The sequence below is a fragment of the Lentzea sp. NPDC042327 genome, assembly GCF_040647275.1.
Classification (GTDB): Bacteria; Actinomycetota; Actinomycetes; order Mycobacteriales; family Pseudonocardiaceae; genus Lentzea.
On record NZ_JBEZBX010000019.1, the window covers coordinates 57,037 to 150,804 of the forward strand.

Sequence of the window (93,768 nt, forward strand, 5' to 3'; positions counted from 1 at the left end):
ACCGGCTGGTCCTTGCTGATCAGGTCGAACAGCTGGGACGCCTGCTCCTTGTTCCACTGCACGACCGAACCCGCACCGGGCACCGTCGGGGTGCCCGCGATCGGCACCGTCCCGCTCTGCGCCTCGCCCATGTTGAGGGCGACGCTCGCGAGGTGCCACACGTGGTCGTCCTCGTTGACCGACACCGCACCGGACGCCGCGTTGAGCAGCGGAACGACGCGGAACGGGTTCGCGAGGGTGGCAGGGCTCTGCACCTTCTCGAACAGCGCCGACAGGAACTTGCGCTGGTTCTGCACGCGCTGCAGGTCCGCGGTCGCGAACGCACGGGTCCGCACGAACCCGAGCGCCTGCGGCCCGTCGAGCTCCTGGCAGCCGGCGGGCAGGTCGATGCCGGCCAGCGGGTCCTTGATCGGCTCGTCGATGCAGATGTCGACGCCGCCGACCGCGTCGACCATGTCGGAGAACCCGCCGAAGCCGATCTCCATGTAGTGGTCGATCCGCACGCCCGTCGCACCCTCGACGGTCCGCACGAGCAGCTGCGGCCCACCGAACGCGAACGCCGCGTTGATCTTGTTGCGCCCGTTCTCCGGGATGGGGACGTAGGAGTCGCGCGGCAACGACAGCAGCGTCGGCTTGGCCGCGCTGTTGTCCGGCAGGTGCAGCATCATGATGGTGTCGGTGCGCCGGCCCGCCGCGTCACCGGTCGCGAGGGCGTCCTTCTGCTCCTGCGACAGGCCTTCCCGCGCGTCGGAACCGACGAGCAGCCACGTGGTGCCCGGCGTCTCGGCCGGCCGCCCCTCGTAGTCCGGCAGCGCGTCGATGCGCTTGAGGGTCGAGTCGACGTAGAAGAAGAACCCGACTGCGGCCAGCAGCAAGACCAGCAGCACGACGAGGATGGTGCGTCCGGGACGCTTCCTCTTCCTCGGTCGCCCCTGCGGCATGGGACGCCGCTGCTGCTGATAGCCCTGGTGGTACCCAGCGCTCATGTGTCGCCAACCCCGATCGCATCAGTTTCGCTTTGCACCTAGGGACGCGGTGCGCCCGTTCAGGTTGCGACGAACCTACCGGGGCGGCAGCACGAGCGCTTCGAAGAGGCGGGTGACCTCAGCCGACGGGTCGTCGGTCCAGCCCGTGTGCGCGGGCGAGGTCTGCACGACGGTGCTGCGCGGCGCCGTGAGCCAACGGAACCGCTGCCCGATCGTCGTCCGGCTCACCGGTCCCGCGTCCGGCGTGCCGTCGCACGAGCTCGCGAGGTGGGCCAGGCTGCTGCCGAGCGTCTCGAGGTCGAGCGCCGGGTCGAGCGCCCGGAGCCGGTCACCGTCCACATGGGTCTTCGCGCACAGGAAGTCCAGCGCGGCGCAGTAGACGATCACGCCGACGTTCACGAACTCGCCCCGCTCCTGCCGCGGCACCGCCCGCAGCAGCGCGTACTCAAACACGTGCGGCACGCGCGGCCTCCAGCGAGTCGACCCAGCCGCGGTGGGCGAGGCGGAAGGTGAAGAAGTCCTTGTAGCGCCGGCGGAGTTCCTGCGGGTCACCCTCCAGCCACTCGTCGGGCACGAGCGCGAGCACCTCGTCGAGCAGCTCCGGCGTGATCTTCGCGGCGAACTCCGCGTCCACTTCGGACAGAGCACCGGCGTTGGGCAGCATGGCGTGGTCGGAGGCGTCGTAGCGGAACTCCTTGGTGGCAGGCCTGTCCTCGCTCCAGGAGTAGTGGAAGTACAGGCTCGCGCCGTGGTCGATGAGCCACGGTTCCCGGTGCCACAGCAGCATGTTCGGGTTGCGCCAGCTGCGGTCGACGTTGAGGGTGAGCGCGTCGAACCACAGCAGCCGGGTCGCGAGCTCCACACCGGGGTCGCGCACCACCGGGTTGAAGTCGAACGAGCCGGGCAGGTAGTCGAAGCCGAGGTTGAGCCCGCCGCTGGCGCGCAGCAGCTCCTGGACCTCCTGGTCCGGTTCCGCGCGGGCCAGCTCGGGGTCGAGGTGCACGAGCACGATCTCCGGCACCCGGAACCCCAGCCGCCGCGCCAGCTCGCCGACGACCACCTCGGCGACGAGCACCTTCACGCCCTGCCCCGCGCCGCGGAACTTCACCACGTACATGCCCAGGTCATCGGCCTCGACCAGCCCCGGCATGGAACCGCCCTCGCGGAACGGCGTCACGTACCGGGTGGCCGTGACCTCCCTCAGAGAACTCACCCGCGCATGATCACACGAACACCCGCGCGGAGCCGAGCGGGATTCCGCTCCGGCTCGGCCGGCCGCGGTGGCGGGGGACGCCACCGCGGCGAGCGGGCGTCACCCCAGTCGCGCGGGCAGCACGCAGACCGGGATCGGGGTCTGCAGCGCGGTTCCGGACGGGGTCAGCTTGCCGGTCGCGCCGTCCACGGCGAACGACGTGACCGTGTTCGAGTTCTGGTTGGCGGCGAACAGGAACCGCCCGCTCGGGTCGGTGATGATGTGCCGCGGGTACCTGCCGCCGACCGGCGTGGTGCCGACCAGGGACAGCTCGGCGCCGCTCACCGCGAACTGCGCGACGCTGTCGTGGCCGCGGTTGGACAGGTAGACGAACCTGCCGTCGCCGGAGACCAGGACCTCGGCCGGGTAGTTGCGCGCCCCGCCCGCCGGGGCGGTCTGCAGGACCTGGCCGGGCGTGAGCCGCCCGTCGGCGTAGCCGCACGACACGATGGTCGAGTCGAGCTCGTTGGCCACGTAGGCGACCTTGCCGTTCGGGTGGAACGCCAGGTGCCGCGGTCCGGCGCCGGGCTTGAGCTTCGCCGTCGCGACCCTGGTGAGCTTCCCGGCCGCCAGCGAGTAGGTGAACACGGCGTCCGCGCCCAGGTCGACGGCCAGCGCGTACCGGCCGGCCGGGTCGAACAGGACCTGGTGGGCGTGCGGGCCCTGCTGGCGGTCCGGGTCGGGGCCGGAGCCGGTGTGCCGCACCAGCTGCGACCGCGCGCCGATGCCGCCGTCGGAGCGCAGCGGGAACACGCTGAGCGTGCCCGACGAGTAGTCGGCGGTGATCAGGTACCGGCCCGACGGGTCCAGCGTCAGGTGGCACGGGTCGGCGCCACCGGTCGCGACCTTGTTGACCACCTTCAGCGAGGTGGCGTCGATCGCGGTGACCTCGCCGTTGCTCGTCTCGTTGACCGCGTAGAGGAAGCGGCCGTCGCGCGACTCGATGACGAACGAGGGGTTCACCACGCCCTTGATGACACCGGTCTGCCGCAGCTGCCCCGAGGCGGTGTCGTAGGTGCCGATGCCGATGCCCTGGGCGCCACCGCTCCACGTCGTGTACGCCCCGAAGAAGACTCTCCGCGTGGTGGCAGCCGCCTCGGCGGTTCCTCCGGTCATCAGCAGTCCCGCTCCCACGCCCATGGCTCCGAGAAATCGTCGCCGGTCCACACCCACGTCCGCACCTCCGGTTCGATCTCAACGGCGGCGGCGCAGCCCACAGTGGCCCAGATCGATACAGTCCGGCAATAGGTGCAACAAAGATTGCGCCTACCGCAACGGGTCGGCGGAGATCAGCCGGGCCTTCTCGGCCGCGAGGTCGTAGGCGGGCTGCGGGAACTTCGGGTCCATCTCGCGCAGCGTCTCCAGCAGCAGCCGGCTCACCGCCCAGTTCCGGTACCACTTGCGGTCGGCGGGCACCGCGTACCAGGGCGTCGCCGAGCAGGCCCGCAACGCGGCCGTGTACGCCTCCTGGTACTTCGACCACTTGGACCGCACGTCGATGTCGGCCGGGTTGTACTTCCAGTTCTTGCGCGGGTCGTCCAGCCGTGCGAGCAGCCGCTCCTTCTGCACCTCCGGCGAGATGTGCAGGAAGCACTTGATGAGCGTGGTTCCGCTCTCGGCGAGCTCGGCCTCGAAGTCGTTGATCTCGCTGTACCGCTTGCGCAGCTCCGCCGCCGTCAGCAGCTTCTCCACCTTCGGCACCAGCACGTCCTCGTAGTGCGAGCGGTCGAACGCGCCGATGCGGCCCTTCTCCGGCAGCGCCTTGCGGACCCGTGTCAGGAAGTGCTGGCGGCGTTCGGCCGGGGTCGGCTTCTTGAACGAAGCGATCCGCACGCCCTGCGGGTTCACCAGGCCGACGACGTGGCTGACGACCCCGCCCTTGCCCGAGGTGTCCATGCCCTGCAGCACCAGCAGGACCGCACGGGAGTCCTCCGCGTAGAGCGCCTCCTGCAGGCGGTCCAGCTCGGTCCCGGTGGCGGCGAGGTCCTCGGCCGCCTCCTTCTTGTTCGCCGGCCCGATCGGCCGACCGGCCGGGTCGAGGGTGGAGAGGTCCACCTCGTCGAGTCGCAGGGCCGCACGAACCGACTTCTTCGCCATCAGTCGACCGTAGCGATTCACCGCCCAGTCCGCTCGTCATGCAAAGATCACCCACCGATTGGTGGATCTACGCAACATTTGACGGCTATCCGCAACGCTTCGCGGCTGAAATCGCCTGTCCGGCACCCTAGCCTTGGAGGATGACCGCCATCGCCGACCACCACACCAGGGGAACCATGAACCTGGCCAGCGCTGATTACGTCGCACTCGACGAGGAGTGGAGCACGCACAACTACCACCCGCTGCCGGTGGTCATCTCGCACGGCGAGGGGGCGTGGGTCACCGACGTCGAGGGGCGCCGTTACCTCGACTTCCTGTCCGGCTACTCGTCGCTGAACTTCGGCCACCGCCACCCCGACCTGGTGGCCGCCGCCGTCGAGCAGCTCGGCCGCGTGACGCTCACCAGCCGCGCGTTCCACCACGACCAGTTCGGCCTGTTCTGCCGCGAGCTCGCCCAGCTCACCGGCACCGAGCTGGTCCTCGCGATGAACTCCGGCGCGGAGGCCGTCGAGTCCGCGATCAAGGTGGCGCGCAAGTGGGCCTACCGGGTCAAGGGCGTGCCCGAGGGCACTGCCGAGATCATCGTGGCCGGCTCGAACTTCCACGGCCGCACCACGACGATCGTGTCGTTCTCCACCGACGACACCGCGCGCAACGACTTCGGTCCGTTCACGCCGGGCTTCAAGGTCGTCAAGTACGGCAACCTCGACGAGGTCGAGTCCGCGATCTCCGAGCGCACCGCCGCCGTGCTGATCGAGCCGATCCAGGGCGAGGCCGGCGTCGTCGTGCCGCCCGCCGGGTACCTCGCGGGCATCCGCCGCCTGTGCGACGAGCACGACGTGCTGATGATCGCCGACGAGATCCAGTCCGGTCTCGGCCGCACCGGTGAGCTGTTCGCGCTCGACCACGAGGGTGTGCGCGCCGACCTCTACACGCTGGGCAAGGCGCTGGGCGGCGGCATCCTGCCGGTGTCCGCGGTGGTCGGGTCGAAGGCGGTGCTGGGTGTGCTCAAGCCCGGCGAGCACGGCTCCACGTTCGGCGGCAACCCGCTCGCCTGCGCCGTCGGCCGCGCGGTGGTGCGGCTGCTGGCCACCGGCGAGTTCCAGGAGCGGTCCCGCGAGCTGGGCGGGTACCTGCACGCCGAGCTCGGCAAGCTGGTCGGCCACGGCGTCGCCGAGGTGCGCGGGCGCGGCCTGTGGGCCGGTGTCGAGATCGCGCCCGGCGGCCCGGTCGGCCGTGCGGCGTCCGAGGCGCTCTCCGCGCGGGGCGTGCTGTGCAAGGAGACCCACGCGTCCACGTTGCGCGTCGCGCCGCCGCTGGTGATCACGCGGGACGAGATCGACCTCGGTGTGCGGGCGATCGCGGCGGTGGTCGCGCCGTAGCTGGCACCCTGGCGGGGTGATCGACGACTTCGCGAAGCAGTACCTGCACGAGGACCTCCGGGAGATCCGTGAGGTGATGGTGCGCAAGCTCGACGGGCTGTCCGAGTACGACGCCCGCCGGCCGCTGACCACGACGGGCACGAACCTGCTCGGCCTGGTCAAGCACCTGACCCTCACGGAGTCCCGCTACTTCGGCGAGGTCTTCGGCCGTCGGTGTCCGTGGCCGGTGGCCCGCTGGGACGACCCGGCGGTGCGCGGCACCGACCTGTGGGCGACCGAGCACGAGACGCGCGCGGAGATCGTCGAGGGCTATCGGCGCGCCTGGGAGCACTCGGACGCGACGATCGCCGCGCTGCCGGTCGACGCGCCCGGCCACGTCCCGTGGTGGCCGCGCCCGGACGTGCTGTTGTTCAACGTCCTCGTCCACGTGCTCACCGAGACCAACCGGCACGCCGGGCACGCCGACGTCCTGCGCGAGCAGCTCGACGGCATGGTCGAGGTCACGGGCAGGGACGCGGCGTTCTGGGAGCGGCGGAGGGCGGAGATCGACCGCGCCGCGCGCAACGCGTGACGGTTCGTGCCCGTCTGGGCGAATCGACTCAGGGCCGTAGGTCACAAATGCTGCGGACCAGGCACACCGTCCACCCGGCCGATGCATCATGGCTCGCATGGGTGAACGGGTGCGGGCTCGGGCTGCCGCCGCGCTGGGCCGGTGGGTCGAGCCGGAGGAGGTCTACACGCGAGGCCGCGCGTTGCGGTCCACTGTGGACTTCAAGGCGCACAGGGCCGTCTCGCTGGCCGCGCGGCGCCCCTCGGTAGAGGAGTTCCTGCACGCGAGCAACCAGGGCCGGCTGGAGCACCTGGTCCCGTTGCGGATCGGGCGGATGCTGGCCAACCCGTTCGCGTTCTTCCGCGGCGCGGCCGGCCTGCAGGCGGGCGACCTGGCCGCCGGGGTCTCGACCGGTGTGCACGCCCAGCTGTGCGGTGACGCGCACGCGGCGAACTTCGGCCTCTACGGCACGCCCGAGGGCCAGATCGTCATGGACGTCAACGACTTCGACGAGACGCTGCCGGGCCCGTGGGAGTGGGACCTCAAGCGGCTCGTCACGTCGCTGGTGCTCGCCGGGCGCACCGGCGGCGTGTCCGACAAGGGGTGCCGTGACGCCGCCGAGGACGCCGTCAGCGCCTACCGCTCGGTGATCGCGCACCTGGCGGAGGTCCCGTTCATGGACTCGTGGACCGCACTGGGCGACGAGTCGACGCTGTCGAAGGTCAAGGCCGACGACCTGATCAACGACTTCTCCAAGGCAGCGCAGAAGTCGCGCAAGAACACCAGTGCCCGGTTCGCCGCGAGGTGGACCGCGCACGACGGCGAGCGGTGGCGGTTCGTCACGAACCCGCCGACCTTCACCTCCGTCACGCAGCGCACCGCCGACGCGGTGGTCGCCGCACTGCCGTCCTACGTGGACACCCTGCGCGAGTCCCGGACCAACCTGATCATGCGCTATGGCGTGTCGGATGTGGCGTTCCGGGTCGTCGGCACCGGCAGCGTCGGCCTGCGCAACTACCTGGTCCTGTTGCACGGCAACGGGGACGAGGCGCTCGTGCTGCAGTGCAAGGAGGCCAGGCCGTCGGCGCTGCAGCCGTTCCTGGACGTCGAGCCGGCCAAGCACGAGGGCAAGCGGATCGTGCACGGCGCGCGGCTGGTGCAGGCCGAGACCGACATCCTGCTGGGCTGGACGACGATCGAGGGCCGGCCGTTCATCGTGCGGCAGTTCCGCAACCGCAAGGGCGAGATCGACGCGACCACGCTCAAGCGCGACGACCTCGACGACTACGGCCGGTTCGCGGGCGCGCTGCTTGCCCGCGCGCACACCCGCTCGGTCGACCCGCGGCTGCTCGCGGGCTACTTCCGCAACGGCGGCGGCGAGGACCTCGACGAGGCGTTCGCGAAGTACGCGTTCGACTACGCCGACCGGACCGAGGCCGACCACGCCGAGCTCGCGGCGCTGGTCAAGAACGGGAAGCTGCCCGCGCACGTCGAGTGACCGCGCGGGCCGACACGCCAGCGGATCCGCCGCACCGAGGCGGGTGGGAAGAATGTTTAGCCTGGTCACATGAAGATCCGCCGCGCCGCCTCCCCCGACGACGTGTCCGCCGCAGCGCACCTGTTCGACACGCCGCCGCTGCCGGACGCGACGGCGCGGTTCCTCGCCCAGGACCACCACCACCTGCTGATCGCCTACGTCGGCGAGCGGCCGGCCGGGTTCGTGTCCGGTGTGGAGACCACGCACCCGGACAAGGGCACCGAGATGTTCCTCTACGAGCTGGGCGTGGACGAGGCGTTCCTGCGCCGCGGCATCGGCACGGCGCTGGTCGAGGCGCTGCGCACGCTGGCGGCGGAACGGGGCTGCTACGCGATGTGGACCGGCACCGCCACCGGCGACACGGCGGCGCAGGCCACCTACCGCAAGGCCGGCGGGCTGGTCGGCGACGGCGCGCTCGTCGCCTGGAACCTGCCGTTCACCGTTCCACCGGAGGCCTGACCCCGCCCGCGGCCCTGGTTCGGCAGATGGCGAACAAGTTGGTGGTGGTCAGCGGCGATTTGATCATGTGTTGGTGGTACTTGCAGATGCCTGGCCAGGGAGGACGAGAGGCGGGGGCTCAGGTCCAGACCGGCTCGTCCACTTCGGACACGCGGCCGTCCGCGCGGAAGTGCAGGAACCGGTCGAACGACCGCGCGAACCACCGGTCGTGCGTCACCGCGACGACGGTGCCCTCGAAGTCGGCGAGCGCGTCCTGCAACGCCTCCGCGGAGGCGAGGTCGAGGTTGTCGGTCGGCTCGTCGAGCAGCAGCAGCGTCGCACCGGACAGCTCCAGCAGCAGGATCTGGAACCGGGCCTGCTGGCCGCCGGACAGGTGCTCGAACCGCTGGTCGCCCGCCTGGTGCAGGCCGTAGCGCTGCAGCACCGACATCGCGGCACCCCGGTCGCGGCCGGCGCGCTGACCGTCGCCGTGCCAGAGGATGTCCACGAGCGTGCGGCCGAGCCACTCCGGGTGCTCGTGCGTCTGCGCGAACAGACCCGGCACAACGCGCGCGCCGAGCTTCCACGCGCCTGTGGTGCGCACGTCGTCACCGCCGAGCAGGCGCAGGAAGTGGCTCTTGCCCGAGCCGTTGGAACCCAGCACCGCCACCCGGTCACCGAAGAAGATCTCCTGTGAGAACGGCTTCATCAGCCCGGTCAGCTCCAGCTGCTCGCACGTGATCGCGCGGACACCGGTGCGGCCGCCACGGAGCCGCGGGGCGACCTTCTCGTCCTGCGGGACCTCCGGTGGCGGTCCCGCGTCCTCGAACCGTTGCAACCGTGCGGCCATCACGCGGTACTTCGGTGCCATCGACTCGTAGTACTTCGCCTGCTGCTGCAGTGAGCGCACGAGCTCCTTGAGGCGTTCGTGCTCCTCGTTCCAGCGGCGGTGGTCCTCCAGCAGCTTCTCGATGCGCCGCGCGCGGGCGTCGTGCCAGGTCGCGAACGAACCGGGGTGCGTCCACGCCGAGTGCGCCTCGACGGTCACGACGTGCGTGGCGGCGTTCGCGAGCAGCTCGCGGTCGTGGCTCACGACCAGCACGGCCTTGTCGGTGGCGCGCAGGCGGTCCTCCAGCCAGCGCTTGCCGGGCACGTCGAGGTAGTTGTCCGGCTCGTCGAGCAGGAGCACCTGTTCGTGGCCGCGCAGCAACGCCTCCAGCACCAGCCGCTTCTGCTCGCCACCCGACAGCGTGCGCACCTCGCGGAACCGGGCGCGGTCGAACGGCAGGCCGAGCGCCGCCACCGTCACGGTGTCCCAGAGCACCTCGACGTCGTACCCGCCGGCCTCGCCGTAGTCGGTGAGCGCGGTCGCGTACCGCATCTGCGCGGCCTCGTCGTCGGTGTCCATCAACGCGAGCTCGGCGTCATCGAGCTCCTTCGCGGCCGCGCGCAACGGCTGCGGCGCCACGGCCAGCAGCAGGTCCCTGACCAGGGTGTCGTCGCGCACCGAGCCGATGAACTGCGGCATCACCGCGAGCCCGCCCTGCACGTGCACGCTGCCCTGCTTCGGCGTCAGCTCGCCGGACAGGATGCGCTGCAGCGTCGTCTTGCCGACCCCGTTCGCCCCCACCAGCGCGACGACGGTCCCGCCGCTCACCTTGAACGAGACGTCGCGGAACAGCTCCCGGCCGTCGGGGAGTGCGTACGCCAGCCCGTTCGCTTCCAGATAACCCACGCCGAGATGGTCACGGCAGCAGGGGTCCGGGCGCCACCGAGTTTCGGACAGCCTCTGCGCTGAGCAATATATTGGATATCAGCGGATGCGTATCGGATGCCGGTGCCACACGAGCACGCCGGCGGTCACCAGCAGGCACTGGAACGCCGGCCCGAACGCGGAGATCGTCAGGCACAGCACGGTCAACCCGCCGAACACGACCAGCAGGAGCCAGAACAGCCACGGCCGCGCGGACCGCGAGCTGGCCATGGCGCGGGCCAGACCGGGTTCTTCGGTGCGGAGCCGCTGCTCGATCTCGTCGAGGGAGCGGCGTTCGGCTTCGCTCAGCATCGGGGCCTCCGGGGAGACGTCGGGACGTCATCATTCCCACTCGTCCACCAGGGGATACTCGAAGAACACCGGACTCAAACTCGCCGAATGGGCGAGTTTCACCGGCTCAGGGCCACGAGCCTGGACACCGCCCGCAGGTACTTCTTGCGGTAGCCGCCGCGCAGCATCTCCTCGGTGAAGAGGTCCGACAGCGGCTGCCCGGACACCGCCACCGGGATGTCGCGGTCGTAGAGCCGGTCCCCCAGCGCGACCAGCCGCAACGCGACGGACTGGTCGGGCGCCGCGGTGACCCCGCGCAGGTGCACGGTGCTGACGCCGTCGACGAGCCGCCCGTACTTCGACGGGTGGATGCGGGCGAGGGCCTTGAGCAGGTCGCCGAAGTCGTCGAGGGTCGAGCCGGGCATCTGCTCGGCACGCGCCTGGAGCTCGTCGTCGGCCATCGGCGGCGGTGCGTCGGGCAGGCCGCGGTGGCGGTAGTCGGGGCCGTCGACGCGCACGACGTCGAACTTCGCCGACATCGACTGGATCTCGCGCAGGAAGTCGGCGGCGGCGAACCGGCCCTCACCGAGCTTGTCCGGCAGCGTGTTGGAGGTGGCGGCGATGTGCACGCCCTGCGCCATCAACTCCTTGATGAGCCGGGTGACGAGCATGGTGTCGCCGGGGTCGTCGAGCTCGAACTCGTCGATGGCGAGCAGCCGGTGCCCGCTCAGCCGCTTGACCGCCTCGGGGAACGTCAGCACGCCGACGAGGTTCGTGAGCTCGACGAACGTGCCGTACGCCTTGGGGCCGGGCACGGCGTGCCACAGCGAGGCGAGCAGGTGGGTCTTGCCGACGCCGAAGCCGCCGTCGAGGTACAGGCCGAGCTTGCCCTCGTCCTCGGACCTGCCGAACAGCGACCACTTCCTGCGGCGCGCGTTCACCCGCGCGGCGAACTCCTGACCGGCCTTGACGGCGGCGGCCTGGCTGGGCTCGTCCGGGTTGGGGATGTAGCTGTCGAAGCTGACGGTGTCGAACCTGGGCGGGGGCACCAGGCCCTCGACCAGTTCGTCGGCCCCGATCTGGGGATCCCGGTCGGACAGGCGCATGCCCCGCAGCCTATCGGCGTGATGGGATGGCCCAGTGCAGATGTTGTGGCCCTCACCGGGCGTTGAGATGACCGACACAGCGCTGGAGGACCTCTACGGCTACCCGGCGGACCGCACGTGGGTGACCGCGAACTTCGTGTCCAGCGTGGACGGTGCGGTGACGGTCGACGGGCGCTCGGCGGGGCTCGGCTCGCCCGCGGACAAGCGGATCTACCTGCTCGGGCGCGACCTCGCGGACGTCGTGCTGGTGGGCGCGGGAACGGTGCTGGCCGAGGGCTACCGGGGTGCGCGGCCCGACGTGGCGCGGCGGGGGCGGCTGGGCCTCGCGCCGGCGTTGCCGATCGCGGTCGTCACGGCGCGCGGCTCGCTCACCCCCGGCTTGCCGCTGTTCACCGACACGGCGGTCCCGCCGATCGTGGTCACGACGGCGCGGGCGGAGCTGCCCGAGCTGCCCGCCGACGTGGTCGTCGCCGGCGAGGAGGAGGTCGACCTCGCGGTGGCGGTGCGGGAGCTGGCGGCGCGCGGGCTGCGCAGGATCAACCTCGAGGGCGGGCCGAAGCTGTTCGGCGCGATGCTCGCCGCCGGGCTGGTCGACGAGCTGAACCTGACGGTGGCGCCGGTGCTCGCGGCCGGTGACGCCGGGCGGATCGCGCACGGGCCGGGCGGGGTGCCCGCGGACCTGGAGCTGCGGTCGGTGCTGCGGGCGGACGACGTGCTGTTGCTGCGGTACCGGCGGCGGGACTCCCGCTGACGGTGCAGGATGTGCCGCGTGGACCTGCCACTGACCCCTCCCCTGCAGCCGATGCTGGCCACCGCGGTGAACGGCGTCCCCGACTCGGGCGACCTGCTGTTCGAACCGAAGTGGGACGGCTTCCGCTGCGTGGTGTTCCGCTGCGGTGACGAGGTCGTCCTGCAGTCGCGCAGCGGCAAGCCGCTGAACCGCTACTTCCCCGAGGTCGTGGCGTCGATGCTGGCGGTGCTGCCCGAACGCGTGGTCGTCGACGGCGAGCTCGTCGTGGCCCGCGACGACGAGCTGGACTTCGACGCGTTGTCCGAGCGCATCCACCCGGCGGCCTCGCGGGTGGCGCTGCTGTCCGAGACGTCACCGGCGACGTTCGTGGCGTTCGACCTGCTCGCACTGGGCTCACGGGAGCTGCTGGAGTCGGCGACGGTGGACCGGCGGGCGGCGCTGCTGGAGCTGCCGGGCCTGAACGTGACGCCGGCGACGACGTCGGTGGAGACCGCTCGGCAGTGGTTCACGCTGTTCGAGGGCGCCGGTTTGGACGGTGTGATGGGCAAGCTCGCCAGCGGCCCGTACACGCCCGGCAAGCGTTCGATGATCAAGGTGAAGCACGCGCGCACGGCCGACGTCGTGCTGGCGGGTCTGCGTTGGCACAAGGACACCGAGCCGGGCACGGCCGTCGGGTCGATGCTGCTCGGCGTCTACGACGACAACGACGTGCTGCACCACATCGGTGTCTGCGGCTCGTTCAAGGCGGCCGAACGCCGTGAGCTGGCGGCCGAGCTGACGCCGTTGATCACGACCGCCGACGACCACCCGTGGGCGGCCCCGCGGCCGGGGCAGCGGATTCCGGGGGAGATCAACCGGTGGCGCGGGCAGCAGGCCGGGTACGTGGCGCTGCGGCCGGAGCGGGTCGTGGAGATCCACTACACGCAGACCGAGGGCGACGCGCCGGTGCGGTTGCGGCACAACGGCCAGTTCGCGCGCTGGCGGCCGGACCGCGAGCCGCTGTCGTGCCGGTACGACCAGCTGGAGATCCCGGCGCGCTACGACGTCGCCTCGGTGCTGAAAGGTGAGCTGCGGGCCCGTTAGGCCTCGGGACGTGCCGACCGCGTGGCCCCCACGGATGCGATGACCACGCAGCACACGGCCACCCACTGCGCCGGTTCGAGGTGCTCGCCGAGCAGGACCAGCCCGGCCACGGCGGCGACCGCGGGTTCCAGCGACATCAGGATGCCGAACACCCGCGGCGGGATGCGGCGCAGCGCCTCCAGCTCCAGCGAGTACGGCACGACCGACGACAGCAACGCCACCGCCAAGCCCGCGACCAGCACGAACGGGTCCAGCAACGCCGTGCCCGCCGACGCTGCGCCGAACGGCAACGCGATCACCGCGCCGACGACCATCGCCAGCGCCAGCCCCTTGCCGTCGGAGGTCTGGCTGCCGAGCTTGGCCGCGATCAGGATGTAGCCCGCCCAGCACACCGCCGCCGCCAGCGCGAACAGCACGCCGACCAGGTCGAGGCCGCCCTGCGCGCGGGTGAGCAGCAGCACGCCGCCCCCGGCCAGCACGACCCACACCCCGTCGAGCCAGCGGCGCGACCCGGCGACCGCCACCGCGAGCGGGCCGAGGAACTCGATGGTCACCGTCGCGCCGAGCGGGATGCGGTCGAGCGCCTGGTAGAAGGTCAGGTTCATCGCGGCCAGGACACCGCCGTAGCTCGCGACGACCAGCAGCGTGCGGCGGTCCACCCGCAGCGACGGGCGCCAGATGAGCAGCAGCACCGCGGCGGCGAGCACGAGCCGCACCGCCACCGTCCCGGTCGCGCCGACGGACGTGAAGAGCTGCTTCGCGAAGGCCGCTCCGACCTGGACGCTCACGATGCCGAGCAGCACGAGCGCCGGCGGCGGGACCGCCCCCATCAGGCGTGCGACGGGCAGACCGTCCGCATGAGACATCGCTCCATCGTGCAGGAGGTCCTTTCGGCACCCGATGCGGTTTCCCACAGGCCGGGAACGGCCTGACTCACCTTGTTCACACCTGGCGCGTGCGAGGCTCCACCCGAGCCCGAGTTGGACGGAAGTGAGGAACACCTGTGCGTCGCGCTGCCCTGGTCCTGCTGGCAGTGAGCGTGCTGACGGCGTGCAGCGCCGGGCCGTCGCTGCGGCCGGTGATCGCGGTCAGGGGCGAGGGCGACCAGCCCGCCGACCAGAGCGCGCTCGCGGGACCGCAGCCCGTTCCGCCGCTGGAGGACTACCGGTCGGACTCGCTCGCGTGGTCGCCGTGCGGCGAGCAGATGCGCGACCGGATCGGCACGAACGTGCCCGAGGGCGACCAGAAGTACGAGTGCGCGCGGATGAGCGTGGTGCTCGACCCGCCGGGACGGCCCGGCCGCGGTTCGCTCAGCGTCTCGCTGACCCGCGTCGGCTCCGGCAAGAGCGCGCTGGTCGTGGTCGGCGACCCCGCCGGGGAGTCCGGCACGGTGAAGGCCGCGCGGCTCGCGGCGGCGCTGCCGGAGGACCTGCTCACCACCTACACGATCATCGGCGTGGACCGGCGCGGCACCGGCCGGTCCGAGGGCATGGCCTGCGTGCCGTCCGGGACGCGTGCGGCGCTCGTCGAGTACGACCCGGCCGAGCCCGAGCAGTCCCAGCTGGTGGTCGCGGCCGGTGAGGCGGCGCAGGAGTGCGTGCTCGACCTGGAGGGCAGGCTGACCGCGTTCGACTCGTGGCGCGCGGCCGCCGACCTCGAACGGCTCCGCGACCACCTCGGCACCGACCGGCTGAACCTGCTCGGCATCGGGGAGGGCTCGCGGGTCGTCACGACCTACGCCCAGCGCTACCCGAACCGCATCGGCCGCACCGTGCTCGACGGCGCCCCCGACCCGACGCTCGACCAAGCCGGTGTCCTCGAGTCCCGCGCGGCGGCCGCCGAGGCGACGTTCGAGGCCTTCGCCCGCGACTGCCTGGCCCGCGGCTGCGCGCTCACCAAGCCGCGCGACGACGTGAACGGCCTGCTCACCCAGCTGCGCACCACCCGCATCCGCGGCGAGTACGTGGACCTGACGGCCGGGTCCGCGCTGAACGCGATCCTGTCCGGCCTGGGCGACCGCTCCCGCTGGCCCGCGCTCGCCGACGCGGTCGTGAAGGCCCGCGCGGGCGACGGCACCGCGCTGTTCACGTTCCTCAACCCGCTGGTCGGCGACCTCGACGAGAACCCGCCGCGCTTCGACGCCGGCCTCGTGATCGGCTGCAACGACACCACCACCCGCATCCCACCCGACCGGGTGAAGGCGCTGGCGACGGACTGGCAGGGCAAGCACCCGCTGTTCGGCACGCTGTTCGCCCGGCAGCTGCTGCACTGCAGCCCGTTCCCGGTGCCGTCGCTCGCGAAGGTGGACCCGCTCAAGAGCGCGCCGCCGATCGTGCTGCTCAGCACCGCCGACGACCCGGCCACGCCCGCCTCGGGCACCGAGCACGCGGCGCAGCGGCTGCCGGGGTCGGTGCTGATCGGCTGGCAGGGCAGCGGGCACGGGGCACTCGGGGTGTCGGGCTGTGCGACCACCGCGGTGCGCGACTACCTGGTCGAGGCGAAGGTGCCGACGAACGGCACGGTCTGCCCGCCCTGATCCCGCAGGACAGCAGCAGGGGGAGCCTTCCGCGGTCGGGAAGGCTCCCCCTGCTCGGTTCTGGTGTCAGCAGCTCGAACAGCAGCCGCAGCCGGGCCCCGTGCACCCGGAACAGCATCCACACGTACCCATCAGGGCCTCCCGTTTTCACGCCGGACCAGCGGGACCTCCGCGCGTTCCACGGTCCGCCCCGCCACCGGCCCTGGGAAGCCCCCTCACCCGAACGCGGCCACACCACCACCGGTGCGGTCGCAGCCGGTGACCGCGTTACGCGCCCAGGTCCTCCAGCGCCTTCTGCGCTGCCTCCAGTTCGGCGCGCAGCTGCTCCACGCGGGCGAGCTGCTGGGCACGCGCCGCGTTCAGCACGCCCTCGACGATCTCGGCGACCTCGGGCGTGAGCAGCTTCGCGGCCTGCGCGACGGCGGCCGGCGAGACCGCCGTCGGCCGCACGGACTTGCGCGCGCCCTGCATGACCTCGACGGTCCACTCGCCCTCACCGGCGCTCACCAGGGTGATGGTGACCTCCGGCGCCGCCTTCGCACCGCCCTGCTTGCGGGCGGGCTTCGGCGGCGGGGGCGCCTCGACTGCGGGAGCGGGTTTCGGCTTGGGGGCCGCGGGCTTCACCGGCACCTCCGGGACGTAGGGGTACTCGACCACAGTCTCCCGCGGCGGCTCGGGCTGCGCGGCGGGTGGTGCGGCGGGCTTCTTGCGGGGCGGCGGTTTCTCCAGCGTCAGCTCGGACGGGCCGAACGACATCTCGTCCTTCGACCCCGTCGGCCGCACCTGGATGAAGTCGCCCTCCTCCGGGTCGGTGAAGGCGAGCACCTTCGCCGACCTCCCCGCCTCCATGCCCACCGCGGCCGCCGTGAACCACACCAGCGGCTGAGTGCCCCCGTCGAGCTGTGAGCGCAGGTCGCCGACGTCCTCCGCCGACAGCCCGCTCTTCTTCGCCATCGCGCTGCCTCCCGCCATTCGAACACCTGTGCCCCAGCATGCCCTACACCCCTGACAATTCTGAGCACCGGGTCGACGGCAAGATCAAGTCACGGGAACCGTGCGGTGAAAGCGCTCTCAGGCGAACGGGCCGGTCACGCCTCTTCTGCGCGCAGCCGGTACTCGCACCCGTACTCGACCACGTAGGCGAGGTCGTAGACGTGCACGATCTTGGGGCCGCCGTGCAGGTGCACGTACGTGACCGTCTGCTTCGGCTCCTCCGGCACGGAGGGCAGCGAGTCCACGCGCCCGTCGAGGGGACCGCCGACGTACCGGACGACGTAGGGCTGGGCCATGGCGACCTCCTCTCGTTCCGCCCAGTCTACGAGGTCACCCACCGGATCCAGAGCGGGTACAGCCGGTTGGCCCACCTGCCGGACGACCGGACGGCCAGCGCGTCACCCCTGCTCGCGCACCCGCGACGGCTGCCTGGGCGGGACTACCGTCCGGGAGGTCAGGCACCCCACTGGAACACGAGGCCCGCTCATGGCCGATGGCCCCACCGACCAACTCCGCAGCCCCGTCCTCATCGAACTGTGCCTGCTGCTGCGCGACTTCCTCGACGACCTCGACCTGACCGACCTGAACGACGACGACCTTTACCGGCACATCGCCTTCGCGGTATCCCTTCAGCACTCCGGCCGTGACTTCACCGCGCGGCCCGCTCCGGAGCTCGACCACGTCGCAGCCGCCGTGCTGCGGCGGCTGGCAACCGGGCCCCTGGGCGATCCCTCACTGCGGTCGCCCCAGGCGCGGTACGCGACGGACGCGACACCGCACGAGGTCCAGGTAGCCGATGAACCCACAGGTACCGACAAACCGGTCGGAGCACTGTGGACCTCGTCCCTCCTGCCGGGCGGCACCAGCACGTGGCAGTGGGGAGAGTGGGCGGAGTTCGGCCGGACGAGACCGCTGTCCACCGTCACCTTCGACCCGGCGGGCGTCCGGTTGTTCACCATCGGCTCGCCCTCCGACTACGGGCGGCTGGTGACCCGCTACCCGCACTCGTCAGCGGGACGCGCTCGGGTCTGCTGGAGTCGCGCCGCCGAAGACCTCGATGCCGTGCACCTGACCGTGACCGGCCTCCTCACAGCGCACCACGTCCCGGTCAGGACGCCGCACGGCACCGCCGTCCTCACCGGCTGGGACGCCGAATCCACCGCCTGGCTGCACCTGCCGCCCGGCTTCCAGCAGCACTGAACCCAGGGCGCAGGAACGAGTTTCCCAGCCCTAAGCGGGTTGCCAGCTGTTGTGCCTGTGATGCCCCGAGTTCCCGCCCCTTGCTCTGCTGGCGTCTGCAAGGAGGGGGCGGGGCGGACAAGACCTCTGGCCAGGTGCTCAGTTCTTCTTCCGAGAAGGCTGCACCCGCAGCGGCTCGCCCGGCATCTTCGGGTAGTCCGGCGGGTACGGCATCTCCCCGCGCGGGTCTGCCGCGTACCACTCCAGCAGCGTCTCGATCCCGAACGCCTCCGAGTCCAGCCCCGCGTGCGGGTCCCCGCGCTCGGCCAGGTAGGAGGGCACGGTCAGCACGTCGAAGTCGTCCGGGTCCACAGTGGACAGCTCGTCCCACGTCACCGGCGTCGACACGGTGGCACGCGGGGTGCCGCGCACCGACCAGGCCGACGCGATCGTGCGGTCGCGGGCGGCCTGGTTGAAGTCGATGAACACCCGCTCGCCGCGTTCTTCCTTCCACCACGCCGAAGTCGCCAGAGACGGCGCCCGCTTCTCCACCTCGCGGGCCAGCGCGATCACCGCGTGCCGGACGTCGACGAAGTCCCACTCTGGCCGGATCCGCACCGCCACGTGGATGCCACGACCGCCGGACGTCTTCGGGTGACCGGTGAGGCCCGCGTCGGCCAGCACCTCGCGCAGCACGCCGGCGACCCGTGCGGCGTCGCGGAAGCCGGTGCCGGGCTGCGGGTCCAGGTCGATGCGCAGCTCGTCGGGCAGGTCGACCAGCGGGCGGCGGACGGGCCACGGGTGGAAGTCGAACGTGCCGAGGTTCGCCGCCCACACGACCACGGCCTCCGAGGTCGGGCAGATCTCGTCGGCGGGGCGGCCGGACGGGAACCTCACCGTCACCGTCTCGACGTAGTCGGGGGCGCCCTTGGGCACGCGCTTCTGGTAGAACGCCTCGCCCTCCACGCCGTCGACGTAGCGCTTCAGGACGACCGGGCGGTCGCGCAGGACGGACAGCAGCACGGGCGCGACCGTGCGGTAGTACTCCACCACCTGGAGCTTCGTGATGCCTCGCGCGGGAAAGTACGGCTTGTCCGGGTTGGACACCCGCACCAGCCGGTCACCGACCTCGAGCTCGATCGCCTTCGACTTCGCAGCAGCCACGCCGAAACACTAGAGGCCCCGCACGAACGCCGCGAGCGCCAGCTCGAAGCTGTCGCGGTCCAGCTCGCGGGCCACACCGGGCAGCAGGTGGGCGCGGTCGAGGTGCGGGTAGCGGCCGGAGTAGGCGGCGGGGTCGGAGGAGAAGCCGCTGGAGAACGAGCTGAGCGCGGAGCCGAAGACGATGTACATGACGCCCGCGGCGATCATCGTGGCCTCGCGGCGGGACCAGCCGGCGTCGACCAGGGCGCCGTGCATCACGTCCAGGCGCTTGAGCGACTCCTCGCGGCCGGCGGGGCCGTAGGCCAGGAACGGCACGATGTTCGGGTGCGACGCCAGCGCCTCGCGGTAGGAGCGCGCGCACTGGACGAGTCCGGCGCGCCAGTCGCCCGAGGCGAAGCCGGACACGTCGATCGTGGCGAGGATCGCCGCGGCCACGTCGTTGAGCAGGGCGTCCTTGGTCTTCACGTGCCCGTAGAGCGACGCGGCCTGCACGCCGAGCTCCGCGGCCAGCCTGCGCATCGACAGGCCGTCGAGGCCGTCGCGGTCGATGATGGCCAGTGCCACCGACCGGATCCGGTCGGGGCTCAACAGAGGGGTGCTCGGCCGCGGCATGTGAGTTAACCTAACACTGTTCGGTTTATCGGGAGGGCCTGTGGACTTGACGCTTTCTGACGAACACCGGCAGCTCAGGGAGCTGGCCCGGCGGTTCACGGACGAGCGCATCGTCCCGCACGCGACCCGGTGGGACCGCGAGGAGGCCATCGACCGCGCGCTCGTGCCGCAGCTCGGCGAGGTCGGCTTCCTCGGGCTGGGGATCGACGAGGCCCACGGCGGCTCCGGCGGTGACAACCTCGCGTACTGCCTGGTCCTGGAGGAGGTCGCCCGGGGTGACAGCGCGGTGCGCGGGATCATCTCCGTGTCGCTCGGGCTGGTCGCGAAGTCGATCGCGCGGCACGGCACCGAGGAGCAGAAGCAGCGCTGGCTGCCCGGTCTGACCAGCGGCGAGCTGGTCGGCTGCTTCGCGCTCACCGAACCCGGCACCGGCAGCGACGCGGGCAGCCTCGCCACCAGGGCCACCAGGTCCGGTGACGGCTGGGTGCTCGACGGCAGCAAGGTCTTCATCACCAACGGCACGTGGGCCGACGTCGCCCTGGTGTTCGCCCGCACCGGCGGACCGGGGCCGAAGGGCGTCAGCGCGTTCCTCGTCCCCACCGCGACCGAGGGGTTCACCGCCACCGAGGTCAAGGGCAAGCTCGGCATGCGCGGCCAAGCTACCGCCGAGATCACCCTGCAGGGGGTGCACGTCGGCGCGGACGCCCTGCTCAGCGAGGAGGGCTTCAAGCTCGCGATGGGCGCGCTCGACAAGGGCCGCATGTCCGTCGCGGCGGGCTGCGTCGGTGCCGCCCAGGGTGCGCTCGACGCCGCTCTCCGCTACGCCGGGGAACGCGAGCAGTTCGGCAAGCCCATCGCGGGCTTCCAGCTCGTGCAGGAGCTGCTCGCCGACATGGCCGTGGAGACCGAGGCCGCCCGGCTGCTCACCTGGCGGGCCGCCGACCTCGCCGACCGGGGCCTGCCCCTGAGCACCGCGGCGTCCATGGCCAAGCTCTACGCCAGCGAGGCCGCGGTCAAGGTCGCGAACAACGCGATCCAGGTGTTCGGCGGCTACGGCTACATCGACGAGTACCCGGTGGGCAAGTTCCTGCGCGACGCCCGCGTCACCACCCTCTACGAGGGCACCAGCCAGATCCAGAAACTGCTCATCGGCCGGGCGCTGACCGGCATCAACGCGTTCGTCTAAGGGAGAGAAATGGACTTCACGCTCGACGCCGAGCAGAAGGAGATCCGCGACTGGGTGCGGACCTTCGTGCGCAAGGAGATCGTCCCGCTGGAGCCGGAGGTGCTGCGCCGGGAGCGCGCCGGGCAGCCCGGCCTGCCCAAGGACGAGCTGAAGGCGTTGCAGGACAAGGCGAAGGCGGCGGGCTTCTTCGGCGTGCTGACGCCGCAGGAGTACGGCGGCATGGGCCTGGGCGCGCTGATGACCGCGCTCGTCGAGGCCGAGCTGGGCCGCAGCTTCGTGCCGTTCCGCTTCGGCGGCTACGCGGACAACATCCTGTTCCACGGCAACGAGGAGCAGAAGCAGCGCTACCTGCTGCCGACGATCTCCGGCGAGCGCGTCTCGTGCTTCGCGATCACCGAGCCCGGTGCCGGCAGCGACGCCAAGGCCATCCGCACCTCCGCCGTCCGCGACGGCGACGAGTGGGTCATCAACGGTGAGAAGACCTTCATCACGCAGGGCAACGAGGCCGACTTCGTGATGGTGTTCGCCGTGACGGACAGGGAGAAGGGCGCCGACGGCGGCGTCACCTGCTTCCTCGTCGACCGCGACATGGGCTGGAAGTCCGAGCCCATCCCGACCATGGGCCAGTGGGGCCCGGCCGCGCTGGTGTTCGACAACGTGCGCGTGCCGCACGAGAACATCCTCGGCGAGGAGGGCAAGGGCTTCCACCTCGCCATGCAGTGGATCGGCCAGGGCCGCTACCTGCTGCCCGCCCGCGCGCTGGGCAGCGTCGAGCGGCTGGTCGAGATGGCGGTGGAGCAGGCGAAGAACCGCGTCACGTTCGGCCAGCCGATCGCCGAGTACCAGGCCATCCAGTGGATGATCGCGGACTCCGCGGTCGAGATCGAGGCGCTGCGCTGGCTCGTGCTGCACGCGGCGTGGCTCGTGGACCAGAAGCAGGACTCGCGGCAGGCGCAGTCCATCGCGAAGCTCTACGGCGGCATCAAGGCCAACGAGATCGTCGACCGCGTGCTGCAGATCCACGGCGGCATGGGCTACACCCGCGAGCTGCCGATCGAGCGCTGGTACCGCGAGCTGCGGCTGCTGCGGATCTACGAGGGCACCGACGAGATCCAGCGCCGCACGATCGCCCGCAACCTGCTCAAGGGCCACGCGAACGTCCGCGGCACCCTCGGGTAATGCTCGACCACGGCATCCTCGGTGTCGTCGAACGACAGGTCCGCACCTGGTCGTCCGGCGACGCCGAGGTGTACGCGGCCGCGGTCGGCGGGTTCTCCCCCGCCTTCGCCATCCCGCTGCTGCAGCACGGCGGCCCGCAGCTCGGCCTGACCGGCGCCGACATGACACGCGTGCTGCACGCCGAGCAGTCGCTGTGGCTGCACGGGCCGTTGCCGCGCGAGGGTTCGACGGTCGTCACGAAGACCGTCACGGACATCCTCGACAAGGGCTCCGGCGCGCTCGTGGTGAGCACCTGGGAGTCGGAGTACGCGTCCACCCGCTCGTCGTGCTTCGTCAAGGGCGAGGGCGGCTTCGGCGGTGCGCGGGGCACGACCCGCGAGTTCGCGGTGCCGGCCGCCGAACCGGAGGTGACCGTCGTCCGCACCACCGCCGACCAGGCGCTGCGCTACCGCGAGACCGGTGACGTCAACCCGATGCACCACGACCGGGAGTTCGCGCGGGCGGCCGGGTTCGACCGCCCCGTACTGCACGGCCTGTGCACGCTCGGGATCACCGTGCGCGGCAGGGAGTTCACCGAGCTGCACGCGCGGTTCACCGCCCCGGTGCTGCCCGGTGACGAACTGCGGGTCGAGCACTGGCCCACCGGCGAGTTCCGCACGTCGGTGGCCGGGCGGCAGGTGCTGATCGGTTCGGTTTTCCGAAGTGGACGCACACCGGACCGGTGAACCATCGGGGCATGAGTTCCGCCCTCGCCCTCGTGGACGCCGGGATCGAACCGGTCCGCGTCGCCGTCGACTCCCGTGACCTGATCAGCGCCGCAGGGGTGGCGCACCTGCTGAAGAGCTCCCCTCGGGTGCGGGTGGTGTCCGACCGCGCCGACGCGCACGTGCTGCTGGCCGTGGTGAACGAGCTGTGCGCGCAACAGGCCGCACGGCTCAAGGCCATCGCGGCACCCCGTGTCGTCGTCATCGCCGCACGGCTGCACGACCTCACGCCGTCGATCGCCGCGCAGGCCGGGCTCCCGGTGCCGGTGCGCCGCGCCGACGTCACCACCGAACGGCTGGAGAAGCTGCTGCTCGGCGGGCAGCCCGTCACCGGGGCCGGGTCGGTGCTGAGCGACCGCGACGTGCAGCTGCTGCGGTTGCTCGCCGAGGGCGCCACCGTCGCGGAGGTCGCGCAGCGGCTGTTCTGCTCGGAGCGGACCGTGAAGTACGCGCTGCACCAGGTGCTGGAGCGGTTCGGGCTGCGCAACCGGGTGCACGCGGTGGCGTGGGCGATCCGCTCCGGCCTGCTGTGAGGTTCAGTCGCCGAACACCGCGGAGAGCTGCACCCGCCGGCTGATGCCGGTCTTGCGGTAGACGCGGGTGAGGTGCAGCTCGACCGCCCGTTGCGTGACGCCGAACCGGGTGGCGATGGCCCGGTTCGTCTCGCCGGCGAGCGCCAGCCGGACGATGCGCGACTCGTGCGGCGTCAACCGGCCCCACGCCGCCCCGATCCGCCGGACCGGTTCCCGCGCGGTGGCCCTCGCGCCGAGCCGTGCCTTCGCCGCTGCCGCGACCAGCCGCCACGGCGCGATCGCCGGGTTGTCCGCGCGCCACAGCGCGAGCCGCTCGCCGCACTCGGTCGCGTCGGCCAGCGCCGCCCGCGGTGAGCCCAGCTCCAGGTGCATGCGGCCGCGGTGGTGCAGCAGCGTCGTGCACACCCACGCCGGCGGCAGCGTGCCCGCGTAACCCAGGCGCCCCAGCAGTTCCGCAGCCTCGTCCGGCACGCCACCGTCCACAGCGGACGCCACGAACGCCGCCGCTCCCAGCGCCGCACAGCCCCGCGCGGGTGAGGTCCGCGCCGTCAGCTCCCGCACCAGCCGGGACACCGCGGCGTGGTCGCCGTTCGCCCGGTGCGCCCACGCCTCCAGCGCCACCAGCCAGTCGTCCTCGGCACCGACCAGCCGCGCCCGCAGCCGCGGTACGAGCTCCAGCAGCACGGCCGCGTAGTCGGACGTGCTGTGCAGCAACGCGAGCCCGGCGAACACCAGGTCCGGCACCGCGTCGCCGGCACCGTCCGCGACCGCGCCCAGCACCCGCTCGGCGAGCTCGGCGCAGTCCCCGCGCAGGCTGAGCCAGAACGCCCGCAACGCCGGCCCGCCGCTCCGGTCGGCCGCACCGGCGTGCGCCGCGCTGACGGCGCTCGCGACCGGTCCGAGCTCCAGCCCGAGCAGCTCCTCGTCGCACTGCCAGTCGAGCACCACGGCATCGAGCCGGTCCCCGCCCGCGAGCCGGCCGAGCTCACCGGCGCGGGGCGCGACGCCGCAGCGCAGGTGCAGCTCCGCCAGGCCGTCCGCCACCTCGGCCGCGACCCGGTCGTCCATCGGTTCGCGCACCGCCGCGCGCAGGCACCGCGCCGCGTCCCCGGCCCGTCCCGCCGCCCGGTGCAGCCGGGCCGCCGCCGACAGCACCGGTGCCGCCCACGGCTGCGCGACGGGTTCCGCGCACGCCACGACGTGCCCGGCCACGGCGGTCGCGGTGTCACGGCGCCGGTGCAGGACGCGGGCCGCGGTGCGGTGCAGCCGTTCGCGGTCCCGTGGCGCCATCTCGTGCCGGACCGCGTGCCCCAGGGCGGGCGAGCAGACCCGCATCGGCCCGTCGGCGGCGACCCGTGCGTCCACCAGCCGTTCGAACGCCGCCAGGGCCTCCAGCGACGGCGTCCCGGCCACCTCGCACAGCACGTCCAGCGACGTCTCCCCGAGCACGGCGAGCGCGCGGCCGACGGCCACCGCCCCGGCGTCGAGGGAGTCCCAGCGCCGCCGCACGGCGCGCAGCAACCGCGGCAGCCGCAGCGACGGCAGCGTGTCGCGCAGGCACGCCGCCGTGAAACCTCCCTCAGCCACCAGGTCCAGCGCGTCGCTCAGCACGCCGGCCGCACCGCCGCTGAAGCGCAGGAACAGCCGGGTCACCTCCGGCGGCACCTCGGCACCTGCCCGGCGGCGCACCAGCTCGGCCACCGCCTCGGCACCGACCGGCCGCACCGCCACCCGTTCCGCGTCCGGCAGCAGGACCGGCACCGCGTCCGGGTCGAGGTCGCCGGCCACCAGCACCGGTCCGCGGAACCGCGCGAGCCGCTGGAGCTGCTCCGCGGGCAGCTGGTCGGCGTCGTCGACCACCAGCACAGCGCGCCGGTCGGCACCGGGCCACGCCCGCACCGGTGTCAGTCCGCTGCGCACCGCGATCGACGACGCGACGGCCAGCAGCGCGCTCTTGCCCGTGCCGACGGCGCCGTGCACCACGCACGACCGCCCGGCACCGAGCGCCTCGGCCAGCGCGGCGACCTCCCGTTCGCGGCCGACGAGCCGGCCGGCCACTTGACCCGGCACCGCACCGGCCGGTCGCGGGCGGCGGGCAGAAGGGGCACTCATGTCACCCGTCCTTTCTGGGACGGATTCCAGGAAATCGCCTCGTCAGCGGAAGGACCATGCAGAACGACCGGCAGAAGTCCCGCCGCCGCGCACCGGCTGGGACGAGGGCCACAGCGCCGCCGTCGCACGTCGGAAAGCCGCTCGGACCGTCCGATCAGGCAAATCTCATCAGATTGGCGCCGCGCGCTCGTTTCAGGGCCGGTGGAAACAGGAAACCGGTCCACGTACTCGTGAACCATTTCAGTGCCGGCCACGTGAACCCAGGTGAACCACCGGCGAACATTCGGGAGCTCCCATGCGGGTCGCGTCACGCACCGTCTTCGACTTCGTCCGTGCCGACGGCGCGACCGCACCCGTGGACACCGAGCTGGTCTACACCGGCGAGGACCCGTTCGCCGTCTCGATGCACTTCCACGCGGGCGACGCGGCGGCGACCTGGATCATGGGCCGCGACCTGCTGCGGGACGGCCTGTCGCGGCCGTCGGGCAAGGGTGACGTGCGGGTGCGCCCGAGTGGCAGAGCGGTGGTGCTGGAGCTCGTCTCCTCCCGGCACACCACGGTGCTGCGGGTGCCCCTGGCGACCCTGCGCGAGTTCCTCGACGCCGCCTACTGCCTGGTCCCGGCGGGCTCGGAGCGGTTCGACGCGGACGCGTTCCTCAGCACGGTCCTCCGCTAAGCCGTCAGCGCGATGCCGAGCGTTTCCGCCACGTCGTGCTGGAGCTTCGTCATGCCAGGCGACTCGTAGCCCTCGCTCTCAGCCAACGCGCGCACGCGGTGCCGTGTGGCAGCGTCGTGGTCTCCCATCCGATCGCACGTCTGCGCGAGCTCGATCAGCACGGACACCCTGGCCTCCGGGTCACCCATGCCCTCGGCCGCGCGGGCGAACTGTTCACGCGCCTCCCCGCACCGGCCGGCGGCGCTGAGTGCACGGCCCCGGCTGTGCCGCACCATCGCGCGCAGACCGCCGAACTCGCCGATCAACGCGTCCGCCTCGGCCACGACCGTCAGCGCCCGCTCCGGGTCCCCCGCGGCGGTGAGGCTGTCGGCGAGCCGCAGCAGCAGCTGCGCCGTGTTCTCCTTCGCCACACCGCGCTGGGTGCCGCGCACGGCCCGTTCCTCCGCGATGGCCGCGAGGTGGGTTTCCACGGCGTCGGCGACGCGCCCGGTGCGTTGCAGCACCACGCCGGTGAACGACAGCGCGAACACCACCGCCATCGGCAGCCCGGCCCGGCGGAACAGCTCGGCGGCGCGCCGGCCGTGCGTGACCGCCGTCGCCTGGTCGCCCCTGCGGGTCTCGATGCCCGCGCGGTAGTAGTGCGCCCACGCCGTCTCCAGCACCGAACCGCACTCCTGCGCCACCCGCAGCGCCGCCTCGTGGGCCTCCAGGGCAGCGGGCAGGCGGACAGCACGGGCGAAGTACACCCACGACACGAAGTTGAGCTGTTTCGCTTCGTCTTCCTTGCGGCCGAGTGCGCGCGCTGCGTCGACACCGGCCGTGTAGACCTCCAGCCACAGATCGCTCTGGCCACGGTGGTCGGAGTACCAGTGCATCGCGTTCGCCAGTGCCAGCACGGCTTTGTGGTCACCCGCGCGCACGGCCTCCCTCAGCGCACCACGCCAGTTCGCCACCTCCGCGAGCAACCAGCGGTCCGCGCACTCCAGGTCCGCCGCGCCCTGCTCGTCCGGGTGGAACAACGCCGCCGTGGCCGTCGTGGTGGTCATCAGCCAGTTCCGCGTCCGCAGGCGGTGCTCGTCGATGCCGGGTTCTTCGCCGTGCAGGCGTTCGCGCGCGTAGTCCCGGATCAGGTCGTGGAACGTGTACCGGCCGGGGAGGTCACCGGGACGCACGAGACTCGCGTCGACCAGCTCCTCCAGCAGCGCCTCCGCGTCGTCGGGCGGGACCCCGGCGGCGACGGCGGCGAGCTCGACCGACGTGTCGTGGCCGGGCACCAGCGCGAGCCTGCGGAACACCGCGGCGGTCCCCGGTGCGAGCAGCCGGTAGGACAGCTCGAACGCGGTCCGCACCTGGACGTCGCCGGTGGCGAGCACGTCGAGGCGCGCACGTTCGTCGGAGAGCTGCTCGGCGAGCCGGCGCAGCGACCGCGGCCCGGTGAGCCGGTGGCCCGCGATCGCGAGCGCCAGCGGGATGCCGCCGCACAGCCCCGCGACCGCACCCGCGGCCTCCCGGTCGGCCGCCACGCGGTCACCGGCCACCGCTGCGAGCAGCGCGACGGCGTCGTCGCGGCCGAGCGGACCGAGCTCGACGCGGTGCCGGGCGACGAGGCCCGCCAGGACGTTGCGGCTGGTCACGAGCACGAGCGAGCCGGGTGCGGCGGTGAGCAGCGGGCGGACCTGGGCTTCGTCGGCGGCGTTGTCGAGCACCAGCAGCACCGCGCGGTCGCGCATCATCGAGCGGTGGAGCCGGTCGCGGTCGGCCGGGTCGGACGGCATCCGGGCGTCGGGCACGCCGAACGCGGTGAGCAGCCGGGTGACCGCCCGGTCGGCCGGCAGCGGTTCGGCGTCCACGCCGCGCAGGTCCAGGTACAGGCAGCCGTCGGCGAACGACCCGGCGAACCGGTGCGCGGCGTCCACGGCGAGCGCGGTCTTGCCCACGCCGGGCGGCCCGTGCACGACGACGACGTCGAGCACCTGCGCCGTACCGGCCGCCCGCACGCGGTCCGCGAGCTCGCGCCGCGCCGACTCGCGGCCGGTGAGCTCCGTGGCGGGCGGCGGTGCGCAGGCGGTCCGGTCAGCGTGGTCGGGCCGCGGCTGCCCCGCCTCGCCCAAGCGGGCCAGCGTGCCGAACTCCCCCGCCTCGCCCAGGTCCAGCCCCAGGCCGGTGACGAGCAGGTCGACGGTCGTCGCCTGTGGTGTGTGGACGCGACCGCGTTCGAGGTCGCTCAACGCGCGCACGCTCAGCCCTGTGCGAGACGCGAGCTGTTCCTGCGTGAGTCCGGCCCTGCGGCGGTAGAACCGCAGGAACTCACCGAACGTCGTCCCGCGCATTCCCCCGCCTTCGCACACCCACCTCGTCCGACGGCGATTATTCAGGCCTTGAGGCTCGTCAGCATCTGCGCGCACACTCGGGACAGATGGCGGCGCATCACACCCGAAGCGCGCGCCGCGTCACCTTCCTCGACCGCGCGCACGAGCTCGTCATGGTCGTCCAGCGACGCGTGCTGGTGCGGCGGGTCGTCCTCCAGCGCGCTGCGCAGCAGCACCACCCGTTGCTGCACCAGCCACACCTGCTCGGCGATCCGCGGGCTGCGCGCGGCCTCCAGCAACGCCCGGTGGAACGCGAGGTCCAGCCGGTACGGGAACGGTTGCCCCGCCGTGTAGTCGCGCCGCGACTCGGCGCACACCTCGTGCAGCCGCACCAGGTCGACGTCGGTGCGCCGGGACGCCGCCAGCTCCGCCGCCGCGCACTCCAGCGCCGTGCGCAGCTCGAACAACGCCCGCACCTCGTCCTCGTCGGCCGCCGGCACGAACGCGCCCCGGTGCGGCACGAGCGTCAGCAGCCCCTCCGAGGCCAGGTGCCGGATCGCCTCGCGCAGCGGGCCGCGGCTGATGCCGAGCTGGTGGGCCACCTCGACCTCGTTCACCCGCGACCCGGCGGGGATGACCCCGGTCAGCACCTGCTCGCGCAGGACGTCGACCGCCTGGCCGGCCAGGCTCAGGTGCAGCGGAGGTGTCACGTTCGTCTCCTGATCTGGACGGCACCGACCGTCCGGGGGTTACATTAGGTGCGTAGTCAACTGTCGACAGTTGGCAGTTCTGTTCTTCGGTCGTGAGGGAGGGCGTCATGGGGCACGAGGTGGTCGCGGAGGTCTGGCGGGGCGACTTCCTGGAGTCGGTGCACCACGGCACCGTCGTGGCGACGGACGCGACCGGCACCCCGGTGCTCTCGGTCGGCCGGCCCGGCGACGTGGCGTTCCCCCGGTCGTCCAACAAGCCGCTGCAGGCGCTCGCGATGCTGCGCAGCGGCCTCGACCTCGACGGCGAGCTGCTCGCACTGGCCTGCGCCTCGCACTCCGGCGAGGACTTCCACGTCGAGGGCGCCCTGCGCATCCTCGCCGGTGCCGGGCTCACCGAGGACGCCCTGCGGTGCACGCCCGACCTCCCCCTGGGCGAGGTGGCCCGCGCCCGGCACCTCGCCCGCGGCCTGGACGCGGCCCCGAAGTACATGAACTGCTCCGGCAAGCACGCCGCGATGCTCGCGACCTGCGTCGTCAACGGCTGGTCGACCGAGGACTACCTCGACCCGGCGCACCCGCTGCAGGTGGCCACCCGCGCCACCATCGAGGACGTCGCGGGCGAGCCGGTCGCCCAGGTGGGCGTCGACGGTTGCGGCGCACCGATCTTCGCGATCAGCCTGACCGCTCTCGCCAGGGCGTTCGGGCTGCTCGCCGGTGCCGAGGAGGGCACGCTGGAGCACCGGGTCGCCGCCGCCATGAACGCCTTCCCGCAGTGGGTCGGCGGCACCGGCCGCGACGTCACCGAGCTGATGGACGCGCTGCCCGGCGTGATCGCCAAGGACGGCGCCGAGGGCGTCTACGCGGTGGGCCTGCCGAGCGGTGAGGGCATCGCGCTGAAGATCGCGGACGGCTCGTCGCGCGCCCGCGCGGTGGTCGTCGTCGCCGTGCTCAAGCGCCTCGGCGTCGACGTCGGGAAGGCCGCCGGACTCGCGACCGTGCCGGTGCTCGGCCACGGCAGGGCGGTCGGCGCGGTCCGGCCCTCGCTCGCCGTCGCCAGCTGAACGGCCGCGCGGATCACCGCTTCGCACCGGTGGAACCCGGCCCTCAGCCACTAAGCTGGTGGTCATGGGCGATTCGAAGGACGAGCGCGAGCAGATCCAGGAGGAGCTGATCGGCCTCGACCCGCAGGACCCGGAGACGAAGGCGTTCGCCGCGCACCTCGACCGGATGAAGCGCGAACGCCCCGGCTACACCGTCGAGGGCTACCTGGACGGGGTGCAGGACTTCGCCGACTCCGCGAACCGCACGACCGGCCACCAGCGCCTGGTGGCCGTGTTCGTCGTGGGGCTGATCCTGCTCGGCGTGGTGCTCACGATCTGGTTCGCGCTGAGCGACATCATCGCCATCATCTTCTGAACCAGTCCTTAACGGGGTCTTACGCCTGCGCCCCTCGATGCCCCCGCCGGGAAGCCCAGCGACCGCCGCGGCGTTATAAAGGGTCATGGAACCTGTTGTCGGCACCACTCCCAAGATCGTGCGCTCCGAAGAGGAATGGCGCACCCAGCTCAACCCCGCCGAGTTCGCGGTGCTGCGGCAGGCCGGCACCGAACGGCCCTGGAGCGGCGAGTACGTCGAGACCAAGACCGAGGGCGTCTACGAGTGCCGTGCGTGCGGCGCGGAGCTGTTCCGCAGCGACACCAAGTTCGACTCGCACTGCGGCTGGCCGTCGTTCTTCTCACCGCTGGCGGGCGACTCGGTCATCCTGCGCGAGGACCGGACGCTCGGCATGAAGCGCGTGGAAGTGCTCTGCGCCACGTGCCACAGCCACCTCGGGCACGTTTTCGAAGGTGAGGGGTACCCCACACCGACGGACCAGCGCTACTGCATCAACTCCGTCTCCTTGAAACTCGTTCCGTCCGAATAGGAGACTGGGCCGGGTCCGGCGGAACGGCCGGACAGAACCTGGGAGGCGCGATGATCTTCACCGAGTTCGGCACCGACGGCGAGGGCTCCAGCGGGGTCGACGGCGGCTCCTCCAGCTGAGCCGCGTTCCCCGCCCACGGGCGGAAACCGCGACCGGGAGCGGGCAACCCTAAGGCTTCGTCAACAAGCCTTGTGAGCCTGTGGCGCGGACCACACCATGAACGTCACCCAAGCAAGGTCTTGGGGGCAGTCAGGGGGTGGGTCGCATGAGGCCTTGGGGATTGTCCGGACCGGAGTTCCTCCAGCTCTACTGGATCGGGCTGGCACTGGCCGTGCTGGTCGCGATCGTGTTCCGGGTGCGCGCACGGGCCGGTGGGAGCCAGCCCGTGCGCCTGCTCGACGTGGACGAGATCGCCTACCTGGTGGGCGGTCCGCGGCGCGTGGTCGAGACGGCCATCGCCCGCCTGCTCACCGCGGGTGAGCTCAGGGTCTCCCGCCGTGGCGCCGTTCAAGCCACCAACTCCGCGCAGTCGCGCAACCCCGTGGACCGCGCCGTGCTCGCCGACAGCCGGCGCTACCAGAACCGCACGGTCTCCCTGCTGGTCCTGACGATGACCGGCGACCCCGCCGTCACCTCGATCGGCCGCCGCCTCGAGGACATGGGTCTCCTCATCCGCCCGGAGGCCGCGAAAAGCGCGCGGCGCAACGGATCGGTGTTGTTCTGGTTGCTGTTCGCGGTCGGCGTGGTGCGCTGGGTCAACGGCATCGCGATCGACGCACCCGTCGGCTGGCTGTCCCTGCAGCTCGTCCTCACCCTCCTGCTGCTCTTCCTCGTCACGCGGCGCGGCAAGCTCGTGCGCACGACCAAGGGGGATCGCGCTTTCGACGACGCCCGCACCGCAAGGGGTGGGGAGACCCGCCCGGACCACGAGACCTTCGTGGGCGCGGCCGCGCTGGTCGCCCTCGGGGGCCTCGCCGTCTACCCGGACCTCGCGGTGCGCAGCTCGTTGCTCGCCGCACCGGCCGGGACGTCGGCGGGCTACACCGGTGGCAGTTCGTGTTCGTCGAGCTCCTCCTCGTGTTCGGGCGGGAGCAGCTGCGGCGGTGGCGGTGGCGGGGGCGGCTGCGGCGGAGGCGGCGGCGGCTGCTGAGCCCACGGTGCCGTTCGGGTAACGAGAGGAACCGAGCAGCGGATTCCACGTCGAAGGTGCGACGGCACCAGTGGAACGGGGAGTGCTGATGGCCAAGTCTTCGACCAGGACCGACTGGTCCGCAGAGGAGATCGGGTACCTGGCAGGGGGACCGGACAGGGCGGCGCAGGCCGCACTGGCCCGGCTGATGGACGGCGGTCTGGTGCGGGTCTCCCGCGAGGGGCTCGTGACCGCCGTCCACCAGAACGGCTACGGCGCCACGACCCGGATCGAGGCCAAGGTCCTGGCCGGGGTCCAGGGTGCCGGTCAGCCGATGCGCTCGGTCGTGGCGTGGGCCGCCCGCAGCCCGGAGATGGCCTCGCTGCAGCAGAGCCTGGTCGACCGGGGTCTGCGGCGGCGCAAGGTCAGCGGGTCCACCGGCCTCCAGGTGGTCTGCATCCTGATGACCGTCCTGTTCTTCGGCATCGGGTTCGCCGAGCACGTGTTCTGGGTGTTCGCCGCGCTGACGGCGTTCCTGGCGTTCCTGGTCCGCAGGAGGGGCCCGCTGACGCCCCTGGGCAGCACCGTGCTGAAGTACGCACGGCACAACATGCTCAGCCGGCCGCACACCGTGGCGACCCGCGGTCTCACGCCGGGCAAGCGCAGCAGGCGGTCCACTTCGGACAACGGTGGCTGGCACTACACCGCCGGGTCCGGCTACGTCTACACCTGCGGCGCGGCGTCGAACTGCGCCGGGAGCGGCTGCGGTTCCGGCAGCGGCTGTTCGAGCAGCGGCTGCGGCGGTTCCAGCAGCGGCTGCGGCAGCTCCAGCAGCAGTTGCAGCAGTTCCAGCAGCAGTTGCAGCAGTTCGAGCAGCAGCTGCGGCAGTTCGAGCAGCTGCGGCTCCAGCAGCTGAGGGGGAAGACCGGATGACCACGACGACGCCCCAGGGCACCCGGCTGTCCGCGGAGGAGATCGGGTACCTGACGGCGGGACCCGGCCGGGCCGCGGAGACCGCGCTGGCCCGGCTGGTCGACACCGGCGCGGTCCGGGTGTCGCGCGACGGGCTCGTGACGGCCGTGCGCCAGGACGGCCAGGCCGCGACCACGTCGCTGGAACGGCAGGTCCTCGACCAGCTGAGCACCGCCGTGCGGTTCGAGCTGGTCGTGGAGTCCGCCGCGTTCAGCCCGGAGGCGCAGGCGCTGCACCGGTACCTGGTGGCGCGGCGGCTGATGCAGCCGTCACGCCGGCGCAGTGACGCCTGGTGGACCTACCTCGTGCTCGCCGCCGCCCTGCTCCTGCTCGGGGTCGTGTCCTCGCCGATGTTCCTCATCGGTGTGCCGGTCGCCGTTCTGCTGGTCGTCTGGGCCCGTGGCCGCGAGCCGCTCACCAAGGCGGGCCGGCAGGCCCTCCTGCACGCCACCGCGCACGACCGGGTGCACGCGGTGGCGGTGCACGGGTTCTGCGGGAAGGTCGACGGGCGCCCGGTCGCCGGGCTCTTCGGCCTGTCGCAGAGCGTGGTGCGGATGTTGCCGCGCAAGGGCCACCTGAAGAAGTCCACTCCGGACCGCGGCGGGTCGTCGTGCGGCAGCTGTGGTGCCGGGTGTGGTAGCAGTGGATGCGCTTCGAGCGGCAGCGGCTGTTCGTCGAGTGGTGGCAGCAGCTGCGGCGGTGGTGGCTGCGGCGGTGGCGGAGGAGGCGACTGATGGCGGTCATCAAGGACCTGGGCGTCGGCATCGGCTGGCGGTCGGAAATCGACCTGACCGTGGAACGGCTGCCCGGCGTGGACTTCGTGGAGGTCGTCGCCGAGAACCTGCACACCGGCCACCTGCCGGAGTCGGTGACGATCCTGCTGGAGCGCGGCATCCCGGTGCTCCCCCACGCCGTGTCGCTGTCGCTGGGCGGCGCGGAGGAGGTCGACCTCCAGCGCGTCGAGCACCTCGCGTCGGTCGCGGAGGCCGTCGGTGCTCCGCTGGTGAGCGACCACGTGTGCTTCGTGCGCGCGGGCGGGCTCGACTCGGGGCACCTGATGCCGGTGCCGCGGACCAGGGACGCGCTCGACGTGCTCGTCGCGAACGTCAAGCGCGCCCAGGAGCACCTGCCGGTGCCGCTCGCGCTGGAGAACGTCGCCGCGCTGCTGGAGTGGCCGGACGGCGAGCTGACCGAGGGCCAGTTCCTGGCCGAGCTCGTCGAGCGCACCGACTGCTGGTTGCTCGTCGACGTCGCGAACCTCTACGCCAACGCCCGCAACATCGGCACAGACCCGCAGCGGTTCCTCGACGAGATCCCGCTGGAGCGCCTGGCGTACGTGCACGTGGCCGGCGGCGAGCAGCACGGCGACATCTACCACGACACGCACGCCCATGCGGTGCTGCCCGAGGTGCTCGACGTGCTCGACGAGCTGTGCTCGCGCGTCGCGCCTCCCGGTGTTCTGCTCGAACGCGACGACAACTACCCGTCGGACACCGAAATCTCGTCCGAGCTGACCGCTATCCGCGCGGTGGTGGACAAACACCGTGACTGAGAAACACGACCACATTGACGCTTCGGCTGCACGCAAAAGGCTTGCCGCGCGACAGGCGGAACTGTTGAATGCATTGCTCACGGGCACCCCCGCACCTGCGGGGTTCGACGAACGACGCATTGAGGTCGAACGGCGCGCGTTGCTCGCGAAACGCCGGGGCATCGTGCGGATGCTGGGCCCGGAGGTCGCACACGAGCTGGGCGACCGGTTCCGGCCGCTCTTCGACCGGTATGCGCTGGCCAACCCCCGCAAGGCGGGGTCACGGGCCCGCGAGGACGCCGCCGCGTTCGCCGACTGGCTGCGCGCCGCCGGTGAGCTGCAGGCGCCGCCCAGGTCGCGCTGGAAGTTCTGGCGGTCGCGCTGACGGGCACGGAGAAGCCGCAGGAGAATACCCCGTTCAGCCCTGTGTGATCCGGGCCACCCTCGATACGTTCGAAAGCGTCGGGGGACCTTTTTCGCCTTGCCTTCGCTTTTCCGCGGAAGGCCTTCCGGCCTGCGCGGACCACAGCGCGCAGCAATTCGAACCACGAGGGGATTCGAATGCGCGGCAAAACGAAAGTGCTGGGCGCCGCCTTCGCGGCGCTCACCCTGACCGCCCTGCCGGCCACCGCTGCCACCGCGGCACCGACCGGGAACCAGCCCGCCCAGGCCGTTGACGAGGTCACTCTCGTCACCGGTGACAGGGTGCTGCTCGGCGCGGGACAGCGGGTGCTCGGCATCCAACCCGGCGAGGGCAGGCAGGACATGACGTTCCGGACGCACCGCGGTGCCGACGGGCACACCCTGGTCGTCCCCGGCGACGCGATCGGGCCGCTGGCGGCGGACCGGCTCGACCGCAGGCTCTTCGACGTCACCACGTTGCTGGAGTTCGGCTACCGGGACCGGATGCCGTTGGTCGTGGACGGCCGGGCCAGGCTCGGCGCGCGCACGACCGGCGACTGGGGCACGCTGCGGTCCGGTGCGGCCAAGGTCTGGCTCGACGGCATCCGCAAGCCGGTCCTGGACCGCAGCGTGCGGCAGATCGGCGCACCCGCGGCCCACCAGCGCGGCATCACCGGCAAGGGCGTGAAGGTCGCCATCGTCGACACCGGTGTCGACGAGAACCACCCCGACCTCCGCGGCCAGCAGGTCGCCGAGCGGAACTTCACCACCGACCCGGACAACACCGACAACGTCGGCCACGGCACGCACGTCGGGGCGACCGTCGCGAGCCACGACGTGAAGTACGGCGGCGTCGCACCCGGCGCGCAGCTGCTCGACGCCAAGGTGTGCGTCGAGTCCGGCTGCCAGGAGTCGTGGATCCTCGACGGCATGCGCTGGGCGGCCGAGCAGGGCGCCCAGGTGGTCAACATGAGCCTCGGCGGCAGCGACACACCGGAGGTCGACCCGCTGGAGCAGGCGGTCAACGACCTGACCGCGCGGTACGGCACGTTGTTCGTCATCGCCGCGGGCAACTCCGGCGGGACGGGCACGGTCGGCTCCCCCAGCACGGCCGAGGCCGCGCTCTCGGTGGGTGCCGTCGACCGCGACGACAAGCTCGCGCCGTTCTCCAGCAGGGGCCCGCGCACCGGGGACAGCGGTCTCAAGCCCGAGGTGACCGCGCCGGGCGTCGACATCGTCGCGGCGGCCGCGGGCACCAACGGCGAGCACGTCGCCGCCAGCGGCACGTCGATGGCGACCCCGCACGTGGCGGGCGCGGCGGCGTTGCTGCGCCAGCAGCACCCGGAGTGGACGCCCGCCCAGGTGAAGTCGGCGCTCGCGACCACGGCCAGGCCGGCCGCCGGCGTCAGCGCGTTCGACCAGGGCGCCGGCCGCATCGACGTGGCGAAGGCCGTCGAGCAGGTGCTGACCGCCGACGTCGTCGCGCTGAACCTCGGCCGGCACGAGTGGCCGCACGCCGACGACGAACCGGAGACCAAGCCGGTCACCTACACCAACCCGACGGACGCGCCGGTCACGCTGGACCTCAGGATTGACACGACCGCTCCGGCGGGCATGTTCACGCTGGGCGCCACCAGGGTCACCGTTCCCGCGAAGGGCACGGCGGCGGTGCAGGTCACCGGCGACACCCGCGTCGGCGGCAAGGACGGCACGTACACCGGCGTGGTCGTGGCGACCTCCGGCTCGCACACCGTCCGCACTCTCGTCGGCATCGACCGCGAGGTCGAGTCGTACACCCTCACGGTCGACCTGACCGACCGCGCGGGGCAGGACCCGGCGAGCTCGATCACGTTCGTCGACGGCCTCGACTCCACCGGCTTCAAGGTGCTCGTCGGCGCCGGTGACCAGAAGATCCGGCTGCCCAGGGGCACCTACGTGCTCGACTCGTCGATCAGCACCCCGGAGCACCTGGACGTGCTCCTCCACCCGACGGTGGCGGTGACGGGCGACCTGACTGTGCGGCAGGACGCCCGGCTCGCGCAGCGGATCGACGTGCGGGCACCGGAACCGCCCGGCTCGTTCGTCGTCGGTGAGCTGAGCTGGCAGCGCACGTACGGCGACCGCACGGTCGGGGCAGGCATCCTCTCGTTCGGCGGCTTCGAGGGGGTGGCGGCCGCGCAGATCGGCGGTCCGCTCCCGCCGCGCGAGCTTTCGTCGCTCACGGCCCTGCACGCCAACTCGGCGGCCGACCCGGCGACCTACTACCGGCTCGCCTACCCGGTCGGCGGCAGCCTGCCCACCGGCCTCACCCGCACACCGCGCAAGGAGGACCTCGCGCGCGTCGAGACCGCCATCGGTGGCCTGAAGCCGGGCAGCACGGCGACCAAGGGCGAGTTCCCGTTGACGGTGCACGGCCTCAGCGGCTCCTCGGCGCTCTACCCGGTGCCCTCCGGCGCCAAGGCGGTCGACTACCTGACCACCGAGGACCTGCGCTGGCAGTCCGTCGTGAGCACCCAGCACGCCAACGGCGCGCAGGAACGCGTCATCTCCGGCCCGCGCACCTACGCACCCGGCCGCACCCACCAGGAGCACGAGGTCGTGCCGGTGTTCTCGCCGGCGCTGCCGGAGTCGCCGTACCCGTTCGCCGAACGCCTGCGGGACGAGCTCTACTTCGGCGTGCCGATGCTGGGCGACGGCAACCACGGCAGTGGCACGTCCACTGTGGACACCGCCCGCACGGCCCTGTACCGGGAGGGCACCCTGGTCGGTGAGCTGCCGCAGAGCGGTGGCCTGTTCGAGGGCCTGCCCGCAGGTGAGGCGGACTACCGCGCCGAGATGAGCCTCGACCGCGGCTCGCGGTTCGAGCTCAGCACGCGGGTGTCGGGCAGGTGGACGTTCAGGTCCAAGGCGACCGGTGAGCAGCGTTCGGTGCTGCCGCTGTCGGTCGTGCGGTTCGCTCCGAAGCTCGACGCCAACGGCGCCGTGCCCGCCGGGACGTTGCAGCGCCTCGGTCTGCTCACGCAGTCGCAGGGCGACACTGGCGCGGTGCGCATCACCGGTGTCGAGTACTCGTTCGACGACGGCGCGTCGTGGCGTCGTGCAGGAGTGGTCGGCACCAGTGCGCTCGTTCACCACCCGGCGGACGCGAAGTGGGCCTCGCTGAGGGCCACTGCGGTCGACGCGAAGGGCGGCACCGTCGAGCTGACGGTCATCCGCGCCTACCGGGTGGCCGCGCAGTAGCCGGGTGACGCGAAAGGCCGCCCGGAGGTGCTCCGGGCGGCCTTGTCGTCGTCAGGGCTACGGGAGGTTGAGCACCAGCTCGGCCGCCGGGACGCGGGTGCCCGTGTAGAACGGGATCTCCTCGCGCACGTGCAGCCGCGCCTCGGTGCCGCGCAGGTGGCGCATCAGGTCGACGATGCGGTGCAGCTCGTCGGCCTCGAACGCGAGCAGCCACTCGTAGTCGCCCAGCGCGAACGACGCGACGGTGTTCGCGCGCACGTCCGGGAAGTCGCGGGCCTCCTTGCCGTGGTCCGCCAGCATCTTGCGGCGGTCCTCCTCCGGCAGCAGGTACCACTCGTAGGACCGCACGAACGGGTACACGCAGATGTACTTGCGCGCCTCCTCACCCGCGAGGAACGCGGGGATGTGGCTGCGGTTGAACTCCGCGGGGCGGTGCAGGGCGACCTGCGACCACACCGGCGTGGAGACCTTGCCGAGCGGCGTGCGGCGGAAGCCCGTGTAGGCCTGCTGCACCTGCTCGATCTCCTCGGCGTGCCACCAGATCATGAAGTCCGCGTCGGCGCGCAGACCGGCCACGTCGTAGACGCCGCGGACGACGACGCCCTTGCCCTCCAACGCGTCCAGGTAGTTCTGGGTCTCGCTGGCGGCGGCACTGCGGTCCTCGGGCAGCTTGCCGGGTTCGACCCGGAACACCGACCACATCGTGTAGCGGATGGTGTCGTTGAGCTCGTTGTAGTTCAGGCGCGCCATACGTCCATCTTGGCACGCGCCGCTCAACGCCGGACGCGGCCCAGCAGGTGGGCTGCGACACGGGCGGCGGCCGAGTCTGCGGTGGCGATGCACGCGGGCACGCCCACGCCGTGCAGGGTGGCACCCGCCACGGCCAGGCCCGGCACGTCGCCGATGCCCTTCTCGATCGCCTCCACCAGGTCGACGTGACCGACGCCGTACTGCGGCAGCCCACCGCCCCAGCGCTGCACCACCGAGTCGACCGGGGTGGCGTTGACGCCGGTGAGCTCGTACAGGTCGTTGCGCACGGCCTTCACCAGGTCGGCGTCGCTGCGCTGCAGCAGCGCCGTCTCGCCGTGGCGGCCGACCGAGCCGCGCAGGAGCACCGGTTCGCCGAGGTGGCCCCACTTGCGGCTGGAGAACGTGAACGCCTTGGCGGTGAACGGGGTGATGCGGTCGGAGTACCGCTCCCCCTCCGCGATCAGCACACCGGAGCGGTCCGGCAGCTCGGTGCCCGGCGGCAGTGCGAGCGCCACCACGGCCATGGAGGCGACCTCGACCTTGCCGTACGCGGCGGACACCTGCGGCGCGATCTCGGCGAGCAGCTTGCGCGACGCCGGCGCGGGCACGGCGAGCACGACGCCGTCGCACTCCAGGTACTGCGGGGTCGCGGCCGAGCCGATCTCCAGCCGCCAGCCGTCGCCCAGCCACGACAGCACGCGCACCGGCAGGCCCAGGCGCACCTCGGGCCTGGCGACCTCGGCGAGCCGGTCGACGAGGGAGGAGACACCGCCGTCGAGGCTCGCGAACACCGGCGGCCGCGCGGCACGGGGCTGCGGCGGCGCGGGCATGATCATCGCGGCGGCGGCGAGCAGTGAGCCGACGCCCTTGTCGAGCAGGGTGGCGATCTGCGGCATCGTGGCGCGCAGGCCGAGCTCGTCCGCGCGGCCCGCGTAGACGCCGCCGAGCAGCGGTCCGACGAGCCGGTCGGCGATCTCGGGGCCGAACCGGTCCTTCATCAGCGCGCCGACCGCGACGTCACCGCCGCGCAGGTCGACCGGCGGCAGCGTCGGTTCCATCTCGACCCGCAGCGCGCCCTCGGACGACAGCAGGTGCCGCACGGTCTCGACGCTCGCCGGGACGCCCATGAACGTGTGCGCGGGCAGCCGGTGCGTGCGCCCGGCCGCGTGCACGGTGGCCTTGGCGCCGGTGGGGTGCACCACCCGGCCGGTGAGGCCGACCTCGTCGATCAGCTCCTGCGCCTCGGGCTTGCGGTGCAGGAAGGCCTCCGCGCCCACGTCGAACCGCACCCCGGCGAGCTCGACGGTGCGCAGCTTGCCGCCGAGCCGGTCGGACTGCTCGATGACGGTGATCCGCGCGTCGGGCCCGAGCAGCATCCGCAGCCGGTGCGCGGCGGCGAGACCGGAGATGCCACCTCCGACGACGGCGACCCTGGGTGCTCTTGCGTTCATTACAAGCTGTGGATCAGTTCGACGGTCCGGGTGATGATCTCCGGATCGGTGTCGGGCAGGACGCCGTGGCCGAGGTTGAAGATGTGGCCTGCGGCGGCCTTGCCCTCGGCGTGGATGCGGCGCACCTCGCGTTCGACGGCCGCGAAGCCCGCGAAGAACAGCGCCGGGTCCAGGTTGCCCTGCACCACCGGCTTGGGCAGCTCGGGGTGGGCCCGCTCGAGCCGCTCGACCGCGACGTCGAGGGGCAGGCGCCAGTCGACGCCGACGACGTCCGCGCCGGCCTCGCGCATCGCGGGCAGCAGCTCGCCGGTGCCGACGCCGAAGTGGATCCGCGGCACGGTGCTGATCGTCTCCAGCACCCGCTTCGAGTGCGGCAGCACGAACTCGCGGTAGTCGCGCTCGGACAGCGCGCCCGCCCACGAGTCGAACAGCTGGACGGCCTGCACGCCCGCGTCGAGCTGCGCGTGCAGGAACGCCGCGGTGATGTCGGCGATCTTCGCGAGCAGCGCGTGCCACAGCTCGGGGTTGCCGTGCATGAGCGCCTTGGTGCGCTCGTGGTTCTTGCTCGGCCCGCCCTCGACGAGGTAGGAGGCGAGCGTGAACGGCGCGCCGGCGAACCCGATCAGGGCGACCTCGGCGGGCAGTTCCTTCAGCAGCAGCCCGATCGCGTCGGCGACCGGCTGGACCTGCTCGGCGTGCAGCTGCGGGAGCGCGTTCACGTCGTCGAGCGTCCGCACCGGGTTCGCGACGACGGGCCCGGTGCCGGCGACGATGTCGAGGTCGACACCGGCGGCCTTGAGCGGCACCACGATGTCGGAGAACAGGATCGCGCCGTCCACGCCGTGCCGCCGGATCGGCTGCATGGTGATCTCGCAGACCATCTCCGGGTCCATGCAGGCGTCGAGCATCGCGGTGCCCTGGCGGAGCGCCCGGTACTCGGGCAGCGACCGTCCCGCCTGCCGCATGAACCAGACAGGGGTGTGCGACGGGGTGCCGCCCCGCGCGGCCACGAGAAGGGGTTGCGCAAAATCAGACACAGTCAAGCCATCTCTCTCTTTCTTCCATGGTCCCACGTCTCGGCGTGCCGCCGTCACTCGGTCGGTTTGCGAGGCATACAGTCAGTTGCGTGACCGAGCCGGAAATCTTCCGCCGGGCGGTGGGGACGCTCAAGTCGGTTCGCCACAGGCCCGAGATCGAACTCACCGAGGTTCGACCGCCGCAGCGGCTCGCGCCCTGGGCGTACGCGTTGACAGCGGAGGTCACCGGCCCGTCCGACGAGCTGTCGACGGGCAGGCTCGTGCTGCTGCACGACCCGGACGGCGACGAGGCGTGGGGTGGCGTGCTCCGCGTCGTCGCCTACGTGCGCGTGGAGCTCGACCACGAACTGGCGTCGGACCCGCTGCTGCCCGAGGTCGGGTGGTCGTGGCTGACGGAGGCGCTGGAGCAGTCGGGTGCCCGGTTCACCGCGCTGGGCGGCACCGTGACGCAGACGTCCTCGGCCCGCTTCGGCGACATCGCCGGCCCGGCCCGCACGGACGACCTGGAGCTGCGCGCCTCGTGGACCGCCCTCGACGGCGAGCTCGCCGAGCACGGCACCGCGTTCTACGAGCTGATGGCCACGGCCGTGGGCCTGCCCCCGGTCGGCGTGACCATGTTCGGTCAGCGCTCCTGACCTACCCGGTACACCACCCGACGTTCCCACCGATATATCAGCGCGCCCGCAGCACCCCTTGCAACTGGTCTTTTACGGTCGTCGTCAAAAGACCAGTTGCAAAACAGCAGGTGAGCTAGCTGCATGCGGGCGAGGCGAGCTCGCCCGTTGCAACGATCAGTTGTCGGCGTCGTGCAACACACGCAGCACGTTCGCGCCGGCGAGCTTCGTGCAGTCGTCCTCGGACCAGCCCTTGTCGAGCAGCGCGCCGAGCAGGTTCGGGTACGTCGAGACGTCCTCGAGCCCCTGCGGGAGCGCCGTCACGCCGTCGTAGTCGCCGCCGAGGCCGAGGTGGTCGATGCCGACGACCTCGCGGGCGTGCTCCAGGTGCGTGACGACGTCGTCGAGCGTCGCGCCCGGCTTCGGGTGCTCCCGGACCCACTCCTCGCTGAACGTCTTGCGCTCGCCCATGTCGGCATGGCTCGCGCCGGCGGCCGTCATCGCGTCACGAAGGGCTGCGTCCCATTCAGCGACACGGGGCGACACGAAGTCCGGAACGAATGTGATCATGGCCACACCGCCGTTGTCCCTGAGCTTCACGAGGACGTCGTCCGGGATGTTGCGCGGGTGGTCCGCGACGTGGCGGCACGACGAGTGGCTGAAGATGACGGGCTTGACGCTCGTGTCGAGCGCCGCGTGCATCGTGCTGGGCGCGACGTGGCTGAGGTCGACGAGCATGCCGATGCGGTTCATCTCGCGCACGACCGCACGGCCGAACTCGGTCAGCCCGCCGTGTTCCGGCTGGTCAGTGGCGCTGTCAGCCCACGGCGTGTTGTCGTTGTGGGTGAGCGTCATGTACCGGACACCCAGGCGGCGCAGTGCGCGCAGGACGCCGAGTGAAGAGTTGATGGAATGTCCGCCCTCAGCCCCGAGGAGTGACGCGACACGCCCGGAGGAGAAAACTTTTTCGGCCTCGGCCGCAGTGGTCGCGATCCCGAGGTGGCCGGCATACCGCTCCGCCAGCTCGTAGACGAGCTCGACCTGCTCCAGCACGGCGGTCACAGCTCCGTCGCCGGCGAGCCTGCCGGGAATCCAAACGGACCAGAACTGCATGCCCAGACCGCCCTCGCGCATTTTCACGAGGTCCGTGTGCAGGTCCGGATGACGTTCGGTCAGATCGATCTTGGCGGCGGTCGTGAAGACGTCCTCGCCGGTTCCCTCGCCGAACTCGCGCAGTGCCCACGGGAGGTCGTTGTGGCCGTCGACGAGGGGCACACGCTGCAGCAATGCCCGCGCTCGTTCACGACCGGCAGAACTCGGCACAACCAACTCCTAGATGTCGTTCCGGAAGGGGTCCGCGTTACACCCCCTATCCAGTTGTCATCCAATCGTGTGACACATGAGGCCATCTGTCACAACTCAATAGGGATAGATACCCGATTGATCGTCCCGTAGACCCGCATGGGCGGCTACGCTGCCCCAGACGACACCACTTTCGGTCGATCAGTGGCGCGGCTGATTGGACGAAAGTCTCCGGTGCCGGTCGGGGGGCACGACCGACTCCAGGGAGGTAGTGACGTGGCTGCCGTCGGCTTAGGTCAGGCCGTTCGTACCACGCCAGCCGGCTCGTTGCCGGCGAACATGGTCCCGCACCCGCGGGAAGAGCTTTTTTCAGTGCTGGTGGTCGACGACCACCCACTGCTGAGGGAGGCGATATCAGCTCGGCTCACCCAAATGGGAGCCGGGACAGTGCATGAGGCCGCATCGGTGGCAGAGGCTCGGGCGCGGGCACTTGCAACCGGACCGTGCGACCTCGCGATCCTCGATCTGGGCCTGCCGGATGGCACCGGCATCGACCTGGTCACGGAGCTCCGTGCCCAGGGCTGGCCCCGCATCGTGGTCCTCGCATCCTCCGACGACCCCTACGCGGTCAGGTCGGCCTTCCAGGCGGGCGCCCAGGCGTACCTCCTGAAGTCCGCCTCTCCGATGGTGGTCACCGACGGGGTGCGCAGGGTTCTCGACGGCGGCGTTTACGCAGATCCGAGCGTGGCACCAGTACTCGCAGCGGGTACTCGGGTGCCGGGCACCGACAACACGCCGCGGGAACTCTCCGCACGTGAGGTCGAGGTGCTCCAGCTGGTCGCCGATGGCCAGAGCAACAAGGAGATCGGCGAGGCTCTGAGCCTGTCCGCGTTGACGGTGAAGTCTCACCTGTCGCGGATCGGCCGGAAGCTGGGCACCGGGGATCGCGCTCAGATGGTCGCGCTGGCCATGCGTGCCGGCGTGATCCGTTAGACACCGGTTTGAAGCACTGAACCGGCCGAGAACACCTGTGAGTGGTGCGATCGTCGTAGGGTCTTCCGCTGTGGATGTACCCGCCGACGAGCCAACCGCACCAGCCGGACCCGGTCCGGTACCGCTGACGGAACCTGCTGATGGGGTTCCGCCGGTGGTCGCCGATCCTTCTGCGCTCCGGCGAGCCGCTGACGCGCTCGCCGGGGCGGAGGGCCCGGTCGCGGTGGACACCGAGCGAGCCTCGGGCTACCGCTACTCACAGCGTGCCTATCTGGTGCAACTGCGCCGGGAAGGCGCCGGCACCTGGTTGGTCGACCCGATCGCCCTCGGCGGACGGCTCGACCCCCTGGTGGAGGCGTTGGAGGGCACCGAGTGGGTGTTGCACGCAGCGTCCCAGGACCTGCCGTGCCTCGCCGAGCTCGGGCTCCGACCTGGCGTGCTGTTCGACACCGAGCTGGCGGGCAGGCTGGCTGGGTTCGAACGCGTCGCATTGGGCACGCTGGTCGAGCGGCTGCTCGGCTATCGGCTGGAGAAGGGGCACGGCGCGGCCGACTGGTCGCGCCGCCCCCTTCCTGCCGACTGGCTGACGTACGCCGCTCTGGACGTGGAGCTGCTCGTGCAGCTGCGCGACGTTCTCGAAGCCGAGCTGGAGCGCCAGGGCAAACTCGCCTGGGCGCTCGAGGAGTTCGAGGCGGTACGGACGGCGCCGTTGCCGCGCCCCCGTACCGACCCCTGGCGGCGCACGTCGGGCATCCACCGCGTGCGCAACCAGCGCCAGCTCGCACTGGTCCGCGCGTTGTGGGAAGCCCGCGACGCCGTGGCCCGCGAACGCGACATCGCTCCAGGCCGAGTCCTCCCGGACTCCGCCCTCATGGAGGCCGCCGCCCGCAACCCCGCATCGGAAGCCGAGCTGCTCGCGCTCCCGGTGTTCCGCGGTCGCGCCCAGCGCCGGATGTCCGGCACCTGGATGAACGCCCTGCGACGCGCCTCGGCGCTGTCCAAGGCGGAGCTCCCCGAACCCGCCGGCCAGCACGACGGCCCTCCCCCACCCAACCGCTGGGCGGACAAGGACCCGGACGCCGCGGCCCGGCTCGCCGCCGCCCGCGCGGCACTCGCGACCATCGCCGAGGCCAACACCCTGCCGGTGGAGAACCTGCTGCTGCCCGACCTGGTGCGCCGCACCTGCTGGCAGCCGCCCGCTGACCTGTCCCCCGAGTCCGTGGCCGCCGTGCTGCGCGAGGGAGGGGCGCGGTCGTGGCAGGTCGAGCTGACCCTCGATGCCCTGGCGAAGGCCCTCACCGCGACAGCACCCCCGCCGGCGTCCTGACCATCCTGTCGCCGGGACGGGCCGGCCGCGCACGAAGTACTTGGCGCGGCCAGCCCGCCCCGGTCTCTGCCCGACCCCGCCCGCAGCCAGTCAGGCACACACCTCACCCGATATATCAGTCCCGAGCTGCCACTGACCTGCACCTTTGCAACGAGTCTTTGGACGACGACGGCAAAAGAACCGTTGCAAGGGGTGTGGTCGGGGATGATCAGCTGCGTGACGAACGACGGCAGCTCGCAGGTCAACGCGGAGATTCGCACGGGTCGGCTGGACCTGGTGCCGTTGCGCGTCGAGCACGCCGCGGAGATGGCCGAGGTGCTGGCGGACCCGGCGCTGCACGCGTTCATCGGCGGAACCCCGTACGCACCGGACGAGCTCGCGGCGCGGTACCGGCGGCTGGTCGCGGGATCGCCCGACCCGGACGTGCGGTGGCTGAACTGGGTGATCCGGCTGCGCGAGACCGGCGAGCTCGCCGGCACCGTCCAGGCGACGGTCACCGCGGCCGACGCGACAGCCGAGATCGCCTGGGTGGTCGGCACGCCGTGGCAGGGCCGTGGCATCGCGAGCGAGGCAGCGCGCGGACTCGTCGAGTGGCTGCGCACGCAGCCGGTGCGGACCGTCGTCGCGCACGTCCACCCCGAGCACCACGCGTCGGCCAAGGTGGCTGCGTCGGCCGGGCTGACCGCCACCGGCGAGTTGCACGACGGCGAGGTTCGCTGGCAGCTACTTCTGCACTCACGCTGACACCCTTGCAATGAGTCTTTTGACGACGTCCGCAAAAGACTCATTGCAAGGGTGCAGGTCAGCAGCGCCCGAGCTGGATGCGTAGCTGCGCGGGCAACTGATATATCGGCTGCGCGAGCTACCGGAGCTCAACCGTCGAAGCCGTCGCCGATCACCTCGCGGGACACCTGCACGTGCGCGAGCCGGCGCACCGCCTTGATCACGGCGTCGCCGATGAGGGTGCCCACGACCATCGCCTCGATGACCGCGTCGGAGGAGCCGCGTCGCGCGATGTACTCGAGGTCGGCCCGTGCGATGAGCCGCATGCCCTCCAGGTAGGGGTCGAGCAGCTCCTCGAAGTGGTCGTGCCCGACCGACCGGGCCGCGGACAGGGCGGCGGCGAGCATGCGGGTCACGTTGCTCTCCGCAACGTCGGCGCACTCGGTCTCGCCGTGCCGTGCGAAGAACAACTGAACGTCCCGCACGGCGAGCGGGTCCAGCTCGACCGAACCCGGCTGGCTGATGGCCTCCTGCACGGCACCGAGCTTGTTGTGCAGCGAGTCGTCACGGGTGTCGACCGCGGCGAGCACCTCCCGCACGGCCGCGATGGAGAGGCCGCCGACGTCGACCAGCGCCCGCACCAGCCGAAGCCTGCGGAGGTGCTCCTCGTCGTAGTGCGCCTGGTTCGGGCTGGTCAGCACGCCGGCCGGCAGCAGTCCCTCGCGCAGGTAGTACTTGATCGTCGGCACCGGGACGCCACTTCGCTTCGCAAGCTCGCCAACACGCATATGGATAGTGTAACTTCCGGATAGCAGACAGTACCGCTATCCATTCAGGGGGCAGAGAGATGGCTCGCACGTGGCACCGTCCGTTAGTCCTGTTCGGCTGGTCGATGGTGATCCTGGTCCCGGTGGCGCTCCTCGGGCTCTTGCTCGACGACCGCACGGTCGTGAACTCGCCGATCTGGCTCAAGCCGCTCAAGTTCGCCGTGTCTCTGTCGGTCTACGCGTTCACGCTCGCCTGGCTGCTCACCTACCTGAAGCGGTTCCAGCGCGTCGGCTGGTGGGCGGGCACCGTGCTCGCGGTCGCCGGCGCCGCCGAGATGGTCGTGATCGTCGGTCAGGTCGTGCGCGGCAAGCGCAGCCACTTCAACTTCGAGACGCCGCTCGACGCGGCCCTGTTCTCGATCATGGGCTCGACGATCGTCGTGCTCTGGGTGACGCACGCGATCGTCGCGGTCCTGCTGTGGCGCACCGAGATCGAGAACAGGGCGCTCGCGTGGTCGATCCGGCTCGGGCTGGTCATCTCGTTCCTGGGCCTCGGCGTCGGCTTCCTGATGACGCAGCCGAAGCCCGGCCAGGCACTCGACGGCGACACGCTCGGCGCCCACACGGTCGGCGCGCCCGACGGCGGTGCGTACATGGCGCTCACCGGCTGGAGCACCGAGCACGGCGACCTGCGCGTCGGGCACTTCGTCGGCATGCACGCGCTGCAGGTGCTGCCGGTGGTCGTCGCCCTGCTCGGGCGCCGTGCCAACGCCCGGTTCGCCTGGGTCGCGAGCGGGTCGTTCCTGGGGGTCTTCCTGCTCGTGACGTGGCAGGCGCTGCGCGGTCAGTCACTGGTCCAGCCCGACGGCACGACGCTGCTCGCGCTCGCCGGGATCATCGTCGCGACCGCACTGGGTGTGGTGTGGGCGCGTGCACCGAAGAAGGAGCTCGTTCCCGCATGACCGCCACGCTGTTCGACCTGACGTTCCTGGTGGCCGCGCCGTTCTGGGCGCTCATGATCTTCGCGCCGAAGTGGTCGTGGACGCGGCGGATCGCCGAGTCGTACCTGATCGTGCTGCCCGCGGTCCTGATCTACGTGGTGCTGGTCGTCCCGGAGCTGCCCGAGGTCTTGCCGCTGGTCACGCGGCCGGAGATCGGATCGCTGGCGGCGTACCTGGCCACGGACGTCGGCACGGCGGTCGTGTGGGCGCACATGCTCGCGTGGGACCTGTTCGTCGGACGCTGGATGTACCTCGAAAGCCGCCGCCTGGACGTCAACCCGCTGATCATGGCACCCGTTCTGGTGATCACGATCCTGCTGGCCCCGGTCGGGTTGCCGCTCTTCCTCGTTGTCCGCAAGGTGTGTGACACAACGAACAGGGGCGCCACGGTGGTTACCGGCCAGTAACTAGGGCTAGAGTTGGCGTTACCGACCGGTAGGGATGTCGCGCACCCCCGCCGGAGTGGACAGAGTTGTCACCACAAGTGGAGGAGACGCCGTGGCCGCACCAGCAGCGCCGGCACGCGTTCGGAACGTGGTCTTCGTCGACGGCGTCCGCACGCCGTTCGGCAAGGCCGGCCCCAAGGGGATTTTCGCCGAGACCCGTGCCGACGACCTCGTCGTCAAGGTCATCCGTGAGCTGCTGCGCAGGCACCCCGAGCTGCCGCCGGAGCGCGTCGACGAGGTCGCCATCGCCGCGACCACGCAGACCGGTGACCAGGGCCTGACGATCGGCCGGACCGCGGCGCTGCTCGCGGGCCTGCCGAAGTCGGTGCCCGGCTACGCGATCGACCGCATGTGCGCGGGTGCGATGACCGCCGTCACCACGGCGGCGAGCGGCATCGCGTTCGGCGCCTACGACGTCGTCATCGCGGGCGGTGTCGAGCACATGGGCCGCCACCCGATGGGTGAGGGCGTCGACCCGAACCCGCGCTTCCTGTCGGACAAGATCGTCGACCCGAGCGCGCTGGTCATGGGCCAGACCGCGGAGAACCTGCACGACCGGTTCCCGGAGATCACCAAGGACCGCGCGGACGCCTACGCCGCCGCCTCGCAGGCCAAGTACGCGGCCGCGGTAGCCGCGGGCAAGATCGGCCCCGAGCTGGTGCCTGTCGCGACCCGGTCCGCCGAGCACGGCTGGGGCCTCGCGACGGCCGACGAGCCGCCGCGTCCGGGCACCACGGTCGAGGACCTCGGCAAGCTCAAGACGCCGTTCCGCCCGCACGGCCGGGTCACCGCGGGCAACGCGGCCGGTCTGAACGACGGCGCGACCGGCGCGATCCTGGCCGAGGAGGAGACCGCCCGCGAGCTCGGCCTGCCGATCGGCATGCGCCTGGTGGGCTACGCGTTCCAGGGCGTCGACCCGTCGGTCATGGGTGTCGGCCCGGTGCCCGCCACCGAGCGCGCGCTGTCCCGCGCGGGCCTGTCCATCGAGGACATCGGCCTGTTCGAGATCAACGAGGCGTTCGCCGTGCAGGTGCTGGCGTTCCTCGACCACTTCAAGATCGCCGACGACGACCCGCGCGTGAACCAGTGGGGCGGCGCCATCGCGACCGGCCACCCGCTGGCCTCGTCCGGCGTGCGCCTGATGACGCAGCTGTCGCGTCAGTTCGCCGAGCGGCCGGACGTCCGCTACGGCCTCACCACCATGTGCATCGGTATCGGCATGGGTGGAACGGTCATCTGGGAGAACCCGAACTGGAGTGGCAAGTGACCATCACCGCTGAGGAAGCAAAGGCGATCTTCCCCGACGAGGTCGTCACCCACGCCAAGACGCGTCTGATCACCGTGCCCGGCCTCGACAAGCCGGTCGCGTTCATCACGATCGACAACGGCTTGGACCACACCCGTCCGTCGACGTTCGGCCCGCAGTCGCTCGTCTCGCTCGGCGCGGCGTTCGACGAGGCCTACGCGGCCTCCCCCGCCGCCATCGCGGTGACCGGCAAGCCGTTCATCTTCGCCGTCGGCGCGGACCTGTCCGCCGTCGAGCAGGCGTCGGACCGTTCGCAGGGCGTGGCGATCGGCAAGCTGGGCCACGACGTCTTCAAGAAGTTCACCGACTCGGACATCCCGACCTTCGCCTTCGTCAACGGCGCGGTCATGGGCGGTGGCCTCGAGCTCGCGCTGTCGTGCCACTACCGCACGCTCGCGTCGAACGCGGCGGCGATCGCGCTGCCCGAGGTGTTCCTGGGCCTGTTCCCGGGCTGGGGCGGCACGCAGCTGCTGCCGAACCTGATCGGCGCCAATGACGCCGTGACGGTGATCTTCGAGAACGCGTTGAACCAGAACAAGATGCTCAGGCCGGCCGACGCGCTGAAGCTGGGCATCGCGGACGTGCTGTTCGACTCCGCGGACTACCTGGAGCAGTCGCTGCTGTGGCTGTCCGGTGTCGTGCGCGGTGAGATCACGGTGCCGCGCAAGGAGATCGACCGCGGCGAGGCGTGGGACGCCGCCGTCGCGCGGGCCAAGGCCATCGTCCACGGCAAGACCAAGGGCGCGGCCCCCGGTGCGGAGAAGGCGCTGGAGCTGCTGGAGCTGGCGCGCGAGAACGACCTGGAGAAGGGCTACGCCGCCGAGACCGAGGGCCTCGCGGACCTCGTCATGAGCGACGAGCTGCGCGCGGGCCTGTACTCGTTCAACCTGGTGCAGAAGCGGGCCAAGCGCCCGGCCGGCGCACCGGACAAGTCGCTGGCGCGCAAGGTCACCAAGGTCGGTGTCGTCGGCGCGGGCCTGATGGCCTCGCAGATGGCGCTGCTGTTCATCCGCCGCCTGCACGTGCCGGTCGTGCTGACCGACATCGACCAGGCGCGCGTGGACAAGGGCGTCGGCTACGTGCACGCCGAGATCGACAAGCTCGCGGGCAAGGGCCGGATCTCGCCGGACGAGGCGAACCGCCTCAAGGCGCTGGTGTCCGGCTCGCTCGACAAGGCCGCGTTCGCCGACGCCGACTTCGTGATCGAGGCCGTCTTCGAGGACCTCGCCGTGAAGCAGCAGGTGTTCGCCGAGGTCGAGGAGCACGTCTCCGCCGAGGCGATCCTGGCCACGAACACGTCGTCGCTGTCGATCACGGACATGGCGTCGAAGCTCAAGCACCCCGAGCGGGTCGTGGGCTTCCACTTCTTCAACCCGGTCGCGGTCATGCCGCTGCTGGAGATCGTGCGCGCCGAGCAGACCGACGACGCCACGCTGGCCACGGCGTTCGCGGTCGGCAAGCAGCTCAAGAAGTCCTCGGTGCTCGTGAAGGACGCGCCCGCGTTCGTCGTGAACCGCCTGCTGACCCGCTTCATGGGCGAGGTCATCAAGTCGGTCGACGAGGGCACGTCGTTCGAGGTCGCCGACAAGGCCACCGAACCGCTGGGCCTGCCGATGTCGCCGATGATCCTGCTGCAGCTGGTCGGTTCCGCCGTCGCGCTGCACGTGTCGGAGACGATGCACGGCGCGTTCCCCGACCGCTTCTCGGTGTCGGAGAACATGAAGAAGTTCGTCGCCGCGGGCAAGGGCGCCGTCTGGCAGTGGGACTCCTCCGGCAACCAGACCGTCGACCCCGAGGTCCTGGCGCTGTGGGAGTTCGGCTCCTCCCCGCTCACGGGCGAAGAGGTCAAGACGCGCGCGCTGGAGGCGCTGGCCGAGGAGATCCGGATCATGCTCGACGAGGGCGTGGTCGCGGAGGCGCAGGACATCGACCTGTGCATGATCCTCGGCGCCGGGTGGCCGTTCTGGCTGGGCGGCATCACGCCGTACCTGGACCGCACCGGCATCTCGGAGAAGGTGACCGGCAAGCGGTTCCTGGCTCCCGGCGTGGCCTCCGTCCCCGCCTAGTCGCTGCACGGTGAAGCCCGGCTCCCCTTCTGCGGGGGCCGGGCTTCACTCCGTTTCGGGCCGGTAATGCTCCACGCTGCCGTCCGGCCGGATGAAATAGGCGTCGATGTTCGTGGCCCGCAACGTCACCTCGGACCCCGCCACCAGGTCCCGGTACCGCAGCAGGTCCGGCAGGCCGAGCGCGACGACGTCGAACGGGTGCTTCTGCCGCAGCATCAACGCCCTGCGCAACGCCTCGCTGAACGCCCTGCGCGGCGAGCCGTCCTCCTCGGGAACCTCTACCAGCGCACCGTCGAGCTGCCGTTCGAGCGCGGCCCGCACGTGGGCCGCCGTCCCCGATGTCACGATCTCCGCGAGAGTCATGTGACCCGTATCGGGATGATTCGCGGGATCATTAGCGTTCGGGATGTTTCGATCACGTCATGTTCCCGCGACCCGCAATCCTGGTCGACGTCGACGGGCCGCTGAACCCGTACGCGGCGAAACCGACCCGCCGTCCCGCCGGCTACCACACCCACCGCCTGCGCCCCGCGGGTTTCCACCGCCCGCTGCGGGTGTGGCTCGACCCGTCGCACGGGCCGTGGCTGCTCTCACTGGCCGCCGCGACCGGCGCGGACCTGGTGTGGGCGACGACGTGGGAACACGAGGCGAACGAGTTCATCGGGCCCCGGCTGGGCCTGCCCGAGCTGGAGTGGATCGACTTCGGCGGCCGCGGGTCGGAGCACCACGACGGTCGGCACGGCAAGGTCCCGGCGATCACGGCGTGGGCCGGTGAACGGCGGATCGCGTGGCTGGACGACGAGTTCCAGCGGCGGGACGCCGAATGGGCGGCGGCACGACCCGGCACGCTGCTGGTGCCCGTCTCCGCGCGGACCGGCATCGGGATCGACCACCTGGAGCAGGTGCTGGCGTTCCTGACCGGCACCCCCAAAACCACCGAAGCCACCGATGTCACCGGTGCAGGGCGAACTCCGCGAACTCCTGGACGCGCGCGACGGTGATGCCCTCGCGCTGCTCCACCGCGAGCGGGTGGTCGGTGGGTTCCAGCTCGATGATCGGCCGGATGCCGCGCTCCTGCGTGTGCAGGTTCGTCTTGAGGTTGAGCGTCGTCGGCTCGTAACCGGGCAGGGCCACCGACAACCAGCCGAAGTACGGCGGCTCGTGCACACGGCCGGGGTCGTCGAACACCTCGCCCATGCGCGCGAAGTTGTCCTTCGACAACGACACCCAGGCGCCCCACTCGAAGTTCTCGTCGGCGTCACGCACCGGCAGCACGATGCGGCCGCGCACGAAGAAGTGCTCGTTGTCGATCACGCACATCTCGTCGCCCAGGACGTTGCCGGGTTTTCCCGCGAACTCATCGGACCAGTAGGCCGGCGCGGCCAGCAGTTGAGCGAACGGCAGACCGCCGTGTTCCTGACCGCAGCAGGTGCAGGTGAAGCCCTTCGTGACCGACATGCGGGCAGCCTAGAGGGGAACGTTGCGTCTCAAACGGCTTTTGGCGATGTTCAGGTCTGGCGCACCGGCACGACCTCGACGAGGCGGTCCAGGTCCGCGAAGTCCTTGACGTTCATGGTCAGCACCGGCATCCCCGCGGCGGCCGCGGTCGCGGCGATCTGCAGGTCCATGCGCCGCGGCCGGGGTGAGCGCCCCGCCCTGCGCACCAGCGACGCCATCTGCCCGTAGAGCTTGGCCTCCTCCAGGCCGAACGGCAGCACCTCGAACTGCTGCTGCGCGGCGTAGAACCGCTCGGTGCGCGCGAACCGCTCCACCGGGTCGTCGGTGTCGAGCCCGAACGCCAGCTCCGCGATCGTGACGGCGCTCAGGAACGGCTGCGCCTGCACGTACGGCCCCAGATCGACGTGCTCAAGGCGGATCACCACGCCCGTGTCGAGCAGGGCCCGGTTCACCTCTGCCACGGGTCGTCCGCCGGGTCGTCCTCACCGAAGACCTCGTCGGCCGCACGCCGGTCGGCCTCCCAGCGCTCCGCGTCCACCGCCGGCAGCTGCCGGAACGCGTCCTGCACGGCACCGAGCCGCACCCGCGGCTGCTCGTGCCACCTCACGTCGACCCGGTACGGCGACAGCTGGGCGACCGGCTTGTTGTTGCGGGTGACGACGAAGCTCTCCCCCGCCTCGACCCGCCGCATGATCTCCGCGTTGTCGTTGCGGAGCTGCCGTTGTCCGATAGCAGTGGGCGACATAGCACCAACGTAGCACTTCTGCCCAAAAAGCGCTACGGAGTAGCTACAGCCCGCCGCGGTTACCCCGCTTCCGTGATCAGAATCGGCACGTCGGGCTGGCGCTACCCCGAGTGGCGCGACGGCTTCTACCGCGGCATCCCCCAACGCCTGTGGCTGACCCACCTGGCCTCCCACGTCGCCACGATCGAGGTCAACAGCTCCTTCTACCGCCTCCAGCCACCCGCCTACTACCGCAAGTGGGCCACCGAGACCCCGGCCGGCTTCACGTTCGCCGTGAAGGGCCCGAAGCTGATCACGCACGACAAACGCCTGCGCCACACCGAGGACGCGCTCAAGGCGTTCACCGACACCCTCGCCCTCGGCGACAAGCAGGGCCCGATCATCTGGCAGCTGCCACCGTCCCTGCGCTTCGACCGCGGCCTGCTGCAGGACTTCCTCGCCGCGCTGCCACCGGGCCGGCACGCCCTCGAACCGCGCCACGAGTCGTTCCGCACCGACGCCTACTTCGACCTCCTGCACGCGCACAACATCGCCCACGTGGTGTCGGACGCCCCGACGTTCCCGTGCATCGAGGCCGTGACCGCGGACTTCGCCTACGTGCGGCTGCACGGGCACGACGAGCTGTACATCAGCTCCTACAGCGAGGACCAGCTCGACGAGTGGGCGCGCAAGGTCGAGGAGTGGGACCGCGACACCTACGTGTACTTCGACAACACGATGCACGGCGCCGCGCCCAGCAACGCACTCGCTCTCATGGCCAGGTGCACATCCGAAGCGCGGCGTTGAGGAACATTCCGGCCCTGATGTTCGATGCTCTTCCCGAAGGCCCGCCGTCGTGAGGAGCATTCGTGCCCGGCTTGGACCACCTGACCACAGCTCTGGAGACCCATCCCAAGCCGGAGATGGACGACGAGCTGGAACTGGCCGAGCGCGAACGTGAGCAGGTGGTCGCCGACCACCCGCTGAACGAGTGGACACAGCTGCCACTGGAACGCTTCGCGATCGGCACGGGTGAACCGTCGTTCTGCGCGGCGATGGAGGACGGCACCCCGCACCTGGGCAACATCAAGGGCGGGAGCTTCGCCAAGTACGTCATCTTCCGGCGCGAACGCAGCCAGGAGTGGTACACCGCAGGCTCTCGCGGCTTCTCCGCGCCGGAGAGGTCGTGGACGGTGTTGAGGGACCAGCTCGTGGAGGCGCTGCTCGACGGTGATTTCGCAGAGGCACCGCTCCTGCGCCACGGGCAGTCACTTGTCACCAAGGCGCTTCACACCTACGCGCCGGAGTCCTACCTGCCGATCTACTCGGCGGCGGACCTGCGTGCACTCATCCAGCTCCTCGGTCACACCCCGACCTCCAACGGCCTGGTGTGGGAGCTCAACCTCCAGCTGAGGGAGGCGGTCGACGCACATCCGGTGCTCCGGCGCTGGAAGTACGCCGAGGTCGTCCGCTACCTGCACGAGCACTTCCTCGCACCCGTCTCCGCCAAGACGATCATCAAGATCGCGCCTGGACGTGGCGGCCGGTACTGGGACGAGTGCCTGCGGGACGAGGTGATCCGCGTCGGCTGGGACCGGGTCGGTGACCTCAGGCAGTACACGACCGGCGGAGAACTCGCCCTCGCGCTCGCCGAGGAGTACCCCGACAAGTCCGCGCAGTCTCACCGCGCGAGCGCGACCCGGCTGTTCCAGTACTTCCGCGATCTCCCGGCGGGCGCGAAGGTCATCGCGAACCAGGGCAAGTCGAAGGTGCTCGCCGTCGGCACCGTCACCGACCGCGGCTACCGCTACGACCCGGGGATCGAGCACTACCGCCACACCGTCTCGGTCGACTGGGACCCCTCGTACGAACAGGATCTCGACGCGCCGGTCGGAGCCTGGCTCCGCACGTTCGCGCCGGTGCGACCGGCACTGTGGAACACCATCAGCGCGAAAGCCGTCCCCGGCGCGGCCGCCCAACCCGTTCCGGTGCCGGAGGACGTCGAGGACGTCATCCGCGGCCTGGAACGCAAGAACCAGGTCGTCCTCTTCGGCCCGCCGGGTACCGGCAAGACCCGGCTGGCCTTCGCCGCGGCGGCGGAGTTCGCCGGCGACCGGGTCACGCACACGACGTTCCACCCGTCCTACGGCTATGAGGACTTCGTCCTCGGCTACCGGCCGACCGAGACGGAGGGTGGCGGTCTGTCGCTGACACTCGCCAAGGGCGTGTTCTACCGGGTCTGCGAGCGGGCGCGGAACGAGCCGAACCACGTCCTGGTCATCGACGAGATCAACCGCGCGGACCTGCCGCGGGTGCTCGGCGAGCTGGTCACCTACCTGGAGAAGGACAAGCGCGGCAAGGAGTTCCAACTCTCGACAGGGGACGAACCGTTCAGCGTTCCGGCGAACGTCTACATCATCGCCACCATGAACACCGCCGACCGCAGCGTCTCCCACCTGGACGCCGCGATCCGCAGGCGGTTCGAGTTCCAGCCCGTGCGCACCGATTACGAGGTCATCGCGGGCGCGGTGGGCCCTCTTGAGCTCGGGGTCTTCCTGACCGAGCTCAACGGCCGGATCGCCGAACACCTCAGCCCCGACCACGAGATCGGGCACGCGTTCTTCCTGCGCGACGACAAACCGCTCGACAACGAGCGCGACGTCCACTCGGTGTACTTCCACGACGTGCTGCCGCTGCTGGAGGACTGCACGAGCAACGACCAGGTCCTCCTCGAAGCGGTCCTCGGCAAGGCCAAGGTCGGCCCGGAGACCACTCCCGGTGACCTGCTGGAGGTGCTGGCGAAGGAGTTCAGCGCGGACGCGGACACGAATGAATAAGTTCCGTGAGCAGCACACGACCCTGCTGGACTTCGAGCTCACCGAAGCGGATCTGCGCAAGTTCGACGGCCCGGAGCTGAGGAAGTACTTCACGCCACGCCCGACCGCCAAGGGCACGACCCTGACCGTCCGCAAGGTCGTCGGCCTCCTCAAGCTGGACAACGCCGACCTGGTCATCGAGCCGAAGGTTCCGGTGAGCGGCGAGATGTTGCTGCACTGGCTGCACTACGCGGCGAACCGGGACCACCCGGTCTTGTCGCAACGGCGCGGGTGGGACGCCGACGGGGACTACTTCCCGGACATGGCGGTCGAAGCGTTGCTCGACGAGTGCCGGACGTTGCTGCGCGACCAACTGCGCAAGGACTACCAGCCGCGACAGACCGTCGAGGCGGCTGTCCGGGGCAGGCTCGACCTCACCCGCCAAGCCACCCACCGCTTCGGGATGCTCGACCGGCTGCACGTCCGCACGTTCGACCGCACCGTGCAGATCTGGGAGAACGAGGTGTGCGGCGCCGCTCTGCGGCACGCCGCGAAGACCGCCACCACCGCGAAGCTCCGCCAGCAGGCCAGGCAGCTCTCCACCGAGTTCCCGCTCTGCACAGCCGAGGTCGCCCGCTCGACGCTCGCCAGGTCGCGGCACAACCGGCTGAACCTCCGGTACCGGGCCGCGCACGCGTGGGCCGAGGTGGTGCTCAGGGCCGGCGGCGTCTCGGAGCTGTTCCTGCCGCGCACGCTGGTCGGTGAGTCGCACCTGCTGGTGATCGAGAAGGTGTGGGAACGAGTGGTGCACCGGATGGTCGGCAGCCCGGCGACGATCGAAGGGGTCATGGTGCACCGGTACGGCGACCGGGCGCGGCCTTACCGCCCGGACGCCCTGGCCGAACGGCTGCCGGTCGACGCGAAGTGGAAGGACTACGACCGGCGTGCCGTCACCCGTGAGGACGTCCACCAGCTGCTGACCTACGCCCACGCCTACCAGCCCCACGACCCGCGCGCGGTCATCGTGCACCCGTCGACGGCCCCGACCGCGAAGCGCACGATCGACGTCAAGCACCTGGGCCGCCGGATCGCGGCCATCGACGTGATCGGCGTGGACGTCTCAACACGGCCCGAAGAGAATTCCGCGACCCTGCAGGGCCTGCTTCACCGCTAGCCTGTTCAGACATGAAACCAATTCGCGTCTTGGCTCCCCTGCTCCTGGCCGCGAGTCTCGTGGCGCCCGTTCAGTCACGAGCGGACGAGGCGACCTGGACCGGTCCCCTCAGCACCCGGGGCCGGTGGATCGTCGACGCCCACGGTGACCGCTTCAAACTCAGGTCCGGCAACTGGCACGGGGCCAGCGGCACCTGGAACGGCTCCGGTGACATCAACGACCCCGCCACCCACCACGCGGGCGAGAAGGCCGACCAGGTCCCGCTCGGCCTCGACCGCGCGACGATGGCCACGATCGTCAGCGGTTTCAAGGAGATCGGCGTCAACAGCGTCCGGTTGCCGTTCTCCAACCAGATGATCAAGGACACCCGTCCCGTCAACGGTCTGAAGGACGCGCAGCTCAACGGCAAGACGCCGCTGCAGGTCTACGACGCCGTGGTCGCCGAGCTGACGCGCAACGACCTCGCCGTCATCCTCAACAACCACACCACCACGTCGCGGTGGTGCTGCGGGGTCGACGGCAACGAGCGGTGGAACACCAGCCAGAGCACGGACCAGTGGATCACCGACTGGGCGTTCATGGCCAACCGCTACAAGGACGACAAACGGGTCGTGGGCGCCGATCTGTACAACGAGGTGCGCCGCAACGTCTGGGACGACCCGAACTGGGGCTGGGGCAACGACCACGACTGGCACAAGGCCGCGCAGCAGGCTGCGGACCGCATCCAGCAGACCGCCCCGGACCTGCTGGTGATCGTCGAGGGCATCAACTGGACCGGCATCCCGGTCGACGGCTTCGCACACGGACGGCCGACGCTGGAGCCCGCCCGGTTCCTCAGCCACACGCTCGCGAACCCCGAGAAGCTCGTGTACTCCGCCCACTTCTACGGCTACACCGGACCGAACCACAGCGGTGCCACCGGGATCGGCGAGACGACCGACCCGCGGTACCAGGACCTCTCACCGCAGGAGCACGTCAACGTCCTGCAACGGCAGGCCTTCTTCATCACCGAGGCGCAGAAGCACTTCACCGCGCCGTTGTGGGTCAGCGAGTTCGGCGTCGGTGGCCGGGAGGAGTCGAACCCCAGGGCACGCGACTGGTTCGAGCGGTTCGTGGACCACCTCGTGGCCACCGACACGGACTTCGCCTACTGGCCGCTGGTCGGGTTCCACGACAACCGGCGCGGCAACGGATGGGCGTTGCTGCACTGGGACGCCAACGGCAACCGCATGGGCGTCAACGACGGTGACGACTGGCGCGCGTCCGCGTGGAACCGGCTCGTCACCGCGCCGAGCCGCAGCGGGCAGGTCCCGCGCGAGACCCGCTGGAACCAGCTCGTCAAGGAGTCCTGCCCGCAGAGCCAGAAGCTCGTCGGCATCAGCCACACCGGCAACCGCGGCCTGTGCGTGAGCGGTCCACAGTGGAGCGCGACCACGCGCGTCACCGACGAGCGGCACGTCACGAACGACTGGGCCGCCGGCTACACGAAGCTCCAGTGCCCGCAGGGCGGCGCCGCCGTCGGGTACGCGAACTTCACGCTGGTCTGCGCGCCCGTGGCGCAGGGCACGAGCACGCGCGTGCTGTGGTTCGACCGCGGTGACAACCGGCCGGACCAGGGCGGTGACTGGGCGAACGGGCACTACAAGGGGCAGTGCGCCCAGGACGAGCACATCGCCGGTGTCGCCTACGACTGGCGCAGGACGCCGGACGCGCTGCTCTGCCGGAAGTGAAGCCCGAAGTTCTCCAGGAACGCGGCTGCGGGGTCGTCCACCGGCGAGTCGACCCGGCAGCCGCGGGTGGTCACCACGAGCTTCTGGTCCGTCTGCGTCTTGCGCCCGTGCGGTGTCAGGATCGTCGCCCGCGGCGCGACCCGGAAGTGCGACTCCGGCGCGGTCTGCTGCCACCAGCAGGCCGGCACGAACTCGGCCAGCTCGCGCGGCCGGCGTTCGACCCGGTAGCGCAGCCGGTCCTCCTCGTACACGTCCACGTCGTCACCGTGGTCGACCAGGCGGTAGAGCCCGTGCGGGTCCTGCTGCTCCTCGCGCGAGTCCCACCGCAACGGGTGCAGCGTGAACGCGCCGAAGCCGACGTCGCACAGCCACTCGTGGTCCACCAGCAGCGTCAGGTGGCCGAACGGCGGCCCGAGCTCCTCACCGCCGAAGACCCGCACGGCCAGCAGGTCGACGTGATGTCCCAGGTGCCGCAACAGCTCCGCGAACAACCCGTTGAGCTCGTAGCAGAACCCGCCCCGCCGCTGCACCACGACCTTGTCGTACAGCCACGGGATCTCCAGCACGATCCGGATGTCCATGTGCGTGTAGAGGTTCTCGAACGGAACGCTGCGCAGGTGCGACTCCTGCAGCTGCGCCAGCGACGAGTCCCGCGAGGCACCGATGCGCTGTAGGTAGGCGTCCACCGTGTCACGATAGCCGCATGGGTGAGGTGAGGATCGGTACTTCGGGATGGGTCTACCCGCCCTGGCGCGGCAAGTTCTACCCCAAGGGCGTCACGCAGAAGCGCGAGCTGGCCTACCTGAGCGAGAGGCTCGGCTCGGTGGAGGTCAACGGCTCCTTCTACTCGCTGCAACGCCCGTCCAGCTACCAGCGGTGGGCCGCGGAGACGCCGGACGACTTCGTGTTCGCCGTCAAGGGCAGCCGGTTCATCACGCACATGAAGCGGCTCAAGGACGGCAACGACCTGCTCGCCAACTACCTGGCGTCCGGAGTCCTCGCGCTCGGGCCCAAGCTCGGCCCGGTCCTCTGGCAGCTGCCGCCCACGCTGCGCTACGACGCCGAGCTGCTGACGCACTTCTTCGCGGCCCTGCCCCGCACCACCGCCGAGGCAGCGGAGGTCGCGCAGCGGCACGACCACCGCGTCGACCCGGCGCACACCACCACCGACGCCGACCGGCCGATGCGGTACGCGCTGGAGATCCGCCACGACAGCTACGCCACGCCGGAGTTCCTCGACCTGCTGCGCCGCCACGACATCGCGCTCGTGATCGCCGACGCGGCCGGCAGGTACCCGTTGATCGAGGAGGTCACCGCCGGCTTCACCTACGTCCGGCTGCACGGCCACGACGAGCTCTACGTCAGCGGCTACACCGACGAGGGCCTCGACGAGTGGGCGGAGAAGATCAGGAAGTGGCGGGAGCACGGCGACGTGTTCGTCTACTTCGACAACGACGCGAAGGCGTACGCGCCGCGGGACGCGATGGCGCTTCAAGATCGGCTGGCCGACTGAGCCGAATGGCCGCACACTCTTTCCCGACGGAGGTGCGCCCATGTCGACGAAGAGCCTCATCGCCGCCCTGGCGGTCACTGCGGGCGCGGTTGCCTCCAGTGGGATCGCTGTAGCACAGAGTGACAAGTCCTGTGACAAGGGCGAGTTCTGCGTGTGGGCGGGGCCGGACTACACGGGGACGGTCCAGCGCCTCGACCTGGAGACCGCGAACCCCGGCGAGTGCATCACGCTGAACGTGGTCGGCCGGTCCTTCGCCAACCGCCTGAGCAGGGACGCGAGCGTCTACCAGCGGGAGAACTGCTCGACCGAGGCCGAGTTCACCACGTACCCGAAGCACGGCACCTACGTGCCGGACGCGTACTTCGTCATCCGGGCGGTCGAGGTCTGGGGTCCTTGACGAGCCCGAGGTACTTTAGTCACCCTGGGTAACACCACTCGATCGTGTGAGTACTCGTCAGTAGGCCTCTTTTGGTGCCTAAGTTGCCGCCCTATCGAGTGGTGGCACCTGGAGGAAACGTGACCGTGGCGGGTGAAGCCGGGTTGCTCGAACCGATGACCGGCCGACTGGCCCGAGACGACCTCACCTCACGTGCTGGAGCCCACCCCGACGCCGTCCGGCACGACCGACCTCTCCTGAAGGCATCCGGTGAAACTGCTGCTGTTCGCGGACCTGCACCTGGACACGCGCTTCGCGAGCGCCGGTCCGGCGCGGCGCCAGGCGTTGCGCGACACGTTGGGCCACATCGTCGAGCTCGCGGAGACCGAGTCGGTCGACGCGGTGCTGTGCGCGGGCGACCTGTACGAGCACGACCGCTGCTCCCCCGGCACCGCGGCGTTCCTGCGCGGTGCGTTCGACTGCTCGGTGCCGGTCTACCTGGCACCGGGCAACGACGACTGGTACGGCGCGGAGTCGGTCTACCAGCAGGTGGACTGGACGCCCAACGTGCACGTGTTCACCTCCGGCCGCTTCACCCCGGTGGCGCTGGCCGACGGCGTGACGCTATGGGGCGCCGCGCACGTCGGTCCCGGTCCGACGCGCGACCTGCTGGAGGGCTTCACGGTCAACCGGTCCGGCGTGAACCTGGCGCTGTGCCACGGTTCCACGCCCGGTGACGTCGCGATCACCGGGCTGGACCACGCGTTCCTCGGGCACGTGCACACACCCGAGCACGCCACCCGCCACACCTTCCCTGGCAACCCGGACCCGTTGACGCCGGGCGAGACCGGTGAACGCGGCGCGGTGATGTGCACCGTGCACGACGACGGCACGGTGTCGCGCGAGGTGTTCGACGTGTCGGCGTCGCGGTCGCTCGGGCTGCCGGCGGAGGCGTCCGAGGCGTTCCCGTCGCTGGACTTCGACTCCGTTGCCGCCGAACGGACCGTGCGCGGCCAGTTCGTGCGCGACGTGCTGGCGGACCCCGCTCTGGACGTGGCGTTGCGCAGCCGTGTGCTGATGACCGGCTTGCGCGCCCTGGAGGAACGATGAGGATCGAGTCGGTCACCGCGCACGCCTTCGGGCCGCTGCACGACCGCACGCTGCCGCTCGCACCGGGCATGACCGTGGTGTCGGGCGTGAACGAGTCGGCGAAGTCGTCGTGGCACGCGGCGATCCGCGCGGCCCTGTGCGGGTCGCCGGCCGCACGCCACCGCCCCTGGGAGGGCGAGTCGTGGCGGGTCGCGGCGACCGTGGCGCTGGAGTCCGGTGAGACGCTGACCGTGGACCGCGACCTGAACGACGACAGCGCGCTCGACGTCGCACGCCGGGTGGGCATGGACCGCAGCTCGTTCGCCGCGACCGCGTGCGTCGACCAGGCGCAGCTGCTGTCCGTGCTGGACTCGGCCGACGGCCTGCAGGAGCACCTGCGCCGGGCCGCCTCCACCGCGGGCACGGACGGGACCGTCGAGCAGGCGCTGGAACGGCTCGTCGTGCCCGCCGAGGCCTTGCAGAAGGCCCGCAACCGCTTGCGGGAGGCCCAGACCGACCTCGCCGTGGCCCGCCGCGAGCACACCCGGTACGTGGAGCTGAGCGCTCGGGCCCGGCAGGCTTGCGCGGCGCGCGCCCGCGTGACCGTGCAGGAGCACGCCACCGAGCTGGAGGCGCTGGCCGCGCGGATCGCCCGTGTCCGCGAGCTGCAGGACCGCTTCGGCGACTCGCCGCCCTCCGGTCTGGCCGCCCAGGAGGAGCTCGCCGCCGCGGTGAACCGGGCGATGGCCGCATGGCGCGCCGCACCGGCACCGCGGACGCTGACCGGTCCGTCCGCCGCCACGCTGGAGGACGAGCTGGAGGCGTTGCCGGCGCGCCCGGACGGCGAGACGGCCGTCGACGACGAGCTGCGCGTGGTCGCCGGTGCGTACGAGGTGGCCGCCGCGGTCGCCGCCGCGCACCAGGAACGCCACCCGGCCGTCACCACCACCGCCACCCCCGATCAGCTGCGCGGGCTGGCCACGCGCATCGACCCCGCGAGCGGCGCCCGGCTCACGACGGCATCACTCGCGGTGGACACGGCCCGGCAGGTGCAGGAGGGGGCTTCGGCCGGCGCGGCGCGTGCCCAGGTCGAGGCGGACGTGGCGGCCGCGCACGTGCAGGAGATCGCGATGCCGAACCCGTTCCTGCGCAACGCTCTTGTCGCGTTGAGCTGTCTGACGCTGCTGGTCGCCCTGCTGCTCGTCGTCATCGGTCAGCCCCTGGCCGCGGCGGGCGTCCTGGTGGCGGCCGTCGTGGCCGGTGTCGGCGGTTTCCTGTCCCGTGGCGACGCACCGGCCCGTGAGGCGGCGGTCGCCTTCGCCGCCGAGCGCGCGTCCGCGGTTTTCGAGGCCCGTGCCGCGTTGTTCACCGCCGACCGCGCCCTCGCCGAGGCCGAGGGTCAGCGCGCCGTCGCGCTGGAGGCCGTGCGCCTGCACGACGACGCCGCGGCCGAGTGCGCCGCACTGGGTGTCCCCGCGGACCGCGAGACGTTGTGGCGCTTGGCGAACCGCGCCGTGTGGGAGGCCGAGCACGCCGACCTGCTCACCGAGGTGGCCCGCACCGAGGAGGCCGTCCGCGCGGAGCTGGGCGCCCGCGGCAAGGTCGAGCCGGCGATGTCCGTGCCCGACCTGCTGGTGGACTACGAGACCGACTGCAAGGTCCGCTCCCGCCAGGCGCTGCTGGCCGCCCAACGCCCCCTGCTGGCCGCGGCGCTGGAGGACCGCCGCGTCGCGGAGGCCACCGTCGCCGAGGCCGTGGCGGCCCGCGCGAAAGCCCTGGACCTGCTCCGCGCCGCCGTGCAGGCGATCGGCGGCTCCGGCGAGCGCCCGGAGGACCTGCTGCGCGCCATCGCCGACTGGCAACGCGGCTGGGACCGCCTGCTGCGCGAGGCCGAGGACGAGCGCAACGCCTGGGCCGAGCTCACCACCCTGCTCGCCGCCGAGAGCCTGGACGACATGGAGACCTCCCTGTCGGCGGCCCAGTCCCTGCACGCGACCCTGCTCGAAGCCGCCCGCCGCTACGCCGCCTGCGGCCCGGTCGACCCGGCACTGGCCGCCTCGGCGGACTCCCTCGCCGCCACTGTGACCGAGCTGGCGCGCACCCTGCCCAGCGTCCCGGACGCCGAGGAGGCCGTGCAGGCGGCGAGCGCCACCGTCGCCGAGATCACCGCCGAGGTCGAGGCCGTCACCCTCGCGTTGCAGTACCTGACCGCGGCCCGCGACAAGGTCCACAGCACCATCGCACCGGCCCTGGAGGACACGCTCCGCACCTGGCTGCCGACCGTGACCGGAGGCCGCTACGTCGACGCCGCCGTGGACTCCGCCTCGCTGACCGTGCGGGTGCGCGCGGCCTCGGAGTCGTGGCACCAGGCCTCCCGCCTGTCCCTGGGCACGGCGGAGCAGGTCTACCTGCTGCTGCGGGTCGCACTGGCCCAGCACCTGGCCACCGAACCGTGCCCGCTGCTGCTCGACGACGTGACCGTGCAGGCTGACGACACCCGCACGCGTGCGGTGCTGGACCTGCTGCTGCGGTTGTCGGTAGACCGGCAGATCGTGGTGTTCGCCCAGGAGACGGCGGTGGTGGAGTGGGCCCGGGAACGGCTGGGTGACCGCGACGTGCTGCACCAGCTGACGCCGGTGGCCGCCTGACCCGCCCGGTGCGCCCTGGGCGGTCATGCGTTCCGTCGTGCGGCGACAAGAGCGGCGACGCGGTCCGCCGCCTCTTCCGGGTCCTCGTGCTCCCACACGCGGACGACGAGCCAGCCGGCGGAGGCGAGCTGCGCGTCGGTGTCGCGGTCCCGCACGACCACGCCGTGCAGCTTGACCTGCCACCACTCGCGGTTGGCCTTGGGCACCCGGCCGTGTTCCGGGCACGAGTGCCAGAAGCACCCGTCGACGAGCAACGCGATCCTGGCGCCCCGCAGCAGCACGTCGACGCGTCGGCGCCGGCTGGTACCCGGTGCGACGACGTCGACGAGGTACCTCAGCCCGCGCCGGTGCAGCGCCCGCCGCACGGCGAGCTCCGGAGCGGTGCCCGTCCGGCGGGTCCGGCGCATGGTGCGCGACGCCGCCTCCGAGGTGGCGCTCGGGGCCGGACCAGCGTCGACGTAGCGGTACACGACGTGCGGTGTCCCGAAATTGTCAGACCCCGGCGCTACCGTCGTCCCATGACCAACGCCGCCTTCCGCAAGCTCACCCCCACCGCCGACGAGCGGCTGGCCGAGCTGGGCCTGCGCCTCGCGGTCCTGGACCGCGCCATCACCGCCGGCATCGACGCGCGCGCCGCGTCGCCCCCGTTCGGGCCGACGAACGCGCCGGGGCTGCTCGACTGGATCCACCGGGTCGGCACGCTGCGGCAGCTGCTGGCGGCGGAGGGCTGGGAGCGGCTCGACCAGTGGAACGCGGGCCTGGTCAGGCACCCGTCACGGCCGATCCTGCTCGGCGCGATGCAGGGCAACCGCGGCACGGGGTCGCCGGACGCGCCGTTGCGCAGCGACTACGCGAAGGGGCCCGCGATCGCGGCGATGATGCGCGACAACGACCACGACCAGTTCGCGTTGTTCGAGAGCGCGCGCAACGAGGGCCTGAAGCTGTGGTTCCTGGTCACCTACCCGCTGCAGCTGGAGGACCGGCTCGTGGTGCTGCGCGAGGTGTCGCAGCCGGAGCCGACGCCGCAGAACCAGGTGATCGACCGGTGGGCGCACCGCATCCCGCTGCCGCCGATGGAGTTCCCACAGCTCAAGGCTCCCAACGTCGACGGACCCGAGGAGGTGGACTTCTCCGTCGCGTTCCGCTCCCGAGCCTCGGCGAACGCCGCCCACCACGACCTCAGGTAGCGCTCCGGCTCCGACCAGGAGCACCAGCTCGACCAGCCAAGTCCGGTCCGAGAAGCCCTCGTCGTCCGACCGGTTTCGTAAACGGAGAAAGGTTGGAGAGCACGCGCGGTCTCCTCCCTGCGCGACCACTTCCCGTTCACCCAGGCAGACTGCTGTACCGCGTGGTGGACGGCTCATACCCTCTCCCTCAAGAACGCCGGCGGCGAGCTGCGGGAGGCGATGCGGCGCACCGCTGCTCGCGAGTAGTTCGCCATGCGGAATGCGACGCCACGGCAGTTGGCGCCGTCAGCTTCTGCCTTCATGCCGTTGGCCACGCGGACGCCAGCAGGTGTCGGTCGGATCATCACGCTGCGTGCAACCCATACATCGCCCCACCTTCGAAGGTGGGTGTCGGGCAAGATGGTGCGGCGAACCGGAGGGTGGGAAGTGGACGAGCAGTCGAGCAGGTGGCACGAGATCACGCCGTCGGGGTTCACACATGAACGCGCGGCGCTGCGGCACGTGCGGGAACTTCTGCCTGATCGGCATCCGTTTGCCGCATGGTCCAACTTCACCTTCATTTCCCAGCACGGTCACATCCGGGAAGTAGACCTGCTGGTCGCCACTCCGAGCGGCCTGCACCTGATCGAGATCAAGAACCTCCAGGGTCGGCTCTCCAACCAGGGCCGCATTTGGGTCCAGCATCGCCGCAACGGCTCGCAGCGGACGTTCGACAACCCGCTGCTGCTGGCGAACCTGAAGGCGACCGAGCTCAAATCACTGTTGGTGAACGTGGCGAGGCAGGACGGCCTCACCGTGCCGTTCGTGTCGGCGGCGGTGTTCCTGGCAGAACCGGGCATGACGTGCGCGCTGGACGCCGGGGAACGTCATCGCGTCTTCGGACCGGAGACCGGCAACGCCCTGCCCAAGATCGGTGCCGACCTCCTGACCGGGCCGGTGAGCCGCACTCCGCTGCAAGCGGACTTCATCCGAGCGCTGCCGCGGTTGTTGCAGCGTGTCGGCATTCACCGCACTCGGCGCAGTGTGACGGTCGGCCAGTGGCAGATCGAACCGCGCCCGTACGACAGTGGTCCAACCTGGCAGGACTACCACGCGGCTCGCGAGGACATGCCGGGCGAGTACCGGCGCGTTCGCATCTACCTCTACGAGCGCGAAGCGGACCGCGACCGACAGCAGTCCATCCGGGCCGCCGCCGAACGCGAGTTCCGCGCCTGCCAGGGCATCCACCACCCCGGGCTGCTACGTCCGGTCGACTTCGCAGACCACGAGGCCGGCCCTGCGCTGCTCATCGACCAACCGAAAGACGCACAGCGGCTCGACCACTTCATCGCGGAGCGACACTCCGAGCTGGATCTGCCGACCCGGCTGGACATGATCCGGCAGCTCGCGGAAGCGGTGAACTACGCGCACGAGCGCCGACTGGTCCACCGGGCGCTCTCCCCGCGCGCGGTGATCGTGCATCCCACTGGTGACGGGACCAGGCCACGCCTGCAGGTCGGCGAATGGCAGGCGGCCGCTCGTGGTCTGTCCGGCCCGTCGACTGTCCACCAGCTGCGCCCGAGCACAGGTGCGGCTGCGCACATCGAGGAAGCAGCGGCCGCCTATTTGGCACCGGACTTCAACGACGAGCCCGACGGCACGGTCGCGATCGACGTGTTCGGCATCGGAGCGATCGCGTACCTGGTTCTCACCGGCCAACCGCCGGCAGCGAACCGCCCTGAACTGCTGGAACAGCTCAGACAACAGGGCGGCCTGCACCCACGGGCCGTGGACGACGGCATCCCCGACGAGCTCGACACTGTGATCGCGCTGGCGACCGCGCCGGTGGTGACGCACCGGTTCACCGACGTAGCGGACTTCCTGGAGGAACTGGAAGGCGCGCAGCAGACGAGTGCGCCGCCGACCGAGCGCAGTGACCCCTGGGATGCGGGGAAGGGCGAACAGCTCGCCGACAGCGGCTACGTGGTGCAGCGGGTGCTGGGTACGGGTGCAACCGCACGGGCGTTTCTCGTCGATCACGACGGCATCGACACCGTGATCAAGATGTCGCGTTCGGCCGAGGCGGAACAACGCCTTTCCGACGAGGCCCACGTGTTGGAGGACCTCCGGCACGAAAACATCGTGGTGCTGCGGCGGGGCCTCTTCCCCATCGGCAGCAGGCAGGCGATCGAGATCGACTACGCGGGCGATCGTTCGCTCGCGCGGATGCTGCGCGAGGAGGGTGCGCTCCTACCGGACAAGCTGCAGCTGCTCGGCAGCCAACTGCTGGACGCGCTGATCTACCTTGAACGCAAAGGGTTGTTCCACCGCGACATCAAGCCGGACAACCTCGGTGTCCGGAATCGTCCCAGGTCGGGCCAGGGCTTGGTGTTGTTCGACTTCTCACTGGCCGGTGCCCCTCCCACCGACGTCAACGCTGGCACCCGCGGCTATGTCGATCCTTTTCTCGGCACTGACCGCCGCCCGATCTATGACGGCCACGCGGAACGCTATGCCGCGGCTGTCACGTTGCACGAGATGGCGAGCCTGGAGCTGCCGGTCTGGGGCGACGACGGAACGAATCCCCGGTTCACCACAACGCCCGTGACGCTGTCGAGCGAGTTGTTCGAGGCCCCGCTGCGGGTGCCGCTGGGCACGTTCTTCAGCCGGGCACTGCACCGGAACGCCGAGCGGCGGTTCAGCACGGCGGCGGAGATGCGACAGGCGTGGGAAAACGTCTTCATCTCCTTGGACGAGACGGGTCCGGCAGCCGTGTCGTCGTCCGGGTCGGACGATCCGATCGAGCTGCGCCACGAGGCGGCGGACCGCGCCGCCCTCGACACCGCGCTCGACGCGGCCGGCCTGACGCTGCGGGCGGTCGCCGTCGCACATCGCTTGGGCGCGAATACTGTCGGCGAACTGCTCGACCTCAGGCTCAACGAGGTGCGCAAAGCACGCGGTATGAGCCGCAACACCCGCAAGGAGATGGTCGACCGCATCACCCAGTGGCGCACCAGGCTGTTGTCCGGTCCTTCCACCGCCGGGGCGACGCCGCTGCCGGCCGATGTCGACAGTTCGCGTTTGCCGCTGGACACGATCGTCAGACTCCTCCTCCCGCAGACAAGGCGGCGCAACGACACCCAGGCCGCGATCAGCCGGCTGCTGCTCGGCGTGCCGGACGAGACCGGCGCGCTCCCCGGACTGCGCTGGCCCACCAACGTGCAGGTCGCAAGGGCAACGAACCTCACGCAGGGTCGAATCGCACAGGTTCTGTCCGCGCGGCGCAGAGCATGGTCCAGCCTCGATGTGCTCGAGGTGGTCCGTGGTGAGGTGGTCGAAGCGCTGACGTCACTGCGCCGGGTCGCCGCCGCCGAGGAGATCGCCGATCACCTGCTGGCCCAACACGGCTGCTCGGATGCGGTAGATCTGGAACATCGCAAGGCTTACGCCTACGCGGTGCTCCGGGCCGCGGCCGAGACGGACTCGGTGCTCGACGAGCCTCGCGTCACTCTCCGGCGTCACCACGACCGGGTGCTCATGGCATTGCAGGTCGGTTCGAAGGACCCGGTGGACACACCGTCCGACGAGATCCTGCTCGACCTTGCCGTACAGCTGGTGAAGAGGGCCGAGGAGCTAGCCTCGCAGGACCCGTTGCCCACGCCGACCGCCGTCGTCCGCGCGCTGGCGGCGTGCGCGGAGTGGTCCGGCGAGACCTTTGACGAGAAGCGGCTGGTCAAGCTTGCCACCGCCGCGTCAGGTTCGGTGCTCGCGAACGTACGGCTCGAGCTCTACCCCAAGGACCTCTCGCTGGTTCGGGCGCTGCGCCTCTCCCAAGCCGGTGCCGGCCTGCCGGACAAGGGCCTGGACCACGTGGGCATGCAGCAGCGCGTGGACAACCGCTTCCCCGGACTTCAGCGGCTGCCGGAAGGCCGTGCACTGCGTGAACTGCTCAATGAAGCCGGATTCGCATTGCGCTGGAACGGGAACTACTTCTACGTCTCCGAGCCGAGCCAAACAGCCGTGACGCCGCTTGCCTCCTCCACCGGCTCGGCTAGCGCCCCGTTGGTCACGGGAACCGCGGCCAGCGATGTCGACGCCCGATTGGTCGAGGCAGCACGCCACGGCGGTGTCCGCATCATCACCGTGCGCCGCAAACGCTGGGAACATGCGCGTGACGCCATCGAAGCCGCCCTGGGCCTGCCCATGATCGACGTGTCGGCGGCTTTTGTGAAAGCCGTCCGGCAGGTGGCACAGCAGCTGCGCATCCCCAGCTTCCACCGCGTCCTGTTGGCTGATTCCGCGCAACCAGGCAGCAACGACCAGCTCAACCTGCAGCGCGTCGTGGTGAAGGCGTGCGAGCTGTTGGAAGCGGACTGGACCCAACACGCGGTGTTGCCGTTGGACTCGCTGACGCCGCTGGGCCGCTATCCGGCCGGCCAGGCGTTGCTGGAACGCCTCGCCACGCGCGCTCGCTACGGCGCCGGAACCGACGGCCTCGCCGGTCCGGACGCGCTGGTGCTGCTCAACCCGACGGGAGACGAGACCACAGCGCCCCGCATTAGCGACTACGTGATTCGGGTGAACACGCCGGAAGAATGGGTGATCGCTCGCTCCCCCTGGCCACCTGCTGTGCACTCCCGGTCACAGGCAGGCTGATCGGCATTCGAGCCAATGTGGTCTGGCCTTCAGGTGACCGGCGCCTGGTGGCTACCGCCGAAGCCTGCGGTTCAAGAGCAGCCACAGCTTGAGCGATGTCAAGTGCGTCGAGGTCGCATTCATCGCACCCACTGTCGACTTACGAGACTCGGATCGCTCAGAAGGCTGCCAGGTGATGGGTGCAGCTTGCTGCACCCATCAAGATTCTGCGCGTGCTTGCCATGAGCGACTGACCTTCATACGGCGACAGCAGGGTGTCGCGGCCTCACGTCAGGCATGCGGTCGAGCAGCCCGATGATCGTTTCCACGTGGGATATGAGCACGGCTGGATCAATGCACTCGGGAAACGTCGCATGGACCAGCCCGCTCTCGAAGGTCAGGGACATGAACCGCCCGTGGGTGAGCACCGGGAGCTCGTTCAGCCGGACGAGGAGCCATTCGAGTGTCTCGAGGGTGAACGACCTCGCCGCAGAGGAGAGGTCGCTGGCTGCCACGACGAACTCGTCATCCATGGAAGGTGGCAGGCGCAGCGGTAGCCAGTCGGCCTGGTTCTGTTCCGCGGTACGCGGCCGCGCCGGCGCTTCCCGCCTCTGCGTCACCACACGGCCCCCGAAGACAATTTCGGCATGGCGGGCGATCTTCATCGGGGCCAGCAGCGACGTGGCCACCTCAATCCGGTGTTCCTGCAATCTGCGCACACCGTTCCCGGTTTGCTGCCTCATGGAGGCTTGGGAAACCCGGACGTGCCACGGGCCGCACTGGAAGTCCAGCGCCAGGTCGAACCGGGGTCTCGACCTCTGCATGAGCTTGTCTGTCAAGTCGTCCGCATGGTTCTCCAGCGGCCCTAGCAGCTTCGCCGACCAGGCAGCCGCCGCCTCCGAACCGACCACGGTGCCGCCAAGGCTGTCTGCGAGCGGGACCAGCGCATCGCGTTGTCGGTCGTCCGCCTTGCGGTTTTTCCGCATCCGCCACCAGCGCGCCACGACCTTCCAGCTCAGGACGAAGGCCAGAACAGCCGCAATCGGCCACGCGAGCCGCAGGATTTCCATCATCAGATGTCCAGGTAACCTTCGATGCGCTGCTTCTGGTGGTCCTTGCCTGTGTCGTCGTACTCGTTGGACTTCTGGTAGGAGCCGATGTTCCTCAGAGGTTTGTCGATGCCCGCGTTCGTACCGGTGCCCACTCCGAGCTGGCCCTTCACCGCGTCAACAGCAGCCTTGCCCATTGATCCCACGAAGCCGTTCTGCAACCGCTCGCCGCGCATGCCTTCCTTGCTCCACAGCTTCACGTCTGCCGGCACAGGGGTTCCCGGAAAGCCCCTCTCGGGGTCCTTCTTGCTGATTTCCTTGGTCAGATCTGCAAGCGCGCTGTTGGCCCGCTTGTCCGCCATGGACTTCTGGAAGGCCGTCCGCACGTTCTTGATCCTGCCCACGAGGTTGCGCAGGAAGGCCATGATCTTGTCGAGGAACTGACGCAGCCTGGCGATGATGCGAGCAACTCGGCTCCCGGTCGTCACGACCCGCACACCCGTCGCGGCGCCCGCCGCCGCGGTCGAGGCTCCGAAGCTCGGCACCGCGGCCGCCAGAGCCGGAATCCAGATCATGATCAGCCAGGTGATCAGCTCGCTCAGGATCGCCTTGATGAAGTCCTCGATGATCGTCATGATCATGCTCGATATCTGCAGCATGCTCGCGAGCTCGCCGGCCTGACCCGCGACGCCGTCGATGCCGTTGGCGAACTCGCCGAGCTTGGTGGCCGCCACTTCCGACGTCTGTCCTCCCCAGGTCTGGACCGCGCTCTGCAGGTCCTGGTCGAACTTGGCGCGCATGTCCGCGACACCTTTGGCGATGTTGTTGAAGTTCTCCGCCGCCTGCTGCAGCGCGGGCCCGTCGCCGCTGACCGCGTGGAAGGCGTCCTCCAGCGGCTGCACCACGCTGATCAGGAAGTTCAGCCCCTGGCCGACCAAAAAGCCGATCGGGTCCGTCATGAGGCCGTACGCAGATGTACCGAGGGAGCCGAGCAATGCGGCGCCCTCGGAAGCCAGCCCGACCACCTCGGAGCCGTCCGCACCGTCGCTGAGCTTGTCCGCCGCCTCACGTGTCTTGAGGTAACCGCCGACGAACGGGGTCGCCTCGGCCATCTTCCTGCCGGTGGACTTCTCCCCGAGCGTGATCTCGACGCCGCCGACGTTGGTCTTCTGTTCCACCATGACGTGGCCGTCCTACTTCCGGTCGATCTCGATCTGGATGCCGTCGAAGACCTTCTTCAACGCCTCCTCCTGGTCCGCATAGCCCTGCGCGGTTCCTCGGAACTTGTCCGAAGCGGACTGGAGACCCGCCTGCATGTCGGTGAACATGTCCTTCAGGTCTTCGAGTATGCGCGTGTAGTCGTCCTTGACGACCAAGCCGTACAAACCCCATGACTTGTCGGTCACGTCGGCTTTGGCGACAAGGCCGGCGATCTGGCTCGCCCTGCCGTGGTGGTCTTCGAGCTTGCCCGCGAACTGCCGGAGCTCCTCTGGGTTGACCTTGAAGCCACTCATCGCCCGTCCTCCTCGTCGTAGAGGTTCAGGAACCGACCGTCCTGCTTCGGCGCAGGACTCGTCTGCGGACCTTGCTGCGACGGCCACGCATCACCGCGAAGGACGTTCTGGTCGGAGAAGTCCTCCTGGTGCTCTGGTGCCGACCGGCTCGGCGGTGGAGCAGGTGCTCGAACCGCATCAGGCTGCGGTGCAGGCAACGGTGCGGGCGACACGACCGCAGGTTGTGCACCAGGCTCGGCCGTGACCGCCCGGAGCTCCTCTGTGGACATGCCGAAGAGCTGAGCCTGGGTCTGCAGGACCTGGTCCGTGAGGCGCATGTCGTCGCCGAATGCTCCTTCCATGATCGTCGCCTGGCGCCGAGCCGCCTCCGCGACGGCCTGACGCAACGTCGACATCAGCGCCGCGGCCAGGTCGTGCGGAGATCTGCGCATCGCCTGGTCGGTGAGCCGGATGTCCTTGATAGCGCCGGATGGCCCGGCGACGACGGTCACCGCTCGGTCCTGAGAGGTGGCGACGGCCTCCATCTCGGCGAGCTGCTGCTGCATTTCCCCGACATTGGCGAACTGCTCATCGATGCGGTGCATCTGGGACTGCAGTCGCTCGAACTGAGCGACGAGCTGGTCGAACTCGGCCGACATCGGCCCCTGACCTCCTCTGACTTGTCCTGCTCCGTGACTGCCGTGACGCCACGGTGGCTTCCACATACTGACAGTGAGCGACGCGAGGCGAAGGCCGAACAGCCAACTCCACACCGCCGTGCGACGCAGACGACAGTCATGTCCTCGGTGGTTCCGCTGCCTTGGCCAGGTGCCTGCGGCCGCTTGCCGTGAGTGACTAACCTGGCGCCTCGTGACGCCGCCATCGCTAGATCGTTCAGCCTTGCTCGCCGACCTGCAGAAGCAGGTGCTCACACTGGAGGAGGACCTGCGCGAACAGGTCACGCGGCTACCCACGACGAGGACGTGGCTGGACGAGCAGTACGCGAAGGCGGTCAAGGCCAGACGCACCGCGGCGTCGCAGGACTCGTTCGACGCCGAGGAGATCACGCAGGCCGCGGTGGCGTGGGTGCTCGGCACGGTGTTCGTACGCTGGTGTGAGGACAACGGCCTGATCGACCCGATGCTGTCGGGCCCGGACGAGCACCTCGCGAACGCCGAGGACGCGCAGAGCGCGTACTTCCGCATCGAGCCCCGTGCGACGGACACCGACTGGATCTGGCAGAGCTTCGAGTCGCTGCGCCGCAGCGACGCCGGCGCGATGCTCTTCGACGAGCAGCACAACCCCGCCTACCGCATCCCGCTGTCGCACGACGGCGCGAAGGCGCTGATCGCGTTCTGGCGCACCCGCCGCCCGGACGGCTCGCTGGTCCACGACTTCCGCGACGAGTCGTGGGACACGCGCTTCCTCGGCGACCTGTATCAAGACATGTCGCAGAAGGCCAAGGACAAGTACGCGCTGCTCCAGACGCCGGACTTCGTCGAGGAGTTCATCCTCGACTACACCCTGAAGCCCGCCCTGGAGGAGTTCGGTCTCGACGGTCTGCGGCTGATCGACCCGACCTGCGGCTCCGGCCACTTCCTGCTGGGCGCGTTCCACCGACTGGTCGACGCGTGGCGCGAGGAGGCACCGGGCCTGAGCGACACCGAGGTCACCCGCAAGGCACTGGACTCGGTGCACGGCGTGGACCTGAACCCGTTCGCCGTCGCCATCGCCCGCTTCCGCCTCGTCCTCGCTGCCTGGGGAATCGCCGGGGTGCGGGCTGTCAGAGAGGCAACGGGTCAGCGCTGGACGGTGACGGTCGCAACCGGTGACTCACTGCTCGCGGGCAAACGCGGCAGCTTCGAGGGCATGGACTCGGAGATCGGCCTTCAGCTCGCGACCGAGGACGTGCACGAGTTCCCCGGCTTGCTGGATGAGGGCTCCTACCACGTCGTGGTCGGCAACCCGCCGTACATCACGGTCAGCGACTCGGCGCTGAACAGCGAGTACCGCAAGAAATACTCGGCCTGCCACCGCCAGTTCCAGCTCACCGTGCCGTTCGCTCAGCGCTTCTTCGAGTTGGCCCGGCGAGCCGGTACCGACGGCCGTGGCGCGGGCGTCGTCGGACAGATCACCTCGAACGGCTTCATGAAGCGCGAGTTCGGGACCAAGCTTGTGCAGGAGTTCTTCCCGACCGTCGACTTGACCCACGTGATCGACACGTCCGGCGCATTTATCCCCGGTCACGGCACACCAACGGTCATCTTGGTGGGACGGCGTCGTGCTCCGAATCGCGACCGGCCAGTCCGCGCGGTGCTCGGCATCCAGGGAGAGCCGTCGCAGCCTTCTGTCCCGGCTGAAGGTCTGGTGTGGACCTCGATCCGTAAGCAGATCGACCAAGTCGGCAGCGAGTCCGATTGGGTGAGCGTGACCGACTTGGCTCGCTCGCGATTGACCCAGCACCCATGGTCTCTCAGCGGTGGTGGCGCGGATCGCCTTGTATCTGCCATCGACAAGGGCAAGCCGAGGATCACATCTGTCGTCGTTCCGCCGATCGGCCGGGCCGCTCGTGCTGGTGCTGATGATGCGTACATCCGACCGGGTCGGTGGTCATCACGGCCTGCGACACCACTCCTGGTTCGCGGCGACATCGTTCGAGACTGGTCGTTGCAGCCAGACGAGTCGATCATCTTCCCCTACGCGGCTGACGCAGACCTCGCGATGCTTAAGCAAGAACTGTGGCCCTGGCGTAACCTTCTGGCAGAACGCCGGACCTTCCAGGGCAACATGCGTGACGCCGGGTTGGAATGGTGGCAGTACATGCAGTTCACGGCCTCGGCCTACAAGACCCCACTCTCAATCGCGTTCGCCTTCGTTGCGACACACAACCACTTCGTGCTCGACCGAGGCGGGAAGGTCTTCAATAGGTCCGCTCCCGTCATCAAGCTGCGCGAAGACGCCAGCGAGGACGATCACCTCGCCCTACTTGGCATCCTCAACTCGTCGACAGCATGCTTCTGGCTGAAGCAGGTAAGCCACAACAAGGGAGGTCAGGGCGTCAACGAAGGCTTCAAGTCGCAAGAATGGGAGCGATTTTTCGAGTTCACTGGAACTAAACTGGAGCAATTCCCTCTACCGGGGAGCTTGCCGCTTGGCCGTGCTCGCGCGATCGACGCCGTCGCACAAACAGCAGCTTCCACAGCACCTGCGGCCGTCGCTGAACGCGAGGTGCCGACGCCGGATCGTTTGCGCGCTTCCAGATCTGAGCACGCCAGCCTATTCCCCCAGGTGATCGCTGAGCAAGAAGAACTCGACTGGGACGTCTATCAGCGATACGGCCTGCTGTCCGACATCGAGGCGGCGGAAGTCGTCATCCCCGACCCGTCCACAGTTCCCGGCATCAACCTCGGCGAACGAGCATTCGAGATCCTTCTGGCCCGCAAAATGGCGGCAGGCGAGGTCGAGACCCAGTGGTTTGCCCGCCACGGCTCCACCCCGATAACCGAAATCCCCGACCACTGGCCGGACCATTACAAGCGCACGGTCAAGGCACGCATCGCGCTGATCGAGAAGCGCCGCGACATCGCCCTGATCGAACGCCCGGAGTGCAAGCGCCGCTGGGCCACCGAGCCGTGGGAGAAGCAGCAGGAACGCGCGCTTCGCGAGTGGCTGCAGGACCGCTTGGAGGCACGGCACCTGTGGTTCGCCGAGGACGTCAACGGTGTCGAGCAGCCGACGATGCGCACGGTGTCCGAGCTGACCGACCAGATGCGCGGCGACCAGGACTTCACTGAGGTCGCACGGCTGTGGGCGACCGACGTGCTCGGCAACTCCGACGCCGAGCTGGCCGAGATCGTCGCCGCGCTCGTGGACGAGGAGCACGTGCCGTTCCTGCCGGTCTACCGCTACAAGCCCGCCGGGCTGCGCAAGCGGGCCGAGTGGCAGCACGTGTGGGACCTGCAGCGCCGGGAGGACGCCATCGCGGCGGAGCTCGGCAAGGACGTCACCGATCCCGAGGTGCGCGCCGAGGTCAAGAAGCGACTCGGTGACATTCCGGTGCCGCAGAAGTACGGCTCGGGCGATTTCCTGCGCAGCTCGTACTGGCGGCATCGCGGCAAGCTCGACGTGCCGAAGGAACGGTTCATCTCCTACCCCGCCGCGAGCCGTGACGGTGACGGCAGCCTCGTGCTCGGCTGGGCCGGCTGGGACCACCGCGAACAGGCGCACGCACTCGCGGTGCTGATCTCGCAACGTCAGGGCGAGGACGGGTGGGGCGCCGAACGGCTGCTGCCCTTGCTGGCAGGGCTCGACGAGGTGCTGCCGTGGGTGGAGCAGTGGCACGGCGACATCGATCCGGCCTTCGGCAGCTCGCCGTTCGACATCTACCAGGGTTTCCTGGAGAGCCAGCTCGGCGAGCTCCACATCGCGCGCGACGACCTGGCGGCGTGGCAGCCGGCGGGCAGGGTCGACGTCTCACCACTGCGGCGCAAAACGCAAGGCGCAGCCGCGAGGACGCCGAGCGCGAAGGTCGACGTCAAGTTCACCTCGGAGCACGTCGCCGTCTTGGTCGAATTCGCCGGCCACGGTCCGATGACCACGGCGCAGGCAGCCGAGGTGACCGGCCTGTCGACCCCGGCGACCAGGGCACTGCTCAAGCACTTGGTCGAGCGCGGCGACCTGGTGCAGACCGGCCAGAAGCGCGGCACGAAGTTCGAACTGAGCACCCGGTAGCGCACTGTTGGCGGTAGCCGGGATGATCAGCGAACGCTTGCATCGGCCACCGGCTACCGCCAACTCGACGCGTTGATGCAGCTCACCGTCGCCTTGGCCCCACCAGGGCAGCAGCGGCGGCAGGTCGCGCAACGGGCTGCTGGGTGCCTTCGGGCACGCGTGACGAGCCGTCGTCGTCGGCCCAGCGGCGGCCGTACTGGTCCGGCAGCTCTCCCCAGCCCCAGTACGGAAGCGGCTCGTCCGGCACGATCCCGAGCTTGTTCGCCGGGTCGATCTTCTCGGTGCCCACCGTGCATAGGTGCGACCAGTCGTCGCCGAAGTCGAAGACGTAGGCGAACTGGTCACCGGGCTGCAGCCGGCTCAGCTTCGTCGAGCTGCCGAGCATTCCCTCCGGTTCTTCGCCGTCCCAGTGGTCCAACTCGCTCACCTCCGTGCCGTCGGCGAACGTGAACATGTGCATGTGTGCCAGGTCCCAGCGGGCGAACGCGATGTCGATCGCGCGCGACAGCTGACCGAACGTGTGCGATCGCGCGGCGGCGAACACACGGCCTGGCCGGGACCAGAAGTCCTGGCCGCGTCCGTGCACCAACTCGACCTGGACCGACAACCAGGTACGCGCCACAGCCGACACTCCTCGTCTCACGGGTAACGCCTTGGCTTCGGCCATCTATAGGTCCGATGCCGGGCGCACAACTGTGTCACCCGTTCGGCCGCTGCTCATGGACAGGCCGTAAGGGCACGGGTCCGCCCCACTACGGTGGGGTTCGACAGACCGCGAACCAGGGGGTTCTCCAGCGTGACCACCGCAGGGCCGACCACGGCGCCGCTGCTGCGCGAACTGATCGACATTCCGAAGCGCGTGCACCGGGGCGACTTCGTCCTGAAGCTGACCGAAGGTGTCGAGACCAAGCGTGACGAGGCACTGCGCAGCTACGTGGTGACCCCACAGCTGCGGGTGGCGTTCACCGAGGCGCTGGACCTGATCAAGTCGGCGCTGGACGAGCACAGCTCCAAGTCGGCTTACCTGCACGGCTCGTTCGGTTCGGGTAAGAGCCACTTCATGGCCGTTCTGCACGCGATGCTCGACGGTCACCCGGCTGCGCTGGACCGCGCGGACTTCGGTGACGTCGTCGCGCGGCACCGGTGGCTCGGCGACAAGCGCTTCCTGCTGATCCCCTACCACCTCACCGGGTCGGAGAGCCTGGAGGCCGCGATCCTCGGCGGCTACGTCCAGCACGTGCGGGAGCACCATCCCGACCAGCCGATCCCGCAGGTCTACCGCGCGCAAGGACTGCTGGAAGACGCGCGCCGCCTGCGCGGGAAGCTCGGTGACGAGCAGTTCCTCGCCGGGCTGCCGCAGCAGGCCGACACGGGCTGGGGCGACCTCGGCCAGGCGATGACCGTGGAGAAGCTGGACGAAGGGTTCGCCGCACCCATCGACAGTGCCGCGTCGAACGAGCTGATCGCCAAGGTCATCGAGGGGTACTTCCCCAACTACGTCGACTCCGTTCGCGGCGCGGCGAACGCCTACATCCCACTGGACCAGGGCCTGTCCGCGATCAGCAGGAACGCCAAGGCGCTCGGCTACGACGGTGTCGTGCTCTTCCTCGACGAGCTGGTGCTGTGGCTCGCGGGCAAGATCGGCGACCAGGCGTTCATCAGCCGCGAGACGGAGAAGGTCGCGAAGCTCGTCGAGGCGGGTGACGCCAACCGGCCGGCACCGATCGTCAGCTTCATCGCCCGGCAGCGCGACCTGCGCGAGCTCGGCATCGGCGCCGAACGCACGGGTGCCGAGCTGCAGTCGTTCCACGACCGGCTGAACCACTGGGACGGTCGCATCGAGCGGATCACGCTGGAGGACCGCAACCTTCCGCTCATCGCCCAGGAGCGCATCCTCAAACCGCTGCCAGGCAAGGCGGAGGTGCTGGAGCAGGCGTTCCAGCGCACGAACGCGCTGCCCGGCTGGGTTCGCGACGTGCTGCTCGGTGCAGGAGACGGCGACGCGTTCGCGCGCACGTATCCGTTCAGCCCGGCTTTCATGGACACGCTTGTGCACGTGTCGTCGGCGCTGCAGCGCGAACGCACGGCGCTGCTCTTGATGCGGCAGATCCTGGTGAACCGCCGCGACGAGTTCCGCCTGGGACAGCTCGTGCCCCTCGGAGACCTGTTCGACGCGGTCGCCGACGGCGCGGACCAGCCGTTCACCGAGAAGCTCAAGCACGAGTTCGACGAGGCCCGCACGCTCTACCAGCGCACGCTGCGGCCGATGCTGCTGCGGGACCGGAACCTGCACGAGGACCAGGTGGCGGGCCTGGCCGAGGCGGAACCCGGTGTGCTGAGGGCGTTCCGCAGCGACGACCGGCTCGTCAAGACGTTGCTGCTCGCGGCACTCGCACCGGACGTGGAGGCGCTGCGCGACCTCACCGCGCGCAGGCTGGCAGCGCTCAACCACGGCACCATCACCACGCCGATCCCCGGCCAGGAGGTCGGTGAAGTGGTGCGCAGGCTGCGCAGCTGGGCCAGCCGTGTCGCGGAGCTGCAGGTCGGCGAGGGCGCCGACCCGAGCGTCCGGCTGAACCTCGTCGGCGTGAACGTCAACGCGATCCTCGAACGCGTGGTGAAGATCGACGACCAGGCGGCCCGACGCAGGCTGGTCCGGGCGCTGCTGTTCACCGAGCTCGGCATCAAGGACACCGGCGCGCTGCCGGTGGAGCATCCTGTGGCCTGGCGCGGCAGCAAGCGGGTTCTCGAAGTCGTCTACGGCAACGTCCGGGACGCACACGACCTGCGTGACGACGTGTTCGAACCATCTCAAGAGGACCGTTGGCGGTTGCTGCTGGACTACCCGTTCGACTCGGAGACGCACTCCGCGGCCGATGACCGGACGCGGGTGCACCTGCTGCGTGCGCAGCTCGGCAACCGGTCCTCCGTGGCGTGGTTGCCCGCCTTCTTCACCCAGGACGTCATCGACAAGGTGAGCCGCCTGATCCGGGTCGACTACCTGTTGCAGGAACGCAACACGCTCGAGGAGAACACCCGCAACATCGGCGCCGACGACCGCGAGCGCGCCCGCGATCTCCTGCGCAACCTGCAGGCGTCGCTGCGCAGCGAGCTGCGCGAGGCGTTGAAGAACGCCTACGGTCTCGTCTCGCGGCCGAAGGAGGAGATCGTCCAGGACTGGCAGGACCACCTCGTCAGCATGGACGCCGCGGTGAACCCGCGACTCGACGCCGGCAGGCCGTTCGCGGACGCGCTGCGGTCCCTGGTCGACCAGCTCTACGTGGCCACCTACCCCGAGCACCCGGACTTCGACCCGCAACGGCGGGGTGAGGTCGTGCGCGACGCGGACCTGCGCACCACGCTGACGCACGTGCGGCTGGCCGCCGACGCCCCCGAGGGCCGGATCGAGGTTGACAAGCCCCACCGCGAGGCGTTGCGGCGCGTCGCACACCCGCTGCGGCTCGGTGAGGAGCACAACGGCCCGTTCGTGGTGAACCGGCACTGGGCGGAGGAGCTCGACCGCAAGGCTGCCCAAGCCGACCTCGCCGACGCCGAGCTGACAGTGCGAACCGTGCGCACCTGGCTGCGCGACCTGGGGATGGAACGCCGGGTCGAGAACCTGGTCATCGCCTCGTTCGCCGAGCTCACCCACCGCGCCTGGAAACGAGCCGAACGCCGGATGGACCCACCGGAGACGCCGGACGCGGTGGCCGACGACATGGTGCTCTACCGCCAGGCGTTGCCGTCACGGGAACACTGGGACCTCGCCTGCCGCCGGGCGAGCGCGCTGACCGGGACGGACGTGCGCGCCACGGTCATCTCTCCGCGCGCGGTCGCGAGGTTCGCCCGCGTGCTGTCCGCCAAGATCGAGGCGCTGCGCCTGCCCGCGGTGGAACTGGTGGAAGTCCTCGACGAACACTCAGCGCGGCTGGGACTGGACTCTGCTTTGCCGCACGGCCGGCACGCGATCGCGGTGGCAGCGAGCGACCTGCTGACCAGCCTGCACACCGTCACCGACCCCACGGTCCTGGTAACGAAGCTGGCCATGGCCGATCTCGGCGGGGTGGAGCCGGTCGTGCTCAGCCGATCCCTGGAAACCTCACGTGAGGTGACCAGCGCCCTGCAGCACGCCGACTGGCCGATCTTCGGCTGGCTCGACGACCCGGCGGCGACATCCATCAGGAACGATCTCCAGGCCGCCGCCAACGCAGGTGAGCACGCGTCGAGCATGCGCAAGGCCTTGGACTCCGCGAAACGCGCTCTCATCGAGAGGTTCCGGCCGGCTCCGGCCGCGACACCGCCTTCAAAACCTGCCTACGCTCCAGGACGACCAGTAGCTCAGCCGACCGCGCGGACTCCGGTGAGCACCGCCTCCGCCACGTGGTCGCGGAAAACCGGTGAGGCAACAGGAAAGCTCGACGACGTCCTGGACGAGCTGCGTGCGTTCGGACAGGCGAACCCCGATGCCGTGATCGAAGTGCAGTTCCGGGTCGTGGAGGCGCAGGATGGTCTCAGCTGACCTCGGTCCGGCCGTCGAGAACGCGGTCACCAGCCGGGTCGCGAAGGTGATCGCAGCCCTGGCCGACGACACCGGCCGTGCACCGACCGGGCGGATCGTGGTCGGCATCCACACCCGCGGCACGCCTGTGTGGCACGGTCCCGAACGCGACGAGTTGCACGGGCGCATCGTGCGGTACGTCGCATGCCCGTCGGTGCTGTCGGTACTGGACGCCTTGGCAGACGGTCACGACGACGTGCTCGTCGTGCTCACGGATCGGGACCAGAGCGAGCTCGGTGACGCCATCATGGCCCGGCTGCACAACGAAAAGCTCCACGACGTCAGCAAGTACACGCTGTTGCAGGAAATCCTGCGCGCCCGCCAGCTGGATCCGCAGCTGCGCGGTGCCGACAACGTCTGGCTGGTGGACGCCCTCGTCGACCTGGCGCGCAAAGGCGATCTGACCAACACCGCCGGGCTGTCCTTCGGCCGTGAGGTGGCGCTGGGCCACGTCGTGCGCGGCAGGCTGGCCGTCGACCCGGCGCTGCTCGACCTGCCTGGGCTCATCACCACGCTCGACAACCCGAGCGTCCGGCTGGGATGGCGGGATCTGCGGGACGCCGAACGTGCGGGCATCACCGCCCACCTGGCCGAGCGCCTGGGCAACGCCGCCGCGGTCGTGGTCAGGCTGGCGGCCGCTCGCGACGACGTCATCGCGGAACTCCTCGTGGCCGATGTCCTGGCACGCGCACCGCAGGACGACGTCAGCGCGGTGAAGGCGTTCGGCGCCTTCACCCATTCCCGTTTCGGACTGGAGGAACCGGACAGAGCCGATCTGGCGGGGGCCGCGGCACACGCGGTGGAGCTCGCGCTCACCAACGACATGTGGGACCAGATCAAGTACGCGGACACGCTGCTCGCGCAGCTCAACGCAAGTCCGTTGGCGTATCTGAGCCGAGCGCTCCACAGCGGGTTCACCGCCCGTCTGGAACGGGCGGCCACGTCGCTCGACGAGCAGGATCTGGCGGCCGTGGAGGAACATCACGATGCCGGTGAAGACTGGACTGCTGTGCGCCGGTTGCGCGCCGCAGTCCGCCTGCGGCGCTGGCTGGACGCACCGGGCGCGATCGTCCCGGCACTGGGCGCGTCGCTGCGTCACCACGCGCGTGAGCTGTCCTGGGTGGACGCTGAACTCAACCAGGTGCGGCGCGGATCGGCGAACCCCGTGGTGGCGAAGTCACTGCACGCGATCGCCGAACGCGCGGGCGTCCGGCGCGCGGAGTTCGACCGGCAGTTCGCGCGGGCACTTCCGGAAGCCGCGCACACCTGTCCGGACGATGTTGTCGGTGTCGAACGTCTCCTGCCCGACGTCATCGCTCCGCTCGTCCGCGAACACAAAGTGCTCCTGCTCATCATCGACGGGATGCCGGGTGCGGCCGCCGTCGAGATCACCGACTCGATCGTCGACAACCGTCGTCGCGAATGGACAGAGGTGGTGCGCGCCGCGGACGGAGGCAGGGAAGCCGTGCTCGCGGCGTTCCCGACGGAGACCACCTACAGCAGAACGTCCTTGCTGACCGCGTCACTCGTGAGCGGGACTCAGGAAGACGAGCGTCGAGCGTTCAGCAAGCACGCCTTCTGGCCACCGCGGACTCGCGCTGTTCTGGTCCACAAGGCGGGACTCGGCGGTTCGCACGGACGTGACCTGAGTGCCGAGCTGGAGGCGGAGTTCGCCCTGCACGACGGTCCGCAGGTGGTGGCGGTCGTGCTGAACACCGTGGACGACGCGCTGGCCAAGGGTCGGCAGTCCGACGACCCGTCGTGGAGCCAGGACAACGTCGCCGGTCTACCCCAACTACTGCGGCGAGCGGCGGAGAACGGTTGGATCGTGGTGCTCACGAGCGACCACGGGCATGTGTTGGAACATGGCTCGACCCACCACCCGGACGGCACAGGAGGCGCGCGCTGGCGATCTGTGACCGGTGAGGTCCGCGCCGACGAGGTGAGGTTGTCCGGGCAGCGGGTCTTGGCCCCCGGCGGCACCGCGGTCCTGGCGACGAGCGACCGCATCCGTTACGGCGGCCGTGCCTACGGCTATCACGGTGGGGCGAGCCTCGCGGAGGTCGCGATCCCGTTGGTCGTCCTGCTCCCCCCTCAACTGGAGGAGCTGGCCGGGTGGGCGGTGCACTCCCTCGGCGCACCGGACTGGTGGACGGGACGGGAAACCGCACCGGCCGCACCCGTCACGCCCAAGGCTTCCGCGAAACCCAGTCGCCGCAAGACCCAACCGCAGAGTGGCCAACCGGACCTGTTCTCCGACGCCGGCGGAGCCTCCGCGTCGCGAGGCACTCTGCTCATCACCTGCGACACCTTCGTGAACACCCACAAAGGGCAGCCGGCCAACAGGGTGCTCAAGCCGGAGGTGTTCCGCGACGTCGTCGACGCGGTACTGGCCGCAGGTGGACGGCTCCCGGTCGCTGACGTGCTCGCTGCCGCGAAGACCCCGGGCCGCAATCCGCGCGGCTTGGTCGCCGCGCTGGGCCGGGTGCTCAACATCGACCAGTTCCCGGTGGTCGACCTCATCGACAACGGACGCACCGTGGTGATCAACGGGAAGTTGCTCGACGAGCAGTTCCCGGCGGAGGACCGATGAACGCGATCAGTCCGGCGCGGCGCCGGGCAGTTCTCGCGGCGTTGCGCCGGGGAACGGTGCCGGAAAGCGGTCTCGACCTGTTCGCGGTCGGCCTCGACCGGCTGTCGCCGACCTTCGACGAGGAGCTTTCCTCGTGCGTGGCGGGCGGTGCGGAGTTCAAGGCCGTACGCGGCGAGTACGGCGCTGGAAAGACGTTCCTCGCCCGCTGGCTGGCCGAACGCGCGAAATCCGTGGGGATGGCCGTCAGCGAAGTGCAGATCTCCGAGACGGAGACACCGCTGCACCGGCTGGAGACCGTGTACCGGCGTCTGTGCGAGAACCTCACGACGGCCGTCAGTCCCGCCAGCGCGTTCAGGGCGGTTCTCGACAGCTGGATGTTCGCGCTCGAAGAGGACGTGCTCGCCGAGGGTACGGCCGACGACTCCGATCCCGAGCAGCTCGGTGCAGCCGTGGACGGGTTGCTCGAGATTCGCCTCGGTGGCATCGCCCGGACCACCCCGGGCTACGCGGCGGGACTGCGTGGATATCGCAAGGCGGTGGCGGCCGGCGACGTCGAGACCGCTGACGGTCTGGCTGCCTGGCTCGCGGGCCAGCCTCATGTCGCGGCCGGCGCCAAGCGGGTCGCCGGGGTCAAAGGCGACATCGACCACTTCCAGGCGTTGGGTTTCCTGCAGGGCTTGCTCACAGTCCTGCGCGACTCCGGGCATCCCGGTCTTCTGCTGGTGCTCGACGAGGTGGAGACCCTGCAACGGGTGCGCAGCGACGCGCGAGCCAAGGCGCTCAACGCCCTGCGCCAGTTGATCGACGAGGTCGACAAGGGCCGGTTCCCCGGTCTCTACCTCCTCGTCACCGGCACGCCGGCGTTCTTCGACGGACGCCAGGGCGTGCAACTGCTCCCGCCCCTCGCCGGACGGCTGCACACTGATTTCGGATCGGACACCAGGTTCGACAACGCTCGCGCTCCACAGATCAGGCTGACCGGGTTCACCCTCGACCGACTCGTCGAACTCGGTCGCAAGGTCCGTGATCTCTACGCCACCGGTTCCCCGGTGGCGGACCGGGTGAGGTCGTTGGTCGACGACGACTACCTCCAGACGTTCGCGACAGCGGTCGCCGGTAATCTCGGCGGCAAGATCGGTGTGGCGCCACGGCTGTTCCTGCGCAAACTGGTGTTGAACGTGCTGGACACCGTCGAACAGCACGCGGACTTCGACCCGCGCCGTGACTACGCGCTGACGATCGACCGGGGCGAACTTACGAGCGCCGAACGCGAGGCTGCCGCTGTCACACCCGACGACATCGACCTCGATGTCTGAAACGGGGTTCGCCGCACTGCATCCAGCCGTGCAGCACCACGTCGTGAACACGTTGCAGTGGCCCGGGCTGAGGCCGTTGCAGGCAGCCGCCGTCGCGCCGGTGCTCGCGGACACCGACTGCCTCCTGCTCGCTCCGACCGCGGGAGGCAAGACCGAAGCAGCCATCTTTCCTGTGCTGTCCCGCATGGCGGAGGAAGGATGGACAGGAATCTCGGTTCTGTACGTGTGCCCTCTCCGGGCGCTGCTCAACAACCTGACACCGCGCGTCGACTCCTACGCCCGATGGCTCGGGCGGCGCGCGGAGGTGTGGCACGGCGATGTCGGCCAAGGACAACGACGCCGAACACTGCGAGAACAACCTGACGTCCTGCTCATCACGCCCGAATCCCTCGAGGCGATGCTCGTGTCCGCCACGGTCGACTCCCACCACGCGTTTCGGCACCTGCGCGCCGTGATCGTCGACGAGGTCCACGCGTTCGCCGGTGACGACCGGGGCTGGCATCTTCTGGCCGTGCTCGAACGCCTGTCCCGGATCGCCGGGCGCGATCTCCAGCGCATCGGGCTGTCCGCGACGGTCGGCAACCCCGACGAACTGCTGGTGTGGCTACAGGGCGGCAACCGGGAACGGCCTCGCCAGGTCGTCGCTCCGGCGACGGGTGCCGCGGTGACCGCTGAGGTCACCCTCGACCGCGTGGGCACTGTCGACAACGCGGCAAAGGTCATAGCGGCGTTGCACCGCGGTGAGAAGCGGCTGGTCTTCGTGGACAGTCGGCGCCGCGCGGAGGAACTGGGCGCCGCGTTGCGTACCGGCAACGTCACGACGTTCCTGTCCCACTCGTCACTGTCGGCCTCCGAGCGGCGACGTTCGGAGGAAGCGTTCAGCGACGCGCGTGACTGCGTCATCATCGCCACGTCGACCCTCGAGCTCGGGATTGATGTGGGCGACCTCGACCGCGTGATCCAGATCGACGCGCCCCGCACAGTGGCCTCGTTCCTGCAACGGCTCGGGCGAACCGGTAGGCGCACGGGAACCAGTCGCAACTGCCTGTTCCTGTGCCTGAGCCAGGACGCGGTCCTGCACGCTGCCGGATTGCTCGAACGCTGGGCGGCTGGCTGGGTGGAGCCGATCACTCCGCCGGCCGCGCCGCGGCACATCGCGGCTCAGCAACTACTGGCAGTCGCGTTGCAGGAGAGGACGGTCGGAGTCAGGACCTGGCGGGACTGGTGGGGCAGCCTCCCGCTGTTCGACGACAGCTCGGCGGAGATCATGAACCACCTGCTGGAGGAAGGCTTCCTCGATCGGGACGGTGACCTCGCCTTCATCGGTCCGGAAGCGGAGCGCAGGTTCGGGCGACGCCACTTTTCGGAACTCACAGCGGTGTTCACCGCGTCGCCGGAGTTCCTCGTGCTGTCCGGACAGCACGAGGTCGGCCGTGTCGGTGACGAGGTGCTGCTGGAGGACGTGGCTGGCCCGCGCGTGCTGTTGTTGGGCGGACGCACCTGGCAGGTGAGCCACATCGACTGGAAACGCCGGCGCTGCCATGTCGAACTCAGTGACCTGCCAGGACGCGCACGCTGGAGCGGCGCAGGACAGGGGCTGTCTCTGCACGTCACCAGGGGCATGCGAGAGGTTCTGCTCGGCACGGACCCGCACGGTGTGACCCAGACCCGCCGCGCTCGGTCAACGCTGGACGACCTGCGATCTGACCACAGCGGCCACGTCAATGCAGACGGCACGATCGTGGCGCACTCGCGCAATGGCGACATGCGCTGGTGGACTTGGGCCGGATCCGCGGTCAACCGAACGCTGCACGCGTCACTGCCGGACCTCGTCGACCGCAGGCAGCGTATCGGTGACCGTTCGATCCGGCTCCGTCCGGGCTTGGAACACGAGGCCGTCCGGCAAGCACTGTCGGCCTCTGTGGCCGTGCGGACGCCGGACATCGACGAGCGGGCCGCACGTGGTCTGAAGTTCGCCGAGACACTTCCAGACGCGCTGGCCCGGGAGACGACCTCCGAGCGGTTGGCCGACCGGTCGGGTGCGCAGCGCGTGTTGAGCGAACCCTGGGGCTTCGTGAAGGATGACAACGACTGAGCAGTCGCCGAACGAGGACATCAGGCCCCGCGTGGCACCACGCTGAGCGAGCGGTGAGAATGACCGGATCATGTTCACGCCGTCGCGACTCACGCTCGCCCGCACCCGGCGCGGTCTCACCGCGGCCGAGCTGGCGCGCAAGGCGGGGCTGACGACGAGCGCGGTCATCGAGTACGAGCGCGGGCAGCGCAGGCCGGCGCCGGCCACGCGGGAGGTGCTCGCGACGGCGCTCGGGTTCCCGGCGACGTTCCTGAGCGCGCCCGAGCCGGCGTTGCCGCAGTCGATCAGCACGACGCGGCCGGAAGCGGTGTGCGTGGCGCAGCTGGCGATCGAGTTCAGCGGGTGGCTGGAGCGCATGTTCGTGCTGCCGCAGCCGAACCTGCCGCGGCCGCGGACCGGTCCGGGTGAGGTGCGCCGGCAGTGGCGGATGAGCACCGGGCCTGCGCCGAACATGGTGCAGCTGCTGGAGTTCCACGGTGTGCGGGTGTTCTCGGTGGACTGCCCGGACGTCGGCGCGTTCTCGTGCTGGCACAACGGGACGCCGTACGTGTTCCTCAGCCCGGCGACGACGGCGGAGCGGGCGCGGTTCGACGCGGCGGCGGAGCTGGGGACGTTGCTCGGGCACGAGGACGCGCGGGAGTTCGCCGCGGAGTTCCTGCTGCCCGCCGGTCAGCTGCAGGGAACGCACCACCGGCACTGGCACGTGGACAAGAAGACGTTCGACGAGCGTGCGCGTGGCGTCGCCACCGTGCCGGCCGAGACGGAGGGCATGCCGCGGCGGGAGACGTCGAAGCTGCTCACCAAGGTGTTCCGGGCGTTGCGGGAGAACGGCACGACGCCGCACCAGGTGGCACGCGAGCTGACGCTGGGGTTGGAGGACCTCAACGGGCTCGTGGTCGGGTTGGTGCTGACCGCGTTGCCGGGTGGCGGAGAACCGGGACCGGTGCGCCGGGCACGCCTTACCCTGGTGCACTGACACGCCTGGGGGAAGCAATGCTGACGTTCCTGCGGTACCTGGTGGCCGCACCGCTGCTCGTCGCCAGTGCCGCGGGGGTGCCGATCGCCTGTCAGCTGCTGTCCGCGTACACGTTGCGGCGGTGGCGGGACACCCCGTTCGACGTCGGCGCGGAGCTGACCGAGCGGCTCACCGAGTACGACGGGTTCTGGCCGATCCCGCTGGCGCTGGTGCTGTTCGTGGTGTTGTGGCGGACGACGACGGTGTGGCCGCGGATCGCGTTGCTGCCGTCGGGGTGCATCGCGGTCGGCGGGCTGATCACCGCGGGGTTCACCGAGCTGCTGAGCACGGTCGCGGCGCTGGCGGCGCCGTTGGTGGCATGGACGCTGGCGTGGCTGGCGGCGCGGGTCGTGTCGCGGCCGGTCACCGGTGACGTGCGGCGGTCACCGGCCGAGGTCGGCGTGCGGCTGCGCGGCGGTGGGCGGCTGCGGGTGCAGTCGCGGCGGCTGCTGCTCGACAAGCTGCCGGCGCCGGTGCACGCGGCGGCCACGGTCAACCGGGTCGCGCTGCGGTTCGACCGGATCACCCACGTCGAGGTGGGGAATGCCCTAACGCCCGCGCTGTGGCGGTTCGCCAACTCCAGCGAGCTCACGGTCACGCCCGGTCCGGTGCTGCGGATCATCGGGGGCGGCCAGGAGTGGTTGCTGCCGTGCGACAACGCGGAGGAGCTGCATCGCCTGGTCACCGAGCGCGCGGCGGTGCGCGCGCAGGCCGACCCGCGGCCGCCGCTGGAGAGCAGCCGGTGGGACCTGGCGAAACCGCTGTGGAGCTTGAATGGCGACCCGGCCCAGCGCAACACGCAGAAGGTGCAGAACGGCCAGCACTGGTTGCTGGTGATGAGTGCCCTCACGACGGCGATGGCGTTGTTCTCGGTGTACCGCGTCTTCACCACGAGCTGGGGTTATCTGATCGGCGTGGCCTTGTTCGGCGGCATCGGCTACGGGACCGCCCGCGCCTGGTGGAGCTTCGTCACGAGCCAGCGGCTCGCCGAGGAGAACCCGCGCTCGCCTCTCGCCGACGACCCCGATCCCCGTCACCTTCCGGTCACCGGCTGGAGTTCTTCGCCGGTTGCGTTAGGCCATATGAGCGATCTGTGAAGCGCATCTCCCGGCTTTCCCGACACTCAGAGTGACGAGCGCACTGAGTCGGGAGGATGCCCGTGACGATGCAGCAACGCACAGAACCGTCGCCCGCCGCAGTCTTGATCGCCGTCGCTGTGCTCGCGCTGGTTCTGACCGTTGCCTTCGGCCCGCTGGGCTTCGTCATCGGTCTCGCACTGTTCGCGCTGATGTTCGTCGGCACGAAGAAGGGCTCGGTCGAGCCGATCGTGCCGACGCGCACTCGTTCCCGCATCCGCCGCCTGTCCACGGCGGGCCGGGTCGCGATCGTCGGGGAGGCGCACCACCAGGACGCCATCACCGAGGTGGCGCGGAACAACTCCGCGTTCGCCCTCGATCCGGCCGTGCCCAGCCTGGGCAGCCTCGACGTCGGCATCCCCGCGACCGCGGTGCTCGTGCCGGAGCCGGCCGGCCGCCACGACGAGCACGCCGTGCGGGTCGACCTGCTGCGCGGTGACGGTTCGGCGGTGACCGCCGGCTACCTGCGCACCGACCACGCGTACACCTACTACCCGCTGCTGCTCCAGCTCGCCGAACGCGGCGAGGTCGGCTCCTGCCCGGCCCGGATCATGGGCCAGCGGTACCTCGGCGTGCACCTGCACCTGGGCGACGCGCGGCTGTTGCTGCTCGACCACGAGGCGCTCGGCACCGCGCCGACATTGCCGGCCGAGAAGCAGATCGGCATCACGGACGAAGAAGCCCACCAGTACGTGCTGCACCGGGTGGTCAACGGCCGCACGCCCGTCCACGTCATCGCCGAGCTCCGCGACTGCCGCATCGCCAAGGGAACGCACACGGGCGAGCACACGCTCGAAGTGCTCCTCGAAGGTGAACGCATCGGCCAGCTCTCCCACACCACCGGTCTGCGCTACTACGAGATGGTGCAGAGGTGGCGAGCCCGGACCGGGCGCGCGCTCTGCGAAGCGATCATCGTCAACGAGGGCACGCGTGGCCTTCACGCGAAGCTGCTGCTGCCCAGGTAGTCCGCAAACGTTCGCGGTTCCCGGCCGAGCACCCTCCGCACACCATCCGACAGATGCGCTTCCACACCGGGGTCCTGCACGGCAGCTTCGAACGGATCTCCGCCAGCTGAGCCGGGTTGTCCGGCGGCACGACGTGCACCGCGGTCGTGCCTTCGAGCGCCGGCTCCCAGGTGTCCGGAGTGGACCAGTCGAACCGCGTCGCCGACGACCGCGACGCGGGCTTGGCGGCCGGTCTTGCCGGTAGCTCCGACCACGAGAACGGATGTGTTGATCGTCGATGTTGACATGACTCAGAGCTGATCAACGTTGATCTGGACACTCCATGCTCCGTCAACCTGTGTACTTGCTCGTCAGTCCACGTGGTAGTCAATGGTCATGAGTCAGCGTGATCTCGTGGACCTGAGGGACGCCTTGCGCGCGTTCGCCGCCGCCCGTGACTGGGACAGCTACCACACGCCGAAGAACCTGGTGATGGCGTTGTCCGCAGAGGTCGGCGAGCTGACCGACCTCTTCCAGTGGCTGACGCCGGAGGAGGCGAAGGACGCGATGAGTGATCCGCAGCTCGCCTGGAACGTGCGCGACGAGCTCGCGGACGTCATGCACTACTTGACGCGGCTGGCGGACAAGCTCGGCGTCGACCTCGTCGAGGCCGCGTTCGCGAAGATCGAGCGCAACGAGCGGCGGTTCCCCACCGGAAGCCTGGTTCCTGTTCCCGTGGACGACAACGTCGAGCAGGGTGAGCGTTGAGCCGGTAGGTCCTGCGGTTGGTCTGTTGATGGGCGAAGCGCCGTTCTCCGTGCGGTACCTCTGCGGCGTCGCGCGGAAGAACGGCGCCCCCGTGTTCAGCGCCGACAGGAGGACCTGGGCTCCGCGGCCACCACGTGGCGCGGTTCCCAGGGTTCTGACGCCGACCGCCGGCCCGCGTGGTGAGGCCGATGCGCTCGACGCGCTGCAGTCCCGCTAGAGGTACGTCAGCAGGAGGAGGATCAGGCACACCAGCAGCACGACGCCGAGCACTGCGGGCAGGAGTGACTGCGAGGACGGCGCGGGTTCGCGGGCGTGCCTGCCCCGCCTCCTGCGCGCTCGCCACCGCAAAGGTGCCTCCCCTGCCCACTGACCGTTCATGGCGATCACGGTAGGGACGGACGGCCTGGGCCTGACGGCCGTCACCCGCTCGCCTGGAGCACATCACCCGGTCGGCCGCGCACTGCGCCGGCATTCCGCGGGGACACGAAAAAGCCCTGCGGGGAGCGCTTGTGGCGCTCAACCCGCAGGGCAAATTAAGTTCGGCGGCGACCTACTCTCCCACACCGTAACCAGTGCAGTAC

The 93,768-nt window shown here is 70.4% G+C and carries 83 protein-coding genes and 1 pseudogene (1 of these 84 only partly in view); 51 read left to right on the top strand and 33 right to left on the bottom strand.

Going from position 1 to position 93,768, the window contains the following annotated elements:
* The 5 genes from AB0A63_RS35015 to AB0A63_RS35035 form a co-directional block, all read right to left on the bottom strand.
* On the bottom strand, positions 1-887 hold the 5' portion of the coding sequence (locus AB0A63_RS35015; protein ID WP_360399030.1) for an LCP family protein. 31 nt of this gene lie to the left of the window's left edge; the window shows 887 of its 918 coding nt (coding positions 1-887); its start codon is at positions 885-887; the stop codon falls past the left edge of the window.
* Between the two features lie 174 nt (positions 888-1,061).
* Positions 1,062-1,448 carry a DUF3037 domain-containing protein gene (locus AB0A63_RS35020; protein WP_360399033.1) on the bottom strand — a complete coding sequence of 129 codons (387 nt, stop codon included), beginning with the start codon at positions 1,446-1,448 and terminating at the stop codon, positions 1,062-1,064.
* A complete protein-coding gene (locus AB0A63_RS35025) occupies positions 1,432-2,199 on the bottom strand; it encodes a HipA family kinase (protein ID WP_360399036.1) in 768 nt (255 codons plus the stop codon). The genes AB0A63_RS35020 and AB0A63_RS35025 overlap by 17 nt, the downstream gene beginning before the upstream one ends.
* A 99-nt stretch (positions 2,200-2,298) precedes the next feature.
* The gene (locus AB0A63_RS35030; protein WP_360399039.1) at positions 2,299-3,354 is read right to left on the bottom strand and encodes a lactonase family protein; all 1,056 of its coding nucleotides are present in this window, start codon (positions 3,352-3,354) and stop codon (positions 2,299-2,301) included.
* A gap of 150 nt (positions 3,355-3,504) precedes the next feature.
* Positions 3,505-4,335 (bottom strand): PPK2 family polyphosphate kinase, encoded by an 831-nt coding sequence (locus AB0A63_RS35035; RefSeq protein WP_360399042.1) that lies wholly within the window; start codon positions 4,333-4,335, stop codon positions 3,505-3,507.
* A 140-nt stretch (positions 4,336-4,475) separates the two neighbouring features.
* On the opposite strand from AB0A63_RS35035, the gene rocD reads away from it, so the two are divergent.
* The 4 genes from rocD (at position 4,476) to AB0A63_RS35055 (ending at position 8,263) form a co-directional block, all read left to right on the top strand.
* A complete protein-coding gene (rocD, locus tag AB0A63_RS35040) occupies positions 4,476-5,717 on the top strand; it encodes an ornithine--oxo-acid transaminase (RefSeq protein ID WP_360399045.1) in 1,242 nt (413 codons plus the stop codon).
* 16 nt (positions 5,718-5,733) lie between these two features.
* The gene (locus AB0A63_RS35045) at positions 5,734-6,288 is read left to right on the top strand and encodes a DinB family protein (protein ID WP_360399048.1); all 555 of its coding nucleotides are present in this window, start codon (positions 5,734-5,736) and stop codon (positions 6,286-6,288) included.
* A gap of 97 nt (positions 6,289-6,385) precedes the next feature.
* On the top strand, positions 6,386-7,765 hold the full coding sequence (locus AB0A63_RS35050) for a DUF2252 domain-containing protein (RefSeq protein WP_360399051.1): 1,380 nt from the start codon (positions 6,386-6,388) through the stop codon (positions 7,763-7,765).
* Between the two features lie 69 nt (positions 7,766-7,834).
* Positions 7,835-8,263: a GNAT family N-acetyltransferase gene (locus AB0A63_RS35055; RefSeq protein ID WP_360399054.1), complete on the top strand. Its 429-nt coding sequence runs from the start codon at positions 7,835-7,837 to the stop codon at positions 8,261-8,263.
* Between the two features lie 118 nt (positions 8,264-8,381).
* Here AB0A63_RS35055 and AB0A63_RS35060 read toward each other — a convergent pair whose 3' ends face one another.
* The 3 genes from AB0A63_RS35060 to zapE form a co-directional block, all read right to left on the bottom strand.
* Positions 8,382-9,977, bottom strand: a complete 1,596-nt coding sequence (locus AB0A63_RS35060; protein ID WP_360399057.1) for an ATP-binding cassette domain-containing protein — start codon at positions 9,975-9,977, stop codon at positions 8,382-8,384.
* 78 nt (positions 9,978-10,055) lie between these two features.
* The gene (locus AB0A63_RS35065; RefSeq protein ID WP_360399060.1) at positions 10,056-10,307 is read right to left on the bottom strand and encodes a DUF3040 domain-containing protein; all 252 of its coding nucleotides are present in this window, start codon (positions 10,305-10,307) and stop codon (positions 10,056-10,058) included.
* A gap of 98 nt (positions 10,308-10,405) precedes the next feature.
* Complete coding sequence (gene zapE / locus AB0A63_RS35070; protein ID WP_360399063.1) at positions 10,406-11,392, bottom strand: cell division protein ZapE; 987 nt, start codon at positions 11,390-11,392, stop codon at positions 10,406-10,408.
* A 67-nt stretch (positions 11,393-11,459) separates the two neighbouring features.
* Here zapE and AB0A63_RS35075 point away from each other — a divergent pair, with 67 nt between their 5' ends.
* Positions 11,460-12,143, top strand: coding sequence for a pyrimidine reductase family protein (locus tag AB0A63_RS35075; RefSeq protein ID WP_360399066.1), 684 nt, complete (start codon positions 11,460-11,462; stop codon positions 12,141-12,143).
* An 18-nt stretch (positions 12,144-12,161) separates the two neighbouring features.
* Positions 12,162-13,226 (top strand): ATP-dependent DNA ligase, encoded by a 1,065-nt coding sequence (locus tag AB0A63_RS35080; RefSeq protein ID WP_360399069.1) that lies wholly within the window; start codon positions 12,162-12,164, stop codon positions 13,224-13,226.
* Here the strand turns inward: AB0A63_RS35080 and AB0A63_RS35085 are convergent.
* Positions 13,223-14,092, bottom strand: coding sequence for a DMT family transporter (locus AB0A63_RS35085; RefSeq protein ID WP_360399072.1), 870 nt, complete (start codon positions 14,090-14,092; stop codon positions 13,223-13,225). The genes AB0A63_RS35080 and AB0A63_RS35085 overlap by 4 nt on opposite strands.
* Before the next feature lie 137 nt (positions 14,093-14,229).
* Between AB0A63_RS35085 and AB0A63_RS35090 the strand changes: the two genes are divergently transcribed.
* Positions 14,230-15,762, top strand: a complete 1,533-nt coding sequence (locus AB0A63_RS35090) for an alpha/beta hydrolase (protein WP_360399075.1) — start codon at positions 14,230-14,232, stop codon at positions 15,760-15,762.
* Between the two features lie 267 nt (positions 15,763-16,029).
* Here AB0A63_RS35090 and AB0A63_RS35095 read toward each other — a convergent pair whose 3' ends face one another.
* Entirely contained in the window at positions 16,030-16,734 is a 705-nt protein-coding gene (locus AB0A63_RS35095; protein ID WP_360399078.1) for a DUF6319 family protein, read from the bottom strand.
* 116 nt (positions 16,735-16,850) lie between these two features.
* Complete coding sequence (locus AB0A63_RS35100; RefSeq protein ID WP_360399081.1) at positions 16,851-17,093, bottom strand: hypothetical protein; 243 nt, start codon at positions 17,091-17,093, stop codon at positions 16,851-16,853.
* Positions 17,094-17,241: 148 nt separating this feature from the next.
* Between AB0A63_RS35100 and AB0A63_RS35105 the strand changes: the two genes are divergently transcribed.
* Positions 17,242-17,955 (top strand): hypothetical protein, encoded by a 714-nt coding sequence (locus AB0A63_RS35105; RefSeq protein ID WP_360399084.1) that lies wholly within the window; start codon positions 17,242-17,244, stop codon positions 17,953-17,955.
* Positions 17,956-18,093: 138 nt separating this feature from the next.
* On the opposite strand, the gene ligD is transcribed toward AB0A63_RS35105, so the two are convergent.
* Complete coding sequence (gene ligD / locus AB0A63_RS35110; RefSeq protein WP_360399087.1) at positions 18,094-19,098, bottom strand: non-homologous end-joining DNA ligase; 1,005 nt, start codon at positions 19,096-19,098, stop codon at positions 18,094-18,096.
* A 9-nt stretch (positions 19,099-19,107) separates the two neighbouring features.
* Positions 19,108-19,710 carry a TetR/AcrR family transcriptional regulator C-terminal domain-containing protein gene (locus tag AB0A63_RS35115; protein WP_360399090.1) on the bottom strand — a complete coding sequence of 201 codons (603 nt, stop codon included), beginning with the start codon at positions 19,708-19,710 and terminating at the stop codon, positions 19,108-19,110.
* 40 nt (positions 19,711-19,750) lie between these two features.
* On the opposite strand from AB0A63_RS35115, the gene AB0A63_RS35120 reads away from it, so the two are divergent.
* From AB0A63_RS35120 to AB0A63_RS35135, 4 genes are read left to right on the top strand one after another with little or no spacing between them, the layout of a single operon-like run.
* The gene (locus tag AB0A63_RS35120; RefSeq protein ID WP_360399093.1) at positions 19,751-20,896 is read left to right on the top strand and encodes an acyl-CoA dehydrogenase family protein; all 1,146 of its coding nucleotides are present in this window, start codon (positions 19,751-19,753) and stop codon (positions 20,894-20,896) included.
* A 9-nt stretch (positions 20,897-20,905) separates the two neighbouring features.
* Positions 20,906-22,075, top strand: coding sequence for an acyl-CoA dehydrogenase family protein (locus AB0A63_RS35125; protein ID WP_360399096.1), 1,170 nt, complete (start codon positions 20,906-20,908; stop codon positions 22,073-22,075).
* Positions 22,075-22,800 carry a MaoC/PaaZ C-terminal domain-containing protein gene (locus AB0A63_RS35130; protein ID WP_360399099.1) on the top strand — a complete coding sequence of 242 codons (726 nt, stop codon included), beginning with the start codon at positions 22,075-22,077 and terminating at the stop codon, positions 22,798-22,800. Before AB0A63_RS35125 ends, AB0A63_RS35130 begins: the two co-directional genes overlap by 1 nt.
* An 11-nt stretch (positions 22,801-22,811) precedes the next feature.
* Positions 22,812-23,372, top strand: coding sequence for a helix-turn-helix transcriptional regulator (locus tag AB0A63_RS35135; RefSeq protein ID WP_360399102.1), 561 nt, complete (start codon positions 22,812-22,814; stop codon positions 23,370-23,372).
* A gap of 3 nt (positions 23,373-23,375) precedes the next feature.
* On the opposite strand, the gene AB0A63_RS35140 is transcribed toward AB0A63_RS35135, so the two are convergent.
* Complete coding sequence (locus AB0A63_RS35140) at positions 23,376-25,484, bottom strand: helix-turn-helix transcriptional regulator (RefSeq protein WP_360399105.1); 2,109 nt, start codon at positions 25,482-25,484, stop codon at positions 23,376-23,378.
* A gap of 295 nt (positions 25,485-25,779) precedes the next feature.
* Here AB0A63_RS35140 and AB0A63_RS35145 point away from each other — a divergent pair, with 295 nt between their 5' ends.
* A complete protein-coding gene (locus AB0A63_RS35145; RefSeq protein WP_360399108.1) occupies positions 25,780-26,160 on the top strand; it encodes an SsgA family sporulation/cell division regulator in 381 nt (126 codons plus the stop codon).
* Here the strand turns inward: AB0A63_RS35145 and AB0A63_RS35150 are convergent.
* Both AB0A63_RS35150 and AB0A63_RS35155 read right to left on the bottom strand, forming a co-directional pair.
* Complete coding sequence (locus AB0A63_RS35150; protein ID WP_360399111.1) at positions 26,157-28,490, bottom strand: helix-turn-helix transcriptional regulator; 2,334 nt, start codon at positions 28,488-28,490, stop codon at positions 26,157-26,159. The genes AB0A63_RS35145 and AB0A63_RS35150 overlap by 4 nt on opposite strands.
* Before the next feature lie 41 nt (positions 28,491-28,531).
* Positions 28,532-29,179 (bottom strand): GntR family transcriptional regulator, encoded by a 648-nt coding sequence (locus AB0A63_RS35155; RefSeq protein ID WP_360399114.1) that lies wholly within the window; start codon positions 29,177-29,179, stop codon positions 28,532-28,534.
* A 107-nt stretch (positions 29,180-29,286) separates the two neighbouring features.
* Between AB0A63_RS35155 and AB0A63_RS35160 the strand changes: the two genes are divergently transcribed.
* The 9 genes and pseudogenes from AB0A63_RS35160 to AB0A63_RS35200 all read left to right on the top strand — a co-directional run bounded on the left by AB0A63_RS35160 (position 29,287) and on the right by AB0A63_RS35200 (position 38,377).
* A complete protein-coding gene (locus AB0A63_RS35160) occupies positions 29,287-30,240 on the top strand; it encodes an asparaginase (RefSeq protein ID WP_360399117.1) in 954 nt (317 codons plus the stop codon).
* Positions 30,241-30,304: 64 nt separating this feature from the next.
* The gene (locus AB0A63_RS35165) at positions 30,305-30,595 is read left to right on the top strand and encodes a hypothetical protein (RefSeq protein WP_360399120.1); all 291 of its coding nucleotides are present in this window, start codon (positions 30,305-30,307) and stop codon (positions 30,593-30,595) included.
* An 85-nt stretch (positions 30,596-30,680) separates the two neighbouring features.
* Complete coding sequence (gene msrB, locus AB0A63_RS35170) at positions 30,681-31,103, top strand: peptide-methionine (R)-S-oxide reductase MsrB (RefSeq protein WP_360399123.1); 423 nt, start codon at positions 30,681-30,683, stop codon at positions 31,101-31,103.
* Positions 31,104-31,368: 265 nt separating this feature from the next.
* On the top strand, positions 31,369-32,253 hold the full coding sequence (locus AB0A63_RS35175; RefSeq protein ID WP_360399126.1) for a TIGR04222 domain-containing membrane protein: 885 nt from the start codon (positions 31,369-31,371) through the stop codon (positions 32,251-32,253).
* Positions 32,254-32,341: 88 nt separating this feature from the next.
* Positions 32,342-32,836, top strand: a pseudogene (locus AB0A63_RS35180) (TIGR04222 domain-containing membrane protein); the annotation flags it as partial.
* 85 nt (positions 32,837-32,921) lie between these two features.
* Positions 32,922-33,938 (top strand): TIGR04222 domain-containing membrane protein, encoded by a 1,017-nt coding sequence (locus AB0A63_RS35185; protein WP_360399129.1) that lies wholly within the window; start codon positions 32,922-32,924, stop codon positions 33,936-33,938.
* Positions 33,938-34,756 carry a DUF692 domain-containing protein gene (locus AB0A63_RS35190; protein WP_360399132.1) on the top strand — a complete coding sequence of 273 codons (819 nt, stop codon included), beginning with the start codon at positions 33,938-33,940 and terminating at the stop codon, positions 34,754-34,756. The genes AB0A63_RS35185 and AB0A63_RS35190 overlap by 1 nt, the downstream gene beginning before the upstream one ends.
* Positions 34,757-34,820: 64 nt before the next feature.
* Positions 34,821-35,120, top strand: a complete 300-nt coding sequence (locus AB0A63_RS35195; protein WP_360399135.1) for a hypothetical protein — start codon at positions 34,821-34,823, stop codon at positions 35,118-35,120.
* 176 nt (positions 35,121-35,296) lie between these two features.
* The gene (locus tag AB0A63_RS35200) at positions 35,297-38,377 is read left to right on the top strand and encodes a S8 family serine peptidase (RefSeq protein ID WP_360399138.1); all 3,081 of its coding nucleotides are present in this window, start codon (positions 35,297-35,299) and stop codon (positions 38,375-38,377) included.
* Between the two features lie 57 nt (positions 38,378-38,434).
* Here AB0A63_RS35200 and hemQ read toward each other — a convergent pair whose 3' ends face one another.
* The 3 genes from hemQ to hemE are packed head-to-tail and all read right to left on the bottom strand — an operon-like array spanning position 38,435 to position 41,651.
* A complete protein-coding gene (hemQ, locus tag AB0A63_RS35205) occupies positions 38,435-39,127 on the bottom strand; it encodes a hydrogen peroxide-dependent heme synthase (protein WP_360399141.1) in 693 nt (230 codons plus the stop codon).
* Positions 39,128-39,150: 23 nt separating this feature from the next.
* Entirely contained in the window at positions 39,151-40,578 is a 1,428-nt protein-coding gene (gene hemG / locus AB0A63_RS35210) for a protoporphyrinogen oxidase (RefSeq protein WP_360399144.1), read from the bottom strand.
* The gene (hemE, locus tag AB0A63_RS35215) at positions 40,578-41,651 is read right to left on the bottom strand and encodes a uroporphyrinogen decarboxylase (RefSeq protein ID WP_360399147.1); all 1,074 of its coding nucleotides are present in this window, start codon (positions 41,649-41,651) and stop codon (positions 40,578-40,580) included. Before hemE ends, hemG begins: the two co-directional genes overlap by 1 nt.
* Positions 41,652-41,704: 53 nt before the next feature.
* Between hemE and AB0A63_RS35220 the strand changes: the two genes are divergently transcribed.
* Positions 41,705-42,250 (top strand): DUF3000 domain-containing protein, encoded by a 546-nt coding sequence (locus tag AB0A63_RS35220; protein WP_229813237.1) that lies wholly within the window; start codon positions 41,705-41,707, stop codon positions 42,248-42,250.
* A 156-nt stretch (positions 42,251-42,406) separates the two neighbouring features.
* On the opposite strand, the gene AB0A63_RS35225 is transcribed toward AB0A63_RS35220, so the two are convergent.
* Positions 42,407-43,552, bottom strand: a complete 1,146-nt coding sequence (locus tag AB0A63_RS35225) for a dipeptidase (protein ID WP_360399150.1) — start codon at positions 43,550-43,552, stop codon at positions 42,407-42,409.
* 318 nt (positions 43,553-43,870) lie between these two features.
* Here AB0A63_RS35225 and AB0A63_RS35230 point away from each other — a divergent pair, with 318 nt between their 5' ends.
* The 3 genes from AB0A63_RS35230 (at position 43,871) to AB0A63_RS35240 (ending at position 46,595) form a co-directional block, all read left to right on the top strand.
* Positions 43,871-44,524 carry a response regulator transcription factor gene (locus AB0A63_RS35230; RefSeq protein WP_181320591.1) on the top strand — a complete coding sequence of 218 codons (654 nt, stop codon included), beginning with the start codon at positions 43,871-43,873 and terminating at the stop codon, positions 44,522-44,524.
* A 70-nt stretch (positions 44,525-44,594) separates the two neighbouring features.
* Positions 44,595-45,851 (top strand): ribonuclease D, encoded by a 1,257-nt coding sequence (locus tag AB0A63_RS35235; protein ID WP_360399153.1) that lies wholly within the window; start codon positions 44,595-44,597, stop codon positions 45,849-45,851.
* Positions 45,852-46,067: 216 nt separating this feature from the next.
* The gene (locus AB0A63_RS35240) at positions 46,068-46,595 is read left to right on the top strand and encodes a GNAT family N-acetyltransferase (protein WP_360399156.1); all 528 of its coding nucleotides are present in this window, start codon (positions 46,068-46,070) and stop codon (positions 46,593-46,595) included.
* Positions 46,596-46,723: 128 nt separating this feature from the next.
* Here AB0A63_RS35240 and AB0A63_RS35245 read toward each other — a convergent pair whose 3' ends face one another.
* The gene (locus AB0A63_RS35245) at positions 46,724-47,362 is read right to left on the bottom strand and encodes a MerR family transcriptional regulator (protein WP_360399159.1); all 639 of its coding nucleotides are present in this window, start codon (positions 47,360-47,362) and stop codon (positions 46,724-46,726) included.
* Positions 47,363-47,421: 59 nt separating this feature from the next.
* Here AB0A63_RS35245 and AB0A63_RS35250 point away from each other — a divergent pair, with 59 nt between their 5' ends.
* From AB0A63_RS35250 to AB0A63_RS35265, 4 genes are all read left to right on the top strand, one after another.
* The gene (locus tag AB0A63_RS35250; protein ID WP_360399162.1) at positions 47,422-48,303 is read left to right on the top strand and encodes a hypothetical protein; all 882 of its coding nucleotides are present in this window, start codon (positions 47,422-47,424) and stop codon (positions 48,301-48,303) included.
* The gene (locus AB0A63_RS35255) at positions 48,300-48,749 is read left to right on the top strand and encodes an ABA4-like family protein (protein ID WP_360399165.1); all 450 of its coding nucleotides are present in this window, start codon (positions 48,300-48,302) and stop codon (positions 48,747-48,749) included. The genes AB0A63_RS35250 and AB0A63_RS35255 overlap by 4 nt, the downstream gene beginning before the upstream one ends.
* 91 nt (positions 48,750-48,840) lie before the next feature.
* Complete coding sequence (locus AB0A63_RS35260) at positions 48,841-50,055, top strand: acetyl-CoA C-acyltransferase (protein WP_360399168.1); 1,215 nt, start codon at positions 48,841-48,843, stop codon at positions 50,053-50,055.
* Positions 50,052-52,160 (top strand): 3-hydroxyacyl-CoA dehydrogenase NAD-binding domain-containing protein, encoded by a 2,109-nt coding sequence (locus AB0A63_RS35265; RefSeq protein WP_360399171.1) that lies wholly within the window; start codon positions 50,052-50,054, stop codon positions 52,158-52,160. The genes AB0A63_RS35260 and AB0A63_RS35265 overlap by 4 nt, the downstream gene beginning before the upstream one ends.
* A gap of 45 nt (positions 52,161-52,205) precedes the next feature.
* Here the strand turns inward: AB0A63_RS35265 and AB0A63_RS35270 are convergent, their stop codons facing one another.
* Positions 52,206-52,523 carry a hypothetical protein gene (locus AB0A63_RS35270; RefSeq protein ID WP_360399174.1) on the bottom strand — a complete coding sequence of 106 codons (318 nt, stop codon included), beginning with the start codon at positions 52,521-52,523 and terminating at the stop codon, positions 52,206-52,208.
* A 59-nt stretch (positions 52,524-52,582) separates the two neighbouring features.
* Here AB0A63_RS35270 and AB0A63_RS35275 point away from each other — a divergent pair, with 59 nt between their 5' ends.
* Positions 52,583-53,161, top strand: a complete 579-nt coding sequence (locus tag AB0A63_RS35275; RefSeq protein WP_360399177.1) for an HAD domain-containing protein — start codon at positions 52,583-52,585, stop codon at positions 53,159-53,161.
* Here the strand turns inward: AB0A63_RS35275 and AB0A63_RS35280 are convergent.
* The 3 genes from AB0A63_RS35280 to AB0A63_RS35290 are packed head-to-tail and all read right to left on the bottom strand — an operon-like array spanning position 53,112 to position 54,363.
* Positions 53,112-53,618 (bottom strand): DUF2199 domain-containing protein, encoded by a 507-nt coding sequence (locus tag AB0A63_RS35280; RefSeq protein WP_360399180.1) that lies wholly within the window; start codon positions 53,616-53,618, stop codon positions 53,112-53,114. The two genes, AB0A63_RS35275 and AB0A63_RS35280, sit on opposite strands and share 50 nt — an antisense overlap.
* A 50-nt stretch (positions 53,619-53,668) precedes the next feature.
* A complete protein-coding gene (locus AB0A63_RS35285; RefSeq protein WP_360399183.1) occupies positions 53,669-54,079 on the bottom strand; it encodes a type II toxin-antitoxin system VapC family toxin in 411 nt (136 codons plus the stop codon).
* Complete coding sequence (locus tag AB0A63_RS35290) at positions 54,067-54,363, bottom strand: type II toxin-antitoxin system prevent-host-death family antitoxin (protein WP_360399186.1); 297 nt, start codon at positions 54,361-54,363, stop codon at positions 54,067-54,069. The genes AB0A63_RS35285 and AB0A63_RS35290 overlap by 13 nt, the downstream gene beginning before the upstream one ends.
* Positions 54,364-54,435: 72 nt before the next feature.
* Here AB0A63_RS35290 and AB0A63_RS35295 point away from each other — a divergent pair, with 72 nt between their 5' ends.
* The 4 genes from AB0A63_RS35295 (at position 54,436) to AB0A63_RS35310 (ending at position 60,062) form a co-directional block, all read left to right on the top strand.
* The gene (locus tag AB0A63_RS35295) at positions 54,436-55,149 is read left to right on the top strand and encodes a DUF72 domain-containing protein (protein ID WP_360399189.1); all 714 of its coding nucleotides are present in this window, start codon (positions 54,436-54,438) and stop codon (positions 55,147-55,149) included.
* Between the two features lie 62 nt (positions 55,150-55,211).
* Positions 55,212-57,179, top strand: a complete 1,968-nt coding sequence (locus AB0A63_RS35300) for an AAA family ATPase (protein WP_360399192.1) — start codon at positions 55,212-55,214, stop codon at positions 57,177-57,179.
* Entirely contained in the window at positions 57,172-58,332 is a 1,161-nt protein-coding gene (locus tag AB0A63_RS35305; protein WP_360399195.1) for a hypothetical protein, read from the top strand. Before AB0A63_RS35300 ends, AB0A63_RS35305 begins: the two co-directional genes overlap by 8 nt.
* An 11-nt stretch (positions 58,333-58,343) precedes the next feature.
* Positions 58,344-60,062, top strand: coding sequence for a cellulase family glycosylhydrolase (locus AB0A63_RS35310; protein WP_360399198.1), 1,719 nt, complete (start codon positions 58,344-58,346; stop codon positions 60,060-60,062).
* Here AB0A63_RS35310 and AB0A63_RS35315 read toward each other — a convergent pair.
* Positions 60,017-60,748, bottom strand: a complete 732-nt coding sequence (locus tag AB0A63_RS35315) for an arylamine N-acetyltransferase (protein ID WP_360399201.1) — start codon at positions 60,746-60,748, stop codon at positions 60,017-60,019. The two genes, AB0A63_RS35310 and AB0A63_RS35315, sit on opposite strands and share 46 nt — an antisense overlap.
* Positions 60,749-60,765: 17 nt before the next feature.
* On the opposite strand from AB0A63_RS35315, the gene AB0A63_RS35320 reads away from it, so the two are divergent.
* The 4 genes from AB0A63_RS35320 (at position 60,766) to AB0A63_RS35335 (ending at position 65,688) form a co-directional block, all read left to right on the top strand.
* Positions 60,766-61,575, top strand: a complete 810-nt coding sequence (locus AB0A63_RS35320) for a DUF72 domain-containing protein (protein WP_360399204.1) — start codon at positions 60,766-60,768, stop codon at positions 61,573-61,575.
* 40 nt (positions 61,576-61,615) lie between these two features.
* Positions 61,616-61,972, top strand: a complete 357-nt coding sequence (locus tag AB0A63_RS35325; RefSeq protein WP_360399207.1) for a peptidase inhibitor family I36 protein — start codon at positions 61,616-61,618, stop codon at positions 61,970-61,972.
* A 249-nt stretch (positions 61,973-62,221) separates the two neighbouring features.
* Positions 62,222-63,061: a metallophosphoesterase gene (locus AB0A63_RS35330; protein WP_360399210.1), complete on the top strand. Its 840-nt coding sequence runs from the start codon at positions 62,222-62,224 to the stop codon at positions 63,059-63,061.
* Entirely contained in the window at positions 63,058-65,688 is a 2,631-nt protein-coding gene (locus tag AB0A63_RS35335; protein WP_360399213.1) for an AAA family ATPase, read from the top strand. Before AB0A63_RS35330 ends, AB0A63_RS35335 begins: the two co-directional genes overlap by 4 nt.
* Positions 65,689-65,711: 23 nt before the next feature.
* On the opposite strand, the gene vsr is transcribed toward AB0A63_RS35335, so the two are convergent.
* Entirely contained in the window at positions 65,712-66,158 is a 447-nt protein-coding gene (gene vsr / locus AB0A63_RS35340) for a DNA mismatch endonuclease Vsr (RefSeq protein WP_360399216.1), read from the bottom strand.
* Positions 66,159-66,206: 48 nt separating this feature from the next.
* Here vsr and AB0A63_RS35345 point away from each other — a divergent pair, with 48 nt between their 5' ends.
* The 3 genes from AB0A63_RS35345 to AB0A63_RS35355 all read left to right on the top strand — a co-directional run bounded on the left by AB0A63_RS35345 (position 66,207) and on the right by AB0A63_RS35355 (position 71,808).
* The gene (locus AB0A63_RS35345; RefSeq protein ID WP_360399219.1) at positions 66,207-66,875 is read left to right on the top strand and encodes a hypothetical protein; all 669 of its coding nucleotides are present in this window, start codon (positions 66,207-66,209) and stop codon (positions 66,873-66,875) included.
* Positions 66,876-67,301: 426 nt separating this feature from the next.
* Positions 67,302-71,510: a BREX system serine/threonine kinase PglW gene (pglW, locus tag AB0A63_RS35350; RefSeq protein WP_360399222.1), complete on the top strand. Its 4,209-nt coding sequence runs from the start codon at positions 67,302-67,304 to the stop codon at positions 71,508-71,510.
* A gap of 64 nt (positions 71,511-71,574) precedes the next feature.
* Positions 71,575-71,808: a DUF397 domain-containing protein gene (locus AB0A63_RS35355; protein ID WP_360399282.1), complete on the top strand. Its 234-nt coding sequence runs from the start codon at positions 71,575-71,577 to the stop codon at positions 71,806-71,808.
* Here AB0A63_RS35355 and AB0A63_RS35360 read toward each other — a convergent pair.
* The 4 genes from AB0A63_RS35360 to AB0A63_RS35375 are packed head-to-tail and all read right to left on the bottom strand — an operon-like array spanning position 71,747 to position 74,690.
* Positions 71,747-72,562 carry a hypothetical protein gene (locus AB0A63_RS35360; protein ID WP_360399225.1) on the bottom strand — a complete coding sequence of 272 codons (816 nt, stop codon included), beginning with the start codon at positions 72,560-72,562 and terminating at the stop codon, positions 71,747-71,749. The genes AB0A63_RS35355 and AB0A63_RS35360 overlap by 62 nt on opposite strands.
* Positions 72,562-73,719, bottom strand: coding sequence for a hypothetical protein (locus AB0A63_RS35365; protein ID WP_360399228.1), 1,158 nt, complete (start codon positions 73,717-73,719; stop codon positions 72,562-72,564). The genes AB0A63_RS35360 and AB0A63_RS35365 overlap by 1 nt, the downstream gene beginning before the upstream one ends.
* Before the next feature lie 12 nt (positions 73,720-73,731).
* Positions 73,732-74,052 carry a type VII secretion target gene (locus AB0A63_RS35370; protein ID WP_360399231.1) on the bottom strand — a complete coding sequence of 107 codons (321 nt, stop codon included), beginning with the start codon at positions 74,050-74,052 and terminating at the stop codon, positions 73,732-73,734.
* Positions 74,049-74,690, bottom strand: coding sequence for a YbaB/EbfC family nucleoid-associated protein (locus AB0A63_RS35375; RefSeq protein WP_360399234.1), 642 nt, complete (start codon positions 74,688-74,690; stop codon positions 74,049-74,051). Before AB0A63_RS35375 ends, AB0A63_RS35370 begins: the two co-directional genes overlap by 4 nt.
* Positions 74,691-74,931: 241 nt before the next feature.
* Here AB0A63_RS35375 and pglX point away from each other — a divergent pair, with 241 nt between their 5' ends.
* Entirely contained in the window at positions 74,932-78,762 is a 3,831-nt protein-coding gene (gene pglX, locus AB0A63_RS35380) for a BREX-2 system adenine-specific DNA-methyltransferase PglX (protein WP_360399237.1), read from the top strand.
* Between the two features lie 82 nt (positions 78,763-78,844).
* On the opposite strand, the gene AB0A63_RS35385 is transcribed toward pglX, so the two are convergent.
* Positions 78,845-79,384, bottom strand: coding sequence for a hypothetical protein (locus tag AB0A63_RS35385; protein ID WP_360399240.1), 540 nt, complete (start codon positions 79,382-79,384; stop codon positions 78,845-78,847).
* A 174-nt stretch (positions 79,385-79,558) separates the two neighbouring features.
* On the opposite strand from AB0A63_RS35385, the gene AB0A63_RS35390 reads away from it, so the two are divergent.
* The 8 genes from AB0A63_RS35390 to AB0A63_RS35425 all read left to right on the top strand — a co-directional run bounded on the left by AB0A63_RS35390 (position 79,559) and on the right by AB0A63_RS35425 (position 93,187).
* The gene (locus AB0A63_RS35390; protein ID WP_360399243.1) at positions 79,559-83,281 is read left to right on the top strand and encodes a hypothetical protein; all 3,723 of its coding nucleotides are present in this window, start codon (positions 79,559-79,561) and stop codon (positions 83,279-83,281) included.
* The gene (gene pglZ, locus AB0A63_RS35395) at positions 83,268-85,913 is read left to right on the top strand and encodes a BREX-2 system phosphatase PglZ (RefSeq protein ID WP_360399246.1); all 2,646 of its coding nucleotides are present in this window, start codon (positions 83,268-83,270) and stop codon (positions 85,911-85,913) included. Before AB0A63_RS35390 ends, pglZ begins: the two co-directional genes overlap by 14 nt.
* Positions 85,910-87,229 (top strand): BREX system ATP-binding protein BrxD, encoded by a 1,320-nt coding sequence (brxD, locus tag AB0A63_RS35400; protein ID WP_360399249.1) that lies wholly within the window; start codon positions 85,910-85,912, stop codon positions 87,227-87,229. The genes pglZ and brxD overlap by 4 nt, the downstream gene beginning before the upstream one ends.
* Positions 87,222-89,324, top strand: a complete 2,103-nt coding sequence (locus tag AB0A63_RS35405) for a DEAD/DEAH box helicase (RefSeq protein WP_360399252.1) — start codon at positions 87,222-87,224, stop codon at positions 89,322-89,324. The genes brxD and AB0A63_RS35405 overlap by 8 nt, the downstream gene beginning before the upstream one ends.
* 70 nt (positions 89,325-89,394) lie before the next feature.
* A complete protein-coding gene (locus AB0A63_RS35410) occupies positions 89,395-90,300 on the top strand; it encodes an XRE family transcriptional regulator (protein ID WP_360399255.1) in 906 nt (301 codons plus the stop codon).
* Between the two features lie 17 nt (positions 90,301-90,317).
* Positions 90,318-91,436: a hypothetical protein gene (locus AB0A63_RS35415; protein ID WP_360399258.1), complete on the top strand. Its 1,119-nt coding sequence runs from the start codon at positions 90,318-90,320 to the stop codon at positions 91,434-91,436.
* 68 nt (positions 91,437-91,504) lie between these two features.
* Positions 91,505-92,440, top strand: a complete 936-nt coding sequence (locus tag AB0A63_RS35420; RefSeq protein ID WP_360399261.1) for a hypothetical protein — start codon at positions 91,505-91,507, stop codon at positions 92,438-92,440.
* Between the two features lie 375 nt (positions 92,441-92,815).
* On the top strand, positions 92,816-93,187 hold the full coding sequence (locus AB0A63_RS35425) for a nucleotide pyrophosphohydrolase (RefSeq protein WP_360399264.1): 372 nt from the start codon (positions 92,816-92,818) through the stop codon (positions 93,185-93,187).
* Between the two features lie 213 nt (positions 93,188-93,400).
* Here AB0A63_RS35425 and AB0A63_RS35430 read toward each other — a convergent pair whose 3' ends face one another.
* Positions 93,401-93,565 (bottom strand): hypothetical protein, encoded by a 165-nt coding sequence (locus AB0A63_RS35430; RefSeq protein ID WP_360399267.1) that lies wholly within the window; start codon positions 93,563-93,565, stop codon positions 93,401-93,403.
* Positions 93,566-93,768: the final 203 nt, after the last annotated feature.

What these genes read in the sequence shown, in the direction of transcription:
- AB0A63_RS35030 (WP_360399039.1), bottom strand. Translation starts at nt 3,354, where the DNA reads ATGACCGGAGGAACCGCCGAGGCGGCTGCCACCACGCGGAGAGTCTTC.
- AB0A63_RS35035 (WP_360399042.1), bottom strand. Translation starts at nt 4,335, where the DNA reads ATGGCGAAGAAGTCGGTTCGTGCGGCCCTGCGACTCGACGAGGTGGAC.
- rocD (WP_360399045.1), top strand. Translation starts at nt 4,476, where the DNA reads ATGACCGCCATCGCCGACCACCACACCAGGGGAACCATGAACCTGGCC.
- AB0A63_RS35050 (WP_360399051.1), top strand. Translation starts at nt 6,386, where the DNA reads ATGGGTGAACGGGTGCGGGCTCGGGCTGCCGCCGCGCTGGGCCGGTGG.
- AB0A63_RS35055 (WP_360399054.1), top strand. Translation starts at nt 7,835, where the DNA reads ATGAAGATCCGCCGCGCCGCCTCCCCCGACGACGTGTCCGCCGCAGCG.
- AB0A63_RS35065 (WP_360399060.1), bottom strand. Translation starts at nt 10,307, where the DNA reads ATGCTGAGCGAAGCCGAACGCCGCTCCCTCGACGAGATCGAGCAGCGG.
- zapE (WP_360399063.1), bottom strand. Translation starts at nt 11,392, where the DNA reads ATGCGCCTGTCCGACCGGGATCCCCAGATCGGGGCCGACGAACTGGTC.
- AB0A63_RS35075 (WP_360399066.1), top strand. Translation starts at nt 11,460, where the DNA reads ATGACCGACACAGCGCTGGAGGACCTCTACGGCTACCCGGCGGACCGC.
- AB0A63_RS35085 (WP_360399072.1), bottom strand. Translation starts at nt 14,092, where the DNA reads ATGTCTCATGCGGACGGTCTGCCCGTCGCACGCCTGATGGGGGCGGTC.
- AB0A63_RS35095 (WP_360399078.1), bottom strand. Translation starts at nt 16,734, where the DNA reads ATGGCGGGAGGCAGCGCGATGGCGAAGAAGAGCGGGCTGTCGGCGGAG.
- AB0A63_RS35105 (WP_360399084.1), top strand. Translation starts at nt 17,242, where the DNA reads ATGGCCGATGGCCCCACCGACCAACTCCGCAGCCCCGTCCTCATCGAA.
- AB0A63_RS35115 (WP_360399090.1), bottom strand. Translation starts at nt 19,710, where the DNA reads ATGCCGCGGCCGAGCACCCCTCTGTTGAGCCCCGACCGGATCCGGTCG.
- AB0A63_RS35125 (WP_360399096.1), top strand. Translation starts at nt 20,906, where the DNA reads ATGGACTTCACGCTCGACGCCGAGCAGAAGGAGATCCGCGACTGGGTG.
- AB0A63_RS35130 (WP_360399099.1), top strand. Translation starts at nt 22,075, where the DNA reads ATGCTCGACCACGGCATCCTCGGTGTCGTCGAACGACAGGTCCGCACC.
- AB0A63_RS35135 (WP_360399102.1), top strand. Translation starts at nt 22,812, where the DNA reads ATGAGTTCCGCCCTCGCCCTCGTGGACGCCGGGATCGAACCGGTCCGC.
- AB0A63_RS35140 (WP_360399105.1), bottom strand. Translation starts at nt 25,484, where the DNA reads ATGAGTGCCCCTTCTGCCCGCCGCCCGCGACCGGCCGGTGCGGTGCCG.
- AB0A63_RS35145 (WP_360399108.1), top strand. Translation starts at nt 25,780, where the DNA reads ATGCGGGTCGCGTCACGCACCGTCTTCGACTTCGTCCGTGCCGACGGC.
- AB0A63_RS35150 (WP_360399111.1), bottom strand. Translation starts at nt 28,490, where the DNA reads ATGCGCGGGACGACGTTCGGTGAGTTCCTGCGGTTCTACCGCCGCAGG.
- AB0A63_RS35160 (WP_360399117.1), top strand. Translation starts at nt 29,287, where the DNA reads ATGGGGCACGAGGTGGTCGCGGAGGTCTGGCGGGGCGACTTCCTGGAG.
- AB0A63_RS35165 (WP_360399120.1), top strand. Translation starts at nt 30,305, where the DNA reads ATGGGCGATTCGAAGGACGAGCGCGAGCAGATCCAGGAGGAGCTGATC.
- msrB (WP_360399123.1), top strand. Translation starts at nt 30,681, where the DNA reads ATGGAACCTGTTGTCGGCACCACTCCCAAGATCGTGCGCTCCGAAGAG.
- AB0A63_RS35175 (WP_360399126.1), top strand. Translation starts at nt 31,369, where the DNA reads ATGAGGCCTTGGGGATTGTCCGGACCGGAGTTCCTCCAGCTCTACTGG.
- AB0A63_RS35190 (WP_360399132.1), top strand. Translation starts at nt 33,938, where the DNA reads ATGGCGGTCATCAAGGACCTGGGCGTCGGCATCGGCTGGCGGTCGGAA.
- AB0A63_RS35200 (WP_360399138.1), top strand. Translation starts at nt 35,297, where the DNA reads ATGCGCGGCAAAACGAAAGTGCTGGGCGCCGCCTTCGCGGCGCTCACC.
- hemQ (WP_360399141.1), bottom strand. Translation starts at nt 39,127, where the DNA reads ATGGCGCGCCTGAACTACAACGAGCTCAACGACACCATCCGCTACACG.
- hemG (WP_360399144.1), bottom strand. Translation starts at nt 40,578, where the DNA reads ATGAACGCAAGAGCACCCAGGGTCGCCGTCGTCGGAGGTGGCATCTCC.
- AB0A63_RS35230 (WP_181320591.1), top strand. Translation starts at nt 43,871, where the DNA reads ATGGTCCCGCACCCGCGGGAAGAGCTTTTTTCAGTGCTGGTGGTCGAC.
- AB0A63_RS35245 (WP_360399159.1), bottom strand. Translation starts at nt 47,362, where the DNA reads ATGCGTGTTGGCGAGCTTGCGAAGCGAAGTGGCGTCCCGGTGCCGACG.
- AB0A63_RS35250 (WP_360399162.1), top strand. Translation starts at nt 47,422, where the DNA reads ATGGCTCGCACGTGGCACCGTCCGTTAGTCCTGTTCGGCTGGTCGATG.
- AB0A63_RS35255 (WP_360399165.1), top strand. Translation starts at nt 48,300, where the DNA reads ATGACCGCCACGCTGTTCGACCTGACGTTCCTGGTGGCCGCGCCGTTC.
- AB0A63_RS35270 (WP_360399174.1), bottom strand. Translation starts at nt 52,523, where the DNA reads ATGACTCTCGCGGAGATCGTGACATCGGGGACGGCGGCCCACGTGCGG.
- AB0A63_RS35275 (WP_360399177.1), top strand. Translation starts at nt 52,583, where the DNA reads ATGTTCCCGCGACCCGCAATCCTGGTCGACGTCGACGGGCCGCTGAAC.
- AB0A63_RS35280 (WP_360399180.1), bottom strand. Translation starts at nt 53,618, where the DNA reads ATGTCGGTCACGAAGGGCTTCACCTGCACCTGCTGCGGTCAGGAACAC.
- AB0A63_RS35290 (WP_360399186.1), bottom strand. Translation starts at nt 54,363, where the DNA reads ATGTCGCCCACTGCTATCGGACAACGGCAGCTCCGCAACGACAACGCG.
- AB0A63_RS35305 (WP_360399195.1), top strand. Translation starts at nt 57,172, where the DNA reads ATGAATAAGTTCCGTGAGCAGCACACGACCCTGCTGGACTTCGAGCTC.
- AB0A63_RS35310 (WP_360399198.1), top strand. Translation starts at nt 58,344, where the DNA reads ATGAAACCAATTCGCGTCTTGGCTCCCCTGCTCCTGGCCGCGAGTCTC.
- AB0A63_RS35320 (WP_360399204.1), top strand. Translation starts at nt 60,766, where the DNA reads ATGGGTGAGGTGAGGATCGGTACTTCGGGATGGGTCTACCCGCCCTGG.
- AB0A63_RS35325 (WP_360399207.1), top strand. Translation starts at nt 61,616, where the DNA reads ATGTCGACGAAGAGCCTCATCGCCGCCCTGGCGGTCACTGCGGGCGCG.
- AB0A63_RS35335 (WP_360399213.1), top strand. Translation starts at nt 63,058, where the DNA reads ATGAGGATCGAGTCGGTCACCGCGCACGCCTTCGGGCCGCTGCACGAC.
- AB0A63_RS35345 (WP_360399219.1), top strand. Translation starts at nt 66,207, where the DNA reads ATGACCAACGCCGCCTTCCGCAAGCTCACCCCCACCGCCGACGAGCGG.
- AB0A63_RS35360 (WP_360399225.1), bottom strand. Translation starts at nt 72,562, where the DNA reads ATGATGGAAATCCTGCGGCTCGCGTGGCCGATTGCGGCTGTTCTGGCC.
- AB0A63_RS35365 (WP_360399228.1), bottom strand. Translation starts at nt 73,719, where the DNA reads ATGGTGGAACAGAAGACCAACGTCGGCGGCGTCGAGATCACGCTCGGG.
- AB0A63_RS35370 (WP_360399231.1), bottom strand. Translation starts at nt 74,052, where the DNA reads ATGAGTGGCTTCAAGGTCAACCCAGAGGAGCTCCGGCAGTTCGCGGGC.
- AB0A63_RS35375 (WP_360399234.1), bottom strand. Translation starts at nt 74,690, where the DNA reads ATGTCGGCCGAGTTCGACCAGCTCGTCGCTCAGTTCGAGCGACTGCAG.
- pglZ (WP_360399246.1), top strand. Translation starts at nt 83,268, where the DNA reads ATGGTCTCAGCTGACCTCGGTCCGGCCGTCGAGAACGCGGTCACCAGC.
- brxD (WP_360399249.1), top strand. Translation starts at nt 85,910, where the DNA reads ATGAACGCGATCAGTCCGGCGCGGCGCCGGGCAGTTCTCGCGGCGTTG.
- AB0A63_RS35405 (WP_360399252.1), top strand. Translation starts at nt 87,222, where the DNA reads ATGTCTGAAACGGGGTTCGCCGCACTGCATCCAGCCGTGCAGCACCAC.
- AB0A63_RS35410 (WP_360399255.1), top strand. Translation starts at nt 89,395, where the DNA reads ATGTTCACGCCGTCGCGACTCACGCTCGCCCGCACCCGGCGCGGTCTC.
- AB0A63_RS35415 (WP_360399258.1), top strand. Translation starts at nt 90,318, where the DNA reads ATGCTGACGTTCCTGCGGTACCTGGTGGCCGCACCGCTGCTCGTCGCC.
- AB0A63_RS35420 (WP_360399261.1), top strand. Translation starts at nt 91,505, where the DNA reads ATGCAGCAACGCACAGAACCGTCGCCCGCCGCAGTCTTGATCGCCGTC.
- AB0A63_RS35425 (WP_360399264.1), top strand. Translation starts at nt 92,816, where the DNA reads ATGAGTCAGCGTGATCTCGTGGACCTGAGGGACGCCTTGCGCGCGTTC.
- AB0A63_RS35430 (WP_360399267.1), bottom strand. Translation starts at nt 93,565, where the DNA reads ATGAACGGTCAGTGGGCAGGGGAGGCACCTTTGCGGTGGCGAGCGCGC.